Raw genomic sequence first — 115,343 nt, forward strand, 5'->3', positions numbered from 1 at the left:
CATGCCATGCTCACCGGAGCGCATGGCGGTCGCCCATCGGAATTGTGACGATCGTACGACGCTTACCGCGACGGCTCACCCGGCGCCGGCGCGCCTCCGTCGACCATCTCGGGCAGGGCATCCGGTGCGGACAGCTGCACCAGGTGCCGTATCTGCGTCGACGGCCCTAGCAGGGTCAGCCGTCCGCCGAGGTCGCGCAGCCGGCGATGCAGCTCAACGAGGAGGTCGACGCCGGCCGCGTCGACCGACGGGCACCGGGCGAGGTCGACGTGCAGGTGGATCGGGCGCCGACCCAGCGTGCCGGTGAGCATCGTGATGTACAGCGCCAGGTGTCCCATGTCGCGGGGATCCTCGACGACCGCGTCGAACCGTAGCGAACGGCCGCGGGTCACGCCGTGCCTGCCCGGCCCGCGGCGAGCACGGCGATCAGCCGGTACCGGCCGCCGACCATCGGCATGACGTCAACACCTCCAGGTCTTGCCGCACGGCATGGCTCCGCCCAGCGCCGCTGTCGCGATCCTCGCCGCGCGGCATGGCGGACACTCCTCATTCGTGTGACAGTTGTGCGACGAGGCAGGGCCGGCTGCCTCCACACCGCCCGGCCGACTGGGTTCTCCCGCCGGACACCCCGCGACCGCTGGGCGGCCGAAGTTCCGATTCCGGGGAGCGGCCGGCAACGCGAACATCTGTCGTCCGGACGACCTACTCGCCGGCAGCCGGCCGGGTCGTGGCCTCGCGTCGGCCGGCCTCGGCCGCCTCGAGCACCATCCGGTTGGCGGTATCGGCGTCGCAGCCCGTGCTGCGGATCCGGTCGCTGGCGATCGTCCGCAGCTGGGTCACCATCCCCTGCCCGAACTGACCGAGGCCGCTCTCCGACGCCCGCCCAGCCAGGCGCGCCACGTCGCAGGCCGCCGCCCGAATCGGGGTCAACTGCCTCCCGCGGGGGCCGGCTCGCCGCGCGGCCCGGACCGTCGCAGCGACCGCGGCCACCGCGTCCCGGAGTGGTCCGGGCACCCGCTCGCCCTGTTGCAGGCCGTTGGCCGCCCACCGGGCCAGCTCCCGGCACTCCAGCACGATCGGGTCCAGGTGGTCGATCGCGTGCCGGTACCGCTCGACGTCGCTGCGGCGTTTCCACCGCGCCGGCGCGAGCCTCACCACCTCCTCGGCCCCGTTCATCGCCTCGTGCATCCGCCCGAGGTCTGGCTCGAGGGCCCGCAACCGCTCCAGTGCCTGGACCGCGAGGTCCGGCTCATGCTCGTCGAGCGCCCGGGCGACGCGGTCCAGCTCGGCCGCGAGGGTCCCGACGATCGGGGCGGCGGCCCGGTCGAGCACCCGCATCGGGTTGAGCGGCAGCAAGAGCGCCACCACGACGAGCCCGACGACGGCCCCGACGACGGACTCCTCGATCCGCTGCCACCGTACCGCGGGCGTCGCCGCCGACAGCGTGGCGATGAGCACCGCGGAGCTGCCGGCCTGGGCGACGAGCGCCCCGCTGCGCCCCACCATGAACAGCGCGAACCCGACCGATAAGGCGACCACGAGCCCGGTCTGCCACGGCCCGTACCCGATGAGCAGCAACGGCCCGTCACTGACGAGAATGCCGATCGCGACGCCGACCAGCAGCTCGACGGTGCGCCGTGCCCGCTGCCCGAGCGCCGCGACGATGGTGCCGACGGCCGCGCTGGGCGCGAACACAGGCGTCGCGACGCCGAGCAGGCCGTGTGCCACCTCCCACGACACCGCGGCAGCCAACCCGCACTGCAGGGCGATCAGCGCCGTGACCTCCAGCTGCCGCAGCCGGGCCTGCCGAGCCTCCCGGAAGACACCCACATGGCCGCCTGCCCCTGGCTCGGCGCGGCGAACCGCGCGTCGCAGGTCAGGCGTCGCGGGCGATTGTGCCCGGCACTGGACGGGTAGGGCCCAACTATGTGCGGAATTGTCGGGTGGGTCGCGTATGGCCGGAATATCGTCCATGAGCAGTCGGCGCTCCGGGCCATGACGGCCACCGCCGCGCTCCGCGGACCCGATGCCGAAGGGCTTTGGCTCGATCAGCACTGCGGCTTCGGCCATCGCCGGCTGGCCGTGATCGACCTGGCGGGCGGCGTTCAGCCCATGCTCGCCGAAGAGGACCGGCAGCCGACCGTCGCCCTCACCTACAGCGGGGAGGTCTACAACTATCGGGAGCTGCGTGCGGAGCTGCGCACGCTCGGACACGACTTCCGGACCGACTCCGACACCGAGGTCGTGCTCCATGCGTACCTCGAGTGGGGCGAGGACTTCCCCGAACGGCTCAACGGTATGTACGCCTTCGGGGTGTGGGACGGCCGCCAGCAGCGCCTGTTGCTGGTCCGGGACCGGATGGGGGTGAAGCCGCTGTGCTTCCATCCGACGCCGGACGGGGTGCTCTTCGCCTCGGAGCCGAAGAGCATTCTGGCCCATCCGGACGTGTCGGCCGAGGTGGACCTTGACGGGCTGCGGGAGCTGCTGGCGCTGGTGAAAACGCCGGGGCACGGCGTTTATCGGGGGGTGCGCGAGGTCCGGCCGGGCCACGTTGTCGTCGTTGACCGGGATGGGACTCGGACGCGCCGCTACTGGGGGTTGTCGGCGCGACCGCATACGGACGACCTCGACACGACCGTACACACCGTGCGAGACCTGTTGGAAGACATCGTTCGTCGACAGTTGATGGCGGATGTACCGCTGTGCACCCTGCTGTCCGGCGGGCTCGACTCGTCTGCGGTCACCGCGCTCGCCGCTCTCGGGTTGCGGGAACAGGGGCTCGGGTCGGTGCGCTCGTTCGCGGTCGACTTCGTCGGGCAGACCGAGCACTTCCACCCGGACGCGATGCGGCCCGAGCCGGACACGCCCTACGCCCACGAGGTCGCCAAGCACGTCGGCTCCCAGCACGCCGACATCGTGTTGAACAGCGGCGATTTGACGGATTCGTTGTACCGCACGGAGGTCCTGGTCGCCAACGACATCCCGACCAGCCTCGGCGACCTGTACACCTCCTTGTTCCTGCTCTTCCGCGCGGTGCGGGAGCACTCGACCGTCGCGTTGTCCGGCGAGTCGGCGGACGAGGTGTTCGGCGGGTATCGCTGGTTCCACGACCCCGCCGCGGTCAACGCCGACGGGTTCCCCTGGCTGACCGCGATGCCGGGTCGACCGGGCAGCACACAGGGGCTGTTCGCCCCGGAGTTGGAGCGCGCGCTGGATCTGCCCGGGTACCGGGACGCCGCCTATCGGCAGGCACTGACCGAGGTCGATCACCTGCCCGACGAGTCGCCGACCGAGCACCGGATGCGCGAGATCTCCTACCTGCACCTGACCCGATTCCTGCAGGTCCTGCTGGACCGCAAGGACCGGATGAGCATGGCGCACGGGCTGGAGGTCCGAGTGCCGTACTGCGACCACCGGCTGGTGGAGTACGTCTACAACACGCCGTGGTCGATGAAGGCATTCGACGGCCGGGAGAAGAGCGTGCTGCGCGCCGCCGTCGCCGACCTGCTGCCCGAGTCGGTTCTGCGCCGGCGGAAGAGCCCGTACCCGTCGACGCAGGATCCGGTATACGAACGGACGTTGCGCCAGTCGTTGATCGAGGTCGTCGACGACCCGCAGGCACCGATCGCGGACCTGATCAACCCGCAGCGGATCCGGGAGACGCTGGCCGCCCCGCTGGAGGAGAGCGGGTTCGGGATGAGCCGGCGGTCGGTCGAACTGCTGCTCGGCCTCAACCTGTGGCTGCGCCGCTACCCGGTCCGGCTGACGCTCACCTGATCGAGGAGAGCCGCGAGCGCAGGGCCGTGCCGCCGGGCGGCGAACCGGGGCAGTTCCCGCGCCACCAACGGCCGGTACCGGGCGGGCTGTTCGGTGAGCATCTTGTGCAGTCCGGCCAAGGCCCGCCGGCGCACCGGCTCGACCCACTCGACGGCCCGCTCGGCGAGGAACGGTACGTACTCGGGCCGCGGTCGTTCGACCATCGCCGACACTGCGGCTTCGCGCACGTGGCCGTCGGGGTGCAAGCTGGCGAGGGCCCGGGTCACCGGGTTGGAACGCTTGCGTAGCCGGTCGGCGAAGGGTTGCAGCTCGCGCCGGAGGTCACCGCGCCGGGCGTGGAAGAACAGCCCGTCGATCAGCGCCGGCCGGCTGCTCAGTTGCGCGAGCGCGATCGGTGACCGTCGGCGCAGCGCGGCCAGCAGTTGCCGGTAGCCGTCGAGGACCCGGTGCCGCGCACCCGGATCATCGTCACCCACCGGCCCGGGCAGCATCCGCCACGCCGACCGGGTCGTCCTGATCGAGGAGGGGCGCGTCGTCGAGGACGGGCCCGTCGACGAGCTGCTCGCTGCGGGAGGCCGGTTCGCCCGGTTCTGGCAGCAGCAGGAGTCGGCGGCCGGGTGGCGCATCACGGCGGGCCGCGCCGCCGGCTGATCCGCCACGACGCCGGTGCTGGAGCTGGAGGTCGGGCGGCGCGGGCGCCGCCCGGACCGGACGCCGAGGCGTCAGGCTGACGTGCGGACAGCCGTCATCTCCAGCGCGATGTCGACCAGCATGTCCTCCTGTCCGCCGACGAGCCCGCGCCGGCCCGCCTCCATGAGCAGGCTGCGCGGGTCGACGCCGTACGTCGTCGCCGCCGCTTCCGCGTGGCGCAGGAAGCTCGAGTACACCCCGGCGAACCCCAGCGTCAGGGTCTCCCGGTCGACCCGCACCGGCCGGTCCTGCAGCGGCCGCACGAGGTCGTCGGCCGCGTCCTGCAGCGCCAGGAGGTCACAGCCGACGTCCCAGCCCCGCAGCGTGGCCACGGCGACGAACGGTTCGATGGGGCAGTTGCCCGCACCGGCGCCCTGGCCGGCCAGGGACGCGTCGACGCGGTACACCCCCTCCTCCACCGCGGCGAGGGAGTTCGCGACCGACAGCGACAGGTTCTCGTGCGCGTGGATGCCGATCTGCGTGCCGGCGCCGAGCACCTCCCGGTAGGCCCGGACCCGGGCCCGCACGTCCTCGGTGGTCAGCCGGCCGGCGGAGTCGGTGATGTAGACGCAGTGCGCGCCGTAGGACTCCATCAGCCGGGCCTGGGCGGCCAGCTCGGCCGGCTCCAGCATGTGGCTCATCATGAGGAAGCCGGAGACGTCCATCCCGAGGTCGCGGGCCGCGGCGATGTGCTGGGCGGCGACGTCGGCCTCGGTGCAGTGCGTCGCGACCCGCACCGAGGTGACGCCACGGGCGTGGGCCTCGCGCAGGTCGGCGACGGTGCCGACGCCGGGCAGCAGCAGCGTGGTGATCGTCGCCCGGGACGCGGCGGCGACGGCGGCATCGATCCACTCCCAGTCGGTGTGGCTGCCGGGGCCGTAGGTGAGGCTCGACCCGGCGAGCCCGTCGCCGTGGGTCACCTCGATCGCGGCCACGCCGGCCCGGTCCAGCGCGCCGACGATCGCGCCGACCCGCTCCGGGCTGATGCGGTGGCGGATGGCGTGCATCCCGTCCCGCAAGGTCACGTCCTGCAGGTACAGCCCGGTCACGCCGCCACCCCCAGCGCGATGCGCTCGGCGACCCGCATCGCGGCCGAGGTCATGATGTCGAGGTTCCCGGCGTACGCCGGCAGGTAGTGCGCCGCGCCCTCGACCTCCAGGAACACGCTGACCTTCCAGCGGGCCCCGCCGGGCGCGAGCAGCCGCACCTCGTCCGGGTCGACCGCGGCGAACTGCACCGCCTGCTTGAGCCGGTACCCCGGCACGTACACCGCGACGTCGGCGACCATCCGCTCGATCGACGCGCGGACCTCGTCGTGGTCGGCGTCGCCGATGAGGCACAGCACGGTGTCGCGCATGATGAGCGGCGGCTCGGCCGGGTTGAGGATGATGATCGCCTTGCCGCGGCGGGCCCCGCCGACCGACTCCAGCGCGTGGGCGGTGGTCTCGGTGAACTCGTCGATGTTGGCCCGGGTCCCGGGGCCCGCCGAGCGCGACGCGACGGTGGCGACGATCTCGGCGTAGGCGACCGGTGTGACCCGGGAGACGGCCGCCACGATCGGCACCGTCGCCTGGCCCCCGCAGGTCACCATGTTGATGTTCGGCGCGGCCAGGTGCTGCTCGAGGTTGACCGGCGGGATGACGAACGGGCCCAGCGCCGCCGGGGTCAGGTCGATGATCCGCCGGTTGTACGGTGCCAGGGCCGCGGCGTTGGCGAGGTGCGCGGCGGCGCTGGTCGCGTCGAGCACGATCTCGACCGAGCCGAACTCCGGCATCCGGATCAGGCCGTCGACCCCGTCGGAGGTGGTGGCCACGCCCATCCGGCGGGCGCGGGCCAGGCCGTCGGACCCGGGATCGATGCCGACCATGGCCGCCACCTCCAGCGGTCCCCCGGCGCGCTTGATCTTGATCATCAGGTCGGTGCCGATGTTGCCCGATCCGATGATCGCTACGTGGTGAGCCATCTCAGCCTTTCTTCGTGAACGTCGCGGCCACGCGGCCGAGCGGGCCGATCTCGGCCTCGATCCGGTCGCCGTCGCCGACGGCGACCATGGGCCCGAGGGCGCCGGAGAGCACGATGTCGCCGCGGCGCAGCGGCGCTTGCAGTTCGAGCGCGGTGCGGGCCAGCCAGGTCAGGGCGTTGAGCGGGTCGCCGAGGCAGGCCCGGCCGTCGCCCTCGCTGGCCAGTGCCCCGTTGTGGTACATCCGCATCGGCACGTCGGCGGGGGTGAACTCCTCCAGCCGCAGCGGGATGTCGCCGAGCACGAACACCCCGCTGGAGGCGTTGTCGGCGACGGTGTCGGTGATCCCGATGCGCCATCCGGCGACGCGGCTGTCGACCACCTCGATCGCCGCGACGGCGTGCCCGACCGCCGCCGCCACGGCCGCCGGGTCGGCGTCGACGACGTCGGCGGCAAGGACGAAGGCGACCTCCGCCTCGGCCTTGGGCTGCAGGAGCCGCTCCATCGACACCGAAGGCCCGCACAGCATGTCGTCGAAGAGCACCCCGAAGTCGGGCCGGTCGACGCCGACCTGCCGCTGGACGGCCGCGGAGGTCAGGCCGATCTTCCGCCCGACGATCCGTGCCCCGCCGGCCAGCCGCCGGGCGGTGAGGATCGACTGCACCGCGTAGGCGATGCCGATGTCGGTGCCGCCGATGAGGTCGGCGACCGGCGCGCACGGCACGCCGGTGCGCACCGCCTGCTCGAGCCGGTCGGCCGCCGCGATGACCGGGTTCATGCGGCGACCGCCAGGTGCTCCAGGGCGACGCGGTGGAAGGCGTCCGGCTGCTCCCACTGCGGCCAGTGCCCGGCCCGGTCGATGAGCGCGAAGCGGCCGTGCGGCAGCCGTTCGGCCATCTCCAGGCCGGCGGCGGCGGGCCCCGACGGGTCGTCGCTGGTCCACACGACGACCGTCGGCGCTGTGACGGCCTCCAGCTCCGCGGGCGTGATGAGGTTGCGCCGGCGGACGTCAGGGTCCTGCAGGCACAGCAGGTGCCGCATCGACGTGGCGAACCCGGGCCGGGCATAGATCGCCTGCCGGATCGCCACCAGCTCCTCGGTCACCGACGCCGGGTCGGCCATGAGCCATGCCAGCCGCGCCCGGATGCGCTCCGGGGTCGGGTCGTCGGCCGCGGCCTGGCTGAGGGTCCGGATGCGCTCCATCACCTCCGGCGTCGCCATCGTCCCTCCGGGGGTGTTCAGCACGAGGCGGCCGACCCGGTCCGGGTGGGCCGCGGCGAACTTGACCGCGACCCAGCCGCCGAGCGATTCGCCGCTGAGGTGCGCGCGCTCCACGCCGAGGGTGTCGAGCAGGCCGTGCAGGTGCTCGGTGTAGTCGGCGATCTCGAGATCACGGGTGGCGAGGGTGGTGCGCCCGTGGCCGGGGAAGTCGTAGGCGATCACCCGGAAGCGTCCGGCGAGCGCCGGCACGTTGCGTGCGTACGCCTCCAGGTGACCGCCCGTGCCGTGCATGAGGACGAGCGGCTCACCCGTGCCGGCCTCCAGCACGCGCGTCGACCACGCTCCGACCTGGACGGTGTGGACGCGGAAGGCGGTCGTGGCAAGGTCGGTCCAGAGTGTCATCGCTGTCCTTTCCGGGCTCTTCGACGGGGGCGGAAAGTGGCTAGGAACCGACCTGGTACTGGCCGTTGACCTGGGCGGAGGACGGAATGAACGGGAAGTCGTCCGGCGTCGGCGTCGGCGTGTGCTTGTCCTTCGTGAACGTGTACTGCTTCTCGGTGAGCCAGTACCCGTCGGGGACCTTGAGGTTGTAGACGGCCTGGACCAGCGAGGTGGGCAGGTCCTTGAGCGCGCCGTCGCTCGACGCCGCGGCCGCGATGAGGCGCAGCTGGTCCCAGGCCAGGGACGGCGTCGACAGGCTGTTCTGGATCGGCTGGCCGCCGGAGTACCGGGTGAGGAAGTCCTTGAAGACCGGGGACTGCTGCGCCTCGGGCACGGCGACCTCGACCTTGAACACGAGGATCTCGAGGTTCTTGTTGGCCTCCGGGGAGCCGTACTTGAACGGACCGCCCGCGGTGAGCGACATGCCGCTGCCGGCGATCGTCGGGATGTTCACGGCGCCGGTCTGGACCCGCGCCTGCAGCAGCCGGGTCGCCGCGTCGCCGGTGGTGTCGATGTAGGCGAAGTCGGGGTTGGCGTCGAGCATCCGCCGGTAGGAGACGGACAGGTCGATGTCGGTCGGCACGAACTCGAAGTTCTTCACCTCGATGCCGCTGCCTTCCAACTGGGTCTTTACCGCCTGGACGACGCCCTTGCCGTACTCGTCCTGGGAGACGAGCAGGCCGAGGCGCTTGGCGCCCTTGGACTCCAGGTGCTTGCGCAGCCCGGTCAGCTGGGCGGCGCTGTTGGGCACGCTCTGGAAGTGGTACGGGTACTTCTGCGGGTCGTTGAGCAGCGGGCTGGCACCGAAGGCGACGGACGTGATCTTGCTGCGGGTGAGCAGCGGCACCATGGCGAGCGCTTCCGCGCTGGTGCCGCTGGGGATCACGACGTCAGGCAGGTTGTTGCCGGAGAGCTCCTCCTGCAGGAGGCTGACGGCGCGGCGCGCGTCGCCCTGGGAGTCCTTCACCTTGATGACCACGTTGCGGCCCTTGACGCCGCCGTTCTCGTTGATGGACTTGGCGGCCGCGTCGAGCGCCTTGGTGGTGGCCGCGACCGTCGTCGCGGCAGGGCCGGTGACGCCACCGATGAACAGCACGTCGAAGTTCTCGGTGGTGCCCTTGTCGGCGGCGTCGTCACCGCAGCCCGCGGTGAGCAGGACGAGCGCCGCACCGGCGGCGACGAGCGAGCGGTATCTGCTGGACCTTCCGGATGACTGCATGGCCTTGCCTCTTTCGGGGTGAAGGGGGGCGGGGGTGTGGCCCGTCACAAGACGTCCTCGGCCATGTAGGCGCGCTGGATCGCTTCGCGAAGGCCCGAATCGGTGGCGTGACCGGAATGGACGGTGCGGCCGAGGTTGAGGACCACGACCCGGTCGGCCGCGGCCAGCGCGAACTCCACCGCCTGCTCCACCAGCAGGACGGCGAGCCCACGCGTGCGCAGGTCGCGGATGACGTCGAGCACCTGCCCGACGATCGCGGGGGCGAGACCCGCGGACGGTTCGTCGAGCAGCAGGACCCTGGGGTCGGCGATCAGGGCCTGGGCGATGGCCAGCATCTGCTGCTGGCCGCCGCTGAGCTGCGCGGCCCGGAGCTTGCGCCGCTCGGCGAGCAGCGGGAACCGCTCGTACATCTCCCCCATGAGCTCGCGGCCCCGCGTGGTGCTGCTGGCCGCGTACGTGCCCAGGAGCAGGTTCTCCTCGACCGTGCGGGACCGGAAGATGCGCTTGCCCTCCTGGACGTAGGCGATGCCGGCCCGGGCCCGGCGGTAGGCCGGCATGGTGGCGAGGTCGGCGCCGTCGAGCGTGGCGCGGCCCGACGTGATCCGGTTCAGGCCGGCGATGGCCCGCAGGGTCGTGGTCTTGCCGGCGCCGTTACGGCCCAGCAGCGCGGTGACGCTCCCGGCGTCGACGCTGAGGGTGGCGTCGGTGACGACGCGCAGGTCGCCGTAGCCGCAGGCGATGGCCTGCACTTCCAACGTGCTCATGCCTGGCCCGCCTTCTCGCCGGCGGTGCGTCCGGCCGTCACCCGGGTGCCGGTGATCTCGCCGCCCGCACCCAGGTAGGTCCGCACGACCGTGGGGTCGGCGGCGATCTGCGCCGGTGTGCCGGTCGCGATGACCTGCCCCTCGGCCAGCACCACGATGCTGTCCGCGACCGCTTTGACGAGTGAGAAGTTGTGTTCGACGAGGACCACCGTGACGCCGGCGGCCCGCATCTTCGTCAGGACCCGCACCAGGCCCTGGATGTCCTCCTCGTCGAGCCCGGACGCGACCTCGTCCAGCAGCACGAGCGCGCTGCCGCCGGCGATCGCCCGGCCGAGCTCCAGCAGCCGGCGGGTGCCGAGCGCGAGCTCCGCGGCCGGCAGGTCGGCGTACCGGTCCAGCCCGAGCGCCCGCATGATCTCGCGGCTGCCGCGGCGCTCCTCGGCGAGTGCCTTCCAGTGCCGGGGCAGCCGCAGCGCGGTGGCGAGCAGGGACACCGGGTGGCTGCCGAGCCGGCCGGTGATGATGGTGTCGGCGACGGTCAGACCCTGCGGGATCAGCGGGGTCTGGAACGTCCGGCCGACGCCGCGCCGGGCCACCCGGTGTGCGGGGAGGCCGGAGACGACCCGGTCCCCGAGCGTGACCGTGCCCGCGTCGGCGCCGTAGTAGCCGGAGATCAGGTTCATGATCGTGGTCTTGCCCGATCCGTTGGGCCCGACGAGTGCCGTGATCTGGCCGGGGAGGGCGTCGAACGACACCCCGTCGACGGCGAGGTTGCCGCCGAACCGTTTGGTCACGCCCCGCACCGCCAGCGGCTGACCGTCGACGGCGGGCAGGTCCACCGCCGTGTCGTGGGCCTCGTGCGGGTCGGCGGTCGCCGGCTCGCGGCGCCGGTTCCTCCTGAGCCGGCCGACGAGCCTGGTGGTGACGCCGGCGAGCCCGTTGCGCAGCAGCAGCCCGCCGATGATGAGGAAGACGCCGTACGCGACGAGGGCGTACTTGTCGAAGACGGTGACCCGCAGCGGCCCGATCTGCATGATCGCCGCGCCGATGATCGCCCCGTACACGCTCGTCGGCCCGCCGAGGATGCCGGCGGCCAGGATGATGATCGACAGTTCGAGCCCGAAGGTCAGCGGCGACAGGTAGGCGTCGACGTAGGCGGCGAAGCAGCCGGCGATCCCGGCGGGGACGGCGCCGATCGCGTACGCGACGATCTTGGTGCCGTGCGGTGAGGTGCCGACGGCGGCGGCCAGGATCGGGCTCTGCTTGAGCACGAGCAGCGACGCGCCGTGCCGGGACACCGCGATGTTGCGGAAGATGACGAACCACAGCGCGGTGACGGCGATGACGACGACGTAGAACGCCGGGCCGTCGAGGTCGATGCCGAAGACCGCCGGCGCCGGGATGCCGATCATCCCCTCGTAGCCGCCGAGGCGGTCGCCGAACGCGTTGACGATCGACGGGATGAGCAGGACCACGAAGAAGGAGGTGATCGCGAGGGTCCAGCCGCCGAGGCGCAGCCCGGGCAGCCCGGTGACCACACCCACGAGCACGGCGACGAGGACGGAGGCCGCCATCGCGACGAGCAGGTCGTTGATCACCGCCGTCGCCAGGTAGCCGGTCGCGTAGGCGCCGGCCGCGTAGATCGGGACCTGCGCCAGTGCCAGCTCGCCGGCGTACCCCAGCGTGAGGTTGAGCCCGCTGACGACCAGGGCGAGGATCGCCACGAGGGTGACGAGCCGCAGCGTCGCGCCGCTCGCGCCGAGCCAGGGCAGGGCGATGATCAGCCCGACCGCGACGGCCCACGCACCGGCCAGGGGGCGTACCGCGATGCCCTGGGTCATACCGCTCTCACCTTCCGATCGCCGAAGAGTCCTTGCGGGAACGCCAGCAGCACGACCGCGAACACACCGAAGACGACGACGTCGCGGTAGAGCGGCCCGATGTAGCGGGCGCCGAACGCTTCGATGAGGCCGATGCCGAAGGCGGCGATCAGCACCCCGCGGTGGCTGCCGACCCCGCCGAGCACCAGCACGACGAAGCCCTTGACGGCCAGCACCAGCGCCAGCGAGGTCGCGGCGAAGGTCTTGGAGACCAGCAACGGTCCGAGCAGGCCGCCGGCGGCCGACGCCACCGCGAAGCCCCACATCGACAGGCCGCCGACGTTGATGCCGCGCAACTGAGCCGCCTCGCGGTCGTCGGTCTGAGCCAGTGCCGCCAGGCCGACCCTGGTGCGGTGGGTGACCAGATGCAGCCCGACCGCGAGGACGATGGCGGCCGCGACGATGATCAGGTCGAGCGGCTGCGCCCGGCCGCCGAGCAGGACGACGGTCTGCTCCGGTCCGAAGAACGGCACGCGCAGCGCGTCGGTGCCGAAGGCGACGGCGATGACCCCGGTGATGACGGTGGCGACGCCGATCATGGTGACCAGTTCGGCGCTGCCGGACGTGTTGCGCAGCGGCCGGATGGCGAACCGTTCCTCGATCAGCCCGACGGCGCCGGCGATGAGGAAGGCGATCAGGAACACCAGCACCGTCGGCAGGCCGCCGATGCTGTGCGCCCAGTAGGCCACGAACATCCCGAGGACCATGAGGTTGGCGTGCGCGAAGTTGAGCACGCCGGAGGCCAGGAAGGTCACGTTGTAGCCGAGGGCGACCATCGCGTAGATCGCGCCCGTGGTCAGTCCAGCGATGATCTCGGTCAAGGTCGGTCTCCTGACGGTGCGGCGGTGCCGACGCTGCCTGTGCGGTGCGGCAGCTGTCCGGTGGCGACGCCGGCCAGGTATCCGCCGTCGGCCCAGATCACCTGCCCGCTGACGTAGCTGGCGTCGTCGCTGTTGAGGAAGGCCAGCACGCTCGCCTGCTCCTCGGGCTCGGCGACCCGGCCCAGCGGCTTCGGGATGGCGTCGAGGAAGGCGTCGCCGCGGGCCGCCCGGGAGGCGTCGAGGATCGGGGTCGCGGTCAGCCCCGGCGCGACGCAGTTGATCCGGATGCCACGCCCGGCGAGCGCGACGGCGCGCGTCATCGTGTACCAGACGATCGCGTCCTTCGAGACGGAGTAGCCGGTGCCGATGCCGGCCGCGTGGTCCCGGCACCAGCGGGTCGCCTCGGCCCGGTCCTGCGTGGCGAGCAGTCCCGCGACCAGCTCGCGCCGCTCCAGGTAGTGCGAGGCGGCGATCGACGCGGTGTTCACCACCGCGGCGCCGGGCTCCATCCGCTCCAGCAACGCCTCGGTCAGCTCCCTCGTGCCGACGAAGTTGACCCCGACGATCGTCGCCGGGTCGATGGCGCCGGACAGGCCGGCGACGTTGAACAGGGCGTCGACGGGACCGCCGACCGCCTCGACCGCCGCGCCGATGGAGGCGGAGTCGGCGAGGTCGACGCGGACGAACCGGGCGACCGGCGCTGTCGTCGGGGCCCGGTCCAGGCCGGTCACCCGGGCGCCGCGCCGGTGCAGCAGATGGACGAGGCGCTCGCCGATGCCCGACGCGCAGCCGGTGACCACGACACTCCGTCCGGCGTATCCCCGGCTCATCCGGTCACCCCGCTCGCCGCGATGTCGTTTGCCGCGACGTACGCGAACGTCATCGCCGGGCCGAGGGTGGCGCCCGCTCCCGCGTAGCTGCGGCCCATGATCGTGGCGGCGACGTTGCCGGTCGCGTACAGGCCGGGGATGGCCGCACCGCCGGTGTCCAGCGCGCGGGCGCGCTCGTCGGTCAGCACGCCGCCGTTGGTGCCCAGGTCGGACAGGATCAGGGCGAAGGCGTAGTACGGGCCGGCGCCGAGGGGTCTGAGGTTGGGCACGGGCAAGGTGATGTCGCTGTAGTAGCGGTCGTACACGCTTTCCCCCCGGTGGAAGTCGTCGTCGCGGCCGGCCTCGGCGAGCGTGTTGTAGCGCTCGGTGGTGCGGCGGAGCCGGTCGGCCGGCACCCCCATCCGCTCGGCGAGCTCGTCGATGCTCCGGCCGGTCACCACCGAGCCCGACGCGAGCCAGGAGCGGGGCAGTCTCCGTCCGGTCGGGACCGGCGCGAAGGGGATTCTGGGCAGCGGCAGGTGCCCGAAGACGACGTAGCGCCGCCAGCACCAGTCGTCGGTGATGAGCCAGGACGGGATGTGCCGGACGCCGGCCGCCTCGCCGGCGATCATCGCGTGGCCGAAGTCCTCGTAGGGCGCGGCCTCGTTGATGTACCGGTCGCCGGCGCCGTTGACGATGAACTGGGCCGGCATCATCCGCTCGTTGAGGCTGAACTGCACGCGCCCGCCACCCCAGGCGACCGCCGGGTACCACCAGGCGTTGTCCATGAGGGCGGTGTCCGCGCCGGCCGCCCGGGCGGCGACGATGCCGTCGCCGGTGTTGGCGGTGGCACCGAGGCTCAGGGTGTGGTCGGCGAACGGCTGGTGCGTGCGGCGCAGCGCCGGGTCGTGGTCGAACCCGCCGGAGGCCAGGATGACGCCGCCCCTGGCCCGGACCCGCCGCACCGTCCCGCGGTGGCTGACCTCGGCGCCGACGACCCGGCCGGTCTCGTCGGTGATCAGCGACGTCATCGGTGCTTCCAACCAGAGGTCGAGCCGCTTCTCCCGGAACGCGAGCATCAGCCGGGCCATGAGGGCCTGACCCATGGTCACGATCCGTTCGCCGGACAGCCGCGCCCGCACCATCCGCCAGAGCAGGCGGAGGAAGACCCGCTTGCCCTTCCAGGTCTGCCGCAGCCGGTAGAAGTCGACGAGCTCGTTGGGTCCGATCCAGAAGCCGCTCGGCGCGACGGCGTGCGGGGGCAGCAGGCGCGCGGCGTCGGCGCCGAGGCGGCGCAGGTCGATCGGCGGGATGTTGATGACGCTGCCCTCGGCGGAGCCGCCGGGCGCCTCGGGGTAGTAGTCGGGATAGCCGGGCTTCCACACGAACTGCAGGTGTTCGCTGGTGCCCTCCAGGAAGGTGAGCATGGCGGCGGCGTGCTCCAGGTAGGCCTGGAGCCGGGCCTCGCTCACCGTGCCCTCGGTGATGTGCCGCAGGTACGTGAGGGTGTCGTCGCGGTCCAGGTGGACGCCGGCCCGGGTCTGCGCCGGCGCGCCCGGCACCCACAGCCCGCCGCCGGACAGTGCGCTGGAGCCGCCGAACCGGTCGGCCTTCTCGACCACCAGCGTCGACAGTCCACGTGCGTCGGCGGTGAGCGCCGCGGTCAGCCCGCCGGCGCCCGAGCCGACGACCAGGACGTCGACCGTGTGGTCGTACCCGTTGCGATCAGCCATGATCGGTCACCTCCACCGTGGCCCGGCGCGGCCCGCTGAGGGCGAGCGCGTTGGCGAGCCTGCGCGACACCTCGGACGCCTCCTGCGCGATCGACGCGGCGGCCACGCAGCGGTCGGGGCGCAGGAACACCACCGACTCGGTGTGCGTGTCGAACCACGTCTTCAGGCGGCCGAGGTCGCCGACGACGAGGACCTCCGGCGGGAAGGCGGTGCGGCCGAGCTGCTCCTTCGGCACGATCGCGACCAGCCGGGCGCCGAGCCCACGCCACATGTGCAGCGCCTCGTCGTCGAGGATCGCCGTCGGGTCGTTGTTCCAGCACAGCACGGCGAACCAGGTGCCGAGGGCGTCGTCGAGCAACACCGTGCCCTCGAGGGTCTCCACGTGCGGCTGGATGAAGAGCCGGCCGACCGGCGACTGCGGGCTCGCCGCCGGCACGATCGCGCCGCTCTCGTACCGTGGCATGGGTTTGAAGCGCATCTCGACGACGTAGCGCTTGAGCGACGGCAGCAGCGACGCGGCGCCGGCCACCCGGTCGCGCAGCCACGCCAGGGGGCGGCTGCGGATCGAGATGATGCGCCCGACCGTGGTCGACAGGTCGATCATCGCCTTGGCGTGTCCCCGGCGTTCCGCGTCATACGTGCCGAGCAGGTCCTCGCCGCAGTGCCCGGCCACGACCGCGGCCAGCTTCCAGCCGAGGTTCATCGCGTCGCGGATGCCGCTGTTGTACCCCTGCCCCTGCCAGACCGGCATGAGGTGCGCGGCGTCGCCGGCGATCAGGACGCGGCCCTTACGGAAGGTGCCGGCGATGCGTGAGTGGTGCGTGTAGACGCGGTGCCGGATGATGTGGACCTCCGCCGGCCGGGGCACGAACGGCGCGAGGAGCCGGTGCAGGAACTCGGGGCGCTCGACCTGCTCGTCGGTCTCGTCGGCCATCACCATGAACTCGAAGCGGCGGATGCCGTGCGCGATCGAGATGGACGCGAACGGCCGGGCCGGATCGGCGCCCACGTAGCTGTTCGGCGAGCCCAGCGGGTCGTTCTCGATGTCGACGACGACCCAGCGCGTCGAGGAGGTCGTGCCGTCGAAGGTCGTGCCGAGCAGCTGCCTGGTGCTGCTGCGGCCGCCGTCGCAGCCGACGAGATACCGCGCCCGGACCTCCCGGACCTCACTCGCTGGTCCCTGCAGCCGCACGGTCACCGCGTCGCCGCCGGCCTCGTACGACTCCATCCGCAGCTGCCAGGCGACCTCGACCGACGCGTGCCGCACCAGACCGGCGAGCAGCTCCGCGTCCACGAGCGGCTGGACGAAGCCGCTGCGCTTGGGCCAGCCGAAGTCCCTGCCGCTGGGTGCGATCTCGGCAAGCAGCCGGCCTTTGCCGTTGACGAAGCGGAGAATCTGGTTGGGGATGGTGTGCCGCTGGACCTGTGCGGCGAGGCCGATCGACTGGAACGTGCGCAGGGACTCGTCGTCGATCCCGACCCCGCGGGGGTAGTCGATCAGGGCGGCCCGCTCGTCGACGACGAGCACCTGGATGCCTCTCGCGCCGAGGATGTTCGCCAGGGTCAGCCCGACGGGGCCGGCGCCGACCACGACGACGTCGACGCGGCCGCCGGCGGTGTCCAGCTGCGGGACATCTGCGGGCTCGTGCGTCACGGCGGGGATCTCAACGTCGCGCATCTTCACCTCGTGTATCTATCGCACATGTTGTTGCGATAGTCGAACGTTAACGAGCGACATCCCGAGCCGTCAAGGGATCACTTCGAGCCGTTCTCCGCAGGTCACGCAGGGTGTACGGGCAGCGTGAGGCGCCGCCCCACGGCCGGGCCGTGGGGCGGTTTCTCCGTCAGCCCTCGGTCAGCGGGGCAATGCCGTGGTGGTGGCGAAGCCGGCGAACCACTCGGGGATCGCGCGGTAGTACCGGGAGCGGACCTCGTAGGGGCCCTGCGCGGCCAGGGCGGCGTACGCGGCGATCCAGGTTCGGACCTCGTGCGCCGAATGGCCGCCCTCCTCGACGAACCAGTCGTTGCCGCGACCGTCCAGGGCGGCGAAGTCGCCCGCGGCGAGGGAGTCCAGGACGAGCGCGTCCCACGCCGGATTGAGCGGGCGGAACGGGCCACGGCCCGCCGCGAAGTCGCGGGCCGCCGCGATGGTCCGGCCCTCACGCTGCGCCCGCTGCTCCCGGGTCGGGTTGCGACCGTGCTTCAACCGCTCGACCACCTCGGGCGGCGCCTCCGCCAGCCGGGGCACCGGCGGGTCGTGCGACAGCCCGCCCGAGCCGACGACGAGGACGCGGCGGCCGAGATCCCGCACCGCCTCCCCCACCGCGGCGCCCAGCAGCCGGGCCCGCACGGCAGGCCCGAGCGGCTCCGCGACGCAGTTGATGAAGACCGGGACCACCGGGACCGCGGTCAGGGACGCGAAGAGGAAGGTCAGCGGCTGCACGAGCCCGTGGTCGACCTGCATGTCCTCGGAGACGGCGACGTCGACGCCGGCGCCGAGCACGGCGGTGGCGATGGCGTATGCGGCGTCGCGGTCGACGTCGAGCGGGCCCGACGGCAGCCCGTAGTCACCCACCGAACTCGCCGCCGCCCCGACGCAGAACGACGGCATCATGTCGTAGAGGAAGCCGTTGTAGTGGTCGGGGCCGAAGACGACCACCAGGTCCGGGGCGAAGCCGGTGACGAACGCGCGGGCCTCGGCGAGCACCCCGTCGACCTCGGCCCGCACCTGCGGATCCGGGTCGTGGAGGCCGATCAGCGGCGAGTGGGATGTCGTGCACAGCGCGAGTGGCATGGCGGGTCTCCTCTCGACCCGAGATGGGTCGGGGTGTATCGTTATTTACATCAGCCTGCTCGTTATTTGTACGAAGGTTACGCACGGCCGGTAGGACCGGTCAACGGCAGACACCTCCCGTGGGAAGCTGTGGGTCCGCCCGCCAGCGTCCGGCGGACCGGCTCGATCAAGGGGATGTGGCATGACGGAACAGTCGACGGGGCGCACCCAGGTGGGCAGCCAGACCCTCGCCCGCGGGCTGCGTGCGTTGCTCTCGGTGGTCGAGTCGCCCAACGGCGTGACCATCCAGCAGCTCGCCACGGAGCTGGGCGTCCACCGCTCGATCGCCTACCGGCTCCTGCAGACCCTCGCCGACTTCGGCTTCGTCAGCCAGAGCGCCGACAGTTTCTACCGGGCCGGTCCCCGCCTCGCCACCCTCGCCGACGCGTACCTGCCCACCCTGCGGGAGCTCGCGATCCCGGTCATGCGGGAGGTGGCCGACGAGCTCGGCTGCACCGTGTCCCTCTTCGTCGCCAACGGCGCGGAAGCGGTGTCGATCGAGCTGGTCGAGCCGACGACCACGTCGCACCACATCGCCTTCAAGGCCGGGATGCGCACCCCCATCAACCGCGGCGCGGCCGGCTACGCGCTGCTGGCCGCCGGGCCGCAGGTGGCCGGCGAGCCGGCCGAGGTGGCGCTGGCCCGCGAGCGCGGCTACGCCACCAGCGTCGGCGAGATCGAGATCGGCTGCTACGGCGTGGCGGCGCCCATCCCGAACTGCAGCCCGCGCGCCTGCCTCAATCTCATCACCTATCGCGAGGACCAGGCCAAGGCCGCCGAGGCGTCCATCCTCGCGGCGGCCCGCCAGGTCGGCGAGGCGCTGCCGGGCTGAGACCCGCTCCACCGCGGGTCGCCGCGGGCCCGCCGGGCGCGATCAGCGCGACCCGCGGCCGGACCACACGGCGGTCACGAAGCCGGCAGCGCCAGCGGCCAGGTGTTCGTGAGGCCGCCGTCGACGACGAGGTCGTGGCCCGTCACGTGGCCGGCCAGCCGGGAGGACAGGAACAGCACGGCGGCGGCGATGTCGCCCGGCTGCGCGAGTTTGCGCAGCGGCGTGCGCTCGGCGTTCGCGCAGTTCGCGCTGACGTACCGGGGGTCGGCCACCATCCGTGGAGTGAGCGTGGCGCCTGGCGACACCGCGTTCACCCGGATCCCGTGCGGTCCGAGCTCGACCGCGGCCGTGCGGACCATCGAGAGCAGCGCGGCCTTCGCCATCCCGTACAGGCCGTGGCCCGGGGCGCTGGTGAACGCGGAAACGGACGCGATGTAGGTCAGCGAACCTCCGCCGGCCCGCCGCAGATACGGCACCGAGGTCCGCAGGACTCGCACGGCCTGCGCAGCGACCACGTCGCTCTGCCATCGCCAGTCGTCGTCACCGGCGACGGGCAGCGGCTTCCACCGCAGAGGCCCACGACGTCGGTGACCCCGTCGACACGGCCGAACCGGCGCTCGGCGTCGGCCAGCACGCCGGCGAACTCATCCGGGGCGGTGATGTCGCAGGCCGCGGCGGCGCCACCGACCTCCGCGGCGACCGCGCCGGCCTGGTCCTCGTCCACGTCGACGCACACGACGACGGCGCCGGCGGCCGCGAGCGCCCGGGCCGACTCCCGGCCGATGCCCGGCCCGACGCCGACGACCACGTGGACCCGGCCGTCGAGCCGGATGAGGTCCGTGTAGTCGCCGGTCTGTGGCGGCCCGCTCATCCTGGACCACCCGTGACCGCGCCGCCGCCCGGGCCGGCCAGGAAGTCGAGCAGCAGCCGGTTGACCACGGCCGGCCGCTCGATCTGCGGGCAGTGACCGGCATCCTCGACGACGACGCTGCGGCCGGCGCGGACCTGACCGGCCAGCTGCCCGGCCCAGCCGGCCGGCTTGAGCTTGTCGGCGCCACCCTCGACGAACAGGGCCGGGACGGTGATCCGGCCGTAGTCCGGCGCTCCGCGCGCAGGGGCGGCGGCGGGGGCGGCGGCGCCCGGCCGGCGGAAGCGGGCGGCGGCGATGGCCTCCCAGGCTCCGGGGGCCGTGCTGGACTCGAACCGCCGCCGCACGTAGTCGTCGTCGGCGGGGAAGGCGGGGTCGTGGAACAGCGCCGCGACCAGGCGGCGCATGGCCGGCAGGGTGGCGTCGTAGTCGTAGAGCGCGTCGACGTGCTCGTTGCTCAGGATTTCTCCCCCACCGCAGATGGCGACGATGCCCCGGGCGGGCAGCATCGGGACGTCGGAGGTGGCGTCAGCGAGCAGGTTCACCGCGCCCATGGAGTTGCCGACGAACGTCGCGGACTCGATGCCCAGCGCCTCGCAGAGGCGGGCGACGTGCCGGATCCGCATCCGCCTGCCGTCGACGAAGTCGATCACCTTGGCGGTCCGGCCGTAGCCGAGCTGGTCCGGGGCGACCACGCGGTGCCGGTCCGCCAGCGCCGCGATGGTGCGCTCCCACCCGATCTCGGCGTCGGCGCCGAACTCCCCGCCGTGCAGGAGCACCACGGGCTCGCCCTCGCCCGCCTCCAGGAACCCGGTCGTGAGGCCGTCCACGACGATCGTTCGGCGGTGGACCGCCGGCTGCCGCGTCATGCCATCGGCGCATTCGAACCGGTGACGGCGTGGTGCGCGGCGCGGTGCCCCCAGGTGAGGGCCGGTCCGATGGTGCCGCCGGCGCCGCCGTACGCCATGCCGGTGGTCCCGGCCATGGCGTTGCCGGCCGCGTACAGGTTGCCGATCGGCTGCCCGTCGAGGTTGAGGACCTGCGCGTTGTCGTCGGTGCGCGGGCCGCCCTTGGTGCCCATGCAGCCGATGTCGACCCGCACGGCGTAGAACGGTGCCGAGTCGATCGGGCCGAGGGTCCGCGCCGCGACGGTCGGGGCGGTGGTGTCGCCCCAGTGCCCGTCGTAGGCGCTCTGCCCGCGCCCGAAGTCCGGGTCACGCAACTGCTGGACGTGCCCGTTCCACGACTCGACGGTCGCCCGCAGCGCCGGGCCGTCGATGCCGGCGGCGCCGGCGAGCTCGGCGATGCTCGCGGACCGGTGGAACCAGGCGGGCACCGGGTCGTCGGCGGTGACGCCGAGGAACCCGTAGCGCACGAGATGCTCGTGGTCGAACACGATCCAGGCCGGCAGGTTCGGGTACTCGAACCGCGCGGGGTCGAACTGGTGGAACGCGCCGCCGAGGCTGTGGTAGTCACCGGCCTCGTTGGCGAAGCGCCGCCCGTGCCGGTTGACCATGATGGTGCGCGGGCGGGTGCGCTCCAGCCTGACGCTGCGGTGCCGCTGCTCGCCGCCGAACGTGTCGCCCGGGATCCGCACGATCGGCACCCACCAGGCCTCGGCCATGTTCCCGAGGGCGGCCCCGGCCCGCATCGCCATCCGCAGGCCGTCGCCCACGTTGTTCGGCGGGGAGGTCGGGCCGTTCATCGGCCCCCGCAGGAACGCCTTGACGAGGGCACGGTCCCACTCGAACCCGCCGGTGGCGATGACGACGCCCCGCCGGGCGTGCACGACCCGGCGCCCGTGCGGCCCTTCGACGACGACGCCGGTCACGGTGTTGCCCTGCACTACGAGGTCGACCGCGCGGGTGGAGGTCTGCGGCTCGACGCCGAGGTCCAGCAGCCCGCGCAGCAGCGCGGCGACCAGCGCGGCGCCGGCGACACGGACGTCACCGGCGACGCCGTCGCTCGCGGTGGCGCGGTCGCCCCAGATCCGTGCCCGCGTCTCGGCGTCGAAGCCGACGTTGCTGTAGTCGTCGGGGAACGCGGTCACCCGGTCGACCCACTCGCCGAGGCGGGCGGCGTCGAACGGCGCGGGGCTCAGCGACCGGCCGCCTTCGGGTTTGCCGCCGGGCAGCTCGGGTTTGTAGTCGGGGAACCCGGCGGTGACCGACAGCCGCAGTGGCGTGTGCGTCTCCAGGAACTCGACGGCGACCGGGGCGGAGCGCACGAACACCTCCGCGAGGTGCTCGTCGATCGTGCCGTTGGACAGCGCGCCCAGGTAGGCCAGCGCGTCCCGGGTCGGCAGCGGCACCGGCGCGTCCGGGCGCTCGTGGGCGGGGACCCACACGACACCGCCGGACACGGCCGTGGTCCCGCCCACGGTCGGGGTCTTCTCGAACATCCCGACCGAGGCGCCCAGCGCCGCGGCCGTGACCGCGGCGGCGAGGCCGCCCGCGCCGGTGCCCAGCACCACGACGTCGTAGGTGTCAGTCATATGGCGGTACTCCGTTCCCGTGTCCCGGATCAGAGATTGTGCAACTATAGTGCGCCCAGGCGCTATATCTACACACCCTCCGTGCCGGCGCGCAGGTTGTCAACCCGGCGGGAGGCCAGACTTCCCGGCGGGGACGCGCCGGTCGATCCCCGGCAACCGCTTTGACCGCAACCTGCCATCGGCATGCGGCCCCGGCTATTGTGGGACCCCGCGGTCAACATCCTGCTGCCGGACGGCTACCACACCAGCGGCAAGCGGTACCCGGTCCTGTACCTGCTGCACGGCGGTGGCGGCCCCGACTTCCGCACCTTCCACATGCAGGACAACATCGTCAACCTGACCGCCGGCCGCGAGGTCGTCGTGGTGATGCCCGACGCCTCGACCGGCTGGTACAGCAACCCTGTCAGCACCATGTCCGGCCCCCGCAACTGGGAGACGTTCCACATCGGACAGTTGCTGCCGTGGGTCGAGCAGAACTTCCGCACGTTCGCCGAGTACGACGGGCGGGCCGTCGCCGGCTTCTCCATGGGCGGCTTCGGCGCGCTGAAGTACGCCGCGAAGTACTACGGGCACTTCTGCTCGGTGAGCTCGCACTCCGGCCCGGCCAGCATCCGCCGCGACGCGGGCCTCATCGTCCACTGGGCCAACGCCACATCCGCGGCGCTGGATCTCGGCGGCGGCACCGTCTACGGCGCCCCGCTCTGGGACGAGGCCCGGGTCAGCGCCGACAACCCGATGGAGCGGATCCCCAGCTACTACAACAAGCGCGTCTTCCTGGCCGCCGGCACCTCCCCCAACCCGGTCGACGCGTTCGACATCGTGCACGAGACCCAGGTCCTCGCCGGCCAGCGCGAGTTCCGCGCCGCGCTCGGCAACGCCGGCATCCCCCACGAGTGGCACGAGGTCCCGGGCGGCCACTACTTCCGGCACGAACTGTTCACCCAGGACCTCAACGGCATGCTCGCCCGGCTCCGCCGCGCGGGCTGACCGCCTGCCGTGCCTCCGTGCTCCGGTGTCGCGTTCCCTGGTGCCCGCCACGGAACGCGACATCGTCGCTCAGGCCACGGGCACCGGGTCGGTCGGTTTCGCCGACGGCGTCTGCGGCTCGGTGGTGCGGAACTCGTCGATGCGGACCAGCACGACGCCGCCGATGATGAGCAGGCCGCCGACCAGCTGGATCATGCTGGGCAGCTCGCCCAGGACCGCCCAGGCGATGAGGACGGCGAACATGACTTCGGTCAGCCCGACGAATGAGGACAGCCGGGCGCCGAGGATGCGGGCCGCGCCGATGCCGGCGACGTAGGACACGACGGCCGCGACGATCGACAACCCGGCGAGGGGTACCAGCCAACTGACCTTGTGGTCGGCGAAGGTCACCTGGCCGAACGTGGCGTGCAGGGGCATCGCTCCGGCGGCACCGAGCGCGAGGAGTGCGAGCGCACCGGCTGCCATGCCGCCGCTGGCGAGCGCGACCGAGGGCAGTTCGTTGTCGGTGCGCGCGGAAAGGACGAAGTAGCCGGCGAGGCCGACGGCGGCGCCCAGGCCCCACAGGACACCGACCGGGTCGAGGTCGGCGTTGCCGGTGAGGTCGAGGACGAAGACGAGCCCGAGCACGGCGGTGACGGCGCCGGCGACGGTGAGCCGGCGGGGACGCTGCCCGTGCGCGGCCCACATCCAGCCGACGACGAGGATGATCCCGAGGTACTCCAGCAGCAGCGCCACCCCGATCGGCAGATACTGCACGGCGTTGAAGAAGCAGGCCTGGGCGGCGCCGACGGCGAGGATGCCGAACAGGCCGAGCGTGCCGAGGTTGCGGCGCAGCACGTGCCAGCGGCCGCGCAGCGCGAGCACGGCCGGGACGGCCAGGATGAGGGCGGCGGCCCCGACGCGGGCGGCGACGGCGGCCTCGGCCGACCAGCCGGCGTCGATGAGCGACCGGGCGAACGTGCCGGACGTCGCGAACGTGACGGCGGACAACAGGGCCAGTCCCAGCCCGGCGGTGTGTCGGCGCTGCACGACGCCTCCCCTCGGTCGATGTCATGAGCTATAGCGGCTACACTCATGACACTAGGTACACGGGCGACAGGAGTCAAGATGGTTTTCGCTCATGACACCGAGATCGCGCTTGTCGCTGTCGCCGCACTGATCAACACCGACGGCAGCGACGGCGAGCTGCTGGGTGACGTCGCCGCGCTCGACGCGTTCTTCGCCGAGCAGGGCTGGACCGGCCGGCACGAGCGCACCGACGCCGAACTGGCGGACGTCAGGGCGTTGCGGCCGCGGCTGCGCGAGCTCTGGCATGCCGAGGAGGACCGCGTCGTCGGCATCGTCAACCAGCTGCTCCGCGCGGCGCAGGCGTTGCCGCAGCTGGTCAAGCACGACGGGTATGCGTACCACCTGCACGCCACGCCGTCCGACGCGCCGCTGGCCGACCGCATGGCCGTCGAGGCCGCGATGGCCTTTGTCGACGTGGTCCGCAGCAACGAGCTGAGCCGGCTGCGCGTGTGCGCCTACCCGGGCTGCGGCGATGTCTTCGTCGACCTGTCCAAGAACCGCTCGAAACGCTTCTGCGACAACAGCTGTGGGAACAAGGCGGCGGTCGGCGCGTACCGGGCCCGCAAGGCCGCCGCCGGCAGTGCCGACGGCTGACCTCACGTGACCGCCAGGTCCGGTCGCCACCCGTGGACCGCGGTCGACGGAGCCCGGTAGAACGTCGCGGCATCGACCGCGTGGAGCGGGATCCAGCCCGGCCCGACCGCCGGAGCCGGTGTACGGGACGTGCGTGGGCGCCGTCAGGCGTCGTTCAGCGCGCTCAACGCCTGGCGGTACTCCTGAAGCTCCGCCTCGAGCCGGTCCCGCTGGAACCGGGCGGGGTCGGCGGCGTACAACTCCCGGCCCGGATCGGAGCTGAACGCAGCCTCGGGCACGGCGTCGGCGGACGGCGGCAGGAACTTGAGCACCTCTTCGACGGCGGCGACCGCGTCGGCGGCGGCCTCCCGCGCACCGGCCCGGTCCCGCTGCGACGCGTCGGGCCGTACCACCGCATACCCCGCCGCCCGTTCACCCATCGTCAGGAACTCGGCGGGGTCGATGATCCGGGACGGCTCGGGGCCGCCGTAGGCGGGCGGCGGCACGAAGCCGGGCCCGAGCTGGAACGCGAACCGGCGCGGCGACCGGCACGACGGGCACTCGCCCTCGTACACCGAGGAGTCGTCCATCCCACGGGCGTGACTCGACCACAGAAAGTCCGACTCGCCGCACCGCTCACACGGGTGCAGCGCCATGTACAGGTGACACTCAGCCACCGAACGCGCGACCAGCATCGTCGCCTCCGTTTCGCTCACAGCTCGATCGCCGCACGGCGCAGGCGTGTCCGCACGAACTCCAGCAGGGCCAGTGTGCTCAGCGGGACGGTGCCGATCCAACGCCCCGGCAGCAACCGGACACCGAACTCGTCCAGCAGCTCCGCGGTGACGAGCGCCGCCTCGGCCGGCAGCGCGATCCAGCCGGTCTCCGCCGACGGGTCGACCGGATCTCGGCGGCCCGTTCCGCGAGTCCGACCGGCCACCAGCCGCCGCCCTCCCAGCGCTGGGCGGACACCAGGTGGGTGCCGGGCTGGATGCCGTCGTGGCGCTGCTCGGCGTCCGCGACAGCTGAGTTGAACCGTTCGCGTGCCTTCGCGTCGTCGTCCTGCGCCGCCCGCACGGCGGCGTCGCGCCGCTTCAGCGCGTACTGCTCGACCTGGGCGCGCGCCTGCTCCAGGCCGCGCTCCGCGTCCCGGACCGTCTGGCGCCACTGCGCCACCTCGACCCGGTTGGTCGCCAGCCGGCCACTGCCCGGCTGCGTCCAGTGCTGCGTACGGGAAACGGTCACCTGCACGGCACGCCGACGGCCGCGGGCCTGGTCGAGCTGCGATGTCGCGTGGGCGAGCGCGGCCTGCGCCGCTGTGACGTCCGGGTCCGCGGCCAGGGCGTGCTCCGCGACCGACTCCTGGTGGTGGCGACGTGCCCTGGCGGTGGCGTTGCCGGCGCTGAACAGCTCCCGGTCGAGTTTCCGGCGGGCCGTTGCGACCGCGTCCTGCTGGGCGCTGCTCGCCGCGGCCACAGCCTCCTGCAGGCGCTGGTCGGCGTCCGCGACCACGGTGCTGGCGTTCCTGGCACCGGCCAGGTCCTCGATCGCAGCGAGCTCCGCGGCCCACGCCGCCGCCACCTCGCCGTCGTGCGCGCGGCGAGCCAGCCCGGCTCGGATCCCCGCGTGCTCGGCGTCCCAGCGGGCAAGGAGGCGCTGCCAGTGATTCTCGTACTCGGCCCGCGCCGCCTCCTCTTCAGCCGGGTCTGCTGCAGGCGGCGCCGGGCGGGGCCCGGCCGGATCGTGTTTGTAGAACTCGGCAAGGCCCTTGAGCACCTCCAGGTCCGCGCCGCTCAGGTGCGCCTGCGCCGGGCGTTCGAGCTGCTGCCATCGCTGCGCCAGCTGCCACTGTCCGCGGCCGCCCAGGCGACCCAGAGCGTCGAGGAGCAGCTGCCGGGTCGAGGACACCAGATCCTGCACCCAGGTCTCGGCCTCGCCACCGGCCGCCGTCCGCCGCAGGCGTGGTGACTGCTCCAGCAGATCGGCGGTGTCGACGGCCAGTCCTGCCGCGGCGACGTGCTCCTCCAGCGCCGCCCGGGTGCGTTCGTACTCCGAGCGGGTCCCCGCGTCCGGCACCGCTCCCCGGGTGACCGCCCGCGCATCCGCGCGCATGGCCTCCGACGCTCCAACCGGCCCGGCAAACGCCTGCTGCGCCTGGGTCAACGCCTGCTGGGCCTGCTCCACCGTGTCCAGCAGCACCGTCCGGTCGGACTGAGCCATCCCGGCTGCGTCGGCCGCGCGCTGCCACTGCGTCGCCGACAACGCCTGGGCGGCCGACCGTGCCTGCCGCAGCAGCTGGTCGTCGCGCTCCTCCCGGTGGGCCACCTCCGTCAGCCGCGCCGACAGTGCGCCGGTCGCGCCCACCGTGGCCCAGTCGGACACGCCGGTGAGATGACGCAGCACCTCCGACTCGAACGCCCACTCCTCCCCCTCGGGCCGGGGGCGGCGCAGCTGCCGCAGCCACTCCAGCTCGACGGGCCCCAACCCGGCGTCGAAACGATCCAGCCCCGGGCCTCGGTGGAGCAGCGCGTGCACCTCAACGAGGAAACCGACCAGCAGCCGGTCCCTGAACGGCGAACGCTCCAGCCGACCGGCCTGATCGATCGCGTAGAGCAGCGTCTGAAGACGAACGGGATCGACCGCCGGATCTGGCGGCGACGCCGGGGCGCTGTCGGGATGCCGCCCGAACATGCGGAACGGGTCGAACGTGCCCATGATGACCGCCGCGGCCACGGTCTCGGCCGCCCGCACCGGATCGTCGAGCTGCGCCGGTGAGATCCGGACCTCCGCGACCGCCGGTCCGGACCGCTCGCCCGGCCGTTCCTCGGCTGTGTCGTCCGGGGTGACCACCACGCGGACCGGCTGGCCCTCCGCCTCCACTGCGAGCCGCGCCGGGCCGTCACCCAGCGTCAGACTGGCCTGCCAGCCGGGCTCCCGTGACAGGATCTCCGCCACCTCGGCGAGCGCGGCCCGCTGCTGCGGTGCGACCGGGTCGACCGGACTCGGCGGGGTCGGCTCCGCGGCCGGAGGCCGGTCGGTCGGGCGGAGGTCGTCCGCCTCGAACAACCCTCGGGTGTACGTGGCGTTTTGATGCGCCCATTGCCGATCTGACCCGGCGTCGACGCGGTAGGAGTGCACGACGACCGGCTGCCCGTCGACCATCAGGTCCAACGTGACCGTCGGACCGGTCCACTGCGACCGGGGATCCTGTCCGTTCAGGCCGTACGACGGCAACGCCCGCAACTGGTACCGCCCGTAGTGCTCGCCCAGAATCTGCCACTGCCGGGCCCGGACCTCATCGGCGAAGATCTGCTCGATGAACGACGCCCGCAACTGCGCGGTCATCGTGCCGGAGGCGACGTGCTCCGCGATCGCCCGGGCCCGCCGATCGCTGCGCGCGTTGGTGGCCGCAGGCCGTAGCCCCAGAGCCTGCCGCTCGAACTCCCGCACCGCGTCATCCAGCGCTTCCTGCAGCCTGCCGGCGATGTCCTCGCGCACCTTATTGGCGTCGACGGCCCTGGCCACATCACGCACCCGGAGCGGACGCGCGTCCTCGGGCAGCAGGCCATGGTCGAGCAGGAACAGCCGCACGTCGTACCACGACCGGCCCGATGCCCGGATCAGCGCCCGCAGCGCGCTCTCGTTTCGCACCGCGGCCGTCCACTCGTCGGTCGGCTCGATCCACGGCCGGGTGCTCGTGAAGCGAGCCCGGTTCCTGGGAGCATGGAAGCGCGCCGCGGCCGCCGCCGGTACCCGCAGCTCCTCGGCCGGCTCCGCCTCCGGCTCCACCGCACGCTCTGGAGCGAGCGCTTCGATCAGGTCGGGCAGCACACCGACAATGGCGGACGCCGTGACGGACCGGGCCTTGGCGGCGTCCTGCCAGCCCTCCTCACGCAGACTCTCGAACAACTCCAGCACCGCCAGCGACAGATGTTCCGTCGACACCTCAGCATCGACCAGCTGCCAGAGCCTCGCCGCACGCGGCGTACCGGCAGCCAGTCCCAAATGATCCAGATGCGCCGCCAGATCCGCGATCAGCGCCGCCCGCTGCACCACATCCACCGACGCGACAACACGCGCGGCCAGATCCTGCAGATCACCCACACCGCCATGATCATGAGCAGACAACCGCGCCCACCGACCCGGAACACCACCCTCTGCCATCAACTGGTCCCGCCGCGACCCGACCGACCACCACGAACGCCCCCGCCGAGCCACCACCTCCCACACCTCATGCACCAACGCACCAACCTGATCACCACCATCGAGCAGCTCCGCGGAGATGACGGCCGTCATCACCGACGCCCGTTCCCCCTCCGGGAACGCAGACTTGGCCCGCTCACCCGCATCACCAACCACCACCGTCACCGTCAACGCAGACCCATCCCGCAGGTCCACCTCGACCACACCAGCAACCGCGCGACCATCCGCGTCGACGCCGACCCCAGCATCCACGAGCCGCATCTCGTGGATCACCGAGTCGCTCACTCGCTGCCGCGCGAGACGCGCACGCAACGAACCCGCAAGCTCCACCGCGCTCGGCCCCGGCAGCAGCCTCCGTTTCTCGGCACGCGTGCCGGGCACCCACGTCGCAGCCACCGTCGGCTCCGCGGACCGCAGCGCAGGGCCCGGCCTGGTGCTTGCCTCCTCCACGATCGCGATCTCCCGGTTGAGGAGAACGTAGACATCATCCTTTTCGGTGACCCCCGGAACGATGATCGCGTCATATCCCACAGCGGCGGCATGCCGGCTGAGGTAGCGGACAAGCTCTTTGGAGTCGAGCAGGCCGGAGTCGTAGGCGACCCGCCGGTAGTCGCCGATCTTCGCCGCACGGGGAATGAGCACCCGGAGGTTGCTGTCCGGTGTACGGTCGGCGATGGTACGGCGGGCACGCACGGCGCAGAGGTAGCCGTCGATCCGCCACTCGCCGTAGTACTGGACGAACGTGTGGTCGTAGGCGACCGGCCCGTGCCGGAAGTCGTCGTGGACCTGGGCGGCCGTCCCCTCGGGCCCCCGCTTCGCGCCGTGCCACACCTCGATGAAGTCGCCGCTGCGACGCAGGCTCTTCATCGTCTGCCGGTCGACGACGGTCGGGGTGCCGTCGAACCCCTGCCAGGCGGCGATCATGGCGTACTGCCAGTCCCAGTCCCACGCACCGCTGTACACGTACGGTTGGTGCATCAACCGCCGGTCGAGCCGGTCGGCGGCGAACTCGTCGGGGACCAGGTTTCTGGCCCGGGACGGCTTGTACGGCAGCGCCGGATCGACCGGCGGCGGGCTCAGATCGGGGAACCCGGCGAGCAGGGTCTCGAGCTCGTGAAGGGTGCTGGCGGCCTGGACGAGCTCCAGCCAGTTCTGGAAGTCGGACAGCGTGAGCCACCCCGCCCCGACCTGTTCACCGAGCAGCTCCGCGGCTGCCACGCGGTCCTGATCCGTCGGGCGGAGCGAACGCCTCATGTCCCGGACGAGACCGTCAAGGTCGGCGAGCGTCCGGGCGGCATACGCGGCGATGGCCAGCACGTCGAACTCGTCCACGGTGAGTCGGCCGGCGGCGACCAGCGTCGCGTACCACTGCTCGACCGCCCTGCGGTCGGCATCCGATGCCGGCACTCCACGCTCGGGACCGCCGCCGTCGTAGCCCGCCGGCTCAGCCTTGCCCGGCTCCTCCTCCACGATCAGGATGGACCGGTTTACGACCAGGATGCCGTCCGTCGTCAGTTCTCCCCGGCGCACTCCACCCGGAAACACCACCGCGTCGATCCCAGCGGCCACTGCGTGTCGCGCCACATCGGCAAAGGCCATCCGCTTGCCGAACACATACGGTTGCGGTTCGGCCAGCGCCTTGAGCGCCTCGTAGGTCGCGATCTTCGCCGACTTCGGCAGGAGCGCTCGGACCACGCTGCCCGCGGTGCCGTCCGAGTCCGTCGCGGCCGCGTCAGGGTCAGCGACGAAGGCGTAGAGTGCGCCGTTGACCGGGGCCTCGCCGTATTGCGCCGGTCCGCGGCGCAGCTGCTCGTTGAACTCGGCGGCCGTCGTATCGGCGGTGCTCATCGTGCCCCGCCAGATCTCGAAGTAGTCGCCGGTGAACATCTGACGGTTCATCGCCCACGGGGACATGACCGTTGGGGGGTCACCGAACCCCTGCTGGTCGCTGACCGCAGCCAGCCATTCATCGGCCGGGGAGTCAGGATCGTCCTGCGGTTGGGGTTTCCCGGTAGACCGGTTGGCGACCAGATCGGTTGCTCGTGAACGCTTGTGGGCCAGCGGCGGCAACGGCCGCGGCAGCGCATCCTGGACGGCATGGGCCGTCGCGCCGGCCGGGAGCGCGAGCGGGGCAGGCGGGGCCATGATTGCCGATTGCCGCCAGCCGGGCTCGCGCAGGCTCCGGAGCAGTTCCTGCTGCGCCGGTATCAGCCGCTCGACGCGAACGACCGCATCGAACCGGTCCCACAATGCGACTGAGTCCTCGTTCTCAAGGCCCAGACCCAGGTACTCGAGGTGCGCCCACAGGTCCCCGACCAGCTCGGCCCGCTCCGCGCTGCCGGCCGGCGTCGCCAGGATGCGACCGGTCAGCTCCAGCAGGCCAGCGATGCCGCCCCAGTCGTGATCCGACAGCCCGGCCTCAGCGGCCGATGCCGGCGCTCCCGTCGCGAGCAGATTGCCCTGCGGTGCGGCGTCAGGCCGCCACCACAGACGGTGGCGACGCAGCTGCCGATCGACCTCCCCCAGCTCGTGCATGAGGGTGCCGACCAGACCGCGGCCGGCGGGGTGCTGCCACGAGAGCACCACCGTCACATTGACCGGCTGACCTGCGGCGGACGGCAATGTGACGTACGAGATCGCCCTCTTACCACTGGCGTAGCCGACCGCAACCGTCACCCGCAGCCGATCGGTGCTCCATGCGTACGGCGACCACGGCTGCACCTCGAGCACGCCGGCGACGACATCGCCGGTCGCTTGGTGGGAGGTGTCCGCGGTCGGGTGATCGCCGGCGTGGAGTAGACGTACCTCGTGAATGATCGCGTCGCGGTAGCCGGTGTCGTTCACCCGCTGGAGCTGTTCCTGCAGCGCCTCGGCGATCCGGGCCGACGTCTCGATCCGGCGCACGCGGTCGCGGGGATGTGTGTCCTGCTGCGGTGCCATGCCCCAGGTGTCGAGTGTGCCGGGCACCCACGTCGCCGCGATCTGCGGATCGACCGGCGAAGGCCCGGCGACCGGCTGTGGTTCCGGGGTCCTGGTCGGGCGGAGCGTCTCCGGCCGGAAGAGACTGCGGGTGAACGTGTTGCTGCGGTACGTGGCGTCCTGGCCGAAGGTGACGGGACCGGTGCGCAGGCGGTACGTGTGGACGACAACCGGCTGCCCGTCGACCACCCGGTCGAGTGTGATGGTCGGCACGGTGATGCCGTCCGGATCGGCCGAGCGGGGTGCCTGCCCGTCCAAGTGGTACGACGGCATCGCGCGCAGTTCGTACGGCCCATAGTGCTGGCCGAGGATCTGCCACTGCCGGGCGCGGACCTCGTCGGCGAGGATCTGCTCGACGAGTGTCGCCCGCAGTTCCGCAGTCATCGTGCCGGCGGCGACGTGCTCGGCGATCAGCTGGGCCCGGCGCTGGCTCCGCGCGCTGGAGTCTGCGGGCGCGAGCCCGCGCACCAGCCGTTCGAACTCCCGCACCGCGTGGTCGACCGTCGCCTGCAGCGCGGCCGCGATGTCTGAACGGACCCTGTCCGCCTCGACGATCCTGGACACGTCCCGCAGCCTGAGAGGCCGCGCATCCGCGGGCAGCAGGTCGAGGTCGATCAGCAGCAGGCGCGCGTCGTACCAGGACAGGCCCGTCTCGCGCAGCAGCGCCCGCAGTGCCGTCTCGCTGTGCAGCGCGGCGGACCAGTCGACGGCAGGGTCCGTCCACGGTCGCCCATGCGTCAGGCCGGCCGGGTACCCCGGATGGTGGAAGCGCCGCGCGGCCGGCGACGGCACCGTCTCCGGGGCCGGATCCACCTGGTCCACGAGCGCCCGTGCGGCCGGCGGGAGGGCACCCCGCCGCCAGGTGGTGGGTGCATGGTCGGCGAGCACCTCGGCCGCCGCCAGCTCCACGGCCACCTGCGCGGGCGTGCGCGGGTCGCCGGGCGCGGGCACCGGTGCGACGTCCGCCGCGGCCGTGCCCGGGTCGTCCGTCCAGAGCCGGCCCAGCGCGACGAGCGCGCCCTCGACCCGCGACCAGCCGGAGCCGCTGTTGAGGTCGGCGTCGGCTCCGAGGATCGCGGCCGCGTCGGCCCGGATCCGGTGCACGCCGGCCCCGCGGGCCATGCGGGCCACCAGCCGCTCGCGCAGGGCGGCGAGTTGCTCGGCCCGCATCTCACGGACCGGGCCGTCGGGCCCGGTCAGCAGCATCGTGCCCGCCGGTCCCGGCGCGATCTCGGCGGCGAGCGGCATGCCCGGGCCGGTCAACAGCGCGAGGGTTTCGGTGATCGCCGCCTCGACCGTCGGCGCGCGCAATGCCTCGGCGACCCCGCGTGGGAGCGGCCGCTCCAAGAGCGTGACGAGGTCCGCGTAGGTGAGTGCGGGGGCGAGGTCCAGCAGCGCGTGCCGCCAGTCGTCGCGCTCCTCCACGGGCGCTGCCTCGTATCCGTGGATGAGCACCTGGGCGGCGGTGCGGTACGGGTCGCCGAGCCGGCCGTTGAGCACGGCCGCCACGGCTGTGGTCAGCATGGTCACCGCGAGGAGCCGGAGGCGCTCGCCCACCGCGTCGGTGCCGGCGAGCGCGGCCACCTCGTTGGCCACGGACAGGTGCACGGTCTCGCCGTCGGTCGTGCGTACGACCAGCGCCGCCGCGTCACGATCGGCCAGGTCGGCCCGGTCCAGCAGGCCGGAACCGGTCAGTTCGGGCACTGCTGCGGCGATTGCGGCCTCCGCCATGGCCTGGCGGCCCGCGGCCACGGCCTCGGCCCGGTGCTCCGCGGCGGCGTCGGGCGCGGGCTCCGGGTGGCCGCCGAGCACCCCGTCGATCAGGCTGCGACGCGGTTCGGCGGGCGCGGACGCGGGAAACGCGCCGGGGTCCGCCGGGGTGTGCGGCCCCCTGGTCGGCGGCGTTGCGGCCGTCCGGGGCAAGGGCAGCGCGTCGCCGGCGGACAGCGGCAGTTCGGGGCGCACCCTGCCGTCCGGGGTCGCTCGGAACCGGCGCAGCACGCCGTTGCGGCGCCGTACCTCGACGACAACGTGAACGCCGGCCGTCCGGGCGATCTCGGACGCCACCCAGGTCGGGTCGAGCGCTCCGGCCGACGGCTGCACGGCGTGCAGGTGCACGACCCTGTCGCCGCGGCCGATCCGGTCCCGCACCGTGGCGACGATCGCGGGCAGCGGGTTGACCGGCCTGAACTCGGGGTGACCGACCGCGTCGGCGAACAGGTCGGTCAGGTCGAACGCCGGCACCGCGACGTCGGTCCTGCGCAACCAGGCCCGCATCCGCTCGGTCCGGCCGGCCGGCATCGGCTGCTGCGCGGCGATCCACCACGGCCACGGCCGGTCCGTGTCCTCCTGCCAGCGCTTCAGCAACTTCTTGGCGTCCTGGCTGAACATCGTGATGTACGCGCGGCCGCTGCTGGCCGGCTGGAGCTGGACCTCGCGGGCCACCTTGCGCTCGATCCCGCTGCCCCGGCGCCTGTGCTCCACCATCCTGAGCGTCACGACGTGATCGACCCGGAACGCCAGCAGGTGCCCGAGCGCCTTCGCGAACAGGCTCGTCTCGTCGCGGTCGCCCTGGACCCACGTGTGCTCGTCGGAGCCGCCGAAGCCGTAGCTGCCGTCGCGACCCCAGCTCGGCGTCGTGAAGCCGAACTTCCCGAGGACGTTCCAGGGCTTGGCCGGGAACGAGAAGCCGAACCTGCCGCCGGCGCTCCAGCCCTTGCTGATGCTCCAGCCGCTGGTGTGCTGTGCCCGGTCCACGATGCCGATCTCGATCATCTCGGTGAGTTCGCGGATCACCCGGGGGTCGAGGAACTTGGCCTCGACCACGATCTCGATGACCGTCGTCGCCGTGCCGGTGCGCCTGAACGGCTGGTTCCACAGCGGCGCCGTCGGCACCGGAAGCCGCAGCACCAGGTGCCCGCCGGGATCGTGCATCTTCTCCAGCAGCGCGTTGTACATCAGCGGCAGGAACACCCGCTCCACCTCGAGCCGGAGACGCTTCGCGTCCGAGCCGAGCCAGCCCAGCTTGCCCAGGTGATGCATGATCTGCTGCGCCAGGCCGCCGTTGTAGCTGCTCTCGACGCTGAACTCGTACGGCAGCCGCACCGCGTGCGGGTTCGCCGGCGCGGCGAGGTCCAGCTCCGCCAGGTTCGGCCGCGCCGCGGTGCCGACGTCGACCTGTTCCGCCGACACCAGCTGAATAGCCTCGCCGCGCAGTTCCCGCTGCCACGCGGCCTTCGGCCTCGACCGGAGGTGCCGCAGGCCCACGACGCCGAGCACCGCCCGGTCCAGCAGCTGCGGGCGGCTGCGGGTGACCTCGACCACGACGGTTGCGGGACGCCTGAACCGCACCGCCGGGCCGAACGAGGCCTGCCGCTGCAGCCGGGTCAGCTGCTCGCCGACGAAGCCACGCCGGCCGCGCGAATTGCCGGCGCTCACACCGCCGGAGATGCCGTCGGGCTCGGTGCCTTTCGGTCCGGCGCCCGACCCGCTCGCGCTCGCACCGCGCGACCAGCCGACGGACTCGCCGCGGTCCTTCATCTCGTACGCGTACCGCTGCAGGATCCGCCCGACGTCGGTGCTCTTGCCGATCGCCTCGCCGTCGCCGAGGCTCGCCTTGATCCGGACGGTGATTTCCTCGCCGGTCATGTTGCCGGCCATGACCGGCACCGAGACCGCCCAGCCGCCCGGGGACAGCATGTCCTCGAGCTTGCCCCACCAGCGCCGCCCGGCGAGACGGCCGTAGAAGTTGCGCCACAGCCCGATGTTGCGCCGTTCGGCGCCCGGCGAGACCGCCTCGATGCCGCGCATGACCTCGGCGAAGAGTTCCTCGCCGTTCAGGTCGATCAGCGAGAACCGGTTCTGCCCGACCCCGGCGAGCAGGTGCTCGGGCAGCGCCCCGCCCTCCGGCATCGCCCGCAGCCGCGGATCGCCGGCGATCGCCGCCTCCAGCGCCGCCGCGTACGCCGGCAGCTCGGCACCCTCGACGGCCGGCACCTCCGGGAACTGCTCGACGAGCCGAGCGTGCAGGTTCCTGGCGAACTCCTCGGTGCGCGGCAGGCCCGGGTCGGGCAGGTTCGCCGGGTATGCGTCCTCACCGACGCGCAGCTGGGCATCGCGCAGGTCCCGCTGGAACCGGTTGACGATCCGCACCGCCGAGGCGCGGTCCAGTTCCAGCTTGCCGTTGGCGTACCGGGTGAGCGCGTCGGTCAGCTGGTGCAGCGGCACCGGCAGGTCGCCCATGCCGTACAGGTCGAGGGCGTCGCGTTCGGGTAGCGAGTACACCACCGTCCGGGGCGGCAACTGCTTCATCTGGATGCCATCATCGCCCTGGTCGTGGCGCACACCGGTGACCCGGAAGTCGACCGGCATGGTGTACGTGTAGTGCTGACCCAGGTAGATGATCAGCCCTTCCTCGCCGGTGATCTGGGTCAACGTGTGGGAGGCACCGTGCGACCGGCTCCCGCTGACACCCCCGCCGTCGGTGCCGTGCACGCGGTCCTCGCCGGTGTGCAGCCCCCGGCCACCGGATGCGTCTGCGCTGTGCTCGGTGTCCCGCGACATGCCGGCGCTGTTGCTGCGCAGCGCCAGGTGGATGTCGCCGACGACACCGTCACCGGCGCCGCTGAAGGTCGACGCGCCGGGGACCGCCTCGACCTTCACGGTGGCGTGCGAGTTGTCGACGATGTTGCGCCAGCTGCTACGCCGCTCGGGCGCCTCGTACCCGATCAGGTCGGTGCGGTAGCCGATACCCTGGCCGAACGCCGAGCTGAACAGCGTCGCCCCGGCTGCGACCAGGCTGCGCACGTTCAGCGCGGAGACCAGGTGCGCGAACGCGCCGGTGCCCGTGCGCGGCCCGCCACCGAGCGCCCGCACCCCGGCCTCCAGCATCCCGGTCGCGTCGAGGTGCCGGATCGCCGCGCGGTTCAGGACCGACCGTGGGGTGACCGCGGGGCCCTCGGGCGTCAGCACCCGTTCGGTTGTCGCCTCCGGCAGGTGACCGACCGAGGTGACGAGCTCGACCTTCTGGTTGTTGACGCGGGCCAGCTCGGCCCAGTGCCCGTCCGGATGCTCCACGGACGCGACGATGTCGATCACCACTTCGAACCGCGCCGTGCCGTCCGCGCCGCTCTCCCCCAGCAGCACCTGGTTGGCCGTCTCGCCGTCGTTGAAGCTGCCGCCGCGGCGGCGGGTGTAGCCGTACCCTGCGCCGGCGCTGTCGAAGTCGACGTCGCGGTGGCCCGCGTGGTCGCCCGCCATGCCGGCGCTCATGCCGAACGGCTTCAGCTGCCCGGTCTGCCCGCGGCCACGGCTCGCCGACTCCGAGTCGATGTCGAGGTTGACCTCGGTCCAGGCGCGGCTGTGCCCCAGATACCGCACCTGCCGTTCCTTGATCTGCACCCGCACTGTCTCGCGCTCGCCGTGCTCGTTGACCAGCACGATGAACACGCCGTCCTGCGTCGCCTGGTCGTAGGAGCCCTCCAGGCGCATCGCCGACAGCTCCTGCAGCATCGCTTCCGCCTTCTTCGGATCGACCGGCAGGAACGGCCTGACCCCGCCCGGCCGGTTCCCACCCGACTGCAACGCCCTGGTCACCAGCTCGCGCAGCTCGTCGTTGCCGTCCACGCCCTTGAGATCCTGGGCCAGCCCCTGGCCCACGCCGGGCATCAGCGCGCCGTCGGCCGTCCGCCAGTTGGGCGCCTCGCCGCGCCGCCCGGGCGGCGGACTCTCGTCCAGATCGTCGACGAGCACGAGCTTGCCGGCCTTCTCACTGCGGGCCTTGTCCTTGGCCGCCGCGGACACCGGGAGCCCGGCGCGGTACGCGTACGGCTCGGGGATGACGAACAACCCGCTGCCCTCGGTGATGCAGTGCGTCGGCTGCGGTGCCCCGTCGCCCAGGTCGACGGTGGCGACGTGCGTGACCGGGATCTTGTACGTCTGCGTGTACCCGGAGTAGCGCTGCACGCTCGGGTGGATCGCGTTCCCGCCGGCACCGGCCGACACCTGCCGACCGGTGCCACCAGCGGCCGAGAAGGCGACACGGCCGGACTCCCCGGCGAGCCGCTCGGCCAGCCAGGCGACGCCGAGCTTGTTCATCGCCCACTTCAGCCCGACGGCGGCGCCCCCTTGCCACGAACCGTTGAGCCCGAATTCGGCCGCGGCCTGGGAGAAGGTGACCCGCAGCCACTCCAGGTGCACCTTCCGGCTGCGGTTGCCGACCCGCTCGGCCCGATCGCGGTGCTCGTCGGTGCGGATGCTGACCGACGCCGGGTTCCCGCCGTCGTCGGTGATGACGGCGCTCAGCTCGAACGGACCGTTGATCGTCTGCTGCAGCCGCGCCGGGTACAGCTCCAGCAGCAGCGCGCGCACCTGCTCCCGGGCGACTCCTCCCGTCGGCGCCCGGTCGCCGAGCGCCGCGATCACCTGGTCGTACAGCTCGTTGAGGCCGTCCAGCGCGAGCACCGCGTGCTCGGGGATGTCCGTCTCGGGTTCGTCCGGCGGCGCCAGCTCGTCGTCCTGGACCGGCTCGGTGAACGGGTGCGCGAGCGCGAGCTGGACGCGGGCCTTTCCCACCGGCTCGAACGCCACATCCTGCCAGTCCTTCGCGTCGCCGGCCCGCACCTGCAGTTCCCAGCGTCCGTCGGCGTCGTACTCCGTGGACTCGCCCCGGTTGTCCATGACCCCGCCAGGCATGGTGAAGTCGGCGCCGACGACCCTCTTCGACGTCGCACGCGACCCGCCGGCGTTGCCCTCGGCGATGACGTGGTCCTTGGCGAACAGCTCCCCCCACATGGCGCCGGCCCGGATCCATTGCAGCCACTGGAACGGAGCATCCGCGGGAATCAGATGCTGCACCTGCGACAGGAAGCCGCCGACAACACCGCCCAGGTCGACCCTGCCGGACCAGCCGACGCTGCGGGATCGCGCGTCGGCGAGGACGCGGCTGTTCTGCACGAACGTCGGGATCTGGCCGATCATCAACTCGGAGATGGTCGTCATCGGGTCGGCGACCTCAACCAGCTCACCGTGATCGAAGCGGACCTTGAACCCGATGATGTTCGATTCGTCGATGCCGATCGCCAGCATCTGACCGTCGTCGCCGGCCACGCCCCGCCACGCCGAGCGCAGCACCCGCTCCAGCTCCTCGGGGCGCAGATGCGCGTCCTTCGGCAGGTACCCGTTGATGACCGCCACCAGCTCCGCCATCTGCGGCAGCCGCCCGTGCGCAACCGCCGACTGCAGCGCTTCCTGGATCGGGCGGGTGGGCTGCAGCGCCTGCCGGTACGGCTCGTACCGCGCGTGTGCGACTGCGGCGGCGGCGATGATCGCGGCGGTTTCGCGCGCGACGGTGGCCGGGTCGTCGAGCCGGTCCATCGTCGAATACCACGCGTCGCGGGCCTGGCGCAGCGCGTCGGCGATGGTCTGGGCCTCCACCGCCGCCGCTTCGTACCAGCGGAGCATGCGCCCGTGCCGCTCGCGGTTCTGCCGCTGCTCCTCCTGCTCCGGCGTCTCCTTCTCGCCGGGCGTCTGCGGCGTGGATGGCGCCGTCGCCGCCTTCTGGTGGACCGCCTGGCGTACCCGCAGGCCCTCCGCCGCGGCGGTCATCATCGTGACCGCGGTCGCCAGCGCGCCGCCCAGCACTTCAAGCGTTGCGATGTCGGCGCCGTCGGACAGCCGCTGCACGGCGCTGTGAACGGCGGCCAGGGCCGGGTCCGTGTTGCCGAGCCGCAGCGCGCTGTACGGATCGACCGTGGCACCCGCCCGTTCCGCGGCGGCGATCAGCCTCCGGGTCTCCGGCAACCGCACCGCGGCAAGCGTGGCCGGTGCCGCCGAAAGGATCTCCGTGGTCGCCTCGAGAATCACCCTGGTCGGCGACTCGGGCATCGCGTGCAGCGCGGCGAGCGAGTCGAGCGCACCGACCACCGGGTCGGCTTCGCCGGGGAATGCGGCACCGACGGCGATGGCGAACTGGGTGACCGCGACCTGCGGCGACACACCGTCGGCCAGGACGCCGAACAGCCAGTTGCGCAGCTCGGTGTGCGCCTGATCGGCGCCCGGGCGAGCGGCCAGCAGCGGCCGCATCGTCGCCATGATCTCGTCGGCGCGTTCGACGGCCGCATACAGGCCGGCGCGGCGCTGCTCGACGCCTTGCCAGTGCCGCCGCGCCTGGACGAGCACGGCGCCGAGGCCTGGCTGCCCGGGCTCCCGCACCGCGGTCTGCGCCGCGCGCAGGTGCTCGATCATTTGGACGTGCTCGGCGGCCGCCTCGTCCAGGATTCCGAGGTACAGGTCGCGCTCGACCTGATGGCGCTCCAGGAGCCGGTCGACGGCGCCGGCGAGGGTGTCCAGGTGCGCGTCCGACGGGGCCTGCCGGAGCTCGGCGTGCGCGGCGTCGACCTCGCCGGTGCCCAGCTCGGGTCCGGGCCGGGCGGGCAGCGTCAGCGAGGACTGGTCCCGCATGGCCGCGGAGACCAGCTCGTACACCGACCGGGCCGGCGGAGACAGCAACGGCGGCACTGCCGGGTCGGCGGCGTCGGGGCGGTGCCGCAGCCGGCTCGCCAGCGTCTGGCGGGCGGCGTCGCGGGTGTGCTGCGGCGCGCGGGGATCCGCGGCCAGCTCGGCCACGGCGACGGTGACCTGCCGTTGCGTGCGGGCCTCCAGCTTGGCGGCACGGCGGCCGAACGGACCGGGGCGGCCGCGCCCCAGCAGCGTCGTGAGCCGGACGGCGGCGGTGACGCGGAGCTGGTGGTGATCGACGTGGCCGCTGAGGTCGGCGAGCTCCCGGACGAGCCGGCTCGCGTCGAGGAACCGTTCACCGGATGCCCGGGCGGGGGCCCGGCGGACGCGGAGTGTCGGCGTGCCGTCCTGCCGGAGCATGATGAAGGCGTCGCTCCGCAGGTTGGCCGCGTGCACGGCCTGGCGCAGCACGGCGAGCGCCAGCGCGCGCCGCGTCGCCGGCAGCAGCGGGCTGTCCGGCGCGAGACCGCCGATCTCGTCGGCGAGCTGCTCGACGGTCAACCCGGACAGGTGCCCGACCGACTGCGCCGCCGCGTCGGTGGCTGCTACCGGCTCCGCCGGGTCACTGTCTTGCTGGACTGGTGCCGCCCGATCCGGCTGCTGTGCTGCGGCGACCGGCTGCGTGGAGGTTTCGGCCTGCGTGGGCGTTTCGGCGTGTGCGGAGGCAGCCGGCGGGCCCGCCGCTCGGATCTGGTTCAGCAGCGCCATCGCCTCGGCGCTCCAGCCGGACGGCGCCGCCCACGCACCGACCTCGGTCCGCAGCCGCACGTACCGTGCGGGGTCCGCGACGTCGGCGGCCTGCAGCTGCTCGGCCAGGCGGCGCTCGTTGCGGTGCAGCTCCGTGCGCAGTTCGTGCAGCAGTTCCTCGGTGGCCGTCCGTACGGCGGCGGGGGTGCCGGGGTCGGCCAGCAGCTCGGCGGCGCGCAGTACCGCGTCCCGCAGCACCAGCTGATCCAGCACCGCCCAGGCGAGGGTCGCGGTCGAGGTCGACCCGATCCTCCCGCGTCCGTCGGGGCCGTGTGCGAGGACCGCCTCGGCGACCGCCGCGACGGTCCGCTCGGCAATGACCCGCCGGGGGTCGCGCAGCGCGGCGTCGGCCGGGTGGAGCGGCACGGTGACGTCTGCGCCCATGCCGGCCGACGGGCCGAACCGGATCGTGAGGTCCATCGGCGCGTGGCCCGGCAGCGCCACCGTCACCACACCGGGCTGGCCGGGGCGGGCGTTGACGAAGGGGATCGAGGCGAGCGCGTCGGCGACCGCCCACTGGAGCCCGGCGTCGAGCCCGGACAGTGGGTCGACGGCTGCCGGCTGCGGGCCGAGCCACTGCTCCCGCGCCTGCGCCATCGCGCGCTGATGCGCTGCGGCCGCCCGGTGCACGCCGGCGGACACACTGTCCCTGAGCTTGTTGGCCGAAGCCAGGTGCTGCTCGGCCAGCAGCTCGTGCTCGGCGGCGAGCTGGTCGTGTGCGCGCGCCCCGTCGGCGTCACCGTCCTGCGCGATCCGGGTGGCCGCAGCCTGTTCGGTGGCGGCCTGCTCGCGCAGCTTGGTGCTGGACTGTTCCAGCAGGAGCGCGGCCTGGTGCTCCCGCTGCGCCTGACTGAGCGTGGCGTCGAGCCCGATCCGGTGCTCGGCGACGCCGTCGGCGGCCAGGGTCGCGGCGATCCGGGCGGTGTTGCCGCGCAGGAACTCGTCGAGCCGCTCCTCGAAGTCGGCGCGTGCACGCTGGGCGTCGTCGCCGGCGTTGGCACCGCGGTAGGCGTCGAACGCCGCTGCCAGCTCGTGCACCGCGTCCAGGTCCGGCAGCCGTTCGTGGGTCCGCAGTGCGATGTCCTCCTGCGGCAGGGTCGACGGCCGGTACCCGGTGCCGTGCCAGGCGGCCAACCGCGCGTACAGCCATTGCGCGTCGGTCCACAATGCGAGCGGGTCGCCCTGCCGCCAGCCGCCGGCATACAGCATCTGCACGAGAAACGCGCGCTCGAGTGCCAGCTTGGTCGGAGCGTCGGTGCCCGGCTTGGTGTACAGCTCCGCGAGCACGTCCATCACGGCCTCGTGCTCGCTGCCCGTGCCCTCCTGGGCCTGCTGCTGCCATCCCGGCGTCCGCAGCAGCAGGTACAGGCGCTGCTGCTCCACCGTCAGCTCTTCGAACGGCACCACGGCGTCGACCAGGTCCCACAGGGCGAGCGCGTTCGGCGCGGTGTCGCCGAGTCCCAGGTGGTCGAGGTGCGCGGTCAGATCCCGGATCAGCGCGGCCCGTTCCGCCGGGACGGTGACGGTCACGAGGCGGGTGACGAGATGCTGGATGTCACCGATGCCGCCCACGTCATGGTGGGACAGCTGCGCATCGTCGCTCAGCGGCGCCGCGGACGGCGTCAGCAGGTGCCGCTGCGGTGCCGCGTTCAGCGAGTGCCACGGACTGCGCCGCAGCGTTGAGATCACCTCGAACATCTCGTGAACGAACGTGGTGACCACGTCAGCCCCGGCGGGATGGACCGCTGAGAGCACCACCGTCACGTCCGAGGCCCGCCGCTCGGCGGACGGACCGATCGGGAACAGCGAACCGGCTCGCAGTTCGCCGGCCTCGCCGACCGTCACCGTCGCCGTCAACGCGGACCCGTCCCGCAGCTCCACCTCGACAAGCCCGGCGATGAGCCGGCCTTCCGGGTCGACGCGGACACCGCCGTCCCCATCGGGCTCCTCGACCAGCCGCACCTCCCTGATGAGCGAGTTGCTCACAACCTGCCGCCGGATCCCGTCCCGGAACGCTGCGGCGATCAGGTCCGCGGCCGGCTGCGAAAGCATGCCCTCCGTGGTGCGTGTGCCGGGTACAAAGGTCGCGGTGATCGGTGGCCCGGCCTGCCCGGCCCCCACCAAGGCGGTGTCTGCCTGGGCCTGCTGTGCGTCCGGTGCGTCGTCTTGCGGCGCGGGGCGGCGATCCGCCGCGGTCGCGGCCTGTGCGGCCATCTGCCGCAGGTGGCGCGCGACATCGGGCCGGCCCTTCGCCTGCGCCCGGTCCGCGGCGCGGTTGAGCGCCTGCACCTGTTCGCGGAGCGGCAGAATCGCGGGGCTGGCGGGGACCGGTGTCCCGCTCTCCGGTTTGGCGAGGGTGCCCGTCTCCTGCACCTCGGCGATGAGCCGCCGGGTCGCCTCCGACCGCACCAGGCCGGCGGCGATCGGCGCCGTCATCAGGATGTCGGCCACCGACTCTCCGATCGCAGCCGACAGCGTCGCGGGCAACCTCGCGGTCGGTGCCGCGCTCAGCTCGTGCAGCTCCGCGAGCACGTCGAGCGAGGCGGCCACGGGATGCTGGTTGCCGGGGAACTCGGCGCCGATGACCCTGGCGATCTGGGCGATCGCGTGGCCGGGCTCGTCGCCGTCGGCGAACCAGCCGAACAGCTGCTCCCTGAGCTCGGCCCGCGCGTACTCGGCGCCCGGCCGGTCCGCCAGCAGCGGCAGCACCTCGTGCCAGTGCGCACGGGCCTCGGCCGCGGTCACCGGCTGGTTGGCCACGGCAGCGTCCGAGGACGCTTCCCCAGACGCCGCCGGTGTACCGGCGGGCGAGTCGTGCGCGGGTTGTGGCGTCTGGTCGCCGGAGGTCTGCGCTGGGGCCTGCCCCTGGTCCCCCTCGACGCCGGAGCCATCAGCGGGGGTACCGCCGTGGGGTGTGGACGCGCTGGGGTCGCCGGCGGTGACGCCCGGTGCCTGCGGAGGTTGCTGCTGCGGTGCGGCGTCGGCCGGCTTCGGCACCCCGGAAAGGCCCATGATGCGGTGCTGGTGAATGGCCGCGGCGGTCTGTTGCAGATCGGGAACGAGATCGACGAGGCGCAGCTGCGCCATGCCGAGGCGTTCGTTGACCAGGTCGAGCTTGGCCAGGTTGCCCTCGGAGGCGTTGGCCTTGTACTCCGCGGCCACCGCGTGCTGGTGCTCGACCGCGGCCTCGACCTCCATGACCACCACGGGTGCCTCGGGATGGTGCGACTGCCGGAACACGGCGTCTTCGTGCGAGGTGTAGAACGTGACGTGGCCCGGTTCGCCGCTGCGGGCGGCGCGCCGTTCGGCCTGGATGTCGATGGAATGCGACACCTCGGAGTGGCCCGAGATCCGCACGTGCAGGCCGCCCTGTTCGAGGGCGGCCAGGGTGGGCCTGATGTCCACGCCACGCGCGCCCTGCATGTTGATCACGACGACCCTGCCCTGCTCACCCGCCTCGTCGAAGATCTGCTGCAGCGCCTCCTCGGCCTTGACCCCCTTCAGCTCGAACCAGCGGGCGTCGACGGCCACGTGCGGAACCTCGAGCGCCGACAGCCGTCGGGAGATCTGCCAGACGTCACCGTTCTCGACGCCGATCAGTACCTGCGGAGCGCCGTCTGGTTTGCCGCCTTCCCCGCCGAAGTGCATGTCGCGGGTGTCTTCGGCCATCCGGTCGAACGTTTCCGCCCGCGTCGCGGACACGACGTCCGGGTCCCGTACCAGCTTCGACGTGTAGTACGAAGGGACATCGTGAACGACCGGGGACAGTCCCCGGCGGCCGAACACCTCGCCGTGACCCATGGCGGTGCCCGAGGCACCCACCACCGTCTCGTACCGTTTGAAGAGCTCGCCAGCCGTGACCTGTTTGCTGATCCGCGCGTCGCCGCGGATGACGAGTCCTTCTCTGGCCTCCACCGCCTGGGCCAGGCCATCGCTCCACCGGCTTTCCCGCAGGCCGTGGCCCGCCGTCGTGGCCGACGGGTCGTTCATCAGCTTGTGCGTGGCATTGGAGATGATGATGATGCGACGGTTCTCCCCTGCCTCCATGCTGGAGACCAGGTAGTGCTCGTTCACCTTGAGGTCCCACTTGGCCTTCGCCGCATTGTGCAGCCGGTGCAACTGCTCGGCCGTCGGCCGCGCGCCGCGGAGCACCTCCTGGACTTTCGCCAGGCCTTCGGGGGTCAGGTGGAGCGGGCTCGGTGCCCAGTCACCAGGCAAGCGCCCGAAGTCACGCTCGGTCAGCCACCCGCTTTCGACCAGGTCCCGCGCCCACACCACCTGGGCACGGACCGCGTCGGTGGCCGGCACCAGCACACCGTCGCTGATGACGAACGTGCTGTCGGCGTACACCAGCACCTCATCGATCTCATCGACGATCGCCAGCGTTCCGCGTATTTCCTTGTCCCGCAGGTAGCTGAACGCGGCGTCGTCCACCGTCCCGACGTAGACCGTCGGGCGGCCGCGCCTGGCCACCGGGACGTCGCCCTCCGGGTTCATCCGGTGCAGGTCGAAGTCAAGGTCCCGCAGCAGGTGCTCGAACTCGCGGAACTCCCGCGTCGCCAGCGTGTCACGAGAGGTCAGGAAGTGCACGACCTCGCCTTCCGCCGCTTTCACCACGGCATGGAAGCGGTACGCCATCGACTTGCCCTCGCCGGCGAGCATGTTGACGGTCCGGCCGTTCATGAACCCGTTGACCGCTTCGACCTGCGTCCACCGCGGATACTTCTTGGGATCCGCTCGGTGCAACAGTTCGTACACTGCCGCCATGCGCTCCGCCGCGTTGCCGGTCCGCGCCAGCCGGCCCAGCTCCGGTCGCGGCAGGCCGCGCATCCTGTCCGCCTGCGCGTCGATGTCGTGCATGATCCGCGCTGTGTCGAACCGGTGGTGCGCGCCGGCCAGCCATGCGTCCACCTCGGCGGGGCGCGCCCGCGCGTCGACCCATCTGCCGTTGCCGTCCGGCACATACGTCAGCCCAGTGGCGTGGCTGCGATACGTCAGCTCCGTCCCGTCCACGTGACGGATCGCGTCGCCCTTCGTGATCACGAGGTCGCTGCCGTCGGCGAGCTTCAGGGAAACGCCCTGCTCGATGCTCTCGACCACCATGTCGCTCGGCGCGCCATGCTCCGACCACGTCTCAGACAGCTTCCCTTCCCGAGGAAGTCCTCGGTGGTAGATGTGGCCGTCGTCCGTCACCAGCCGCAGCTGTCCGTTGCGGTCGATCACGCTCAGGGCGCCCTCGGACAGCCGCACAGGCTCCGCCCGGCCCGCGACGTCCAGGAAGGACTCGCCCCGCGCCCGGAACGAGCCGTCTGTTTGCCGGGCCCACTCCGCGCCGTACGCGGTCACCACCTCCGGCCCCCGCGAGCCAGGCAGGAACCGTGACCACCAATGCCGATTCCTCGCCGCATCCCTCGCCACGGCCGCGTCGTCGGCCCGCGCCGGCCCTTCGGCCGCCGGCCGCGCGCCTTCGGCGGCCACCGGCCGGTCCGCGCCACCCGACGCATCGCGCCTCGCGGCCGAGCCGGCGGCGTCCCCGGCCACCTCCGGCGTCCGCCCGCCTCGAGGCGACTCCGCGCTCGCGGCGTGGGAGCCGACCACCCCGGGCTCGCTCGCATGCGGCGGACGGCCCGCCTCGGGCCGCGCGACCGGCTCCGGCCGCGCCAGCGGTTCACCGGCAACCTGCCGGGCGGCAGCGTCGACGGGCGCGCGGGACGGCTCCCCGCCGGGCAGCCCGGGCTGTCTCGGGTGGGCACCAGGCGTCACTTCCGCGCCCGAGCCGAGGTGAGCTCCGGACAGCGTTGCCGGGGACCCACCGTGCGCCGGCGCACCGCCCTTCCCGGCGGCGGACGGCACGCCTCCCGGCGACGGATTCCCTTCGGCCGGGTGCACCGCGCCGTGGCCGGCCCCGCCACCCGCGTTGACCGCCGGCGTGGCCGGGCCTTGATGTGGGCCCGCGTTGCCGGGCGGGCCAGGGCGCGGACCGCTCTGCGGACGCGATGGCGCCTGTGATGCGGCAGCGGGCTCCTCCGCAGTGGCGGGCCGCTGCTGCCGTGCCGCCTCCGGCTCCCCAGCGGCGCGGCGGGCAGGCGTTTCGGTGGTCGACGCGGCACTCCCGGGCGCGCGGGCTTCCGAGGACGCGGCGGACCTCGCCGGGACGTCGGTGCCCGCGCCCGCTCCACCTCCAGCAGTTCCAGGCCGCGACCCGCTGTCGAGGTGACCGGGGACTCTGCCGGCGTCGGCCCGGAACTGCTCGGGCAGCATCCTGTCGAGGGTGCGGACGGCGGCGGTCTGCACGGGGTGGAACTCGCGGACGGCGGCCGCGGCGAGGTAGACCCGGCTTCCGAGACCGGTGGCACGCAGGGGCCGCATCACCCGCATCGCGATGCCTGCGCCGCCCTTGGTGCCGACGAAGGTGCTGATGGTGGCGGCGGTGTAGGCCAGGTGGTAGGTCCAGCTCGCGCCCTTCTCGTCGAAACCGGTCATCGTCTTGCCGGTGGCCCACAGCACCGAGCCGAGCTCGCCACGCGCGAAGGTCGGGAAGCCGACCGTCTGGTCGAGGAGAATGCCCTGCCACGACGTGTAGGTGGCCGCCGCGCCGATGAGCGTGTACAGCCCGTCCCAGGCAGTGATGGCGTTGTACCAGCTCCAGCCGCCCTCGCCGTACCCGATGAGGCCGCCGGTCGCCAGGATGAGACTCTTGTACGAGTCGTACAGGCCGAGGGGGATGCCCATCAGCAGGCTGCTGCGGCCCGGGTCCGGCTTCTCGGGCTCCTCGGGCGCTTCGACGGGCATGTAGAGGTTGCCCGCCGCTTCCTTGACCATCGCCTCGACCTTGCCGACCACAGCCTCCGCGAACCGGTCCCTGGCAAAGGCCGTTCCCGTGCCGGCGATCCAGTGGATCCTGCGGAAGATGCCGTCCTGCTTGTCGACGAAGTCCTTGATCTGTTGTCGCACCTTGTCGACGTACGTGGCATAGCTGCGGTAGGACCCGGCGATGCCCGCGAAGGCGTCGACGAAGTCCTTGTTCGCGGTGTTGACGTCGACGATGTGGGACTTCCAGGCCGCGGCCATGGAGTCCTGCCAGACACCGCGCTGATTGAGGTTGTTCGCCGCGGTGGCGGCGAGGCTGAGGGCGTTGGCCGCGTTGTCGGTGACCGTGTCCCAGACGTCGGCGTTGGCGTTGATGGCGTCCACGTCGTCGTCCGGCCAGAAGAGGCGCTTCCGGTCGCCTCTACGTTCGAGCATGTGGTGCCACAGCTCGCAGCCGGGTTCCGTGACGGTCATGCCGCAGCCCTCACGTCAGGCCTCGTCGCCGTCGGTGGCGAGGGCGGCAGCGGCGAAGCTGTCGCCGGTCACGTACTTGTGCACGGCCTCGCCGAGCAGGTCCGCGATGGTGAAGTAGATGGGGGGCACCTTGGTGCCGGCGTCCTTGGTCTCGTCAATCGGCTTGCCGATCACCACCTTGAACGCGGTGCCGAGCGGGCCGGCGCCGATCCCGGTGTTGGTGGCGGGGGCGCCCTTCAGCGCCGACTCGAAGTTCGTGCCCGCCGTCCGCACCTGCTCCGTCACGGCCTCGGTCGGACCGACCCACATGTCGATGTAGCCGTCACCGCCGCGGTCGACCTCGTTGTCGCTCACCGCTGCTCACCTCGCGCGGTCTCCTCGTCGAGCGCGGTCAGCAGCGGATCGAACCGCAGGTCGGTGGACTCGGGGGTGGCCTCCTCGGGCAGGAAATGCTGGACGATGGCGAAGCACTCCTCCTGGGCGACGGCCATGGCCCGGTGCACGGTCTCGACGATGGTCTTCGCCAGCGCGGCCGAGTCGGGGGCGCGGTGGATGCGCGGGTCCAGGTGCAGCTCCAGCAGCTCGTGGGAGGCGCCGACCGTCGCGATGATCAGGCCGTCGTCGGACTCCGCGATCCCGCGGACCTTGGCCATGCGGTCGCGCATGGCCCGGATGTCCTCGGCCATCTTCTTGTGCTCGGCATACATGTCCAGGTGCAGTGACGGGTCCACGGCGCCTCCCTTGATCGCTTCCGGGCCAGTGTCACGTGGGCATCGGCGCGGCGCGGCCGCCTGGCCTGTTGCGGCCACGCGCGGATGTCGGCAAACGGCCTGCCGGACGATCCGGGGGTGAGACGACGCCGAGTACACCTGGCCGCCGCCGTAGTGGCCGTGGCAGCGCTGCAGGTCGCCGGCAGCGCGAGCCCGGCGCGGGCAGCACCACCGGCGGGTGCCTGTCACAGTCCGGAGCAGGCCCGCAACCAGATCCAGGCCCAGCCGTGGGCGCAGCAGCTCCTCGACCCGGAGCGGGCCTGGCCGCACAGCCGGGGCGCCGGCGTGCTGGTCGCGGTCGTCGACTCCGGCGTCGACGCCGACCATCCGCAGCTGCGCAGGCCGGGCAAGGTGCTGCGGGGCCGGGACTTCTACCTCGCCGGTACGCTGCCGGGCTCCTTCGACTGCGTGTCCCACGGCACCGGTATCGCCAGCATCATCGCCGCCGACCCGGTTCCCGGGGTCGGCTTCCACGGCATCGCACCGGACGCGCAGATCCTGCCGGTCCGGATCAACGACCGGGACGTCGGCGATCAGGGCCAGTCCCTGCGGATCGACCCGCAGGTGGTGGCCGACGGCATCCGCTACGCCGCCGACCAGGGCGCGAAGGTGATCAACCTGTCCCTCGCAGGCCACGACGACTTCCCCGTGATCCGGCAGGCGGTGGCGTACGCGGTGGCCCGCGACGCGCTCGTGGTCGCCGCGGCCGGCAACTCGCAGCAGGACGACCACACCGAGCTGCCGTCGTACCCGGCCGCCTACGACGGCGTGCTTGGCGTCGGGGCGATCGACATCGACGGTGCCCGGCCGCCCGGTTCACAGATCGGCCCGTACGTGGACCTCGTCGCACCAGGGGTCAAGGTGGTGGCCGCGACGAGGGTCGACGGCCACACCTATGACGACGGCACCAGTTTCGCCGCGCCGTTCGTGACGGGGACGGCGGCGCTCGTGCGGGCCGCCTGGCCGAAGCTCACCGCGCCCGAGGTGGCGCAGCGGCTGATGGCCACCGCCAGCCCGGCCCGCGGCGGCCTGGGCAGCGACCGGTACGGCGCCGGCCTGGTCAACCCGTACCGTGCGGTGACCGACGGGCTGGACCTCGACCCGGTGGCGGCGCAGTCCCCGTTCGTCCCGCGGCCACCGGATCAGGAGCGGCTCGACCGGGCCGCGTGGGAGCTGGGCACGGCGGCAACGGCGAAGTGGCTGGCCGTCGCGGCGGCCGGCGGGATCGCGCTGACCTTGCTGGTCGCCGTCACCCTGCCGCGGGGGCGGCGGCGCCGCTGGCGGGCGGGACGGGCCGCCGCAGTGCCGACCGCGCCGACGCCGGTCGAACCGCCGGAGCAGATCTTTCTCATCGGCGACCGGTGAACCAGACGCAGATGCCCGGTGCGCTGACAGCGCACCGGGCACCAGACACAGTGAGCGGGATCTACATGAACGATGCGATGTCCCGGCCGACGCTGGCTGACGTCTCCCGGCCGGCGTAGCCGACGCCGCTCCATCCCCCGCTCTCCGTCTGCAGCCCGTCGGTGTGGTAGCCAGTCTGCTTCACCTGGAACTGGTTGTTGTCGAGGTGCTCCAGCTGGTGCTTGTCGTCCCAGTACTCGCCGGCGCCGGCCGCCATGCGGAACAGGTCGCTCGCCTGGTCGCTGAGTTGTCTCGCGGCGTCCTGGGCGGATGACGCTGCGAGGTCCATCAGCGAACTGTCGATCAAAACATGCATGGCAACGCTCCTCTCAGACGGGGTTGATCACTTTGTCGGTGCCGAAGCCGTGCGACTGGATCTGGGCGTGCGCCGCGTCGTCGCCGTTGGTGTACGACCGCAGGGCCAGGCCGCCGACCTCGCCGAGCCGCTGCACCCCTTTGTAGACCCGGCTGCTGAAGTCCGAGTCGCGGTGATCACCGAGGTTGAGGCCCGCCGGCAGCGCCGTCCCGCCCAGACCCTGGTGCAGGAGGTCCAGAACGCCCTTGCTGTGGACCCGGCTGACGCTGAGGTGGTCGTCCGCGGTGGTTCCGGCGAACGTGTTCAGGCGATGCAGGAAGTCGCCGTGAACGCTTACCCTTTCGCTACCAGTCATGTGTCCCTCCGAATTCGCTCAGGTATGACTGTGCGGAAACGGTATTTCGCCGCCGTCGCGGCGACGGCTGGGCGGCACTTTCCTGCCATCGGTCCCAACCGGTGCCGCCGCTCGCGGACGATCACCCTCGTGGCGATAGTCGTGGTGAGGAGACCGGTGCGCCGGCCGGCGCCGGAGATGCTGGCGGGCGAGCTGATCCTGCAGCCCCCGCCGGAGATCCCCCCGCCGCCGGCCCGGCAGTGGACGCAGCTGCTCATGGTGCTGCCGATGGTGGCCATGACCGGCTCGATGATGCTGATGTACTCCGGCTCGATCAACGGCTCGATCCGGTACATCACGTACGGCCTCATGGGCGTCGGCATGCTCGCCATGGTCGGCATGGGGCTGCTGCAGGGCGGCGGCCCGAGCCGGCGGGAAATGGCATACGCCCGGCGGCAATACCTGCGCCACCTGGCCCAGCACCGGCTGCGGCTGCGACGCTCGGTGCGCCGGCAGCGCGAGGCGATGGAGTACCTGCACCCCGACCCGGCCACGTTGTGGTCCCTGGCGACGAGCCACCGCCTGTGGGAACGGCGCAAGCACGACCCCGACTTCGGCCTCGCCCGCATCGGCTGCGGCGCGCAGAGCCCCGCCACCGTGCTGGTGCCGCCCGACACCAAGCCCCTCGACGAGCTCGAGCCACTGTCCGCGCTGGCGCTGCGCCGGTTCGTCACCACCTACGCCACCGTCGACGGCCTGCCGATCGCCATCGCGGTCAACGGCTTCAGCAAGGTCTACCTGCGCGGCGAGCGCGCCCCGGTGCTCGGCCTGACGCGCGCGATGCTCGCCCAGCTGGCCGTCCTGCAGGCACCGGACGATCTGCGGATCGCGGTCTGCGCCGGCGACGAGCAGCGAGCCGACTGGGAGTGGGTGAAGTGGCTGCCGCACGCGCTGCACCCGGACCGCACCGACGCGGTCGGCCCGCTGCGCCTCGTGGCGCCGACGGTCCTGGAGCTGGAGGCGATGCTGGACGACGAACTGGTGAAGCGGCCCCGGTTCGACCCGGACTCCGACGTCCGCCTGCCCGGCCCGCACCTGGTCATCGTGATCGACGGCGGCTCGGTCGCCGTCTCGGAACACCTGATGACCGGCGGCGGCGTCGAGGGCGTGACCGTCGTCGACCTGACCGCCGCGCCGCCGAGAGCACTGGACCGCACCACCGTCGTGCTGCACCTGGACCCGCAGGGCGACATGGTCAGCGAGACCATCGACGGCGAGGCCCCGCTGGGCCGGGCGGACACGCTCGGCGCCGTCGCCGCCGAGGGACTGGCCCGCCAGTTGGCCCCGCTGCGGCTGACCGCGGGCGGCGCGCGCGGCGAGGCACCCATGTCCGCCGAGCTGGGCCTGGCCGAGCTGCTCGAACTCGGCGACCCGTACGCCTACGACCCGGCGATGACGTGGGTGCCGCGGCCCGACCGGGACCGGCTGCGGGTCAGGTTCGGCATCCGGCCCGACGGGGCCCCGATCGAGCTGGACCTGAAGGAGTCGGCGCAGGAAGGCATGGGCCCGCACGGCCTGCTGATCGGTGCCACCGGGTCGGGCAAGTCGGAGCTGCTGCGCACCCTGGTGCTGGCGCTGGCCGTCACCCACCCGCCGAACTCGCTGAACTTCGCACTCGTCGATTTCAAGGGCGGCGCCACGTTCACCCGGCTCGACGCGTTGCCGCACACCAGCGTCGTCATCACGAACCTGGCCGAGGAGCTGCACCTGGTCGACCGGATGACCGACGCGATCAACGGTGAGCTCATCCGCCGGCAGGAGCTGCTGCGCGCGGCGGGGCACTTCTCGTCGCTGCGCGACTACGAGAAGGCCCGGGTGGCGGGCGCGCCGCTGCCCGAGGTGCCGACGCTGCTGGTGATCTGCGACGAGTTCTCCGAGCTGCTGTCGGCCCGGCCCGACTTCATCGACATCTTCGTGCAGATCGGCCGGCTCGGCCGGTCCCTCGGGGTGCACCTGCTGCTGGCGTCGCAGCGGCTCGACGAGGGCCGGCTGCGCGGGCTGGAGGGGCACCTGTCGTACCGGATCAGCCTGCGCACGTTCTCGGAGTCGGAGAGCCGCGCGGTGCTCGGGGTGACCGACGCGTTCCGGCTGCCCCGGGCGCCCGGCCACGGCTACCTCAAGGTCGGCACCGACCCGATGGACCGCTTCCGCTCTGCGTATGTGTCCGGCGTGTACCAGCGCCTCGCCGGCGCCCGGGTGCCGTCCGCGACCGGCAGGACGCTGGTGCTGCAGGACTACACCACCGCGTATCAGGCGGCGGAGGTCGACGACGAGGCGTCGCCGGAGCCGATCGAGGCCGACGACACGCTGATCGGTGAGACCCTCCTGGAGATCCTGGTCGACCGGCTGGAGGGGCAGGGCACCCCCGCGCACCAGGTCTGGCTGCCGCCGCTGCGCGAGTCGCCGACGCTCGACGAGCTGCTCCCCGCGCTGTCCGTGCAGCCCGACCGGGGCCTCACCGTCGACTCAGCGACCATGACCGGCGCCCTGCAGGCGGTGCTCGGCATCGTCGACCGCCCGTTCGAGCAGCAACGCCTCCCGCTGAAGCTGGACCTGTCCGGCGCGGCCGGGCACGTGCTGATCATGGGCGCACCGCGGACCGGGAAAAGCACCGCCCTGCGTACGCTGATCACCAGCCTGGCGCTCACCCACACGCCGCGGGAGGCGCAGTTCTACTGCCTGGACTTCGGCGGCGGCACGCTCGCCTCGATCGCGGGCCTGCCGCACGTCGCCGGCGTGGCCGGCCGATTGGACACCGGCGTCGTCCGGCGCACCGTCGCCGAGGTCGCCGGGCTGCTCGCGCAGCGGGAGCGGGACTTCGCCGAGCGCGGGGTCGACGGCATCGCCACCTTCCGGAAGCTGCGCGCTCAGGGGCAGCTCGCCGACGACCCGCACGGCGACGTGTTCCTCGTGGTCGACGGCTGGCTGACGCTGCGCAACGACTTCCCCGACCTTGAAGAAACGATCGGCGACGTCGCCGCCCGAGGACTCGCGTACGGCGTGCACATCGTGGCCGCCTGCGCCCGCTCGTTCGACGTGCGGATGAACACCAGAGACCTGTTCGCGAGCCGCGTGGAGCTGCGCCTCGGCGACGCGATGGACTCCCTGATCGACCGGAAGGCGGCGGGACGGGTACCGGCGGACGCACCGGGGCGTGGGATCGCGATGAGCGGTCACCAGCTGCTCATCGCGCTGCCCAGGATCGACGGGGTCCCGTCCGCCGACGACCTGACCGACGCCACCGCGGCGCTCGTCACGGCGGTCAGCACGGCGTGGCCGGGCGAGCCGACGCCCTCCGTGCGGCTGCTGCCCGGCCTGCTCCCCTACGACGAACAGGCCGGGACCGAGGGCGGGCTCGCCGTCGGCATCCGCGAGCGGGACCTGACTGCGATGCGCCTGGACTTCGCCGCCGACCCGCACTTCTTCCTGCTGGCCGACACCCAGAGCGGCAAGACCTCGTTCCTGCGGACACTGGCCCGGCGGATCGAGGAGGCGTACGAACCGACCGAGGCCCGGATCATCCTGATCGACCACCGCCGGAGCCTGCTCGGCGACGTCAGCGGGGAGTACCTGCTCGGCTACGGCACCAACGACGACAACAGCGCCGGCCTGCTGGCCGAGGTGGCCCAGGCGCTGCGCAAGCGGCTGCCGGGCACAGACGTCACCCCCGAGCAGCTGCGCGACCGCAGCTGGTGGCAGGGGCCCGAGATCTTCGTGCTGATCGACGACTACGACATGGTCGCCACGCACAAAGACCACCCCCTGATGGCGCTGCTGCCGCTGGTCGCGCAGGGCGGCGACATCGGCCTGCACGTGGTCCTCGCACGGCGCAGCGGCGGGGCCGGGCGGGGCCTGTTCGAACCGTTCCTCGCCCGGGTCCGCGAGGTCGGCTCGCCCGGCCTGATGATGTCCGGCGACCGGGACGAGGGCCCGCTGCTCGGCGGGATGCGCGCCCAGGTGCTGCCGCCCGGTCGCGGCTGGCTGGTCGACCGCCGCGGCCAGAAGGACCTCGTCCAGATCACCTGGCTCGCACCCGGGCGATTTTGATGGCTGCCAATCGGATCAGGAGTGAGTGATGGACCCCGACAGGCTCGAAATGGTGGAGGAGGGGGTGGCAAGGTTCGTGGCCCTGGTCCAGGAGCATGGCGGCCCCGCCAAGGAGGTCCTCCAGCGGGAGGAGCTGAAAGCGCCCGACGGCGATCCACACCCCGACCTGACCGCGGCGGACCGGCTGACCTACCAGCAGGTGCTGGCGTTCGTCGGCCTGGCACAGCCGGGCATCGAGGCAATCGGCGTCTTCGTACGTGACCGCACGATCGACTACATCGACGCCGATGCGGAGACCAGGACGATCCTTCTGGCTCCGTTCGACCACACACAGCGCTGAGAAGGTGAGACCAGATGGGCGTTGTCGATGACATGTACCACGCGATGGCCGCCGAATACCACGGTCGCATCCCGCAGCTCCGGGCCGCGTCCGCGGCCTGGACGAGTGTCAAGACGTGGATCGCTGACACGGCCGACATGCTGAGCCAAGGCCAGAATCTGCTCGTCGAGCACTGGCCGGACACCTCCGGCACCGAGTTTGTCGAGAAGCTGTCGCCGACCATGAAATCCATACGCAGCTGGGCCGACAGAAACGTCGAGTCCGGCATCAGCGGAACCATTACGTCATCGGAAGTGGTCAAGCACATCGACGCGCTGATCGCCGGCCTCGAAACCACCTTCCCGCGGGTCGAAGCCGTCTGGAAGAACTACGACGACTACATGAGGAACTACGAGAGCTACCCGTACAAGCGCGACATCAACTGGTACGTGGCCGTTCTCAACGAGATGACCGATGCGACCGAGAGTCTCGAACCGCTGTTCAAGGCGGTTGAAACCGCGATGAAAGCAGCGGTCGGCGGCCAGTGGGCGGGGCCGATCGGCGGAGGTTCCCTGGGTGGGGGCGGCGGTTCGGGCCCGGGCGGCGGGCTGGGTTCCGGCTCCGGGGGTCTGGGGGGCGACGTCGGCGGTCCGGGTGACATCGAGGCGCCCGCACCCGAGGACATCGGCGATCCGGAGCAGTTCGAGCCGGACGACATCGGATCGCCGGCGTCGACCGAGGACGCCGGCTCCGGGGGCGGCGGCGGCACGGATACGCAGGACGGGCAGAGCCAGAACATCCCGTCACCCGGCGACATCGACGCCGGCGCCTACGACCCCGTGTACCAGGACCCGGCGTACTCCCCCGGCGACCTCGGCGGCTCCCCCAGCTTCGCCGGCGGCAGCATCGGCGGCGCGGGCGGGCTGTCGGCCCTCGCATCACCGGGAATCCCGCAGTCCACCGGCCCATACGACGCGTCGATGACACCCCCCGTGCCGTCGGCCGCGACGGGTGCCGGGGGCACGGCCGGCAGCCGGGCAATGGCGTCGGGGATGCCGGGCATGTACCCGCCGACCACCCAGGGCGCGAACCCGCGCGGTGGTGGCAAGGCGGGCGGGGTCAAGCCTGGAGCAGCCGCGCAAAGCAACGGATACAAGGCACGCAAGCCCGCCGGCGCACCCGGCGTGGCGCTGACCGGCAGAGCCACCCCCGGCATCGTCCAACCCGGGCGGGGCAGGCCGGTGAAGGGCATCCAGCCGGCTGCGGCGCCCGCGCCATCCGACGACCAGGTGCTCGACGACGAGCTGTGGCAGGTACACCGGCCTGACCGCACACCGGACCACCACGCAGGAAACTGAGGAGGAGACGACCATGATCACAGGAGACATCGAAGGCAACCCGGACGCGATGGCCTCGTACGGCAGCTATACCCCTGAGCCCGTGCCGGAATCGATGGTGGCGCTCGCGGGGGCTCCGCCGCTCATGGTCGGGATCCCCACGGGCGTCATGCTCGACCTTGTGGGCCACGCCGCCACCGCTGGGTTCCTGGCCCGCATGGTGCAGGGCATCGAGCAGTCGGTGGCCAACGCCGCGACGGTCCAGCTGGCGTCGACCAAGTACGACACCGCCGATCAGGCCAGCGCCATCACGATCAACGCTCCCAGTGCCGCAGACATCACAGAGATCCTCGGGGTCCTCACGAAGACCGTCAATCTCGGCGGGAAGGTCATCGACCTCGCCCAGAAGGCGAGCGCCCTCGGTCAGTCGGGCGACTCCACCGACGCAACCGCCGATACACCTGCCGCGAGCGCGTGAGGTCCAGCGGCGTCCAGCACTCTACCGCCTGAAGAAAGGACCAATGTCATGGAAGCGATCGTGGCGGCCATCAACGCGGAGCTGCCGAGGGCCGCGTGGGCCGAGGCAACGGCGAGCGGCTTCGAGGAGACGAGTCTCTGGCTCTGGAAGACCGTGTCGGAGTGGAGCAAACGAGTGGGCGCCCTCGACCCGGAGTGGGTCGACGCGAACGGTCAGGCCCACGCTGTGCAGGTCCAGGAGGCCATCGCCAGTCTCCGGGGCTGGGCCGAGCGGCTCGACGCGGCGCAGGTGCCTACGACCATGCTCGAGACGGCCAATGCGATCCGCGCGGCCCACGAGGTCATCACGCTGGACCTCTACCCGAAGTACCTGGGGTTCCTGGCAAATCCGCTGACGTGGGGCCTGGCCGCCGGGTGCGCCACCGCGGCCGCCGCGGAGGTTGCCGCGCTGTCCGCGACGCAGGGCCGGGCGATGTTCCAGCTCGCGGCGAGCCTCGGCCAGTTGCCCAACGACCTGGTGGCCGGCGCGACGGATGTCATCACCAACGCCGTGCAGCAGGCCGTCCCCGCCATCAATGTGGTGGCGTCGGAGGAGGGCAACAGCCTGACGGACTACATCGGCGTGGCCTCCGCCGGGGTCGACCTGGTCGACGCCGGCCTCGACGTGGCGGGGAAGGGGATCGACCTCATCGGCGGGCTGTCGCTGGCCGGCGCCCCGAGCGCCGCCCTGCCGGATCTCTCCTCCGGGCTGTCGCTCGGCACGGTGCCGCCGGCGGCGAACCCGGTGGTGCCGGGCGGACTCGGCGGGCTGGGCGGGCTGGGCTGGGCGGGTGCGGCCGGCGGCGGCCTCGCGTCGGTGGCGAATCCTGTCGTCGGCCGGTGGGCTCCGGTCCTGGCCGCCGAGGCGCGGCCCGGCGTGCTCACTCCGGCGGCGGCCCGGCCGGTCGGCGCCGCGGTCCCCCCGGCGGTGGCGCCGTCGATGGTCGGCCAGCAGGCCGGCGGCGCGCTGCGGCCGGGCGCTGGTCCGGGTCAGCACCTCGCGTCCCGGGCCGCCACCCGGCGCCGGCCGGCGACCGCCTCCGATGGGGTGCCGCCGAAGCTGCGCGGCCGGTCCGGCAACGACGAGGACCGCTGAGCCGCAATCTGCTCACGCACACCGGGTGGGGCGCACTCCGCGTCCCGCCCGGTATGCGTTTCCGGAAGCAACCCCAGCCAACCGCCCGGCGCTACCTCGACACAGCACGCAGGACCCGGGGATCCACCGCGGCCCGGAGGCGGGCCTGCCACGGCCGCCCGGCGAGCCCTCGCCGGACCGTCTGCACCTCGTCCCAGGCCAGCCGGACCGTTTCGTCGGTCACCGGTCTGCCGGACCACACCGTCGTGTCCAGCAGCCTGCCCAGCCGGGCGACCGCCTCGACCGACGGCTCCCCCACCACGTGGCCGGTCACCCCGGCGAAGTCCCGCGGCGTCATCCCGATCCCGTACGGCACGCCGTGCGCCCGCAGCCGGTCGCGCGCCTCGGCCCAGGCCCCGGCCACGGCGGCGGTGCCGGTCCGGCGGCGACGGCGGGCCGAGCGCACCGCCACCGCCAGCGGCACCCCGAACAACCAGAGGACCAGGAACCCGCCCAGCACGGCAGCCACCACCAGGCCGGCCCGCGCAGCGCCGGAGCCGCCCGACCGGCCGCCGGAGGGCTGCTGCGGTGGCGGCGCGGGCGCGTCGCTGGGTGTGGCGTCGACCTGGGCCCGCGCCTGCTCGACCGCCGCGTCGATGGGGGCCGGCGCCTTGCCCGGCTTCGCGGTGTCGCTCACGGCCGCGGTCGGGTCCAGCGGCACCCATCCCACGCCGGCCACCGGTACCTCCGGCCAGGCGAGGACGTCGCGGTTGCGCACAATGAAGGTGTCGCCGGCGACCTCGGCGCCCCGGAAGCCGACGACGAGACGGGCCGGGATGCCGTTGAGCCGCGCGAGGGCCACGTACGCTGCGGCGAACTGCTCGCTGGTGCCGCGCATGCTCTCGGTCAGGAACCGTTGCAGCTGCGGCCAGCCGTTGCCGGTCGGCGCGTTGCCGGTGCGCACCACCTGGTAGTGCTCGCTGAGGTACTTCTCCAGTTGCAGCGCGGACTGGAACGTGGGGCGCGCACCGGGCACCGCCTCCTTCGCCAGCCGCTCGAGTTCTGCCGGCACGGCGGCGGGCCGGCCGAGTCCACCGGCGGTGGTGTCGAGGGTGCCGTCGCCGAGGGTGGTGGCGTTCACCGCGGGTTCCGACCAGGTCAGCCGGTACCGGCGGTCGCCGCCGACGGTCTTGGTCAGCAGCAGCGTTCCCGCGGCCGGGTTCACCAACGGCGCGAGACCGTCGACGGTCAGCGGGGTCGGCTGGCTCGGCAGCCACGGCCCCGACAGGTCCCCGACACGCACGTCGGCCGACCGGACCATGCCAGCCGAAGCTGCCGGCAGGTGGCTGCCGAGGCGGTACAGCCGCGCATCGATGGACCAGTTGACGCCGTCGAATCCGTCCAGCACGACCAGGCTCCACCGGTCGGCGGAGCGGTCGCTGTGGTAGCGGAACACCTCCCGGTCCGGGTCGGACAGCCGCTGCGCGATCTCCTGCAGCGGGTTGCTGAGCCGGTACTGCAGCGGCACCGAGTGGTTGTTCTTCAGGCTGTACGGCGTCCGCCCGGCCGGATCGAGGCTGCCGAGGGCGACGGTGCCGGCCACGATGGCGAGGACGGTCGTCGCCGCGAGCGGAATGTCCACACGCGACAGTCGCATGACGGGCCGGTTCGGGCGGTCCGCCCACAGCAGCAGCGCGGCGGGGGCGGCGTAGCAGACCGCGACGAGCAGCGCGGTGGCGCCGGTCAGGGCCTGGTACGCCTGCGCGAGCCCGGCCACCGCCAGCCCGGGCAGCAGCGCCGCCACGGGCAGGCGCAGCCGAAGCAGCAGTTCGATGCCGAGCGCCGCCGCGAGCAGCACGGCGAGGGGGACGAACAGCAGCAGTTCGGGGTCGGGCCGGGCCGGCCACGTGGACTGCAGGGTGAGCAGCCAGCCGTCGGTGGCCCCGCGCTGCAGCGCCCGCAGCGTTGCCGTGGTGGGCAGGCCGGCGGCGGTGGTCGGGAACAGCACCGACTCGACCAGCCCGAGCAGGCCGGTGCCGAGCACGAGCAGCGGCCGCCACGACGCCAGGCGCGGCCGGTACGCTGCCAGCTCGACGCAGCCGTAGGCGGCCACGACGACCACGAGGATCGGCGGCACCAGGGCCCGCGGGCCGAACACGGGCGTGAACAGCAGGCCGGCCGCCGCGGTCGAGCCGAGCAGCCCGGCGGTCGCGAGTCTCATGAGGCGTCTGCCCGCGACGCGTTCCACTCGGCGATGGCGGCGGTGGCGTCGACGGCGGTGATCGATCCGGGGCCGGCGGCCGGTTTCAAAAGGCCGAGCCGGATCACCGTGTCGAGGCGCCAGCGGCGGACCGGGCCGAGGTCGGCGTCGGGGCCGGTGATGACGACGATCGCGCCGACGGGCCGGGTCGCGGCCAGCGGTGGTGGCACCAGCGGCGCCTCGTCCGTGGCGTCCTGGGCGATGACGCACAGCTCGTCGAGCAGGGTCCGGGCGACGCGCAGGCCACTGTCGACGGGGGTGTCGGTGCCGGCGGGTGTGATCAGGCGGCACGGCTGCCCGGCGGCGGCGGACGCGTACAGCAGCGACGCCGCCACCTCGACGGCCTCCTCGAACGCGGCAGGGCTGAGCGCGGCCGGCCGGGTGTCGAGCACGACGGTGAATCTGGTCCGGGCCGGGTCGGCGTACTCGCGCACCATGAGCTGACCCGTCCGGGCGGTCGCCTTCCAGTGCAGATGCCGCACCTCGTCGCCGGGCTGGTATTCGCGGACGGCCCGCATGTCGGCGGAGCCGCGCAGCGGTGGGTCGGTGATCGGGCCGTCATGGTGGTGCCGTGGATGTCCGACGCGGGCGGGGCGTGCCGGGTGGCGGCGGGGGTACACCCAGAGGCTCGCGATGCCGCCGACGGCGCGTTCGGCGTGGACGAGGTCGAACGGGTCGCTGAGCCGCACCGCGAGCGGGCCGACCTGGAGCCGCCCTCGCACGGTGGTGGGCAGTTCGTAGTGGTATGTGGTGTCCACACCCGCTGCGAGGGGCCGGACCTGGATCTCGTGCGCCGCGGTGCCGGCCCGGTCGACGGCGGCAAACCCGCGCTGCCGGTGCGGGGTCGGGTTGCGCACGAGCAGCGTCGCCAGTGCGGGTCGGCCGCGTTCGGTCCGGTCCGGGTACACGGTCCGGCTGATCTCGACGCGCGGCCGGAGCAGCGTGGTGGCCGCGGCCGCGAGGAGGCACCCGGCGGCGACGCCGGCGAGCCCGCGGAAGTAGGCGTAGCCGGCGGCCTCACCGGCGGCGTAACTGCAGACGGCGCCGGCGAGGACGGCGACGCCGCGGCGGGTGAGTCGCACGCTATTGCCTGGCGGCGGCCGTGGGCACCGCGGTGTCGGCGAGGAGTTCGTCGACCACCTGTCCGGTCTGCCGCTGGTTGAGCTCCGCGTCGGCGGTGAGCACGAGGCGATGCCCGAGGACGGGATGCGCCACGTCCTTCACGTCGTCCGGAATCACGTAGTCCCGGTCGTGGGTCGCGGCGAGCGCCTGCGCCGCCCGGATCAGCGCGATGCTGCCGCGCGGGCTGGCGCCGTAGCGCACCGCGGGGTGTTCCCGGCTGGCGGCGGCGAGCCGGACCGCGTAGGACACCACCTCGGGATCCACTGTGGACTTCCGCACCTCGCCGATGACGTGCTGGACGTCGGCGATGTCGAGCACGGCGGTCAGGTCGTCGGGGCTCACCCCGGCGCAGTCCGCCATGACGACCCGGGCCTCGGCGTCGTGGTCGGGGTACCCGACCGACAGCCGCATGAGGAACCGGTCCAGCTGCGCCTCGGGCAGCCGGTACGTGCCTTCCAGCTCGATCGGGTTCTGTGTGGCGACGACGAGGAACGGACGCGGCACCTCGTGGCCGACGGAGTCGACGGTGACCCTGCGTTCGGCCATGACCTCCAGCAGCGCGGCCTGGGTCTTCGGCGTGCCGCGGTTGATCTCGTCGGCCAGCACCACGTTGGCGAAGATCCCGCCGGGATGGAACTGGAACCGCTCGTCGCTCTGGTGGTACACCATCACGCCGGTGACGTCGCTCGGCAGCAGGTCGGGGGTGAACTGGATGCGGTGCCACCGGCCGCCGACGCTGGCCGCGATGCACCGCGCCAGGGTGGTCTTGCCGACGCCGGGCACGTCTTCGATGAGCAGGTGCCCTTCGGCGAACAGTGCGGCGATTGCCAGGCGGACCACGTCCGGCTTGCCGTGGACGACCTGTTGCACGTTGTCGGCGACGAGCTGGTAGGCCGCTCCGGGGGTCACGGTCATTTCTGTACCGTACACTACAGAATTCCCTCCAGGCATGACTAGATCGGCGACGCCGTGGCGTCCCAGCGGGCGCGGGCCGCGCCGATCTCGTCCATGTGCTCGCGTGACCATTCCGCGAGGGCGTCGATGACGCCGGCCATGCTGCGCCCCATCGGCGTGAGCCGGTAGTCCACCTGCGGCGGGATCGTCGCGTACGCGGTCCGCTCCACCAGGCCGTCGCGGCACAGCCGCTTGGTGGTGACCGTCAGCATCCGCTGCGAGATGCCGGGGATCGCCCGCTCCAGCTCCCGGAACCGGCGCACCCCACCGGACAGCTCGACCAGCACGAGCACCGTCCACCGGTCACCCAGCCGGGCCAGCAGGTCCCGGATGCCGCAGTCCTCCGCGCCGCGCGGCCCGGCAGGCCCGCCCCTGCCGACCTGCGGGCCTACCGCGATGTCGGCGACCGACATGGCACGTGCCTCCTTCTGTCATCGGCGGACCGGTCCCCAGCGGTGCCGTGCCTACACCTGCGGCACACCCGTCCAGGAGTCCGAGCGGCTGCCCGCGGCGTTGGTGATGGTGGCCGTGACCGTGATGGCCCCGAACCAGGAGACGTTCGGGATGGTGATGTCCGTGGACCCGGTGCAGGCGACCGACGTGCTCCGGCTGCCGATGGCCGCCTTGCAGGTCGCCGGCCCGCCCTTGCTGGTGGCGCTGACGCTCACGATCAGGTTGAGCGACACGCTGCGCACCCGCACGATGTCGATGGTGGGCGCGGACACCGGGGCCGGCGGGGCGGGGACCGCCGCGGAGCCTGCGTTGCCCTGCACCGTCGCGGAGCCGAACCGGGTCACCGCGCGGACCGTGACGGTGCCGGAGATCCCGGTGTACTGGGTGGACTGGCCCGACACGGTGCGGTTACCCTGCCCCTGCGCGGTGACCACGTAGTGCACGAGCGAGCCGCCGCGCAGGTTCGGCTGGTTCCACCTGACGGTGTACGTGCCGGACGCGAGGCTCACCGTGACCGCCGGCGCTGCCGCCGGGACGAGCGTGACGCGCGGGGTCGTGCCTGATCCGGGGTTGGCCGGCGCACCACCGGTGGCCGGCGGCGTGGCGGGCCCGGTCGTCGGCTCCGTCGAAGGCCCAGTGGACGGCTCGGTGGAGGGCGCCGCGGCGTCGCTGGTGGCCGTCACCGCCGGCGGTGTGCTGCTGGCGTTGTCGACGTCCACGCTCACGATCGAACCGTTGTCACCGTTGACGACCAGCACGTGCGAGCCGTCCCCGCTGTCGGCGTAGATCCGGTTGTCCTCGCCCTTGGTCAGCGCGGGCGTGCCGCCGCCGGGCAGCTTCCTGCGGTCCTTGACGGTGCCGCCGCGGTCGTAGGTCACCACCTCGTTGCGGGTGTGGTCGACGACGGCGACGACGTTCGTGGTGGTGACCGGCTCGGCGAACCGGCCGTCCTTCGGCAGGTCGACCACGATCGGCTTGGCCACCGGACGCTTCTGCAGCCCCGCGGTGTCGATCAGCAGCAGCTGGCTGCGCTCGGGGTCGACAACCGCGAGCCGGTCGGCCACGGCGCTGCTGGCGACCTGCGCCGTCGCGGGCAGGTCGACGCCGATGGCGGCCGGCTCGCCGAAGCCGTCCTGACCGACCGTGCGCAGCTCGTCCGACGTGGTGTCGAGCAGCACCGGGCGGTCGCCGACAACGGTCAGCGCACCGCTGTGCCCCTGGGTCAGCTGCGCGTGGCAGGCCAGCCGGCTGGCGTCGCGCGCCAGCTCGCAGAGCGAGCCGCTGTCGATCCGGTGCAGCCAGACGGTGCCGTCACCGGTCGCCGCGGGCCGGGACAGCGGCCCGCCCGCTGCCACCGTCGCGACCGGGTCGCCGAGCCTGGCGACCTGGCCCGCGTTGCGGTACACCAGGTACGGGCCGCCGGCGACCTCGAGCACGACCGGCAGCTCAGTGGCCGGCGGCGTGCGCGTCTCCTCGACGCTCAGCGTGGACTTGCTGAACACGGTGATCCGCGAGCGCTGGACGACGTATCCGGAGTCCTCGCTCTGCACGACCTGGCTGCCCGGGTCACCGGCGGGCACCTTGACCTGCGCATCGACCTGTCCGGCCGACCCGTCGACGTGGAATGCCGAGCCGAAGGTGCTGTTGTACACCCAGTGGCCCACCTGGGTGAACTCCACGCCGGACGCCGCCGAGGTTTGCATCGCCGCAAAACCGACCAGGACCGCGCAGCTCACAGCGACGGCCGTGAACTTCAGGCGGGTGCGACGGCCGGGGACGGGTGAGCTCGTCGTTTCCACACCGCGGACTGTAACGCCCGGCGACCTGCGTGCGCCCATCGTGGCAGCAACCTGCAGCGCCGTTTGCAACCGCGGGCCGGCCGCGCAGGCTCAGCCGGTGACGAGTATCGGTTTGGCCCCGACCGGCGAGCGGTCCGGCGTCCCCGCGCTCGGCGGGGTCGGGGTGCTGCAGCTCATGTGCTGGAACCTGGTCCTGATCGCCGTCGCCCTGGCCCTGGACGAGTCGTGGCCGACGATCGTCGCGGTCGCGGCGGCCGCCGTCGCCGTCGCAGCGTTGACCGCTGTGCGCCTGCGCGGTCGCTGGCTGTACGAATGGCTGGTGTTCGCGTTGCGCTACCGCATGCGTGAGCGGGGCTGGGACCTGTCCGCCGCCGGTGAGACCGGCCGTGCCCTGCTGGACCGCATCGCTCCGGAGGCCGTGGGCGTCACCAGCGCCGGCGACCCCGCCGTGTTCATGATCAGCCGGGCCGAAGGGATCACCGCCGTCCTGCTGCCGGCCTCGGCCGCGCACGACCTGACCGAGGCGATACCGGCGCCGGCGACGCTGCTGCCCGCGCACGACGAGCAGGCGTTCGCCTTCGCCGTGCAGGTCGTCCACCACGCCGGGATGAACCGGACCCGCCCGCCGCGGATCTGGGTCGCCGTGCAGGCCCTGCGCACCGCCGAGGTGTACCGCGACGCCGACCTCGGGCAGGCGCTGGGCAACACCGTGCGGCGGGTGCAGCGCCGGTTCCGCCGCGACGGCCTGCCGGCCAGGACGCTCTCCGAGCCCGAGGCGCTGGGCACCCTGGCCGCGCTCGCCCACGTCAACGGCGGCCGGAGCACCGTCCGGGAGCAGTGGCGGCAGTGGCAGAGCGGACCGGTCGAACAGGCGGTGTTCCGGCTCGGCGGCTGGGGCGAGCTGGCCCCGGCGGTCGCCACGCACCTGCTGGGCCGGCTGCTCACCGCGGCGCCACAGGCGGCGGTGACCGTGGCCGTCACCGCGCACCGCACGCCGGTCGGGACCGTTCCCACGGTGACTGCTCTGGTACGGATCGCGGCGACGAGCACGGCCGCGCTGGACAGTGCCGGGGTGGAGCTGACCCGGCTGGTCCGCGAGCGCGGCGTCGACCCGGAACGCCTCGACGGACGGCACGCCTGGGGCGTAGCAGCGACCCTGCCGCTCGGCGTCGTCACGGCCCGGTGAAGCCTCGCCCCGTGCGGGTCCGGCTCCGTCACGCGCCGATGCGGTAGCCGGTGCCGCGCACGGTGTGGATCAGGGGCGGGTCGCGGAGCTTGCGGCGCAGCTGCGCGACCACGACGTCGAGCACGTTGGAGGCCGGGTCGGCCATCTCGTCCCAGGCGTAGGAGATCAGCTCCTGGCGCGACACCGGCCGGCCCGGCGCCGACATCAGCCGCTCCAGCACCAGGAACTCCTTGCGCGTCAACGTCAGCAGCACCCCGGCCCGGGTCACCCGGTGCCGGCCGCCGTCGAGCTCGACGTCCGCGCACCGCAGGACCGCCGGCCGCCCCGCCGGGCCACGCCGGCAGAGGCTGCGCACGCGGGCCACCAGCTCCGCCATCGCGAACGGCTTGACCAGGTAGTCGTCACCGCCGAGGCGCAGGCCGTCGATCCGGTCGGACTCGCTGTCGCGTGCGGTGAGAAACAGCACCGGCACCTGCCAGCCCTCTTCGCGCCGGCCGTGCACGAACCGCAGCGCGTCACCGGCCGGCAACATCCGGTCGAAGACCGCGCAGTCGTAGGCGTTGACGAACAGGGCCTCCTCGGCGACCGGCAGGTCCTCCGCGGCGTCGACCGCGAAGCCGGCACTGCGCAGTGCCACCTGCAGCGCCGCCCGCAAGTTGTCGTCGTCCTCGGTGATCAGTACCCGCACAGGGGCACGGTACCGATCTTGCAGTCAGTCCAACAGCCAGCCCCGGCCCACGGCCTTCGCCCCGGCCTGGAACCGGCTGCGCGCGCCGAGCCGGTTCATCAGGTCGGCCACCATCCGCCGTACCGTGCGCACCGAGATGTCCAGCCGCGCCGCGGCCGACTCGTCCGTGCTGCCGGCGTTGAGCAATGCGAGCAGGGCCCGCTCCCGGGCGGTCGGCGTCAGGCCGTCGCCGCCGTCCACGCCGTCGGGCAGGTCCACCGGGATGAGCGGCACCGCGACCGGCCAGATCCGCTCGAACAGCTCCGTCGTGGCCGTGATCACGCTGGGCAGCCGGAGGACCGCGACCTGGGCGGGGCGCACGGCGCTGGACCCGTCCGCGGACAGCAGCGTGGTCGTCCCGTCGATCACCACGGCGTCCACCGGCACCTCCGCGTCGGTGCGCACCTCCGCACCGGCCAGCGCCGCGTTGCTCAACCTGCGGGACAGCCGCGCCGAATCCGGGAACAGCACCCGGTACCGCACTCCACGGCGCAGGTTGTCGCGGTCGACCCGCCGGAATGCGCCGATCGGCCCGGCGGACGCGCCGGTGCTCATGATCAGCACGTCGCTGACGGCCGAGCCGAGCAGCGCGTCGATGCCGCCGAAGACATTGGCCGGACCGCCGGCCGTGACCAGGCCGGGCGCGCGGGCTTTCAGCGTGTTCATGGTGGTTGAAGCCTCCGTCGACAGTGGTTCCGGGCACGGGCGCGGCCCGTCATGTTCCTGCCAGATCACATTGGGGGCGTGATCTCTGGCCGCGGAGGCGTTAGCGTTCAGGGCGTTGCTCTGCACCCGTTCGCCTCGCGCGGTGTTGGCCCCGATCCGGCTGGAAGCGTTTCGCACACGATCAACAATCTGCTGGCATACGTGAGGTTTCGATGACACGGGTGATGATCGTCGAGGACGACGAGAATCTGCGGGTCGCGGTGGCCGCGAAGCTGCGCGCCGACGGCTTGGACGTCGAGGTCGCCCGGGACATCGCGACGGCGGACCGGGCGCTGCGCGAGCTGGACTTCGACTGCCTGGTGTTCGACCGGATGCTGCCCGACGGTGACGCGATCGGCTACGTCCACGCCCGCCGTCAGCAGGGCTGGAGCGTGCCGGTGCTGTTTCTCACGGCGCGGGACGCGCTCGCTGACCGGGTGGCCGGGTTCGAGCACGGTGGCGACGACTATCTGGTCAAGCCGTTCTCGGTGGCCGAGCTGACCGCCCGCGTGGCCAACCTCTGCCGCCGGTCCGGCACCGGCCGGCCGTCGGTGCTGCGCCACTCGGACCTGACCATGGACTGCGCGCGCCGTGAGGTACGCCGCGCCGGGGTGCTCCTGACGCTGTCGGCCCGGGAGTTCTCGGTGCTGGAGTACCTCCTCGCCCGCGCCGAGGAGGCGGTGGACCGGGCCGAGCTGACCGAGCACTGCTGGGACTCCCGGCTCGACCCGCTGTCCGGCCCCCGGTCCAACCCGGTCGACGTGGTCATCAAGCGCCTTCGCCGCAAACTCCACGAACCGGAGCTGATTCACACGGTGCGGGGCCGCGGCTACCGGCTGGGGTCCGCGTGACCGGTCAGGAGCGAAGTTCCAGGATGACCGGATCGTCCGCCGACCGGCTGCGCAGGCTCCGCTGGGTGCTGACCGCCGTGTTCACCGCGACGAACATGCTCGGGCTGGCGGCGTTCGCCTGGTGGATGATCCGGGACGACGCTCGGGAAGGCGTCTCGCGGACCGACGCGGAGCTGCGCCGGGTGACCTCGTCGGTGAGCCGGCTGGTCATCTTCGACCAGACCATCGACTTCAGCCTGGTCAACGTCGACGAGCTCAACGACTCGTGCCCGCAGTTCGCGATCATGCCGGGCGGCGCGCCCGCGTTCCAGGCGCACCTGTCCGGCCGGGCGTGCGTGCCGATGGATGCGGCGGTGCTCAGCGGGCTGGCCGCCAGCGCCGTGCGCAACCGCACCGTCGTCACCGGCTACCAGCACGGCACCGGCGGCGAACTCGTCCGGGTGCGGGTGGAGCCGCTGCTCAACCAGGTCCGTACTCCCGTCGGGGCGGTCGTCGCGGTCACCGACATGCGCCCGGAACAGCAGCGGCACAACCACCTGGTGCTGCTGGTGCTCAGCGGCCTGGCGGTGCTGGTCGGCGGGCTCGCAGTGGTCGCACACATCCTGTCCGGCCGGGCGATCCGGCCCGCGGCTGCCGCTCTGCAGCAGCAGGAGGTGCTTCTCGCGGAGACCGCGCACGACCTGCGGACCCCGGTCGCCGCGCTGCGCGCGCTCGCCGAGACCGCGCTGGACAACCCGGCGCAGCGCGCCGACCTGCTGCCGCGCACGGTCCGGCTGGCCGTACGCATGGGCGGCATCATCGACGGCCTGCTCACCCGCGCCCGGCTCGCCGCCGGGGTCGAGCACCTCGCGATCCAGCCGGTGTGGCTCGACCAGCTGGTCTCCGGTGTGGTCGACGAGACACCGGCCGACGGCGCGCAGATCACCCTCACCGCGGCGCCGACCAAGGTCAACGCCGACCCGGCCCTGCTGCAACGGGCCGTCGCCAACCTGGTCGACAATGCCGTGCGCTACGGACGCCAGCCCGGCGCGGAGGCGATCGTGCACATCACGGTGGCCGGCGGCACGGTCACGGTGGCCGACCACGGCCCGGGCATGGACACCGAACTCATGGACGAGTCGTTCGACCGCTTCTCCAGCACCGGCGGATCGTCGGGGCTGGGGCTGTCGATCGTGCGCTGGGTGGCCCAGGCGCACGGCGGCACGCTCTCGGTGTACAACGCCGACGAGGGCGGCGCCATCTTCGAACTGACCCTGCCGGTCAGCACATCTTGACCGCCAGGGTCACGCCTGCCGGCGCAAATGGCGCAGGCGGCGCAGCTGGACCATGGCGGTCGGCATGACAAGCACGAACAGCAGCACCGCCGGCGCGGAGCCACGGCCACTGTCGTAGGTCACATACAACAGGCCGTCCCGACCGCGTGCGGCTCCCCGGCGCTCACCCGGTGTGGTACTGCCGGGCCGCGACCGGATCGAGACCGGGCCCCTCCGGCAGCCGGGCGACCAGGCCCGCCGGCAGCCGCACCGGACGGGCACCGTCATAACCGAGCATCCCGAGGACGTCGGCCGAGGCGAGGGGGTAGCGCCGGCCCATGTCGGTCACCAGGGTCAGGGTGCCGACCGGCGCGCCCGGCGACGGCATCGCCTCGACGACGGCGGCCCAGCCGGGCGGGACGTGGATCCGGTCGGCGAGGGGGATGCCGCCGGGGCTGCGGCGGGTGGTCGTGCTCAGCGGGTCGGCCGGCGGCAGGGTGGACTCCGCCCACAGCCGCGGCGCGACCGCGCCCGCACCGAACGTTGCGCAGATGGTGGCCTCCTTGTCCCGGAGGCGGACCATCGCCGGCCGGGTGGCGGGTGCCGCGCCGGCCTCGGCGTTGACCGGCGAGCGCTGCCGGGCCGCGGCGGCCAGCGACGGCGCCAGCGGCACCGCCCCCGGGTCGCTGCCGGAGTAGGCGGCCAGGGTCGGCGAGTACGCGCGCTGGATGTCGTACTGCAGCTCGGTGATCGGCCGCAGCGCGTCAGCCTCGGCGACGTAGTACTGCCGCCCGCCGCCGGAGGTCTGCACCACCAGCAGCGTCCCGGCGCGGATGTCGGTGCGGCCGGGCACCGCGCTGGACGCCGCCCCGGCCTGCGCCATCGTGACCGGGCCGATCGGCTCCCCCTCGAGCAGCACATCCAGCCAGGCCCGGCCAACCCGCACCCACGACTCGGTAGCGAGGGCGAGACCGGTACCGACCGCCTTGTAGTCATCGATCTTGTGCCGGTACCCGCGCCAGACCAGGTACCGGTCGCCGGTCGCCACCAGCTCCACCAGCAGCGCCCGGTCGTCGACGTCGAGGCCGCGGGTGGGTGTGGCGCCGACGAGCAGCACCGATTCCTCGATCCTGCTGCCGGCGACGTCACTGGCGGGCACCGAGCACAGCGACCAGGACCCCGACAGCAGCCGGCCCTTGCCGGGCAGCGCGTCGGGCGCGTCGGGGATGCCGATCCGGGGGCCGCGCGGGACACCCACGATGGAGTTCCTGGACACCATGACGGTGCTGCCGTGGGTGCCGAGCAGCAGCAGCGCGGAGACGTAGTTGGTCACCGGGTGCAGCCGTCCGTTCAGGTTGACGTACCGGGTGCCGGTCTCCTTCTCCACGATCACCGCGTTGTCCTGACGCCAGGCGTTGTTGCCGCCGGGGCGCAGCATCCCGTAGACGCCGAAGCCAGCCAGCAGCACGATCGCGAGCGCGACCCCGGTGATCGCCGCGACCGACGAACGGCGAAACGGCGGCTGCTCCGGGTCGGTCTCCCCCGTCACCAGCGCCGAGGTCGCCCGCTGGACAAGGAACTGGTACGCCTGCAGCTGATCGCGGTTGGAAGCCACCGGCTCAGCCCCCCAGGCCGCGGACGTAGCCGAACAGGCCGAGCACCCAGCACGCCACCGGCACGACGGCAACCACGATCAGTATCTCCGCGTATTCGGCGAACCGGCCCAGGTAGGCGTTCGGGACGCGGGTGCTGTAGACGACACCGGCCATGACCGCGACCGCGGCGGCGGCGAACAGCAGCGGCCCGGTGGACACCAGCAGCGCGGTCCGGTCGGCCATGAGCGGGCCGAGGACCAGGCAGCCGAGCCCGAACACGCCGGCGACCAGCAGCGGCACCCGTTGGCGGAGGATGGGGTACAGCCGTGCCCGCAGCAGAAAGCCTGCGGCGAGCAGCGCGACCAGCACCACCGCGGCGGTGCCACCGTGACGGATCAGCGTCACCTGGCAGCACAGCACCACCCCGCACGAGCCGGTCAGCATGCCGGTCAGCAGCGCGTCGGCGCGGGCGACCGCCGCGTGGACCAGCGGGAGCGGCGGCTGCGGGTCGTCGCGGACCAGGTCCGCGGTGGAGCGTGGCAGCACCGGCATCGGCACCCGGCCGAGGCGCAGCGCGAGCGTGCCGAACGTCGTGGACAGCGCCAAGATGCCCCCGGCGGTCACGGCCGCTGCCTCGTGGGCGTCGAACTCGCCGGTGGTGGCCAGCCAGCCGCCGATCACGCCGAGCAGGCCGGCCACGGCCGCCGTGGCCCACACCTCCGGCGCGGCGGTCACCCCGGCCTGGCCGACGAGGGCGGCCAGCAGCAGAACCGCCCCGGCCACGATCAGGTGGCCGGCCGACAGTCCGGTCACCGGCCGGTCCCCGGCGAGCAGCAGCCCACCGCCGGCGAACGCGAACGGCAGCGCCACGGCGGCGAGCACCGCCCCCACCCCGGCGTCACCGGCCGCGCGGGCCAGCACCACGGCCGCGATCAGCAGCACCAAGGCCGCCCCGAGCGCCCACAGCGCCGGCGCCGTCCACGGCGGCCCGGCCCGGACCACCGCGACCAGGCCGAGCAGCACCGCCACGACCCCGGCGGCCAGACCGGCCCGGCGGGTGTGCCGCGGCCCCCACGCGCCGCCGGTGCGCCCGGAGCCGGTCGCGATGGCATACACCAGGTCGTCGTACTCGAGCTCGGGCCATTCGACGCGCCGCTCCGTCAGGTGCAGAACCTCGCCGTCGAGTACCCGGTGCGACGCGAGGGTCCGGTCCGGGTTGAACGTCGTGCCGTCGGCCCGGCGCAGCAGCCAGCCGCCGGTGCTGACGGCGTCGTCGGCCAGCCCGTCGCCGGCCCGGGCGAGCAGGCCGGGGAGGATCTCGGCGACGGCGGCGTGCTCCGGCAAGGCGATGTCGATCCGCCGTTGCGGCGTGGCGATCGTGACCCTGACCAGACTGGTACCCTGCATGCGAGTCAGCTTCCACCGCGGCGGCCGGAGGCGGTGCAATTCGGCAGGATGCTGCCGCGCAGCGGTGGCGGCCGGTCGACGAACCTACCGTGAACACGTGCGAACCTCAGCGGTGGAGCGGGGATCAGAGCTTGTGAGCAGCGAGACCGGCGGTGTCGTTGTCGGACCGGACGCGCTCGCCACCGGTCCCGCCGCCACGGTATACGCGGGTCAGCTGGCGGACACCGGCGCGCAGATCGCGGTCAAGCTGTTCGCCGACCGGTTCGACCGGGACACCATCGCGCAGCTCGGCCGCGAACGTCAGGTGTTGGACGCCTTGCGATCGGTGCGCGCGATCCTGCCCGTCGACGGCGTCGTCGACCATCCGGACGGCCGGTCCGGGGTGCGGATGGAGCTGTGCCAGGGTTCGCTGGCCGAAGTGCTCGCTGCCCGTGACGCGCTGCCCGTGAACGAGGCGCTCCGCGTGGGGCTGACGGTGGCGACCGCGCTCGCCGCCGCCCACGGCAAGCATCTCGTGCACGGCAGTGTCACGCCGCACAACGTGCTGTTCCGCCGCTCCGGCGAGCCGGTCCTCGCCGACTTCGGCTTGGCACTGCGCGAGCAGTTCCCGCGGGACCCGATGCACGCGCTGGAGTACACGGCGCCGGAGACGCTGCGGGACAGCATCCGGACCGAGGCGACCGATCTGTACGGGCTGGGCGCGCTGCTGTATGCCGCGCTGGTCGGCACGCCGCCGTTCGCCCGCCGCACCGGCCAGCCGCCGGGTGAGCGGATCCTACGGGTGCTGAAGGACCCACCACCGCGGGTCCGGCGCCCGGACGTCCCGGCAGCACTCGCCGACGTGGTCGGCCGGCTGCTGGCCAAGGACCCGGCGGACCGGCCGGTCGCGGCGGCCGTCGTGACGCTGATCGAGCACCTGCAGGAGCCGGCGGCCGCCCCGGGGTCCGACGGCCCGGCGCCGCCCGTCCCGCAGCATGCCGAGCCTGCGCCGCCCGTCCCGGCAACCGATGCGCTCGCGTCGCCTGTCCCGGCAACCGATGCGCCGGCGTCAGCCGGCCTGGCGACCGATGCGCCGGCGCCGCCCGCAGGTGCGCCGTCGGCGGTCCCAGCCGGCGACACGGACGGCCTGGACGACCCGCTCGGTCTGGACGACTTCGACTTCGACGACTTCGCCGACAGCCGCCGCGCGGCGCCGGCGCCCGACCTGCTCCGGCCGGAGGATCCATCGACCGGCGCCGCACCGGCCGATGATGTCGCATTGCCCGCCGCCCCGTCGCCGGGCACCCGACCGTCCGATGACGTGCCGTCCGATGATCCGTCACCCGGTGCAGCGTCGCCCGATGACCCGCTGCCCGGCGATGCCGCAGCGCCTGGCGATGGCTCGCCGCCGCGCCCTCGGCGGACGCTGGTGTACAGCACCGGCGGGAGCGGCTCGGCGCGCCGGCGGGTCCGTGGACGGCCGGCCCTGTTCGCCGGCCTGGGCGTGCTCGTGGCCGGCCTGACCGTGGTCCCGATCGTCCTGTCGCAGGACGGTCCGGCGCCGTCGGCGAGCACACCGCCGGTGGCGGCGGCACCGCAGACCGGGCAGACCGCGGCACCGCCGTCGAACGACCCGTCGACGGTGAACCTGAGGCTCGCACCGCCGGTCGACCAGGGCAGCCACGTCCAGCTGACGTGGCAGGCCGACGGCGACCTGGACTTCGCCGTGGTCGTCGCCGGCGAGCGCATCGAGACGATGGTGCTGGTCGCCAACCGGCAGCGCACGATGCGGGTGCCGATCGACCCGGCCCGCAAGTACTGCTTCCAGATCCGCGCCACCGACGGCCGCGAGGTCTACACCACCGAGCCGCTACCGATCCGCGGCGCCCGATGCAAGGTTTGACACTCCGCCGCGTGCCAGGTGGCCGTCCGGCGGTACCGTATGGATCATGCCGACGCGTGGTCGCCCGCCATGGGTGTGGTTCGCCGCCGCGGCGGTGGTGATCGCGCTGGCCGTCGTCGTGGTCGTCCGGCTGCGCGGGCCGGAGCTGGTGGACGTCGGCCCGCCGGCCAGCCGCGTGACCATCGCCGGTGAGCTGACCCTCGAGCCCGCCAGTCCCATCGCGGGCGGCATGGTCGCTGCGCGCGCCACGCTCAGCGCGGACCGGGACATCACGCTGACCCGGCTGACCGTCAAGGTCCGCGACGAGTCGGGCACGTCCCACGACTTTCCCGCGCTGGAGAACGTCACGCTCGGCACCGAGGCCCGCGAACTGGTGCTGCGCCGCCGGTTCGACACGCAGGGCACGTACACCTATTACCTGACTTACCAGCTCGCGGGCGAATGGGTCGACCTTCCGCCGTGGCAACAGGTCACGGTGAGCTGAAACAACCCACGTCGCGGCACGCGGCATGAACGACGGGGACCACCGACAGGGCGGCGGCCTTGCGCGTCGGTCATGGTGGGCTGCCGGCATGACGACGGCCGTCAGCCGGAAGACAGACGACCGCGCAGCGCGGCGGCCGCCGCGGTGGCGGCTCGCCCTTCGCGGTGATGGCGTTGCTGCTTGAGGTACCAGCCGAGCCATTCCAACGACTCCGCGACGCCGCCGAGATGGTTGGCGGGATGGTTGGCGGGATGGAAGTCGTCCACCGCGGCGACGAGGGTGGCGGCCTCCGCGGTGCTGACCGCCGCCTCCTGGGCACGGTCCAGACGGGCCAGCCGTAGACCGAGATTGCTCAGGCTCGACAGGAGGCCGGGAAGGTGGCTGCCGGGGTCGGTCAGGCGCAGCCGCCGGTACACCTCGACCGCTTCGCGGGTGGCGCTGTGCGCCTGCTGGTGCTGGCCGACGTCGCACCGCCGGATGCCGAGATTGTTCAGCGCCCGCGCCAGGTCCGGCAGGTGACGCCTGGGATCGGCCTCGGCCAGCCGCCGGTAGCGCACGACGGACTCCTCGGAGATGGTGGCGGCGTCGCCGTGCCGCCCGACCGTCGCCAGCCGGGCGCCGAGACTGTCCAACGTGTCGGCCAGCAGCACGTCGACACCGCCGGGCGTGGCCGAGGCGGCGGTCTTCCGGTAGCAGTCGACGGCCTCGGCGGTGGCCTCGACCGCTGCGTCGTGCCGGCCGAGCCAGGCCAGCACCAGGCCCAGATTGTGCAGCGTCTTCGCCAGCGCGGGCAGCCTGCGCGGGTCGGCGGCCGCGGCCTGCCGGCACAGGTCGACGGCCTGCCGCAGCAGTGGCAGCGCCTCGGTGAGCCGCCCGTCCCGAGCCAGCCGCAGGCCATGTGCGGTGAACTCGTCCGCGCGGGTCAGCGCGTCCGGCGGCGCCGCGCCGCGGGCCCGGCCGTCAGGGGTGATGGTGACGCCGTGCCGGTGGAGCAGCGCGGTGCAGAATCCCATCAGCTCCGGCCGGGTCCGCACCAGTTCGTGGTACAGGTCGGTCGCCTCGTCGAGGGACGGCTGCGCGTCGGCGTCACGGCCCAGTGCGGCGAGCTCATGGCTGTGCGTCACCAGCGCCACCCAGTACTCCAGCTGGCTCGGGCCGGCGCCGGCGGCCGCCCGGTACCGCTCGATCGCCTCCTGCAGCACTGCGGCTGCCTCCGCGTGGCTGCCCATCTCACCGAGCTTGACGCCAAGGTCCGTCAGTGCCGACGCGAGCGCGAGCTGCCCGGCGCCGGGGTCGGACCGGGCCGGGCCGCGATGCAGGTCGACCGCTTGCCGCATGCAGTCGAGGGCTTCCTCGTGCCGGCCCAGCTCCGCCAGCTGGTTGCCAAGGTTCGTCAGCGACAGTGCCAGGTTGCGCCGATGGGTCCGCGGATCCGCACCGGCGAGGACGCGATACAGCTCGGTCGCCTCCGCCACGAGCCGGCGCGCCCGCTCGCGCTGACCGTGCACCCCGAGGACGAGGCCGAAGTGCTGCAGTGCGGCCGCCAGGTGCGGCAATTCCTCGGCCGCCTCCATCGCGTCGGTGGCCGGCACCGTTCAGGACGCGGCCCGTGTGGTGGAGCGCAGCGTCACCGCGCCGCGTCCGCCGACGGAGAGGATCTGCCGGCCCCGGCCCGTGTGCGCCTCGCAGGTGACGCCGAGGACCTGCGCGGAGCGCATCAGCAGCCGCAACGACCGGCCGTCGGGTGCCCGCAGCCGCAGCCCCGCCCGTGAGTGCCGCGGCGCCCCGGTCAGCAGCGCGCACCGCCAGACCGCCACGGCCCGGGTCCGCAGCCGTGTCTCGTCCGCGGCACCGTCGCCGAGCAGCAGGTCGGCGGCCCGGGTCCACTCGTCCTGCAAGCGGGCCAGGACGCTGCCGGGTTCGGCAGCCGCGACGTCCACGACGAACGTCTCGTAGCGGCGGCGGATGCCCGCCTCCCGGCGGCCCGTCCAGCAGTCGACCTCGGGCACGGCCCGTATCACCTCGGCGAACCTGGCCGCCGCGTACTCGGCCTCGAACTCCACCCGCAGTGGCGCGCCGTCCCACGCGGCGGCGACCACCTCCCAGTCGGTACGCCGCCGCGCCGCCGTCGCATGACGCAGCGGCGCGGTTCCGGCCAACAGCAGCAGGCTCGCCTCGAACAGGTCGGCGGTGTCCTCATCGGGCACGGGCACCGCCCCGGTTCCGGCCCGGCGCGACGATGCGGAACCAGTACGAGCCGTGACCGGGCAGGGTCAGCAGGTACGGCCGCCGCCCGATGCTCGGGAACGTCGTGTCGCCGGTCAGCTCCACCGGCACGTGACCGGCGAACAGGTCACCGAGCGGCAGCTGCACCGGCTGCGGGTGCCGGGACAGGTTGTGCACGCACAACAGCACCTCCTCGGCGCTGTCAGCAGCGTTGTCGGCAGCGGTCCGCGTGACGGTCTCGTCGCGGTACCGGCGCAGGAACGCGAGCACGGCGCCGTTGGTGCCGGTCAGCTCGGTGAAGTCGCCGAGGGCGAAAGCGGTGTGCCGCTTGCGGATCGCCAGCATCTTTCGGGTCCAGTGCAGCAGCGACGCCGGCTCCTCCATCTGCCGCTCGACGTTGACCGACTGGTAGCCGTACACCCAGCCGTTGTTCATCGGCAGGTACAGCCGGCTCGGGTCGCTGCGGGAGAACCCGCCGTTGCGGTCGACGTTCCACTGCATCGGGGTCCGCACCCCGTCGCGGTCGCCGAGGTAGACGTTGTCGCCCATCCCGATCTCGTCGCCGTAGTAGATGACCGGCGACCCCGGTAACGACAGCAGCAGCGACGTGAACAGCTCGATCTGGTTCCGGTCGTTGCCGAGCATCGGCGCGAGCCGCCGCCGGATGCCGAGGTTGAGCCGCATCCTGGGGTCCTGGGCGTATTCGCTGTACAGATAGTCGCGCTCCTCGTCGGTAACCATCTCCAGGGTCAGCTCGTCGTGGTTGCGCAGGAACGTGCCCCACTGGCAGTTGTCGGGGATCGCCGGGGTCTGCGCGAGGATCTCCGAGATCGGCACCCGGGACTCGCGGCGGACCGCCATGAAGATGCGGGGCATCAGCGGGAAGTGGAACGCCATGTGGCACTCATCGCCGACGGTGGCGTCGCCGAAGTACTCCACGAGGTCCGTCGGCCACAGGTTCGCCTCGGCGAGCAGGACCGTGCCCGGGTACTCGTCGTCGACGATCTTCCGGATACGTTTGAGGTACTCGTGCGTCTCCGGCAGGCCGGCGCACTCGGTGCCCTCACGGGCGAACAGGTAGGGCGCCGCGTCGAGCCGGAACCCGTCGATGCCGAGGTCGAGCCAGAAGCGCACGACGTCGAGCATGGTGTCGGCGACGACGGGGTTGTCGTAGTTGAGGTCCGGCTGGTGGTGGAAGAACCGGTGGAAGTAGAACTGCTGCCGCACCGGGTCGAACGTCCAGTTCGACGTCTCGGTGTCGGCGAAGATGATCCGGGCGTCGGGGTAGCCGGTGTCGTCGTCCCGCCACACGTAGAAGTCGCCGTAGGGGCCGGACGGGTCGGTGCGGGACTCCTGGAACCACTGGTGGGCGTCGGAGGTGTGGTTGAGGACGAGGTCGGTGATGACCCGGATGCCGCGGGCGTGCGCCTCGTCGAGCAGGGTCACGAAGTCCTCGACGGCGCCGTACTCGGGGCTGATCGCGGTGTAGTCGCTGATGTCGTACCCGCCGTCGCGGCGCGGCGAGTCGTAGAACGGTGGCAGCCAGATGCAGTCGACGCCGAGCCACTGCAGGTAGTCCAGTTTGGACACCAGGCCGAGCAGGTCGCCGCAGCCGTCGTCGTTGGAGTCGAAGCACGCCTGGGTGAGGACCTCGTAGAACACGGCCCGCCGGAACCAGTCGGGTTGGACCGGCAGCCGCCGGGCGGTGCGGGTGTGCTGGTGCATCGTCGTTCCCGTCGGATGGGTGGGGTGGGGTGGGGACGCGGCACGGCCGGCGGGTCGTCGTCGACCGGCCGCCGCGGGCGGGGAACAGGTGGCGTCGTTACCGGGGCGAGCCGGCCACGGTGCTTTGCAGGAAGAACCGTTGGAACAGGAAGAAGACCAGCAGCGGCACGGCCATCGAGACGAACGCACCGGGCGCGATGACGTCCACATTGGACGGGAAGGAGCGCATCTGCTCCTGCAGCGCCAGGGTGATCGGCGCGTTGTCGGGCCGGGCGAAGACCAGTGCGACGATGAGGTCGTTCCACACCCACACGAACTCGAACACCGCCAGCGACGCCAGCGCCGGCCGGGCCAGCGGCAGCACGATCCGGCGGAGGATCACGGCCTCGCTGCCACCGTCGATGCGGGCGGCCTCGATGAGGTCCGGCGGGATGGCCAGGTAGAAGTTGCGCAGGAGCAGGACGGCGAACGGGAGCCCGAACGCGACGTGGAACGCGACGACCGCGGGGATGGTGCCGGCGACACCGAACGCGGCGAACAGCCGCGCATCGGGGATCAGTGCCGTCTGGACGGGGACGGCGACGAGCCCGGCCAGGCTCAGCATGACGGCGTGCCGGCCCCGGAACGCCAGCCACGCCAGCGGGTACGCGGCGACGGCGCCGATCGCCACGACGAGGACGGTTGCCGGGACCGAGATCAGCACGGTGTTCCACAGGGCGTGGGTCAGCCGGCCGTCGCCGACAAGACCGCGGTAGTTGCGCAGGGTGAGCTGTGTGGGCTCGGTCAGGACGGTCCACCAGCCGGCGCCGCTGTTGGCGGCGGGGCCGCGCAGGCTGACGATCGCGAGCCCGACGGTGGGGACGAGCCACCACAGCCCGACGGCGAACAGGGTGACCTGCGCGGCCGTCACGGCGAAGCGGCGCGCGGCCCGGGCGGTGCGGCTCGGCGCGGCCGGGGGTGGTTCGGACCCGGCGGGCACGAGCTCGGGTGCCTCGACCGCGGCGAACAGGCTCATGGCTCGCTCCTTCGCAGCCGGTGCACGTTGTACAGCACCCCGGGCAGCACCAGGACGAGCAGCAGCACGCCGAGGGCGCTGCCGCGGCCGATGTGGTCGAAGGACGACCGCCACATCTCCAGCGCGACGACGGACGCCGAACCCTGCGCGGACTCCGGGGCGAGCACCAGGACGAGGTCGAACACCTTGAGGACGTTGACGGTCAGGGTGACGAGGATGACCACGACGACGGGCCGCATCATGGGGACGGTGACGCGGCGCAGGATCTGCCACTCCCCCGCGCCGTCGGTGCGGGCGGCCTCGAGGGTCTCCTTCGGGATGCCGGCGAGCCCCGCGGTGATCAGGACCATCGCGAACCCGGCCCAGATCCATACGTACGCGCCGATGAGCGCCGGGGTGATCAGTGCCGGGCCGAGCCAGGTGAGGCCCGCGAACGGGGCGGTGAAGTTGTCCGCGGCGAGCCGCACGACGTAGCCGCCGCCGCGCAGCTGCGGCACGGTGAAGGTGCCGTCGGCGGCGGTGCGGGTCCGGGCGACGACGGCGCCGTCGCGGATCACCTCGACCGCCATGTCCGGCAGTCCCCGCTCGCCGGTGTCGACGGCGCCGGGCCGGCCGCCGACGGCGGTGAAGTCGGACCACACCACGCCGTGCACGCCGGCGCCGCCCTCCCCGCCGGTGCCGGCCTGCCGGGCCTGCGCCGGCAGTCGCTGCGGTGCCAGCCCGACCAGCGGCAGGAGCACGTTCTCGCCGGCGGTGACCGTGCCGGCGGTCTGCAGCGCCCCGCCCGCCGGCACGAGCGCCCGTTCGTCGCGTGGGCGCGCGCCGTGGTACTGCGACGGCGGCCGCACCGCGTCGTGGGCGGTGACGACGGCGGCGTTGAGCGCACCACGTTCGGGGCTCTCGTCGTACACGAGGCGGAACGCGACACCGGCGGAGACCAGCGAGATCGCCATCGGCATGAACAGCACCACCCGGACCGCGGTGGCCCCGCGGACCCGCTGGGCGAGGAACGCGACCAGCAGCCCGACGGCCAGGACCAGGTTCGGCGCCACGACGATCCAGATGGCGTTGTTGAGCAGCGCCCGGCGGATCTGCGGGGTGGTGAGGATGTCGGCGTAGTTGGCGGTGCCGACGGCGGTGCGGCCGCCGGCGTCGTGGAAGCTCAGCCACAGTGTCTGCCCGATCGGGTAGACGAGCAGCACGGCGACGATCACGACGGCGGGCGCCAGGAACCACGCCGCGGTCGAGAACTTGGCGGTGCGCCCCATCACGCCGCCCCGTACGCCTTCGCCGCGGCGTCCTCGAGCCGGGCCGCGACCACCGCCGGGTCGCTCGCCGGTGCGGCGAGGTACGCCTGGAGCAGCCGCCACATGGACGCGCCGTTGCCGCCGCCGAAGCTGCGGGGTGTCATGTCGGACAGGTCGAAGCGCAGCGTCTCCGCGTGCAGCAGCGTCTCGGCGAGCTCCCGGGTGGTCGCGTCGGGGTAGACGGCCGTATCCAGGTTCCGGTTCACCGACAGGAACCCGCCCCGCCCCGCCATGATCGCGGCCGCCTCCGGCGACGCCAGGTATGCCATGAGGTCCATCGTCACCGGCCGGTCCGTGAACGCCACGGCGGCGTCACCGCCGGCGACGACCATGTGGCCGGTCCCGGCGAGCGACGGCCAGGCGAAGTGCCGGGCGTCGCTGCCGACCCGGTACACGCCGAGCTTGGCGATCTCGGTGGTGACGAAGTCCGCCTCGTACAGCATGGCCGAGGTCGGCTTCGCGCCGAAGACGTCCGCGACCGAACGGGTGAACGTCGTCTGCAGCGCGACCTTGGGGCCGCCCTGCAGGAACTGCGGCGCCGCCCAGTAGCGGCCCATGGTGCGCAGCGCCTCGACCACGGTCGGGTCCGTCCACGGCAGTTCGTGCGCGGCCAGCTGGTCGTACCGCTGCGGGCCGGCGAGCTGCAGGTAGACGTTCTCGAACCAGTCGGTGAGCGGCCAGCCGTCGGCGCCCGGGACCGTCATCGCCGGGGTGCCGGAGTCGACCAGGGTCTGCGATACCTCGGTCAGCTCGTCGAGGGTGGCCGGTGGGCCCACCCCCGCGGCGGCGAACGCGTCGGCGCGGTACCAGATGACGGACTTGTTCGCCGCCTTGAAGTAGACGCCGTAGAGCTGCCCGCCGACGGTGCCGAGCTGCTGCCACTGCGGTGAGAAGTTCGCCCGGACCGCGGTGGCGACCGCGCCCGTGACGGGCTTCGCCGCGCCGCTCGCGGCGTACTGGGCGAGCACTCCCGGCTGCGGGATCATCGCGACGTCCGGTGGGTTGCCGCTGCCGAGCCGGGACGACACCAGCACGCTGAGGTCGCTGCCGCCGGAGGTGTACCGCACCCGCGCGCCGGTCTGGTCGCCGAAGGCCCGTAGGACCCGTTCGAAGTTCGCCTGCTCGGCGCCGGTCCAGCTGCCCACCACCTCGACCGACTGTCCGGTGTAGCGGCCCGTCGCGGCGGCCGCGCCGGCCGAGCAGCCGGCGGCGAGCAGCAGGGTGCAGCACAGCCCGGCGGCGGTGCCGCGCCACCGTCTCAGCATCGCGGCCTCGTCACCGCGGGTCGCCGTCGGCGGTGAGCACCCGCAGGTGCCGGAGGTCGACGGCGAGCATGACCGCGTCGCCGGCCTCGGCGGTGCTGCGCGGGTCCACGCGCGCCGTCAGTCTCGGTGCCGGCTGCCAGCCGGCCGCGTCGGCCACCTCGACGTCCAGGATGCGGTCCGAACCGTCCACCCGGACGGCTCGGACGATGCCGTGCAGCACTGACGCCGTCCGGCCGGCACGGCCCGCTCCGGGCGGTAGCCCGACCGACGCGTCGTGCAGGTGCTCGGGCCGGATCTCGACGAGCACGCGCCGGCTGCTGTACTGCTGCTGGAGGTGCGACTGGTCGAGGCGGCGCCGCAGCCCCGGGACCGGCATCTGCTGGCCGCACACCTCGAGCGTGAGGCTGCCGCCGAGGTCGATGAGGACGGCGGCGAAGACGTTCATCGGCTGCCGCGCGGCGGAGCCCAGGTCGGCCTCCCGGACCAGCAGCGTGTTGTGCCCCATCCGCACCCCCTCGGTCGACGTGCCCGCGTGTCACCACGAGTGTTCGTCCTCAGCGGCGGCGCGCACCAGGGTTCGCGGCAGCGTGTGACCCTTCTGCAAAGCGCCTCACAAGATCACTGACGACCGGGCCCGCCGATCCCCGACCGCGTCCACCTGCACGGCCGGCCCGCCCAGATGATCGACACCCGACCGGATGTTGCCAAACAGTGACCTACGACCATCCGACGGCATACGATCCGGACCCGGCCGGTCCCGGAAAGGAGGTCGCGGTGCAGCACCCGGCGGTCCCGTCGCTGCTGGCCGGCTTCACCATCGCCGTGATCAGCCACCGGCGCCGGCACAGCCTCGCCGACCTCCTGGAGGGCCACGGCGCCCGGATCGTCTCCGTCCAGGGTGTCCGGGCGGTCCCGCAGCCGGACGGTGCCGCCGTCACCCGGGCCACGGCCGAGGGCCTCGCCGGGCCGGTAGACGACGTCCTCGTCGCCTCCGCCGGCGGGATACGCGCGTGGCTGCAGGCGGTCCCCGACCCGGAGCGCCTGCTGCGGGTGCTGCGCACCGCCCGCCTGCTCGCCGCTGACGCCCGCGCCGCCGACGCCCTGCGCGGCTTCGGACTCCGGGACATCCTGTCGACCGCCGCCGGGTCCGCCGACGAGCTCTTCCGCCACCTGCTGACCCACGCCCCGTCCGGGCGGCACGTGGTGGCCCAGCTCGACGCGCCGGTGCAGGCCGAGGCGTGCGAGACACTGCGACTCCGGGGCGCCGGCGTGGTGGAGGTGCCGACGTTCCGGTCCGAGCCGCCGAACGACGTGGTCGGCCTGCGCCGGGCGGTCGAGCTGATCACCCGCCGCCAGCTCGACGCGGTCGCCTGGCTGGACTCGCTCTCGACCGGACACGTGCTGCGGTTCGCCGCGGACCACGGGCGGCTGCCGGCGCTGACCGACCAGCTCGGCGCCCACGTCGTCACCGTCAGCCGGGGGCCGCTCGCGGCCGGGGTGCTGCGCCGGCACGGTGTGGCACCGTCGGTGCCGCCGCTGCCGTTCGACGAGGAGACGGCCGCGCTGCTGGCCAGGTCGGTGCTGGACCGGGCGGTGCACGCCACCGTCGGCGCCCTGACCCTGGAGGTGCGCGGGCACGCGGTCCTGCTCGACGGCCGGCTGTACCCGGTCCAGCAGGGACCCGTCGACGTGCTGCGGGCGCTCGCCCGGGCGCCGGGCGACGTGCTGTCCAGCGCCGACCTCCGCCAGCAGGTCCCCGGCCTGGCCCACGTGGACGACCATGCGATCGAGATGGCGGTGTCGCGGCTGCGCCGGTCGGTCCCCGGCGTCGAACTGGTCCACACCGTGATCAAACGCGGCTACCGCCTCGCCGTCTGATCCGTCAGCCATCGGATGCGCTTCGAGCGAGCTGGGCGGCGTCTCCCGCACAGCTGCCGCCGCCCGCCGCCACGCTTCGCTGCGTGGCGGCGGGCCTGCAGGGTGCTATGCGCTGGTGCAGGTCAGCGTCGGTGTTGTCGCGATCCCGGTGCCGAGCAGACCGAAGGTGGTGGACGCCCCGGCCGCCACGGCGCCGTTGTAACTCTCGTTGACGACGCTGGCGTTCGACCCACTCGTGGTGAGCTTGCCGTTCCAGACCTGCGAGATGCTCTGACCACTGCCGAGCGACCACTTCACCGCCCACCCGGTGATCGCCGAACTCCCCGCCTTGACCGCCACCTTGCCCTGGAAGCCGCCCTCCCAGCTGTTGACCGTGCTGTAACTGGCCGTGCAACCCTTGCCGGCGGACGGTGTCGGTGAGGCCGACGCGGACCTGGTCGGTGTCGGCGACGCGGTGGCGGACTTCGTCGTCGGGTGGTGCTCCCGCCCGCGAGCGTGGGGCCGGCGCAGGGCTGGACCAGGGACGGCACGGCGGAGGCGGGGTCGGCCGTGTAGCTGTAGGGCGGGTTGGTGAACGGTGTGACGCCACCGCCCGTGCCGCCGGCCCCGGGCGTTGGGCCTTGATGCAGGACACCGAAGGCAATTGCTTTCCGCTGCTCGAAGGGCGCTGCTGAGCAGTACAGGAGCGAAAACGGGACGACCGGAGAGCACCAGGCTTGTATGGTCGGGATCGCGACGACGTGGAGCTCGGCAGCAGAGCACCGGGCTCTCAACCCGGAGGGCGCGGGTGCAGGTCCCGCCGCGTCGGCCTCGACATGAAGCTCAATCAGCAGAGCACCGGGCTTATAACCCGAAGGGTGCGGGTGCGACTCCCGCCATGTCGGCAGCGACGTGTAGCTCAGTCAGGAGAGCGCCGGCTCGTAATCCGGTGGGCGCGGGTGCGACTCCCGCCACGTCGGCAACGCACGACGACAGCGTGTAGCTCAACGAGACAGAGCGCCGGGCTTGGCCCCGGTGGGTGCGGGTGCGAGGCCCGCCACGCTGGCATGGCCGCGAACACCGACCCCACCCCGGACCCGACCACCTCCACGGGGGCACCGACCAGCGTCAACCTCGGCTACGCCGTGGACCAACTGGCGCGGGCGCTCGTCACCGCGACGACGCACGAGGACGCCGACACCCGCCACCGCGCCGACCGCCGCATGGAGCGGTGGGGCGCCGTGCTGCGCGGCGTCCTGGACGGGAAGCTGACGATCGGATCCCGTACACCGGTCAAGGACCTGCCGGCGTGGGTCACGCCGGGTGTCGTCCGGGGTGGCTTCGCGACCGGGTCGGCGGCCGCCGAAGGCCCGTTGCTGCCGCACGAGCAGGCGCTCGCCACGAGGATGCGTGTTGCCGCCGACCGAGCGGAGTTGTTCCGCCACCACCTGAGCAAGCAAGGCCTGACCGATCTGTGGACGCTGCTGGATACCGGCGCGTACCGGGTGGACCTGCCGGAGGAGGCGGCCCTGCTCACCGTCGCGTGGCTGGTCCGGGCCGGCGACGGCGAGGCCGCGTCAGCGGTCGTGGAGGAGATCGCGCCGTTCGCCGGGCGGCTGCGGTTCGCGCCGCAGCCGGCGGACTCCGCGCCGGCCGACCCGTCGATCGTGTGGCGGCACAGCGCGGGCGAGGTCCGGGAAGAGCTTGCCGCCCGCCGCCCCAACCCGCAGATCGAGGCGATGCGCGAGGCACTCACGGTCTGGAACCCGTTCGCCGACGAGCTGCTCACCCACTGGCTCGCCACCGTCGTCGACGGCCGGGTCGCCGAGCAGGCCGACGCGGAGTGGACGGCCCGTTCCCGCACGCTGCTGGCGCGTTACACCGCGCTCGCCGACCGGCACCGGCACTGCACGAAGCACCGCAACCGCAAGCAGAACCTCGCAGTTCTGCGCAACGCCCTCGCCGAGCACCTCACCGGGCAAGGTCTCGCCCCGCGCACCCGGGGATTGCTGCAGCACGCGGTCGACAGCATGGTGCGCCGTCGTGGTGCGCCCGGCTCACCGGCGCACACCACGCTGCGCGCCGAGCAGGCTGCGATCGGCGCCGTGCCGACCCACCACGGGATCGCCCGGGTCCTCGTCGCGCGCCTGGCCGCCCTGCCGCAGCACGTCGGGGTCCGCGACGTCGACGCCGCCCTGCGGCCGGTCGAGGCCGGCGAGGCACCCGATGCGGCGATCCCGGTCGGGACAGCCATCCCCGACGCGTTCGGCACCGCCGTGCGTCGCGCCGCCGCCGGCACCGTCGAGGAGCTCCTCGACGCCGGTGTCGTCCCGTCGGCCGAGGTCCTGGCCATGCTCGTGCCGCAGCTGGCGGCGGCGAGCACCGCCGCCGCATACCGTGACCCGGCGCTGCGGCAGCTGATGACGGCAACCTACCGCGCCTTCCGCAACCGCCGGTCGCTGCTGCTGCTCAACCTCGAACACCAGGTGCGGCTGGAGGAACTGCCGTGGGTGCGGGCGGTGCAGGCCCACCGGCACGCCGACGCCGACACGCGTGGCGCCGCAGCCGGGGCCCTGCGCCGGCTCGGTGAGCTCACTCTGGATGCGTTTCCGGCGACTGTACTGCCGAACCCGCTGGTCCGTGAGCTCAGCGCGCTCGGGGCCGAGACCGGCCTGCGGCTGCCCTGGGTCGAGGAGCTGGCAGCCGACATCTTCATGGGGACGTTCTCCGCCAAGTACCTCGCCGCCGCACAGATCGCCGGCGGTCTGCTCACCGGCAGCCTGTACGAGCGCTACTACGGCATCGACTACGCCGCCCTCACGGCTGTCGACGACGTCCGCAAGGAAAGGTACGGCGCCCGGACGTCGCCGACGTTCGACGCGCTGTGTGCCGAGCGGGCGCGGGCGAGCGGATCGACCGGTTCGAGGTCGGTCGCCGCCAACGGCACGGTGATCGAGCAGGCGCAGATCCTCACCACCCACAACCTCGCCACCCTCGTCGGGCCGGCCGGCGTCCGCCCGGCCGGCGACTGGGCGACGCTGGCGTGGCGGGCGTTCGTGAAGGCGAAGACCCTCGCCGCCCAGGTGCCGGCCAGCCCGCATCCGCTGCCGATCGTCAAGGACATCGCGTACGCCTGGCGCCACCTCGTGTTCTACCTGTCGATGCCCGGCGCCGGTCCCGCCGACTTCGTCCGGACGGCCCGCAACGACGTCGACGGCCTGCCGTTCCACGTGCAGATCCGGCTCCAGCCCGCGATCGGCGGCCTCGAACACGTCGTCACCGGCGGGACGTTCCCCCCTGACGGCACGGCGGCTCCGGACCGCCGGCGGCTGCTCGGCTGGTCGACCGGCGGCCACTGGATGCTGCCATCACGGTCCGCCTGACCGCGGGCAAACCGGAACTTCGACGGAGCTGGACAGGGCGAACGCATCGCCGCGGCGACACCGGCCGGATGAAGATGGTGCTCGCCCGGCAGATGCGGCAATCGCTGCTCGACCGATGTTCGGGCTGATCTGGGCAGCAATGGTCGCCGGTCGACAGGACGCCGGCTCTGGCGTCGTGCAGGCAGAGACGACCCAGGGTGTGTCCGGGCGTCCAGACGGCCCGTGGTTCGTGCCGGGTGAGTGGCAGCAGGTCGCCGTCAGGCCCTGCTGCCCGCGTACCGCCTGGCCCAGGCGACGAAGTCGGCGCTGTCGGCCTTCCACGCCACGGTCCGGCGCAGCAGCTCCTCGAAGCGCTCCCCGGGCCCGTCCCAGGCCGCGAGCGCCGCCTCGACGTCCGGCGCCAGCCGGTTTCGCCGGGTCAGTTCGGTCCGCAGGCGGTCACGGTCGACGAGGGCGCGCAGCAGCTCGACGTGGCCCGCGAGCAGCAGGTCGGCGAGGAGGTCGCCGGTGGCGACGGCGGAACCGGCGTCGGTCACCGTCCAGCCCAGCCCGTGCGGCCCTCCGCCGGGCGCCGCCACCCGCTCGATGAACAGCCCCTCGTCGGCTCCCGGCACACCCCGCATCGATCGCCGCTTCCCGGAGAGCGAGGCCACCCAGTCCACGATCGGCGCGGGCGCCGCGGCGACGTTCACCAGGAACCGCTCCATGCCAGGCAACGGCGAGGAACCCCGCAACTCCACAAGCGCGTGGTCCCCGTGCTCGTTGCTCAGGTAGAAGACCCGCCCTTGCCGCGCAAGCCCCTCGGCCCGCAACCGTTCCCCGACGGCGTCGGCCACGGCGTCGATCAGGGACTTGCGCGGCAATTCGCACTCCTTGTTCAGCGTTGCTGTGCCAGGTGCCAGGCAGACATCCCAGGGTCCGTGGCGACTCGGGTCATCGCCGTTCGCGATATGCCAGGTACTCGCGGATCCTGGCGATCGCCGAATCGAGCTCGGCGATGAGGTTCGCTTCGGCTGTCGCGGCGCGAGCAGTGTCCAGCAGGCGCAGTGGTGTGTCGCTGGCTATCCACGCCTCGATGCGTCCGTACTCATCGTGCACAGGTATCACGTAGCACGCGACGAACGAGGCCAGGTGTCGTGCGGCCGGTACAACGGGTGCGGCGGACCAGATGTCGAGGTACGGCTGTAGATCCTCGGCGAACTCACTCAACGCCTCGACCATTTCATCCGCGGCCATCGCGGTGGGCCAGGTGGCCAGGAAGTCCTGCCAGAGCGCGAACCGGTAGGACTCGACGACGGCTCGATCGTCCACCGGCCAGCCGGCCGCGGCCGTCTTCAGCCAGCCGAGCGTCTTGCCCAGCAATGTGGGTTCATCAAGCGCGCCAAGCGCGAACAGCTCCAGGATCCGCGGCAGGAAATGCAGCCAGTCGCGATCGTCGCCCCACGTCCCGCCGGCCTTCCACGCGAACCGACGCAGCTGCTCGGCCGACAGGCCCTCCAACGGGATCTCACACAGCACCCGGACTTCGTCCTCGCCCACGCAGTGCCGGCAGTACGACATGTCCGGATTCAGGGGGTACCGGGCACAGATCCGATACAGCGCGGTCAGTGCCTGAGACACCTCCTGCTGCATGTACCACCCCACGTCCCACCGCGCCGCAACACAACCGACGCAGACCGGCCAATGACCTTCCCGCCCGTCATGTTCCAACGAGAACGCGGGCGTCGTCCAGCATGATTGGTTTGGAGCAGCCGTAGCAGGCTGGCTGACGCCCGTCGAGATATCTATGAAGAGAAGGCGATGAGAGACGTCGCCCGGACTGCACTTCGTACCGAGAGGCAGCTCTTGTGGACGGCGTACCGATTACCCTCAGCCCGTACGATCCGCAATGGGCTGTGCTGTTCGAGCAGGAGCGGATCAGCCTCGAAGCGGCTCTGGCGCGATGGCTGGCCGGGCCGGTACGAGCAACTCAAGCGCGATCTCGCGCACGCTCACGGCGCCGACCTCATGGCCTACGCACGCAACAAGGACGACTTCGTCAACGAGGTCCTCGGCGTGCGCGACAAGACGCAGGCTCCGACCGTCAGTTATCCCCGCAGACCGTGACGGCCGACGAGATCGACCACCGCACCGAGGAAGCGCTCGGCCGCATGCTATTTGCGCCTCATCTACAGCTCGCTGACCCGGCGGCGCATACGCTGAGGACGGCCACCGCAATCGCGACGGCCGTCCTCACAAAAACGAAGGAAGCGACGCATGCGGAAGGTTGTGCTCTACGAACTGCTGTCCCTCGACGGAATTGCCGAGGAGCCCGGGAACTGGATGTTCGATGTCGATCAACACGTATTCGACAATCTGTCCCGCATCATCAGCTCCCAGGACGCGGTGCTCATGGGACGCGGCACCTACGACTACTGGGTGGATTACTGGCCCAGCTCCGATATCGAACCGTTCGCCAGCTTCATCAACCACACAACCAAGCACGTCGTCACGTCGAGCCAGCCCGCCAAGCAGTGGAATGACACGGTGTTGGTGGACGCCCCAGTCACCGACTACGTCTCAGGACTCAAGCTTCAGAACGGCGGCGACATCGGGATTCATGGCAGCATCAGCCTGGCCCAGTCCCTCCTCGAAGCCGGGCTGGTCGACGAGTTGCGGCTGGTCATCACGCCGACGCTGGCCCATGACGGACGAAGGCTGTTCGACCACAAGGACGCGCTACGTCGGCTGACCCTCCTCGATGCGCAGTCCACACCGTCCGGACACCTCCTCCTGGCGTATCGCCCACTCCCGACCTGACCAGCGATCGACGGCATCCCGACCGTGCCGCAAGATCAGGTCGAGAGCGCAGCTGCAAGTCGGTCCCGGCCGTTCACGTGCTTAGGATCGAGCCATGCCGGACAATCCCGCGGAAGCCCGTCTCCTCATGGGAGCCGCAGCCGCGGGCCTCGTACATGCCGGGTTCAGTCTGTACTGGGCGCTTGGTGGTCGCTGGCTGCTGCCAACGGTCGGCCAGTGGGCAGTGACCATTGCGCGGGAAGCGCCAGTCACTGCCGGCCTGGCGCTGGTCGCCGTCGCTGCGGTGAAATGCGTGGTCGTGGCCGTTCCCCTGGTGAACAGCAGAAGGTCGCTCCCCCGGCCGGGCGCATGGCGAGCGTTCGCGTGGCTGGCCGCCATCGTGCTCACCGGATACGGGGCGTTGAATTCCATCGTCGCCTGGCTCGTTCTGGGTGGTGTGCTCCGGACGCAGGATGGCTTCGATCGGCAAGCGATGATCGGCCACGCCTACCTCTGGGATCCGCTGTTTCTCGTGTGGGGTCTGCTCCTCGGAGCTGGCCTGCTCATCGGCGGCAATGACCGGCGAAGTCGATAGGTGCCGCTGTACACATGACGGTTGCCGGTTGCTACTCGGCGATGTTCCAGAGGCGGACGGTATGGTCGGCCATGGTGGTGTTGTCAGGACTCAGCGCGACGCGGTGCACGCTGCCGTCGTGTCCGACGAACTGTTTGCCTACCTGGGCGCACGTTTTCGTGTCGATCAGGCGTACGGTGGCATCAGCGGGCCCGTTGCCGTTCTCCTTCGCAGGACTGACCAATGCCACGCGGGTCCCGGCGCTGTTGAACGCGGCATCGAGTACGGTCAGCGTCGCTCCGCCGGACTCGGTGATGGCGTCGATTCCTCCCGGGTAACCGGGGCTGCCGTCGATGTTCCAGAACGACCAGTTCGCCAGGAGTTTCGTCCCGTCCGGGGTGAACGCGACGACACGGCTGGATTCGCCTATTCGTGTGAATACCTTGCCCGTCGGCTTGTACGTGGTGGTGTCCCACAGCTGGACACTGCCGACCGATGCGCCTGCCAGCAGGTCGCCCTCGGAGGAGAACGCCATTGCCTGGGTCTGGGTTCCGTACGGCACGGCGTCCGGCAGCTCCGCGATCTGCCGATGGCTGGTGACGCTCCACAGCCGGTTCGGACCGCCACCGGTCACCGGTTTGTTCGCGGTCGCGAGCAGGGTGTTGTCGCGGCTGATCGCGAGGCTGACAACGGCGGCGCCGTATCCGGTGCCGCTCACATCCAGGTCTCCGCCCTCCTGCTGGCCGGTGGCGGTCTTGAACAGGCGCACCACGCCACCGAAGGCGAACGCGACCAGGGTGCCGTCGGGGCTGAACCGCATCGTGCTCACCTCTGCGACCGCGGCCGCAACGATGCGGTGTGCGTCGGCGCGCTGCGGCCGGTCCGGGAGCGGCGCGGAACGGTCCGGGGCTCCGTTGGCCGGGTCGACCGCGACCGCGTCGGCGCGGGCCAACGGTGCAACTGTCACGGATTGCCGGTCCGGCATCGGCGGATCTTCGACGACGGCCGTCGTCGCGTCGACGGGTGCTGGCGCGGAATGTGCACCGGCTCGCAGGCTGCCGGCCGCGACGACGGTCTCCGGCTGTTCGGTGACGGTCGGCTCGATGCCGAGCGCCTGGTGCAGCATCGTCGCCGCGAGCGGCACCCGGCTGGAGCCGCCGACCAGGAAGACCCCGGCGATCTCCTCCCGTGGGACACGGGAGGCCTGCAGCGTCGCCACGGTCACTTCCACCGTCCGCTCGATCAGCGGCCGGGCGATCTTGTCGAACTCCTCGCGGGTCAGGTGCAGTCCCGTGTCGGCAAGCGGAACGTACAGATCAGCCTGCGGGTGGCGGGACAGCTGTTCCTACGCCCCAGCATTGCCACCGTGCTTGACGTGCCGAAATCGATACCAAGGAGGTGCCCGCCGGCACTCACCCCACGCATCGTACAAACGCCCAACAACCCGAGACCGAGCACGGCGACAGACGTAGATCCCGCGATCAGGTCGTGTGGTCGCTGTAGAGGAGCGACGGCTCTGCGGCGCCGCCGAGAAGGTCGAGCGTGGACCGCAGTTGCGGCGAGCAGTGCATGATCAGCCCGCCCGGCACGGTTCGCGCGGACTGCAGCATCAGATTGGCGGTGGCACCGTCGGCGAACCGCAGCGCCGACGCGTCGATCATCATCGGCACGCCCGACACGGTGCAGTCGTCGCGGAGTTCTGCAACGCAGAAGTGCAGCGCGAGGCGGTTGGACAGATCGCTGTCACCGATCAGCCGTAGCACGGGACCGTCGCGAAGGATTCGCAGCAGCGACCGTTCCGTGTCCGATGGTGGCCACTGGTAGATGGTGCCCGGATGCGCCATGGTGATCGGCCGCAGCTGTCGGTGGCGGAGCAGTCTGCGGTCGTACTGGCAGGCAAGGGTCACGAAACCGCCGACGACCGCGCGGTTGAGCAGCAACTCGTAGCGGGCGAGCGCGTCAGCGCCGACTCCGGCCCGGTGTGCCCAGGACATGTCTGCGATCGCCCACAGGCCCGAGTAGCCCGCGGCGCGGGCGTCGGCAACCTCCGACGCCAACTTCCGCACGACCGCCTCCGCGATCAGTTTGCCGTCCTCGAGGTACCACTCCGCAGGCGAAGGCAGCGACAACTGGCCAGCGTCGAGGGCCGCCGCTACCGCGACCCCGAGTTCGCGCAGCCCAGCGGCCGCGGCCAGCGGGGCGGCGGTGCACCACACCACCCTGTCTCCCGCGCCCAAACCGGCCGCCACGAACGCCGCAGCCATGCCGAGCCGTGACACCGGGTCGTCAATGCACCAGCACACATGATCGCCCAGCTCGAAGCCAGCGGCCGAAGCGCGCGACACCCACACCACTCCCTGTCCTCCACGCCGCGCGCGCCATCCGCAGAACGGCCACTTCCGACGGACTCGCCCCTCACGGCGGTGGAACGCCCGCCGGCGGAGCGGGACACGCTGACCGGCCGAACCGACCATTCCGACATGTGCCATGCCGGTGCGCGATTCACACCTGTCAACTTGCATAACTCTACAACTGAAGAACCCATCAACAAGTGACGACAGGGCAAGGTCGAGCCGCTGCGGCGACGCACGAGTCGGCGAACAGCTATCGCCACGTCGCCAAGCGGTCGGCGCCTGCCTCGTTCTATGGGCAGGAAGGGCTCAACCACCCCGATCATGCCGCAGGTCCCGTGCGGCCACCCGTCCCGAACACGACGGTCACCTCAGCATTGGCGAGCCTCCAGGGGACCGCGTTCAGCTTGCGGCCCGCGCTGCGGGCTTCCCGCCGTCCGCGCCGCCGCCAAGGTCATCCGTCACAAGCACGCCCTCGGCATGGCCGGCCTGATCACTGCATGAACGGGGCGCCCAGCATCGCGCGGATCTCCGCCTCCCGCTGGGCGCGGGTCTTCGGGAAGCCCTGCGCGTCGGGGCGGCGCTGCCACGGGTGCGGGCCGCCCGGCGGGCGGTACTCGACGCCGAGCGCGTCGAGCCGGTCGAGATGCGACGCCAGCCTGGAGGTGAAGCCCTCGGCCGGGCCGGACCACATCACCTCGGCGAAGGAGGCCAGCCGCGGGAACGCCGCGTAGTCGACCGCGCGGGCGGACGGGAGGTGCTCGGTCCACACGTTGCACTGCGCGCCGAGCACCAGCCCCGCCTCGGCCAGGGTGAGGCCCGGCGGGACCGGATCGAAGGTGTACACGTCGGCGACGGACAGCCGCGTGCCGACGGGGATCGGTTCGTCGGGCGCGTCGGACTGGCGGTAGTCGAGGTAGGTCCACATGTCTGGGCAGGAGACGACGTGGTGGCCGGCGCGGACCGCGCGGACGGCCGCTTCCGGGCCGCGCCACGCAGCGATCAGTGCACCGCCGGGGGCGCCACCTTCGAGGATCTCGTCCCACCCGTGCACCGTCCGGCCGTGGCCGGCGATGTGGCCGGCGACCTGGCCGACGAACCACGCCTGCAGTGCCGTTTCGTCGGGCAGCCCGAGCTCCCGCATCCGGTCCTGGGCTGCGGGGCTCGCCTTCCACTCGTCCTTGGGGCACTCGTCGCCGCCGATGCCGATGTACCGGCCGGGGAAGATCGCGCACAGCTCGTCGATCACGGCGCGGCAGAAGTCGAGGGCGGCGTCGGACACGTTGAGCACGTGCGGTGAGACGCCCCAGCCGGTCCGCACGCCCACGTCGGCGAGGCCGTTGCCGAGCTGCGGGTATGCGGCCACGGCCGCCTGCATGTGGCCCGGCAGGTCGACCTCCGGCACGACCGTGATGTGCCGATCGGCGGCGTAGGCGACAATCTCGCGCAGGTCGTCGGCGGTGTAGTAGCCGCCGTGCGGGCGGTCGTCGACGACGCCGTGCTGCCGCGACCCGCGCATCGTGCCGTGCCGCCACGTCGCGATCTCGACAAGGCGCGGGTAACCGGGAATTGGCAGGCGCCACCCCTGGTCGTCGGTGAGGTGCAGATGCAGCACGTTCAGCTTGTGTACCGACAGCAGGTCGACGAACCGCAGCACGTCGGCTTTCGGCATGAAGTGCCGGGCGACGTCGAGCATGCACCCGCGCCACGGCCACCGCGGCGCATCGTCGACGGTCATGGCGGGCAGCAGCCAGTCGACCCCGGTGACCGGCGCTCGGCGGTACACCTCTGGCGGCAACACCTGCAGAAGACTCTGCAGACCATGGAAGACCCCCGCAGGCGTGCCGCCGGTGAGGTTGACGCCGTCCGCGGTGATGCGCAGGCGATAGCCCTCGTCGGGCAGTGAACGGTCGACGGACAACCGGATGTCGTCGCCGGGCGGCAGGAAACAGCCGGTGGCCGGGCCGAGCGTGGCGCGCAGCCAGGCCGCGGCCCGCTCGAGCCCGGGGGCGGCGGAAAGGGTCGTCGCGGGGGTGAGGCGAAACTCGCCGCGGTCGGGTTCCACTGTGGACGGACGGGGGATCATCCTTTCACCGCCCCGCCGAGACCGGCCACGAGACGGCGCCGGACCAGCAGGAAGAACAGCAGCACCGGCACGGTCATCAGCACGGACGCGGCCATGATGCCGCCCCAGTCGTTCTCGTCGGGTTTGAAGAACACCAGCAGCGCCATCGGCAGCGTCTGGTTCTCGGTGGCGCTGATGATGAAGGTCCGGGCGAACAAGAAGTCGTTCCACGCGGTGATGAACGAGAACACGCTCGTCGCCGCGAGACCCGGCGCGACCAGCGGGAACAGGATCCGCCACAGGACGGTGAAGCGGCTGGCGCCGTCGATGACGGCGGCCTCCTCGAGCTCGTCGGGGACGGCGGCGACGAACCCGCGCAGCATCCAGATCGCGAACGGCAGCGTGAACGCGGTGTGCACCAGCACCAGCGAGCCGAGCGTGTTGAGCCCGACCCCCGGCACGACGGTGCCGACGTCGCGGACGAGGAAGAACAGCGGGATGGTCAGCGCCTCGATCGGCACCATCTGCGCGACGAGGAACATGACCAGGATCGTCGTGCGGAACTTGAAGTGGTACTTGGTGAGCACCACCGCGGCGAGGAACGCGACGAGCGCCGACAGGGCGACCACGACGAGGGCGACGACGAGGCTGTTGAGGAAGTACCGGCCGAAGCTCTCGACGCCGAGGACGCGGCGGAAGCTGTCCAGCGACGGCGCGAGCGTCCACGGCCGCTGGTGCAGCGACTGGATCTCGCCGGGCGGTTTGACCGCCGACAGCAGCATCCAGTAGATCGGGAAGATCGTGACGAGGGCGACGAGGACCGCGGTCCCGTTGAGGAGGTGCTTTCTCACAGCGGTTCTCCGCTCCTGCGCAGCGCCCGCAGGTACGCGAGCGTCACCGCGAGCAGGATGACCATCATGACCACGCCGATGGCCGAGCCGAGGCCGTATTCGGACGCGGCGAACGCCTGCTGGTAGGCGTACACGTTGAGGGTGAGGTTCTGCCCGGCGATCCCGCCACCGCCGGTCATCACGTAGATCTGGGTGAACACCTTGAAGTCCCAGATGATCGACTGGATGACGACGATGGTGAGCAGCGGCCGCAGGATCGGCACGATGATCCGCCAGAACTGCTGCCAGGCGCCGGCGCCGTCGAGCTGGGCCGCCTCGAGGGTGGCGTCGGGGATGGCCTTGATCCCGGCGTACAGGGTGACCATGACGAACGGGAACGAGTGCCACACGACGACGGCGCCGATGAGGCCGAAGGCGCTGTAGCGGTCGTACATCCAGTTGTGACCGTCGAGGCCGAGGACCTGGTTGACGAGGCCGAGGTTGGCGTCGAAGAGGAACATCCACACCGTGGACCCGGTGACCGCGGGCGCGGCCCACGCCGACAGCGCCGCGACCGACAGCAGCGTCCGCGGCCACCGCCCGACCCGGGTCAGCAGCACCGCGAGCGCGGCGCCGACGGCGAGGGTCGCCACGACGCAGGCGGCCGCGAAACCGATGGTGGCGAGCAGCACCGACCAGAACCGTTCGGCGCCGAACAGTTCCGCGTAGTTGCCGGCGCCGACGAAGCGGGTCGGCTGCCCGCCGCTCACCTGCGCCTGCCGGAAGTCCAGCACCGACAGCAGGCCGAGCTGGTAGATCGGGTAGACGAACAGCGGGATCAGCACCGCGGCGGCCGGGACCAGCATCCACCACGGGGTGCGCCGTGCGCGGCCGGACGGGCCGGTGGCCGGGCGCCCGCCGCGACCGTCCACCGACCCGCCGGGTGCGGACGAGCGGCGGGCCGGCTTGGACCGGCCCGCCTCGTCCAGCGGGATCACTGTCACTTGAAGGCCGCGTTCATCGCGGTCGCCGCCTCGTCGGTCGCCTGCTCGACCGTCGCCTTGCCGGTCACGATCTTCTCCAGCATCGTCGGTACGACCGCCTGCGCGTCGATCTTGCCCCAGCCCGGGTGCAGCGGGACGAACTTCGTGCCGGCCGCGATGGTGTCCATGAACGGCTTGAGGAACGGTTCCTTGCCGGCCAGCTCGGTGCGGGCCGAGGTGAGCGTCGGCAGGTTGCCCATCGCGGTGTACATCTGCTCCTGGTACTTCTTGCTCGCGAGCAGCTTCATGAACTCGGCCGCGAGGGTGCGCCGCTGGGTGCTCTTCATGACGCCGAGATTGTTGCCACCGGCGAACGCGGGCGCGACCGACCCGGGCTTGGTGCCGGGCAGCGGCACGACCGCGTACTTGCCCTTCGCCGCACCGGCCTCCACGGCCGCCCGGTTGAAGTTGCCGAGGATCGCCATGCCGGCCTTGCCACTGGCGAACAGCTCCACCGTCTTGCCGCCGGTGAGGTCGGCGCACTGCTGCGGCGGGCAGTTGTCGGCCTTGATGAGGTCGGTGTAGGCCTTCACCCCGGCCCGCGACTGGGCCGAGTTGATGGTGGCGGTGTAGCCGGTGCCGGACTTCGTGGCGAGGTCGCCGCCCGCGTCCCACACGAACGGCAGCGCGCCGAAGGTGTACTTGCCGCCGACGGCGAGGCCGAACAGCTCCGGCTTCTTGGCCCGGATCTGCTTGGCGGCGGCGACGAGCTCCGCCTGCGAGGTCGGCGGGGTGAGGCCGAGCTCGGTGAACACGTCGGTGCGGTAGTAGAGGGCGCGTACCCCGACGTACCACGGCACGCCGTAGAGCTTGCCGTCGATGGTGGCGCTGTTCTTCAGGTCGGCGCCGAGGTCCAGCCCTTCGGCGTCCTTGCCGACCTCGGCGAGGCCGCCGGCGGCGACGTATTCGGGCAGGTCGGTGTTGCCGAACTCCACCATGTCGGGCGCGCTGGCCGGGTCGTTGAAGGCGCCCTTGAACCGTTCGCTGCGGGTGTTGACCGCGATGTAGGTGACCTCGACCGTCACGTCCTTGTGCGCGGCCTTGAACTCGGCGACGGCGTCGTCGACGACCTTCTCCTTGGGCGCGCGGTTGGGCTCGTCGAACAGCCACACCCGCAGGGCGCCGGTCTGCTTGTCGGCGCCGTCGTTCTGCGCGGGGGTGGTCGACGGCGCGCAACCGGTCAGCCCGGCGACCAGACCGGCCGCGAGGAGACCGGCGAGCGCCGTTGCGCGATATCTCATGTGGGCTCCCTTGAGGGGTGGCGCTTACGGACCTGGTTCGTATATAGTTCGTTGAACTGGCCCCTAGCCTGAGACGCCGGTCACCTCCGCGTCAATAGGTCGGCGCTCAGAAATGCGTCCGCAGGACATCCGTTACCGTGCCGTCATCGTCGACGACCGGGATCGCCCGCCACTTGTCGAAGGCGGTGCACGGGTGCGAGATGCCCAGCTCCACCAGGTCACCGGGGCGCAGCAGACCGTCCGGGTCGGCGAGGAACAGGTGGTGGTCGTTGACCTTCGTGACCGTCAGCCGGCCGTCGCGCGGGATCGGCAGCCCCTCGTCGAAGGAGACGTCACGCTTGCCGGCGCCCAGGATCGCCAGCCCCGGCTCGGGTGCGGAAAGGACCTGCGCCCACAGCGTCAGCGCCGGGCGCAGCTCGCCGGCGACCCGGTTGAACGGGGTCCGTTCACGGTAGAAGCCCTCGTCGTGGGACAGGTACGCGCCGCTGCGCAGCACCGTGGTGACCCGGTGGCCCGCGGGCCACCGCGCGCCGGCGCCGAGGCGGGCCGCGACCAGGTCGAACCAGGCGCTGCCACCGGTCGCGACCAGCACCTCCGGGCCGAGCAGTCCGACCCTGGACAGCGCGTGGACGGCCGCCCGCAGGTCGTCGAGGAAGCCGGACACACCCTCGGCACCAGGCTGGGTGCCCTCGTAGCCGGCCACCCCGGCGAGGCGCAGCGCCGGGTCGGCCTCGACGGCGGCCGCGACCGCCAGGAGCTCGTCCTGGGTGCGGCAGCCGGTACGGCCACCGGGGTGCCCGAGCTCCACGAGGACCGGCAGCGGCAGTCCGGCGGCGGCTCGTACACCAGCCGCGGAGTCGACCTGGAAGATCACCTCGAAGCCGGCCTCGCGCTCCCGCGCCAGCCACTCCAGAACGCGGCGGTCGAGCAGCTGACCGGCCACGACGACCCGGGTCGCGCCGAGGTTGCGCAGCGCGAGGACCTGGCCGGCGGTGGCCGCCGTCAGCGCCCACGCCCCGGCGGCGAGCTGCGCCCGCAGCAGCGACGGGGCCATGTGGGTCTTGGCGTGCGGGGCGAAGGCGAGGCCGTGCGCGGCGCAGAAGTCGGCCATGGTGCGCACGTTGTGCTCCAGCGCCGACTTCCGGGCCACCAGCAGCGGCCAGGTGAACGCGCCGTCGAACAACCCCGGCCGGGCCGCCAGGAAGTCGCCGGTCGGCACCGGGTCGGGCTGCCAGAATCCCTTGGTGCGCCAGTCCAGCAGTTCGCCGCTCATGAGATCTCCCGCTTGATTCTTCGGCCCGGAACCCGCAAGCTTCAACGAGCTACTTACGAACCGGCTCGTATAGCGCCGGAGCATAACGGAAGGACCCGCCAGTGCCGGTGCCGATGGTGATCGGGCTCGTCGTGCACGCGAGCCACCGCGGCCTGTTCGAGGACGCGGCCCGCACGCTGACGGGCGTCGCCCTCGAATGGGTGGTCTACGAGCACGAGGGCCAGATCCGAGCCGGCGTCCGCGCGCTGCTGGAGCGCCGCACCGTCGACGGCCTGCTGCTCGGCCCGGTGCCCTATGCCAGATGCCGCGACGTGCTCCCCGACGGCCTGACCGTCGCCATCACCCGCTCCGCCGGGCTCGACCTGGCGCTCGCCTGGTGCCGGGCGCTCATCCGCGGACTGCCGGCGACCCCGGTCAGCATCGACACGTTCACCCAGGAGACCGTCGACGACGTCGCCCACGCCCTCGGCCTCAACCGCGCCGACGTCGCGTGTCTGCCGTTCGAACCCGAACAGTCCGTCGAGGAGATCGTCGAGTTCCACCGCGCGTTCCGGGCCAGGTCCGGCAGCGCGTACACGATCAGCGTCCGCACCGGCGTGATGGCCGCCCTCGACGGCGAGCTGCCGGTCCTCAGCGGCATCACGGGCCTCGCCACACTCCGCGCCGAGCTGCACGAGCTGGCGCTGCGCATCCAGTCGAAACGGGCCAGCGAGCTGCGGTTCGCCGCCGGGGTGTTCCTCATCGCCAACCACTCCCCCAACCTCGACCGGGCCCGCATCGGCCTGATGAACCTGCTGCTCAACACCCCCGAGCTCGCCGACGGCTGGATCGAGAACCGCGACCGGCGCGGCGTCGTCGTCTTCGCGCACCGGGCGCTGTTCGAGACCCTCACCGGCAACTGGGTGAGCCTGCCGGTCCTCGCCCGCGCCCAGGAGACCCTCGGCGTGCGGGTCGTCGCCGGGTTCGGGGTCGGCGCCAGCGCCCGCACGTGCGTCGCCCTCGCCGAACGGGCCGCCGCCCGCGCCGAGCAGGACGGTTCGCCGGTCGCGTACCTCGTCGAGGACAGCGGCGTCGTCATCGGGCCGATGGGCAGCGCCGGGACGCCGCTCACGTTCACCTACCGCGGCCACAGCGACGGCCTCGAGAGCCTCGCCCGCGGCATCGGCCTGAGCCCGGCGACACTGTCGCGGCTCGCCGCGCTCGACCGCACCCTCAACGGCCGGCCGATCTCCCCCAGCGACCTGGCCAGCTCGCTGGGCATCACCGACCCCAGCGGCCGGCGGCTCATCCGCAAGCTCGGCGAGCACAACCTCGTCACCGCCGAAGGCAGCGCCCAGGCCACCCCGAAGGGCCGCCCCACCACGCTCTACCGGCTGACGATCAACGAGGCGATGGCCACCGATGGCGAGTGACCTCCTGCTGACCGGCGGCACTCTGCTCGAACCCTCCGGCACCTTCGACGTCGCCGTCCACGATGGACGGATCGCCGCGATCGGGCCGGACCTGCCGCGCGACGGCGCCCGCACGGTCGTCGACGTCCGCGGCCAGCTCGTCACCCCCGGCCTGATCGACCTGCACACCCACGTCCACCCCGGCGCCACCTACTGGGGCATCGACCCCGACCCCATCGCCTGGTACTCCGGGGTGACCACATGGGTCGACGCGGGCTCGGCCGGCGCGTACACCTTGGACGGGCTGCGACAAGCGGTGCGCGGGATGACCGTGCGGGTGCCCGTGCTGCTCAACATCGCCGCCGTCGGCCTCACCGGCCGCACCGGCGAGAGCAAGGACATCAACTCGTGCGACGTCGACCTCGCCGTCGAGACCGTCACCGCCAACCGCGACCTCGTCGTCGGCATCAAGGTGCGCATCGACCGGGAGACCGTCGGCCGCAACGGCATCGAGCCGCTCCGCCGGGGCCTGCGGGTCGCCGACGCGTGCGGGGTGCCGCTGATGGCGCACATCGGCGCCGGCCCGCCCTCCGTCGACGAGGTCCTCGACCTGCTGCGCCCCGGCGACCTCGTCACCCACTGCGCCAGTGCCATCGCTGCAGGGGATGCGGTGGTACGTCCGTCCCTTGTGGACGCCTATCGACGAGGTGTGCGGTTCGACGTCGGGCACGGCTCGGGCGGCTTCGCGTTCGACGTCCTCGAGGCACAGCTCGCCGCGGGGCTCGTACCGTTCAGCGTCTCCACCGACCTGCACGCGCGGTCGCTGTACGGCCCGGTGTTCGACCTGCCGACGACGATGGCGAAACTCCTCGCCGCCGGCCTCCCCCTCGCCGAGGTGGTGGCCGCGGCGACGAGCCGGCCCGCCGCCGCCCTCGGCCTGCCCGGCGGGACCCTCACCGTCGGCGCGCCCGCGGACCTCGCCATGTGGGACGTCCGCGAAGAGCCGTTCACCGTCGTCGACGCCCACCAGCAGCGGCGCACGTCCCCCGTCCGGCTCGTCAACGAGGCCACCTACGTCGCGGGCCGGCGCCTGCCCGCCCGACTGCCCGCCGACCCGCCGCCCTGGGTGCCGCTGACAGCCGCCCAGCGCTCGGCGCTGTCGGCGCGCGCCGACGGGCTGCGCGCGCTGCTGAACACCCCACTCGTCGGCCCTGACGACCTCGCCGAACAGTTCCCACGCCACCACTGAAAGGTTGCCACCATGCCCAAGCGGACCGTCATGACCGACCAGGCCGCACCACCCGGCGGGCCGTATTCGCACGCCGTCGTCGCCGGTGACACCGTCTACCTCGCCGGGGCCATCCCGGCACTGCCGGACGGGACACGGGTGACCGGCCCGTTCGAGGAGCAGGCCCGGGCCGCCTTCCGGAACCTGGCCGCCGTCGCCGCCGCCTGCGGGGCGTCACTCGACCAGGCCGTTCGGGTCGGCGTGTACCTGCGGGACTTCACCGACTTCCCGGCGATGAACGCGATCTACGCCGAGTTCTTCGGCCCTGACAACCTACCGGTCCGCACGACGATCCCGGTGCCGCTCGTCGGATTCGACATCGAGGTCGACGCGATCCTGTACACGGGCTGAGCGCGCCTCTTGTCGATGCCGGGGCACGGGCGTCCAGCGGCGGCAGCGCCCGCGGAGGCTGCGAGGATGGTGCCGGGCTCGAACTGGTGCATGTTCCAGCCGCCGCGCCCGTGCCCGGGCTGGCTCCGGGGTGGGCTGCCGGCCCGTGCGTGGCCCCGGTTCGACCTCGGGTCGACGGTCGCCGCCGGAGCTCGCCGGCTGGGGACCGCCGCCACGCGGCAGATGCGTACAGCTACGGCTTCGTGTTCTCGCGTAGTGCGCGGCGCTTCCAGGCGTCCTCGATGCCTGCGCGCACTGCCGCCCGAACAACGAGGTAGAGCGACACGCAGCCGAGCGCCCACAGCAGAACGGTGACACCGGCGACCCCTGGATTCGACATGCCGCTCAGCATAGAGATCGATCGACTCGTTGTGTGCCCGCACATCGGCAGCAGCGGATACCGGGCGAGGCCAGTGGCTCTGGTCGTCTCAGTGGGCTTGTAGTGCTCAGCGCATCGGAGCGGTCGGCTGTCACGGCACCGTTCGGCAATCGGTGGCCGGGGCTGGCGCCCGCTGGAGCGCCGCAGGAAGACCCTGCTGTTCAGCCAGACACGCCACTCACGGACAGCAGCGGCATGTGCGGGCGTCCGATCAAGTGCTCGGGCCCCGGTGCAATCGAGATGCGGCGGACGCTGCGACCGGTGGACCATCGGCTGTCTGGTAGCCCTGCGAGCACGGCTGCGGAGCGATGCCGAAATGCGTGATGGTCATGTCGGCCACCTCGGCGGGACTGCGCCTGGTGTTGTCGATGCGCAGGTAGTCGGTACGGTCGTCGAACCGGCCTCCCGAGCCGAGGCGGTACTGCTGATCCAGTTCGAGCAGGTTGCGCTCCGAGAAGGCGACATCCCGCTTGGACGGCTTCTCCGCCAGGCGTGACGCGCCGCGATTCCGCCGGAGCCGTTCCTCCTGGCTGGCCTCGAGCTCAAGGAAGAGGACCCGGCCGCCGCGCCGTCTGAACGGCTCCGCGAAGCCATCCACTGCCACCTCATCGTCGGGAAGGTCGAACGCCCAGACGAGGGTGAAGATCAGTCCGGGCAGATCGCTGGCCGCCACCTCTTCGATCAGGTCGCGACGGAACCGGTCGATCAGCCGCCCGAACGGCGGACTACCGAACGGGAAGAACCGATGCACCGGCTCGATCGCCATGTGGTTGTGGAACAGCCGCAGGCCGGTCCGGCCGGCGATCTGCTCGCCCACGGTCATCTTCCCCACGGCCGGCGGCCCGACGATGAACAGCAGCGTCCCGGTCACCTCGCCAACGCTAGCGGTCCTCAACCTCACAATGTCCAGCCGCGGTGTGATCTTCAAGTTCTGCACCTGCACCTGTTCACATATGAGAACTCAATAGATTTCGGTTCGAGTATATAGACGCAGTTCGCGCTTTTGTGTTAAGAAGTGTTCACGTTCAGTCCTACTGGTGGTGGTATCCGCCATGCCGAACCCCAAGGGATGTCTCATGAAAGTGCCCCGCTGGTCCTCCCCGGTTCCGCTCTTCGCACATGCCGATCGATGGCGGGGGCGAGTGTTCGCCCCGCTCGCTGCGGCGGCCGTCGCGTCGGTCATGCTCGCCGGATCGGCGGCGACCGCTGCTGCCAACGCCGGCGCGCTGGCGGCTCCGGCCGACGACGGCCGGCTCACCGTGCTGCTGTTCTACAAGACCAACTTCCACGCCTCCAACGTGCAGGCCCGGCAGGCCGTGCGTGACCTGGCCACCCAGCTCGGCACGCAGTACAACCAGCCGGTGGACATCCAGGAGACCGACGACCCGGCGGCGTTCACCACCGCGAACCTCGCCACCAAGGACACTGTGGTCTTCGCGCAAACCGGTGGCGTGCTGTTCGACGCGGCGCAGCGCTCGGCGCTCGAGGCCTACATCCGCGGTGGCGGCGGCTACATGGGCATGCACTACGCCGGATGGTCGGTCGGTCAGAGCGAGCACGACGTCAACCCGTTCTACTACCGCCTCGTCGGCGCCGTCTCCGAGGGGCACCCGGAGAACCCCGGCGTTCGCCCCGGTCGCGTGTTCGTCTCGGACGCCAGCCACCCGCTGGTCCAGGGCGTGACCGCTTCGATCACCCGCAGCGACGAGTGGTACGACTGGGTGGTCAACCCCGCACCCAACGTCCGCACCCTGATCGAGGCCGACGAGTCGTCCTACGGCGGCGGCGCCAACGGCTCCCCGCACCCGCTCACCTGGTGCCAGAAGATCGACTCCGGCCGCTCCTGGTACACCTCCATGGGCCACGAGGGCACCGCCTACAGCGAACCGTACATGCGTGCCCAGATGAAGAACGGCCTCGCCTACGCCGCCGGGCTGCTGAGCGCCGACTGCTCGCCGCCGCCGCCGGTCGCCGGTGTCCCGATCCGCTACGAGTTCGAGGAAGGCTCGGGCACCACGGGCGCCAACACCGGCACCGTCGGCTCGGTCGGCGCGGCCGTCCTGACCGGCACCACCGGCTGGTCGACCAACGGCATCCTCGGCAAGGCGGTCAACCTGCCCGGTGGCAGCACCGCCAACGCGGTCGACCTGCCGGACAACCTGCTGCAGAACGCGCCGAACTTCACCACCGCGTTCTGGGTGCGCCCCGACACCAAGAACAACTGGACCAGCATGTTCCACATCGGCGACGGGCTCGGCTCCGCCGGGAGCTACTTCCACATCCAGATGCAGACCCAGGCAAGCGGCAACACCGGACTCGCCGCCACGTTCAAGGCGAAGACCGGTCCCGAGGAGCGGGTCTATGCCAGTCCTGTCCGGGACGTGGTGGCCAACCAGTGGAACCACGTGGCCTTCACCCGTCAGGGCTCGACCGGCACGCTGTACCTCAACGGCGTGGCGATCGCGAGCCGTACCAACCTGACCGTCGACATGACCGCCATCGGCCCGACGGCCAACAACTGGCTGGGCCGCAACGGGTACGGCGACGCCCCGTTCGACGGTCTGATCGACGACGTACGGGTGTACACGTCCGCACTGAGCGCTCCGGCGGTGACGGCGGTGTACAACGAAGGCAACGCCGTCCGCTACACCTTCAACGAGAACACCGGCACCGCCGCCGGGAACTCGGGCACGAAGACGTCGGTCGGTGCGGCCACGCTGCAGGGCACGACGTCCTGGGCAGCCGGCCGGTCCGGCAGCGCGGTGTCGCTGCCGGGCGGCGCCGCGAACTCGGGCAACCAGGTCAAGCTGCCCGACAACATCCAGTCCGGACTGACCAACCAGTTCGCCGTGTCCTTCTGGGCGCGTCCGGACACCCTCCCGAACTGGGTGCCGCTGCTGCAGATCGGCAGCAGCACGGACACGTTCTTCCTGCTCCAGTCTGGCACGAACAGCGGAACCACCGGCTTCGGCGCCACCTTCAAGGCGGCCGGAAACCCGGCACAGGAGCGCCTCACGCTCGGTTCCGGCCGCGACCTGCCGCTCAACCAGTGGACCCATGTGGTGTTCACGATGAACGGCTCGACCGGCAAGATCTACTTCAATGGCGTGCTCCAGGGCACCCGTACCAACTTCCCCATCGGCATCGGCAACGTGGGCGTGGGCGGCAACACCACGGCCAACTTCATCGGCGGGACGAGCTGGGGCGACCCCCGGTTCGACGGTCTGATCGACGACTTCCGCCTGTACGGCTACGAGCTCAGCGCCGACCACGTGGCGCAGCTGTACTCGGGTCGCCGGTGACCGCGCTGTTCTAGTGGGAGCATCCACGCCCGCGCCCGGTCGGACTGACGGCTCCCGCCAGCGAACAGCTGGGTCACAATCCGAGTGAGCGTGGAATACATGACGACGTGGGCCCCGGAATCTCTCCCGGGGCCCACGTTCGTACTGATCGGGTATGCCCTGTGGGGCTCTGTTGCGTTGCCGGACTGGCTGATCAGGCAGAACTCGGAACGACGTGGGTCGCCAGGGACTCGAACCCTGAGCCTACGGATCAAAGTGCGCAGCACCACGCCCCGCACGCGCATCACGAGCCGGGACGTCCGACCGGCGTTCCGGGTGCAGACGAAGACCAGGATCGGGAAGATGAACAGCGTCGGGATGGTCGGTCACCGCGGCGGGAACCCGATCTTCGAGCCGTGCCGGCCTGACAGCAGGTAGATGGTCAGCGGGATGCCGTACAGCTCGGTGAACAGCGGGACGAGGGACGCGGTGGACGCGCCCTTCGCCCGCCGGTCCCGGCCGATGCGCGGATGGAAGAGCTGGCCGCGAGCACCGCGGTGTTGAGGATGAACAGTGGCCACTGCCCGTAGGCGGCGCCGGTGTCCACGTCAGCCTCCGGGTCCATGGGTGTGAGCGCCGCTCAGGACCTGCAGCCGGCGGGTGTACTCGTCTTCATCGATCTCGCCACGGGCGAACCGGTCGGCCAGTACCTGCTGCGGTGTGGATCGTTGGCCGCTCGACGTATCGACCTGGCCGCCGCGACCCACGCCGCGAACGAGCAGCACGATGCCGGCGATCACCAGGCCCCAGAACAGCAGGTTGCTCACGGTCATGAGGACGATGCCCCAGCCGCCCATGCCGTTGCCCCAGTACATCATCGTGATCTCCTCCGTCCAGCGGCCGGACTGCCTGCTGGCCGTGAGCTTGTGGTCCGATCGCCGCCGCGATTGCGTACAGACCCCAGGGTTGGCGTTTCATGACGGCCCTTCATGCCGCCCTACCTCTATCGTGCCCGCGGCTATCGGGCACGGGCATGGACAAACGTCCCGTCATCTGGGCCTCAGGTCACTGGTCCGGGCCGGACGAGCTCGGAGAAGGTCCTGACCCAGGGCCGGTTCGGTACCGGCCGCGACGGCTACGCCGCGATGCTCCAGTCCGGCCGGGGCGCCGCGTCTTGTCCGCGCAGCGTGTTCATGAATGCGACTGGCCGGCCATCTGCTGCATCGCAGCGATCTCGGCCTGCTGTGTCTTCACGATACGGCCGGCGAGAGCCTTGGCGTCCGGGTTGGTTCCATGGGCCAGCTCCGCCTGGGCCATCATGACCGCTCCCTGGTGGTGAGCGATCATCATCTGGAGAAACAGCTTGTCGAAGTCGGTGCCGGTCGCCGCCTTCAGCTTTGCCATGTCTGCGCTCGACATCATGCCCGGCATCGTCGGCATCCCGCTGGGCATCATCCCGCTCGGCATCATGCCGTTCGGCGATGCTCCATTCGGCATCATGTTGCTCGGCATGCAATGCATCTCGGGGCAGCTCGGCATCGTGGTCGGCTGGCCCCAGGCGACCAGCCAGCCCTTCATCGTTGCGATCTCCGCCTTCTGCCCGGTACTGATCTTGGCGGCGAGTTGTTTGACGTCCGGATCGGTTGCCTTCTTCTCGGCGAGGGCGGCCATCTCCACGGCTTGCTCGTGGTGCGGGATCATCATCCGGACGAACACCGCGTCGACGTTGTTGAAGGTCGGGTTGACGCTGACACTGACGCTGCCGTTGTTCGTTGCCGTGGGACTACCGCCACCGCTTGCGGTGTCGCTGCAGGCGGTGAGCGTGACGGTCGCAGTGAGGGCGACGCCCACCAGCACGGCGCTGACTCGGGTGTAGTACTTCATGGCGCACAGACTCTTTCGACTCGGTGTGGTGAGCTGCATCGCCCTGAGCGGCTACCCCTGTGATGCGGTCAAACCGAACGCGGGCGTCATCGCCCGGACGGCGTGACCTCGGAGCTGCGATCCGGTCCACGGCCGGACTCGGCGCATCCCACACTCCCGGGCATCCACGGCATGCTTCCCGAACCGGGTGGCGTTATGCGAGCTCCACACCACCGACCGGGAACTCACCCAGGACACCGCCGGCAGGGTGGCCAGGTCATCGCGGACCAGGACCACATCGGCGCATCACGCCCGGAACTGGGCGGTGTCAAGCGCGGCCTGCAGCGACGTGCGGTAGCTCTCGCTGGTCTGGGTTGCGCCGGACACCGCGTCGATGCGGGCGCTCTGCGACGTCAGGGCCTGTGCGCGCAGCCGCGGAACCGCGAGCGCGGTGAGTTCGCGGGAGAATCCGCCGGGGGCCTGCAGGACGGTGACATCGGTGATGGTGGCGTTGTCGATGCGGACCTGGACCTGGACCGGTCCCCAGATGGTGCCGACGGCCGGGCCGTTGACGACGAGGACTGCGCCGGACCGGGTCACGGTGCCGGGGCTGGGCGCAGGCGGGGCCGCAGTGGCATCCGGGGCCTGCGACGGGGTGCCGGGGTCCGTGGTCGCATCGGCGTGCTGCGGTGCCGGTGATGCCGCAATTCCCGACGTGTCGCTGCCCGGCGCCGCGGCTGCGGGCACCGGGCGGACCGGCCCCATGGTTGAGGTCCGATACGTGAACACCAGCACGATCATCGCGGCCGTGCCGGCCAGCCAGAGCGAGATTCTGTGCACGCGGAACGTCTCCTTCGAGCCGAGCTACCAGGCGAAGCGTTCGAGGTGGATGCGGCCGGCGCGCACCCCCGCCTGCTGGGCGGCGCGGACCACCGCCTGCATCCACGTATCCGGACCGCAGACGAACACGTCGTGATACCGGACGCCGGGAACCAGCTCGTCCAGGGTGGACGCGCTGGACCATCCGGCCGGCAGCCACGATCCGTCCTCGGCGCGGGCGCCCACCAGGTACCGCACGTTCACGCCGCGGGTGGCGGCGAGATCGTCGAGCTCGGCGCGGAACAGGACCTCTGGTTCGGTTCTGGCGCGGTAGAGCAGCGTCGCCTCGCCCGCGGCGTAGGGCAGCTCTTCCAGCAGCGCTCGCAGCGGGGTGACGCCCACGCCGGCGGCGATCATCGTGACACGACGGGTGGTGCGCCGTTCGGCGGTGAGGCGGCCGTACGGGCCCTCGATGACCGCCCTCGTGCCGGGCCGCAGCCCGGCCACGGCACGGCCGCCGTCGCCGTCCGCCTTCACTGTGATGCGCAGCCGGTCCCGGCCCGGTTGAGCGGACAGCGAGTACGGGTGGGCGCGGCTCCAGCCCGAGCCGGACAGGAACCGCCACTGGAAGAACTGGCCGGCACGGACCGGCAGCTGCTGCAGGCGCCGCCCGCGCAGATGGATCGAGTACACCCCGGGCGCCTCGGCCACGACGTGGTCGACCTCGATACGGTGCCGCAGTGTGCGCCAGGCGGGCAGCCCGAGCCGGCAGACGAGCACCGCGCCGGCGCAGGCCCCGTAGGCGCTCCACCAATACAGCCGGGCCAACGGCGCGGCGAGGAAGTCCGCGCCGGTCCACAACTGGTGTGGCAGGGCAAGGCCCACGCCGGGATAGGCGTACAGGTGCAGTAGGTGCCACGACTCGTAGCGCAGCCGGCGCCGCGCCGCCCGGATCGAGGTGACGGTGGCCAGGACCAGCGCCGCGGTTCCCACGACCGCCAGCAGAATCCCCGGGTAGTTGGCAACCAGCTCCCAAGCCTGGCGCAACAGGGACAGGTGGAGGGTTCGCGCGTAGCCAACGGTGATCAGCACGAGGTGGGCGAGCATCAGGTTGAACGAGGTGAACCCGATCCACCGGTGCCAGCGGGCCAGCCGGTCCTGGCCGTAGGCGCGTTCCAGGACCGGCACCCGAGCCATCAGCAGCACCTGGATGAGCAGCAGATCGGCCGAGACCAGCCCGGTCAGCCGGCCGATGGACGTAGCGCCGACGGCCAGCGAGCCGAGGCCGTGCAGACCGCCACCGGACACCCACATCGTGACCACGAACAGGACACTGGACGCCAGGACTGAGCCCACGACGGCCGGCCGCCACGACGCCGCCCTGCCACCATCAGTTGATCGGTGATGCCGGGAATCAATACGAGTAGCCACGCGAGGAGATCCAGTCGGCCAGCTTGGGAGTGCTCAGCCAGTAGGTGCCGTCCCCGCTCGGGTTGGCCGGGTCGGCGATCTTCACCGTGCCGCCGCCGTCACGGTATCCGACGACCGTCAGGTAGTGACCGCCTTCGTAGGCGTGCACGGCACCGGCGGTGTCGGTCACGTGTCCGGCGATGTTCGCCACGATTGCCCGTCCGCCGCCGACCGTGGTCAGCACGTCGGTCTGAAGCTGCGCTGCCTGCGCGGGCGTTGCCGGGTAGACCGGGATCTCTCTGGTCTGGTACAGCGTGCGGCCGTGCCCGAGCACCTGGTTGAGTACGCGGGTGGTGTCGAGGGCCGAGTTCGTCCCGTTGGTGGTGGTGCCCAGCATGGTCGCGGCCTCGTCCTGACTGACGGCGTGGCCGGCTGCCGTGAGCGCGATCCGGGTGGCCGCCGGCCCGCAGAAGTAGTAGTTCGGCTGCAGCTGGAACTGGTACTTGAGGAGCATCGTCGTCGGCGCGGACGGCGCCGCCCCGTCGGCCTTCGGTGGTGTCGTGGTCAGCGCCGCGCCCGCCGCTGCGGTGCGCGCAGACGGCGGATCGCCGAGCTGACTGAGCACGATGCCGGCCACGGCCGCCGCGGCGAGCATCACGCACATGGTCACCGCCATCCGCGGCCGGCGGACATCCCCGGCGCGGTGGGACTGCGGGTGTACGGATTCAAGGTTCACAACGAGTCTCCAGCAGCCCGGAGCAGGGCGATCGATACGGGCATGACGTGCGACGACACGCGATGCACAGCCATGCGGATTCACCCCAGACATGCGGTGGGTCCCCGGCTCGTGCGTGCACGACTCAGCGAGCCTGTCCGGCGTCACCTGCTGTGAGCATGAACCGGACCAAGCGACCCATGACGTTACGCAAGGGGCACTGCCCTGCCAAGGCCCGCTAGCTGGAAGAAGCCACACATCATCACTGTTCGGACCGACTACTCAATACGTTGACAGCATCGCGGCATCGGCTGCCACGGAGGCCATCCCGGCCCGGACATGACGGCACGGGGTCGAGCTGACGCACGACGCCCGCAACAACCGGATGCGCGCCGCCACGGAGTGAGGATCGAGCCTGACGCCCGAGCTCCCCGAGCCACGCGAGCTGCTCCAGCGCCGGACTCAGCCGCCGCGGCGAGGTTCGAGGGCGACCACACCGTCGACGAGCGAGCGGCTGGAGGCGCCGTACCGGGGTCGCGGCACCGGCAGGGCCCGGTAGGCCACGACCCGCCAGCCCGGTTCCTCCAGCGGCGTCAGCGAGTCCAGCCCGAAGAGCGCCAGCCCACCGGGGACGCGCTGGGCAAGGGTCTGCATCTGCATGGCGGAGTCCGCGCTGACGATGTCGGCGATCCAGTGCGCGGCGCCGGTCCGGCTCGCGAGCGTGGCCGCCAGCGCCGTGACTGCTCCGGCCGGCAGGTACACCAGCAGACCCTCGGTGAGCACGATCACGTCGCCGGATCGTCCCGTCTCGTCCACCACGGCGCTCACCGCGGTCTCGTCGCGGACGTCCAGGCCGACCCGCCGTACCGGGCAACTGTGCGGCCGGCCGTGCAGGGTCCGGTCCTTCAGCTCGACGACGGCGGGGTCGTCGGCCTCGACCAGCTCGCGGCATCCGGGCAGTCGCATCCGGTACGGCCGCGTGCAGAAGCCGGCCCCGAAGTTCACCACCGCGGCCCCCGGCCGTCGCTCGAGCGCATCGACGAGCATGCGGTCGATGAGGACGGTACGGGCGACAACCTCGTCCCGCCCGGCGTCGGCGAGCCGCGCGATCGGCGCCGCCGCAGCGGTCGGCGTGAACAGCTCGGCGAGCGGGTCCGACACCCGGGGGCGCGGAAGGCGGCTCTCCGCGGCCCGGCAGGCCGCCGCTGCGTACGCGGTGGCCTGCACGGTCCGGTCGACGAGGGGGTTCATTCCCAGCGGAACAGCCAGGCGGCGCCGGCGGCGCAGACCACGACGGTGCCACCCAGCACCGCGACATCGACGCCGATGGAGTCGCCCCGGTCCAGCCACGCCCATTGCAGCGCGTCGATCGCGTACGTCAACGGGAGGGCGTCGCTGATCTTGCGCATCCAGTCGGGCATCAGCTCGAGCGGGACGGTGGCACCCGTCAGGAAAATCATCGGGAAGTACACCAGGTTGGCGATGACCAGGGCCGTCTGCTCGCTTCTGGCGATGGAGGCGATCAGCAGGCCGATGCCGAACATGGCGGCGCCGGAAAGCAGCGCCAGACCGGCGAACGCGAACGTCCGCTCGGGCGCGTGCAGACCGAACACGAGCGAGCCGACGACGACGAGCAGGGCGATGCCCAGCACGCAGATGACGATGTTGATCAGCAGCTGTGCGGTGAGGAAGACGGTCGGCCGGGCGGGGGTGCCCCGCAGCCGGCGCAGAAACCCGCGGGAGCGGTACTCGACCATGCCCAGCGGGAAGCTCATCAGCCCGGCGACGGCGAGGACGAGGCCGACGTAGGCGGGCACGGACACGTCGACGGTGCCGAGGCCGTCCCACAGGTCGGACGGCTTGTTGCCGTAGATGCCGCCGAAGACGCCCAGCACCATGACCGGGAACACGAGGCCGAAGAACAGCGGCGGGAAGTTGCGCAGCATTCGCCTCGACTCGAACGCCAGCACGCTAGGAAACATCGACGTTGTCCGCTTCACTCGAGGCCGTTCCGGCGGCCTGCCCGGTCAGGTTCAGGTACGCGTCGTCCAGCGAGGCCGGCAGCTCCCGCGCGGTGGTGCCGTGTTCGGTCAGGACCCGGTCGACGTCCCCGCGGCGCGCCGGTTGGACCTCGAGCATCAGCCGCTGCCCGGCCGGCTCCACCCGCACTCCGGAACCCAGCCCGGTGAGGCTTTCGGCCAGCTTCCGGTTGCCGCCGGCGCCGTCGAGCACGAGCCGGGCCGAGTCGCCGGCGTGGTCCCGGATCAGCTCGGTGGGTGTGCCGGTGGCTACGATGCGGCCCTTGAGCAGCACGTTGACCCGGTCGCAGAGGTACTCGACCTCCTCCATGTGATGCGAGGTGATCACGATGGTGAGGCCGTTGCCGTTGCGGCGGCGCAGTTCGTCCCAGACCATGCGCCGGGCGGCCGGGTCCAGGCCGTTGGTCAGCTCGTCGAGGAAGACCACCTGCGGGTTGTTCAGCAGCGCCAGAATCAGTGACAGCCGCTGCTGCTGCCCGCCTGACAGTTTGACGACCTGGCTGCGCCGCTGCTCGCTCAGGCCGAACAGCTCGAGCAGCTCGATGTGATCGGCCGGGTCGGGGTAGAACGACGCGAAGAGCCGGCAGATCTCCTCGACCGTGGCGCGGGGCGGGTAGACGAGCTGCTGGAGCTGGATGCCGGCGATGCGGGTCATCCGCGTACGGTCGGTGGCCGGGTCGAAGCCGCCGACGCGGATCGTGCCCGTGGCCGGTTTCCGCAGCCCTTCGATGCACTCCAGCAACGACGTCTTGCCGGAGCCGTTGGGGCCGATCAGGCCCACGACCTGGCCCTTGTCGGCGCTCAGGTCGACACCGTCGACGGCGACCAGGTCGCCGTAGCGGACGGTGATGTTCCGGGCGTCGACGAATGGCTCGGCGGCGCTTGCTTCTGCGTCTTGACTCACCGTTGTCGGCCTCCTCATCGGGGCACTGCGGCCGCGACGGGAGCGACCCGGCGCGCGCTGGTCTGGGTGTAGTAGGCGGCGAACGAGGCATGCACCGCGATCGCCGGGAGAACGCTGCCCTCGACGATCACCAGCAGCCCGCACACCACCGCGAGCACCACACTGGACAGCGCGAGCACGGTGGCCTGCAGGGCCGTCTCGGTCAGCAGTACCTGGCCGACGGTGAAGGTCGCGCCGCTGATCGCGATGGCGGCCCACACCGGTGTGTCGCTGGCCAGCAGGCCGCCGAGGAAGACACCGCGGAAGTAGAACTCCTCGACGGCGGCGCTGGTCGCCGGGACGATGTACCGCCATGCCCGGGGTAGCGCCAGGATC

86 protein-coding genes, 4 tRNA genes and 1 pseudogene (1 of these 91 running past the window's edge) are annotated in these 115,343 nt (G+C 72.1%); 27 read left to right on the forward strand and 64 right to left on the reverse strand.

Going from position 1 to position 115,343, the window contains the following annotated elements:
- Nucleotides 1–62: 62 nt before the first annotated feature.
- Both AB0J72_RS16325 and AB0J72_RS16330 read right to left on the reverse strand, forming a co-directional pair.
- Nucleotides 63–392 (reverse strand): STAS domain-containing protein, encoded by a 330-nt coding sequence (locus AB0J72_RS16325; RefSeq protein WP_363399379.1) that lies wholly within the window; start codon nt 390–392, stop codon nt 63–65.
- Between the two features lie 310 nt (nt 393–702).
- Nucleotides 703–1,830, reverse strand: coding sequence for an FUSC family protein (locus AB0J72_RS16330; RefSeq protein WP_363399381.1), 1,128 nt, complete (start codon nt 1,828–1,830; stop codon nt 703–705).
- A 96-nt stretch (nt 1,831–1,926) separates the two neighbouring features.
- On the opposite strand from AB0J72_RS16330, the gene asnB reads away from it, so the two are divergent.
- On the forward strand, nt 1,927–3,777 hold the full coding sequence (gene asnB, locus AB0J72_RS16335) for an asparagine synthase (glutamine-hydrolyzing) (protein WP_363399383.1): 1,851 nt from the start codon (nt 1,927–1,929) through the stop codon (nt 3,775–3,777).
- Here the strand turns inward: asnB and AB0J72_RS16340 are convergent.
- From AB0J72_RS16340 to AB0J72_RS16400, 13 genes are all read right to left on the reverse strand, one after another.
- Nucleotides 3,750–4,436 carry a hypothetical protein gene (locus AB0J72_RS16340; RefSeq protein WP_363399385.1) on the reverse strand — a complete coding sequence of 229 codons (687 nt, stop codon included), beginning with the start codon at nt 4,434–4,436 and terminating at the stop codon, nt 3,750–3,752. The genes asnB and AB0J72_RS16340 overlap by 28 nt on opposite strands.
- 63 nt (nt 4,437–4,499) lie before the next feature.
- Nucleotides 4,500–5,516 (reverse strand): 4-hydroxy-2-oxovalerate aldolase, encoded by a 1,017-nt coding sequence (gene dmpG / locus AB0J72_RS16345; RefSeq protein ID WP_363399387.1) that lies wholly within the window; start codon nt 5,514–5,516, stop codon nt 4,500–4,502.
- The gene (locus AB0J72_RS16350; RefSeq protein ID WP_363399390.1) at nt 5,513–6,430 is read right to left on the reverse strand and encodes an acetaldehyde dehydrogenase (acetylating); all 918 of its coding nucleotides are present in this window, start codon (nt 6,428–6,430) and stop codon (nt 5,513–5,515) included. The genes dmpG and AB0J72_RS16350 overlap by 4 nt, the downstream gene beginning before the upstream one ends.
- Nucleotide 6,431: 1 nt before the next feature.
- The gene (locus AB0J72_RS16355) at nt 6,432–7,205 is read right to left on the reverse strand and encodes a fumarylacetoacetate hydrolase family protein (protein ID WP_363399392.1); all 774 of its coding nucleotides are present in this window, start codon (nt 7,203–7,205) and stop codon (nt 6,432–6,434) included.
- The gene (locus AB0J72_RS16360) at nt 7,202–8,050 is read right to left on the reverse strand and encodes an alpha/beta fold hydrolase (RefSeq protein ID WP_363399394.1); all 849 of its coding nucleotides are present in this window, start codon (nt 8,048–8,050) and stop codon (nt 7,202–7,204) included. The genes AB0J72_RS16355 and AB0J72_RS16360 overlap by 4 nt, the downstream gene beginning before the upstream one ends.
- A gap of 40 nt (nt 8,051–8,090) precedes the next feature.
- On the reverse strand, nt 8,091–9,308 hold the full coding sequence (locus AB0J72_RS16365) for an ABC transporter substrate-binding protein (RefSeq protein ID WP_363399396.1): 1,218 nt from the start codon (nt 9,306–9,308) through the stop codon (nt 8,091–8,093).
- Nucleotides 9,309–9,352: 44 nt separating this feature from the next.
- Nucleotides 9,353–10,072, reverse strand: a complete 720-nt coding sequence (locus AB0J72_RS16370) for an ABC transporter ATP-binding protein (protein ID WP_363399398.1) — start codon at nt 10,070–10,072, stop codon at nt 9,353–9,355.
- Nucleotides 10,069–11,913 (reverse strand): branched-chain amino acid ABC transporter ATP-binding protein/permease, encoded by a 1,845-nt coding sequence (locus AB0J72_RS16375; RefSeq protein ID WP_363399400.1) that lies wholly within the window; start codon nt 11,911–11,913, stop codon nt 10,069–10,071. The genes AB0J72_RS16370 and AB0J72_RS16375 overlap by 4 nt, the downstream gene beginning before the upstream one ends.
- Nucleotides 11,910–12,773, reverse strand: coding sequence for a branched-chain amino acid ABC transporter permease (locus tag AB0J72_RS16380; protein WP_363399402.1), 864 nt, complete (start codon nt 12,771–12,773; stop codon nt 11,910–11,912). Before AB0J72_RS16380 ends, AB0J72_RS16375 begins: the two co-directional genes overlap by 4 nt.
- Nucleotides 12,770–13,603, reverse strand: coding sequence for a coniferyl-alcohol dehydrogenase (locus AB0J72_RS16385; RefSeq protein WP_363399404.1), 834 nt, complete (start codon nt 13,601–13,603; stop codon nt 12,770–12,772). Before AB0J72_RS16385 ends, AB0J72_RS16380 begins: the two co-directional genes overlap by 4 nt.
- On the reverse strand, nt 13,600–15,315 hold the full coding sequence (locus AB0J72_RS16390; RefSeq protein WP_363399406.1) for an FAD-binding protein: 1,716 nt from the start codon (nt 15,313–15,315) through the stop codon (nt 13,600–13,602). Before AB0J72_RS16390 ends, AB0J72_RS16385 begins: the two co-directional genes overlap by 4 nt.
- A complete protein-coding gene (locus AB0J72_RS16395) occupies nt 15,308–16,993 on the reverse strand; it encodes a bifunctional 3-(3-hydroxy-phenyl)propionate/3-hydroxycinnamic acid hydroxylase (RefSeq protein WP_363399408.1) in 1,686 nt (561 codons plus the stop codon). Before AB0J72_RS16395 ends, AB0J72_RS16390 begins: the two co-directional genes overlap by 8 nt.
- A 177-nt stretch (nt 16,994–17,170) precedes the next feature.
- Nucleotides 17,171–18,109 carry a 3-carboxyethylcatechol 2,3-dioxygenase gene (locus tag AB0J72_RS16400; RefSeq protein ID WP_363399410.1) on the reverse strand — a complete coding sequence of 313 codons (939 nt, stop codon included), beginning with the start codon at nt 18,107–18,109 and terminating at the stop codon, nt 17,171–17,173.
- A gap of 181 nt (nt 18,110–18,290) precedes the next feature.
- Here AB0J72_RS16400 and AB0J72_RS16405 point away from each other — a divergent pair, with 181 nt between their 5' ends.
- Nucleotides 18,291–18,980 (forward strand): helix-turn-helix domain-containing protein, encoded by a 690-nt coding sequence (locus AB0J72_RS16405; RefSeq protein ID WP_344511710.1) that lies wholly within the window; start codon nt 18,291–18,293, stop codon nt 18,978–18,980.
- Between the two features lie 74 nt (nt 18,981–19,054).
- Here the strand turns inward: AB0J72_RS16405 and AB0J72_RS16410 are convergent, their stop codons facing one another.
- Genes AB0J72_RS16410 through AB0J72_RS16425 form a run of 4 tightly spaced genes read right to left on the reverse strand, consistent with a single transcriptional unit; the run spans nt 19,055 to nt 22,342 of the window.
- Nucleotides 19,055–19,495: an SDR family oxidoreductase gene (locus AB0J72_RS16410; RefSeq protein ID WP_363399412.1), complete on the reverse strand. Its 441-nt coding sequence runs from the start codon at nt 19,493–19,495 to the stop codon at nt 19,055–19,057.
- Nucleotides 19,420–19,851, reverse strand: coding sequence for an SDR family oxidoreductase (locus AB0J72_RS16415; protein ID WP_363399414.1), 432 nt, complete (start codon nt 19,849–19,851; stop codon nt 19,420–19,422). The genes AB0J72_RS16410 and AB0J72_RS16415 overlap by 76 nt, the downstream gene beginning before the upstream one ends.
- The gene (locus AB0J72_RS16420) at nt 19,848–20,678 is read right to left on the reverse strand and encodes an alpha/beta fold hydrolase (RefSeq protein ID WP_363399416.1); all 831 of its coding nucleotides are present in this window, start codon (nt 20,676–20,678) and stop codon (nt 19,848–19,850) included. Before AB0J72_RS16420 ends, AB0J72_RS16415 begins: the two co-directional genes overlap by 4 nt.
- Before the next feature lie 35 nt (nt 20,679–20,713).
- Nucleotides 20,714–22,342 carry an FAD-dependent oxidoreductase gene (locus AB0J72_RS16425; protein ID WP_363399418.1) on the reverse strand — a complete coding sequence of 543 codons (1,629 nt, stop codon included), beginning with the start codon at nt 22,340–22,342 and terminating at the stop codon, nt 20,714–20,716.
- Nucleotides 22,343–22,537: 195 nt separating this feature from the next.
- On the opposite strand from AB0J72_RS16425, the pseudogene AB0J72_RS16430 reads away from it, so the two are divergent.
- Nucleotides 22,538–23,329 (forward strand): annotated as a pseudogene (locus AB0J72_RS16430) (alpha/beta hydrolase-fold protein); the annotation flags it as partial.
- Between the two features lie 69 nt (nt 23,330–23,398).
- On the opposite strand, the gene AB0J72_RS16435 reads toward AB0J72_RS16430, so the two are convergent.
- On the reverse strand, nt 23,399–24,358 hold the full coding sequence (locus tag AB0J72_RS16435) for a DMT family transporter (RefSeq protein ID WP_363399420.1): 960 nt from the start codon (nt 24,356–24,358) through the stop codon (nt 23,399–23,401).
- Nucleotides 24,359–24,436: 78 nt separating this feature from the next.
- On the opposite strand from AB0J72_RS16435, the gene AB0J72_RS16440 reads away from it, so the two are divergent.
- Nucleotides 24,437–24,991, forward strand: coding sequence for a CGNR zinc finger domain-containing protein (locus AB0J72_RS16440; RefSeq protein WP_363399422.1), 555 nt, complete (start codon nt 24,437–24,439; stop codon nt 24,989–24,991).
- 143 nt (nt 24,992–25,134) lie between these two features.
- Here the strand turns inward: AB0J72_RS16440 and AB0J72_RS16445 are convergent, their stop codons facing one another.
- The 4 genes from AB0J72_RS16445 to AB0J72_RS16460 all read right to left on the reverse strand — a co-directional run bounded on the left by AB0J72_RS16445 (nt 25,135) and on the right by AB0J72_RS16460 (nt 49,431).
- Nucleotides 25,135–25,560 carry a hypothetical protein gene (locus tag AB0J72_RS16445; RefSeq protein WP_363399424.1) on the reverse strand — a complete coding sequence of 142 codons (426 nt, stop codon included), beginning with the start codon at nt 25,558–25,560 and terminating at the stop codon, nt 25,135–25,137.
- 184 nt (nt 25,561–25,744) lie between these two features.
- Nucleotides 25,745–48,700, reverse strand: a complete 22,956-nt coding sequence (locus AB0J72_RS16450; RefSeq protein WP_363399426.1) for a DUF1707 domain-containing protein — start codon at nt 48,698–48,700, stop codon at nt 25,745–25,747.
- A gap of 15 nt (nt 48,701–48,715) precedes the next feature.
- Nucleotides 48,716–49,054, reverse strand: a complete 339-nt coding sequence (locus AB0J72_RS16455) for a hypothetical protein (protein WP_363399428.1) — start codon at nt 49,052–49,054, stop codon at nt 48,716–48,718.
- Nucleotides 49,051–49,431 carry a YbaB/EbfC family nucleoid-associated protein gene (locus tag AB0J72_RS16460; protein WP_363399430.1) on the reverse strand — a complete coding sequence of 127 codons (381 nt, stop codon included), beginning with the start codon at nt 49,429–49,431 and terminating at the stop codon, nt 49,051–49,053. Before AB0J72_RS16460 ends, AB0J72_RS16455 begins: the two co-directional genes overlap by 4 nt.
- Nucleotides 49,432–49,548: 117 nt before the next feature.
- Here AB0J72_RS16460 and mycP point away from each other — a divergent pair, with 117 nt between their 5' ends.
- Nucleotides 49,549–50,835 (forward strand): type VII secretion-associated serine protease mycosin, encoded by a 1,287-nt coding sequence (gene mycP / locus AB0J72_RS16465; RefSeq protein WP_363399432.1) that lies wholly within the window; start codon nt 49,549–49,551, stop codon nt 50,833–50,835.
- A gap of 61 nt (nt 50,836–50,896) precedes the next feature.
- Here mycP and AB0J72_RS16470 read toward each other — a convergent pair whose 3' ends face one another.
- The gene (locus tag AB0J72_RS16470; RefSeq protein ID WP_363399434.1) at nt 50,897–51,163 is read right to left on the reverse strand and encodes a hypothetical protein; all 267 of its coding nucleotides are present in this window, start codon (nt 51,161–51,163) and stop codon (nt 50,897–50,899) included.
- 40 nt (nt 51,164–51,203) lie between these two features.
- Nucleotides 51,204–51,545 carry a hypothetical protein gene (locus tag AB0J72_RS16475; RefSeq protein WP_363399436.1) on the reverse strand — a complete coding sequence of 114 codons (342 nt, stop codon included), beginning with the start codon at nt 51,543–51,545 and terminating at the stop codon, nt 51,204–51,206.
- Nucleotides 51,546–51,674: 129 nt separating this feature from the next.
- Here AB0J72_RS16475 and eccCa point away from each other — a divergent pair, with 129 nt between their 5' ends.
- From eccCa to AB0J72_RS16500, 5 genes are read left to right on the forward strand one after another with little or no spacing between them, the layout of a single operon-like run.
- Nucleotides 51,675–55,631: a type VII secretion protein EccCa gene (gene eccCa, locus AB0J72_RS16480; RefSeq protein ID WP_363399438.1), complete on the forward strand. Its 3,957-nt coding sequence runs from the start codon at nt 51,675–51,677 to the stop codon at nt 55,629–55,631.
- A gap of 28 nt (nt 55,632–55,659) precedes the next feature.
- The gene (locus AB0J72_RS16485) at nt 55,660–55,971 is read left to right on the forward strand and encodes a hypothetical protein (RefSeq protein WP_363399440.1); all 312 of its coding nucleotides are present in this window, start codon (nt 55,660–55,662) and stop codon (nt 55,969–55,971) included.
- Nucleotides 55,972–55,985: 14 nt separating this feature from the next.
- Nucleotides 55,986–57,308, forward strand: coding sequence for a hypothetical protein (locus tag AB0J72_RS16490; protein WP_363399442.1), 1,323 nt, complete (start codon nt 55,986–55,988; stop codon nt 57,306–57,308).
- Between the two features lie 13 nt (nt 57,309–57,321).
- The gene (locus AB0J72_RS16495) at nt 57,322–57,765 is read left to right on the forward strand and encodes a hypothetical protein (protein WP_363399444.1); all 444 of its coding nucleotides are present in this window, start codon (nt 57,322–57,324) and stop codon (nt 57,763–57,765) included.
- Nucleotides 57,766–57,813: 48 nt separating this feature from the next.
- Nucleotides 57,814–58,899, forward strand: a complete 1,086-nt coding sequence (locus tag AB0J72_RS16500) for a hypothetical protein (protein WP_363399446.1) — start codon at nt 57,814–57,816, stop codon at nt 58,897–58,899.
- A gap of 91 nt (nt 58,900–58,990) precedes the next feature.
- Here the strand turns inward: AB0J72_RS16500 and AB0J72_RS16505 are convergent, their stop codons facing one another.
- The 5 genes from AB0J72_RS16505 to AB0J72_RS16525 are packed head-to-tail and all read right to left on the reverse strand — an operon-like array spanning nt 58,991 to nt 65,466.
- The gene (locus AB0J72_RS16505) at nt 58,991–61,099 is read right to left on the reverse strand and encodes a transglutaminaseTgpA domain-containing protein (RefSeq protein ID WP_363399448.1); all 2,109 of its coding nucleotides are present in this window, start codon (nt 61,097–61,099) and stop codon (nt 58,991–58,993) included.
- Nucleotides 61,096–62,220 carry a DUF58 domain-containing protein gene (locus AB0J72_RS16510; RefSeq protein ID WP_363399450.1) on the reverse strand — a complete coding sequence of 375 codons (1,125 nt, stop codon included), beginning with the start codon at nt 62,218–62,220 and terminating at the stop codon, nt 61,096–61,098. Before AB0J72_RS16510 ends, AB0J72_RS16505 begins: the two co-directional genes overlap by 4 nt.
- A gap of 1 nt (nt 62,221) precedes the next feature.
- Nucleotides 62,222–63,175 (reverse strand): MoxR family ATPase, encoded by a 954-nt coding sequence (locus AB0J72_RS16515; protein ID WP_363399452.1) that lies wholly within the window; start codon nt 63,173–63,175, stop codon nt 62,222–62,224.
- Between the two features lie 38 nt (nt 63,176–63,213).
- Nucleotides 63,214–63,627 (reverse strand): helix-turn-helix domain-containing protein, encoded by a 414-nt coding sequence (locus tag AB0J72_RS16520; protein ID WP_363399454.1) that lies wholly within the window; start codon nt 63,625–63,627, stop codon nt 63,214–63,216.
- Nucleotides 63,628–63,678: 51 nt separating this feature from the next.
- A complete protein-coding gene (locus AB0J72_RS16525) occupies nt 63,679–65,466 on the reverse strand; it encodes a hypothetical protein (protein ID WP_363399456.1) in 1,788 nt (595 codons plus the stop codon).
- Nucleotides 65,467–65,563: 97 nt separating this feature from the next.
- Here AB0J72_RS16525 and AB0J72_RS16530 point away from each other — a divergent pair, with 97 nt between their 5' ends.
- Nucleotides 65,564–66,652 carry a type VII secretion protein EccE gene (locus AB0J72_RS16530; protein WP_363399458.1) on the forward strand — a complete coding sequence of 363 codons (1,089 nt, stop codon included), beginning with the start codon at nt 65,564–65,566 and terminating at the stop codon, nt 66,650–66,652.
- A 28-nt stretch (nt 66,653–66,680) separates the two neighbouring features.
- On the opposite strand, the gene AB0J72_RS16535 is transcribed toward AB0J72_RS16530, so the two are convergent.
- Both AB0J72_RS16535 and AB0J72_RS16540 read right to left on the reverse strand, forming a co-directional pair.
- Nucleotides 66,681–67,340: a response regulator transcription factor gene (locus AB0J72_RS16535; protein ID WP_363399460.1), complete on the reverse strand. Its 660-nt coding sequence runs from the start codon at nt 67,338–67,340 to the stop codon at nt 66,681–66,683.
- Between the two features lie 24 nt (nt 67,341–67,364).
- Nucleotides 67,365–68,045, reverse strand: a complete 681-nt coding sequence (locus tag AB0J72_RS16540; RefSeq protein WP_363399462.1) for a helix-turn-helix transcriptional regulator — start codon at nt 68,043–68,045, stop codon at nt 67,365–67,367.
- A 212-nt stretch (nt 68,046–68,257) separates the two neighbouring features.
- Here AB0J72_RS16540 and AB0J72_RS16545 point away from each other — a divergent pair, with 212 nt between their 5' ends.
- Together AB0J72_RS16545 and AB0J72_RS16550 are read left to right on the forward strand one after the other, a co-directional pair.
- On the forward strand, nt 68,258–68,935 hold the full coding sequence (locus tag AB0J72_RS16545; protein ID WP_363399464.1) for a response regulator transcription factor: 678 nt from the start codon (nt 68,258–68,260) through the stop codon (nt 68,933–68,935).
- A 23-nt stretch (nt 68,936–68,958) separates the two neighbouring features.
- Nucleotides 68,959–70,209: a HAMP domain-containing sensor histidine kinase gene (locus AB0J72_RS16550; protein WP_363399466.1), complete on the forward strand. Its 1,251-nt coding sequence runs from the start codon at nt 68,959–68,961 to the stop codon at nt 70,207–70,209.
- Nucleotides 70,210–70,372: 163 nt separating this feature from the next.
- Here the strand turns inward: AB0J72_RS16550 and eccB are convergent, their stop codons facing one another.
- Together eccB and eccD are read right to left on the reverse strand one after the other, a co-directional pair.
- On the reverse strand, nt 70,373–71,803 hold the full coding sequence (gene eccB, locus AB0J72_RS16555; protein WP_363399468.1) for a type VII secretion protein EccB: 1,431 nt from the start codon (nt 71,801–71,803) through the stop codon (nt 70,373–70,375).
- Nucleotides 71,804–71,807: 4 nt separating this feature from the next.
- A complete protein-coding gene (gene eccD / locus AB0J72_RS16560; protein ID WP_363399470.1) occupies nt 71,808–73,190 on the reverse strand; it encodes a type VII secretion integral membrane protein EccD in 1,383 nt (460 codons plus the stop codon).
- Nucleotides 73,191–73,323: 133 nt separating this feature from the next.
- On the opposite strand from eccD, the gene AB0J72_RS16565 reads away from it, so the two are divergent.
- The gene (locus AB0J72_RS16565) at nt 73,324–75,072 is read left to right on the forward strand and encodes a protein kinase (RefSeq protein ID WP_363399472.1); all 1,749 of its coding nucleotides are present in this window, start codon (nt 73,324–73,326) and stop codon (nt 75,070–75,072) included.
- A 46-nt stretch (nt 75,073–75,118) separates the two neighbouring features.
- The gene (locus AB0J72_RS16570) at nt 75,119–75,556 is read left to right on the forward strand and encodes a hypothetical protein (protein WP_363399474.1); all 438 of its coding nucleotides are present in this window, start codon (nt 75,119–75,121) and stop codon (nt 75,554–75,556) included.
- 101 nt (nt 75,557–75,657) lie between these two features.
- On the opposite strand, the gene AB0J72_RS16575 is transcribed toward AB0J72_RS16570, so the two are convergent.
- From AB0J72_RS16575 to AB0J72_RS16605, 7 genes are all read right to left on the reverse strand, one after another.
- Complete coding sequence (locus AB0J72_RS16575; RefSeq protein WP_363399476.1) at nt 75,658–77,148, reverse strand: tetratricopeptide repeat protein; 1,491 nt, start codon at nt 77,146–77,148, stop codon at nt 75,658–75,660.
- Nucleotides 77,149–77,151: 3 nt separating this feature from the next.
- A complete protein-coding gene (locus tag AB0J72_RS16580) occupies nt 77,152–77,763 on the reverse strand; it encodes a hypothetical protein (RefSeq protein ID WP_363399478.1) in 612 nt (203 codons plus the stop codon).
- A complete protein-coding gene (gene treS, locus AB0J72_RS16585; RefSeq protein ID WP_363399480.1) occupies nt 77,753–79,507 on the reverse strand; it encodes a maltose alpha-D-glucosyltransferase in 1,755 nt (584 codons plus the stop codon). The genes AB0J72_RS16580 and treS overlap by 11 nt, the downstream gene beginning before the upstream one ends.
- A gap of 97 nt (nt 79,508–79,604) precedes the next feature.
- Nucleotides 79,605–80,522: a carbohydrate ABC transporter permease gene (locus AB0J72_RS16590; protein ID WP_363399482.1), complete on the reverse strand. Its 918-nt coding sequence runs from the start codon at nt 80,520–80,522 to the stop codon at nt 79,605–79,607.
- Nucleotides 80,519–81,790, reverse strand: a complete 1,272-nt coding sequence (locus AB0J72_RS16595) for an ABC transporter permease subunit (protein WP_363399484.1) — start codon at nt 81,788–81,790, stop codon at nt 80,519–80,521. Before AB0J72_RS16595 ends, AB0J72_RS16590 begins: the two co-directional genes overlap by 4 nt.
- Nucleotides 81,790–83,094, reverse strand: a complete 1,305-nt coding sequence (locus tag AB0J72_RS16600) for an ABC transporter substrate-binding protein (protein ID WP_363399486.1) — start codon at nt 83,092–83,094, stop codon at nt 81,790–81,792. The genes AB0J72_RS16595 and AB0J72_RS16600 overlap by 1 nt, the downstream gene beginning before the upstream one ends.
- A gap of 10 nt (nt 83,095–83,104) precedes the next feature.
- Nucleotides 83,105–83,599, reverse strand: a complete 495-nt coding sequence (locus AB0J72_RS16605) for a hypothetical protein (protein WP_363399488.1) — start codon at nt 83,597–83,599, stop codon at nt 83,105–83,107.
- Nucleotides 83,600–83,868: 269 nt separating this feature from the next.
- Between AB0J72_RS16605 and AB0J72_RS16610 the strand changes: the two genes are divergently transcribed.
- Nucleotides 83,869–84,972: a uroporphyrinogen-III synthase gene (locus AB0J72_RS16610; RefSeq protein ID WP_363399490.1), complete on the forward strand. Its 1,104-nt coding sequence runs from the start codon at nt 83,869–83,871 to the stop codon at nt 84,970–84,972.
- Nucleotides 84,973–85,077: 105 nt separating this feature from the next.
- Here the strand turns inward: AB0J72_RS16610 and AB0J72_RS16615 are convergent, their stop codons facing one another.
- Nucleotides 85,078–85,734, reverse strand: coding sequence for a cellulose binding domain-containing protein (locus tag AB0J72_RS16615; protein WP_363399492.1), 657 nt, complete (start codon nt 85,732–85,734; stop codon nt 85,078–85,080).
- Between AB0J72_RS16615 and AB0J72_RS16620 the strand changes: the two genes are divergently transcribed.
- The 5 genes from AB0J72_RS16620 (at nt 85,709) to AB0J72_RS16640 (ending at nt 88,334) form a co-directional block, all read left to right on the forward strand.
- Nucleotides 85,709–85,780: transfer RNA gene (locus AB0J72_RS16620), tRNA-Glu, on the forward strand. The two genes, AB0J72_RS16615 and AB0J72_RS16620, sit on opposite strands and share 26 nt — an antisense overlap.
- Before the next feature lie 3 nt (nt 85,781–85,783).
- A tRNA-Ile gene (locus tag AB0J72_RS16625) sits at nt 85,784–85,856 on the forward strand.
- A 3-nt stretch (nt 85,857–85,859) separates the two neighbouring features.
- Nucleotides 85,860–85,931, forward strand: a tRNA-Thr gene (locus AB0J72_RS16630).
- A 13-nt stretch (nt 85,932–85,944) separates the two neighbouring features.
- A tRNA-OTHER gene (locus AB0J72_RS16635) sits at nt 85,945–86,017 on the forward strand.
- Between the two features lies 1 nt (nt 86,018).
- Complete coding sequence (locus tag AB0J72_RS16640) at nt 86,019–88,334, forward strand: hypothetical protein (RefSeq protein WP_363399494.1); 2,316 nt, start codon at nt 86,019–86,021, stop codon at nt 88,332–88,334.
- 257 nt (nt 88,335–88,591) lie between these two features.
- Here the strand turns inward: AB0J72_RS16640 and AB0J72_RS16645 are convergent, their stop codons facing one another.
- Together AB0J72_RS16645 and AB0J72_RS16650 are read right to left on the reverse strand one after the other, a co-directional pair.
- Entirely contained in the window at nt 88,592–89,197 is a 606-nt protein-coding gene (locus AB0J72_RS16645) for a hypothetical protein (RefSeq protein WP_363399496.1), read from the reverse strand.
- Nucleotides 89,198–89,267: 70 nt separating this feature from the next.
- A complete protein-coding gene (locus AB0J72_RS16650; RefSeq protein WP_363399498.1) occupies nt 89,268–89,966 on the reverse strand; it encodes a hypothetical protein in 699 nt (232 codons plus the stop codon).
- A gap of 624 nt (nt 89,967–90,590) precedes the next feature.
- Here AB0J72_RS16650 and AB0J72_RS16655 point away from each other — a divergent pair.
- The gene (locus AB0J72_RS16655; protein ID WP_363399500.1) at nt 90,591–91,133 is read left to right on the forward strand and encodes a dihydrofolate reductase family protein; all 543 of its coding nucleotides are present in this window, start codon (nt 90,591–90,593) and stop codon (nt 91,131–91,133) included.
- A gap of 94 nt (nt 91,134–91,227) precedes the next feature.
- A complete protein-coding gene (locus tag AB0J72_RS16660; protein WP_363399502.1) occupies nt 91,228–91,707 on the forward strand; it encodes a DUF3995 domain-containing protein in 480 nt (159 codons plus the stop codon).
- A gap of 31 nt (nt 91,708–91,738) precedes the next feature.
- On the opposite strand, the gene AB0J72_RS16665 is transcribed toward AB0J72_RS16660, so the two are convergent.
- From AB0J72_RS16665 to AB0J72_RS16695, 7 genes are all read right to left on the reverse strand, one after another.
- The gene (locus AB0J72_RS16665; protein ID WP_363399709.1) at nt 91,739–93,025 is read right to left on the reverse strand and encodes an Hsp70 family protein; all 1,287 of its coding nucleotides are present in this window, start codon (nt 93,023–93,025) and stop codon (nt 91,739–91,741) included.
- A gap of 142 nt (nt 93,026–93,167) precedes the next feature.
- Nucleotides 93,168–94,031 carry an MEDS domain-containing protein gene (locus tag AB0J72_RS16670; RefSeq protein ID WP_363399504.1) on the reverse strand — a complete coding sequence of 288 codons (864 nt, stop codon included), beginning with the start codon at nt 94,029–94,031 and terminating at the stop codon, nt 93,168–93,170.
- Nucleotides 94,032–94,530: 499 nt separating this feature from the next.
- Complete coding sequence (locus AB0J72_RS16675) at nt 94,531–96,123, reverse strand: beta-N-acetylhexosaminidase (protein WP_363399506.1); 1,593 nt, start codon at nt 96,121–96,123, stop codon at nt 94,531–94,533.
- Nucleotides 96,120–96,953, reverse strand: a complete 834-nt coding sequence (locus tag AB0J72_RS16680; RefSeq protein ID WP_363399508.1) for a carbohydrate ABC transporter permease — start codon at nt 96,951–96,953, stop codon at nt 96,120–96,122. The genes AB0J72_RS16675 and AB0J72_RS16680 overlap by 4 nt, the downstream gene beginning before the upstream one ends.
- Nucleotides 96,950–97,936 carry a sugar ABC transporter permease gene (locus tag AB0J72_RS16685; RefSeq protein ID WP_363399510.1) on the reverse strand — a complete coding sequence of 329 codons (987 nt, stop codon included), beginning with the start codon at nt 97,934–97,936 and terminating at the stop codon, nt 96,950–96,952. The genes AB0J72_RS16680 and AB0J72_RS16685 overlap by 4 nt, the downstream gene beginning before the upstream one ends.
- Nucleotides 97,933–99,216 (reverse strand): extracellular solute-binding protein, encoded by a 1,284-nt coding sequence (locus AB0J72_RS16690; RefSeq protein ID WP_363399512.1) that lies wholly within the window; start codon nt 99,214–99,216, stop codon nt 97,933–97,935. Before AB0J72_RS16690 ends, AB0J72_RS16685 begins: the two co-directional genes overlap by 4 nt.
- A 106-nt stretch (nt 99,217–99,322) precedes the next feature.
- Entirely contained in the window at nt 99,323–100,489 is a 1,167-nt protein-coding gene (locus AB0J72_RS16695; RefSeq protein ID WP_363399514.1) for an alanine racemase, read from the reverse strand.
- Nucleotides 100,490–100,590: 101 nt separating this feature from the next.
- Between AB0J72_RS16695 and AB0J72_RS16700 the strand changes: the two genes are divergently transcribed.
- From AB0J72_RS16700 to AB0J72_RS16710, 3 genes are read left to right on the forward strand one after another with little or no spacing between them, the layout of a single operon-like run.
- Nucleotides 100,591–101,901: a transcriptional regulator gene (locus tag AB0J72_RS16700; protein WP_354896807.1), complete on the forward strand. Its 1,311-nt coding sequence runs from the start codon at nt 100,591–100,593 to the stop codon at nt 101,899–101,901.
- Nucleotides 101,891–103,129, forward strand: a complete 1,239-nt coding sequence (locus AB0J72_RS16705) for an amidohydrolase/deacetylase family metallohydrolase (RefSeq protein WP_363399517.1) — start codon at nt 101,891–101,893, stop codon at nt 103,127–103,129. Before AB0J72_RS16700 ends, AB0J72_RS16705 begins: the two co-directional genes overlap by 11 nt.
- A gap of 12 nt (nt 103,130–103,141) precedes the next feature.
- Complete coding sequence (locus AB0J72_RS16710) at nt 103,142–103,519, forward strand: RidA family protein (RefSeq protein WP_363399519.1); 378 nt, start codon at nt 103,142–103,144, stop codon at nt 103,517–103,519.
- A gap of 232 nt (nt 103,520–103,751) precedes the next feature.
- Here AB0J72_RS16710 and AB0J72_RS16715 read toward each other — a convergent pair whose 3' ends face one another.
- Nucleotides 103,752–103,898: a hypothetical protein gene (locus AB0J72_RS16715; protein ID WP_363399521.1), complete on the reverse strand. Its 147-nt coding sequence runs from the start codon at nt 103,896–103,898 to the stop codon at nt 103,752–103,754.
- 250 nt (nt 103,899–104,148) lie between these two features.
- Nucleotides 104,149–104,808, reverse strand: coding sequence for an AAA family ATPase (locus tag AB0J72_RS16720; protein ID WP_363399523.1), 660 nt, complete (start codon nt 104,806–104,808; stop codon nt 104,149–104,151).
- A gap of 271 nt (nt 104,809–105,079) precedes the next feature.
- On the opposite strand from AB0J72_RS16720, the gene AB0J72_RS16725 reads away from it, so the two are divergent.
- The gene (locus AB0J72_RS16725; RefSeq protein ID WP_363399525.1) at nt 105,080–107,239 is read left to right on the forward strand and encodes a LamG-like jellyroll fold domain-containing protein; all 2,160 of its coding nucleotides are present in this window, start codon (nt 105,080–105,082) and stop codon (nt 107,237–107,239) included.
- A gap of 365 nt (nt 107,240–107,604) precedes the next feature.
- Here the strand turns inward: AB0J72_RS16725 and AB0J72_RS16730 are convergent, their stop codons facing one another.
- From AB0J72_RS16730 to AB0J72_RS16775, 10 genes are all read right to left on the reverse strand, one after another.
- Complete coding sequence (locus AB0J72_RS16730; RefSeq protein ID WP_363399527.1) at nt 107,605–107,799, reverse strand: hypothetical protein; 195 nt, start codon at nt 107,797–107,799, stop codon at nt 107,605–107,607.
- Nucleotides 107,800–107,826: 27 nt separating this feature from the next.
- Nucleotides 107,827–108,096: an SHOCT domain-containing protein gene (locus tag AB0J72_RS16735; protein WP_363399529.1), complete on the reverse strand. Its 270-nt coding sequence runs from the start codon at nt 108,094–108,096 to the stop codon at nt 107,827–107,829.
- A 313-nt stretch (nt 108,097–108,409) separates the two neighbouring features.
- Nucleotides 108,410–109,102: a DUF305 domain-containing protein gene (locus AB0J72_RS16740; protein WP_363399531.1), complete on the reverse strand. Its 693-nt coding sequence runs from the start codon at nt 109,100–109,102 to the stop codon at nt 108,410–108,412.
- Nucleotides 109,103–109,387: 285 nt separating this feature from the next.
- On the reverse strand, nt 109,388–109,921 hold the full coding sequence (locus AB0J72_RS16745) for an FMN-binding protein (protein WP_363399533.1): 534 nt from the start codon (nt 109,919–109,921) through the stop codon (nt 109,388–109,390).
- Nucleotides 109,922–109,945: 24 nt separating this feature from the next.
- Nucleotides 109,946–111,214, reverse strand: a complete 1,269-nt coding sequence (locus tag AB0J72_RS16750) for a ferredoxin reductase family protein (RefSeq protein WP_363399711.1) — start codon at nt 111,212–111,214, stop codon at nt 109,946–109,948.
- Nucleotides 111,215–111,314: 100 nt separating this feature from the next.
- A complete protein-coding gene (locus tag AB0J72_RS16755; RefSeq protein WP_363399535.1) occupies nt 111,315–112,139 on the reverse strand; it encodes a C39 family peptidase in 825 nt (274 codons plus the stop codon).
- 348 nt (nt 112,140–112,487) lie between these two features.
- On the reverse strand, nt 112,488–113,276 hold the full coding sequence (locus AB0J72_RS16760; RefSeq protein WP_363399537.1) for a class I SAM-dependent methyltransferase: 789 nt from the start codon (nt 113,274–113,276) through the stop codon (nt 112,488–112,490).
- Nucleotides 113,273–113,995, reverse strand: coding sequence for an ABC transporter permease (locus AB0J72_RS16765; protein WP_363399539.1), 723 nt, complete (start codon nt 113,993–113,995; stop codon nt 113,273–113,275). The genes AB0J72_RS16760 and AB0J72_RS16765 overlap by 4 nt, the downstream gene beginning before the upstream one ends.
- A 1-nt stretch (nt 113,996) precedes the next feature.
- Complete coding sequence (locus AB0J72_RS16770) at nt 113,997–114,968, reverse strand: ABC transporter ATP-binding protein (protein ID WP_363399541.1); 972 nt, start codon at nt 114,966–114,968, stop codon at nt 113,997–113,999.
- A gap of 14 nt (nt 114,969–114,982) precedes the next feature.
- Nucleotides 114,983–115,343, reverse strand: the end of a protein-coding gene (locus tag AB0J72_RS16775; protein ID WP_363399544.1) for a CPBP family glutamic-type intramembrane protease. Its footprint extends 401 nt past the window's final position; 361 of the gene's 762 nt are visible here — the last part of the coding sequence; the start codon falls outside the window, past its right edge — the gene reads right to left on this strand; the stop codon is at nt 114,983–114,985.

The organism is Dactylosporangium sp. NPDC049742 (assembly GCF_040674675.1).
Classification (GTDB): domain Bacteria; phylum Actinomycetota; class Actinomycetes; order Mycobacteriales; family Micromonosporaceae; genus Dactylosporangium; species Dactylosporangium maewongense.

What these genes read in the sequence shown, in the direction of transcription:
- asnB (WP_363399383.1), top strand. Translation starts at nt 1,927, where the DNA reads ATGTGCGGAATTGTCGGGTGGGTCGCGTATGGCCGGAATATCGTCCAT.
- AB0J72_RS16350 (WP_363399390.1), bottom strand. Translation starts at nt 6,430, where the DNA reads ATGGCTCACCACGTAGCGATCATCGGATCGGGCAACATCGGCACCGAC.
- AB0J72_RS16355 (WP_363399392.1), bottom strand. Translation starts at nt 7,205, where the DNA reads ATGAACCCGGTCATCGCGGCGGCCGACCGGCTCGAGCAGGCGGTGCGC.
- AB0J72_RS16360 (WP_363399394.1), bottom strand. Translation starts at nt 8,050, where the DNA reads ATGACACTCTGGACCGACCTTGCCACGACCGCCTTCCGCGTCCACACC.
- AB0J72_RS16365 (WP_363399396.1), bottom strand. Translation starts at nt 9,308, where the DNA reads ATGCAGTCATCCGGAAGGTCCAGCAGATACCGCTCGCTCGTCGCCGCC.
- AB0J72_RS16370 (WP_363399398.1), bottom strand. Translation starts at nt 10,072, where the DNA reads ATGAGCACGTTGGAAGTGCAGGCCATCGCCTGCGGCTACGGCGACCTG.
- AB0J72_RS16375 (WP_363399400.1), bottom strand. Translation starts at nt 11,913, where the DNA reads ATGACCCAGGGCATCGCGGTACGCCCCCTGGCCGGTGCGTGGGCCGTC.
- AB0J72_RS16385 (WP_363399404.1), bottom strand. Translation starts at nt 13,603, where the DNA reads ATGAGCCGGGGATACGCCGGACGGAGTGTCGTGGTCACCGGCTGCGCG.
- AB0J72_RS16390 (WP_363399406.1), bottom strand. Translation starts at nt 15,315, where the DNA reads ATGGCTGATCGCAACGGGTACGACCACACGGTCGACGTCCTGGTCGTC.
- AB0J72_RS16395 (WP_363399408.1), bottom strand. Translation starts at nt 16,993, where the DNA reads ATGCGCGACGTTGAGATCCCCGCCGTGACGCACGAGCCCGCAGATGTC.
- AB0J72_RS16400 (WP_363399410.1), bottom strand. Translation starts at nt 18,109, where the DNA reads ATGCCACTCGCGCTGTGCACGACATCCCACTCGCCGCTGATCGGCCTC.
- AB0J72_RS16405 (WP_344511710.1), top strand. Translation starts at nt 18,291, where the DNA reads ATGACGGAACAGTCGACGGGGCGCACCCAGGTGGGCAGCCAGACCCTC.
- AB0J72_RS16415 (WP_363399414.1), bottom strand. Translation starts at nt 19,851, where the DNA reads ATGAGCGGGCCGCCACAGACCGGCGACTACACGGACCTCATCCGGCTC.
- AB0J72_RS16425 (WP_363399418.1), bottom strand. Translation starts at nt 22,342, where the DNA reads ATGACTGACACCTACGACGTCGTGGTGCTGGGCACCGGCGCGGGCGGC.
- AB0J72_RS16440 (WP_363399422.1), top strand. Translation starts at nt 24,437, where the DNA reads ATGGTTTTCGCTCATGACACCGAGATCGCGCTTGTCGCTGTCGCCGCA.
- AB0J72_RS16445 (WP_363399424.1), bottom strand. Translation starts at nt 25,560, where the DNA reads ATGGACGACTCCTCGGTGTACGAGGGCGAGTGCCCGTCGTGCCGGTCG.
- AB0J72_RS16450 (WP_363399426.1), bottom strand. Translation starts at nt 48,700, where the DNA reads ATGACCGTCACGGAACCCGGCTGCGAGCTGTGGCACCACATGCTCGAA.
- AB0J72_RS16470 (WP_363399434.1), bottom strand. Translation starts at nt 51,163, where the DNA reads ATGGACCTCGCAGCGTCATCCGCCCAGGACGCCGCGAGACAACTCAGC.
- AB0J72_RS16475 (WP_363399436.1), bottom strand. Translation starts at nt 51,545, where the DNA reads ATGACTGGTAGCGAAAGGGTAAGCGTTCACGGCGACTTCCTGCATCGC.
- AB0J72_RS16485 (WP_363399440.1), top strand. Translation starts at nt 55,660, where the DNA reads ATGGACCCCGACAGGCTCGAAATGGTGGAGGAGGGGGTGGCAAGGTTC.
- AB0J72_RS16490 (WP_363399442.1), top strand. Translation starts at nt 55,986, where the DNA reads ATGGGCGTTGTCGATGACATGTACCACGCGATGGCCGCCGAATACCAC.
- AB0J72_RS16495 (WP_363399444.1), top strand. Translation starts at nt 57,322, where the DNA reads ATGATCACAGGAGACATCGAAGGCAACCCGGACGCGATGGCCTCGTAC.
- AB0J72_RS16500 (WP_363399446.1), top strand. Translation starts at nt 57,814, where the DNA reads ATGGAAGCGATCGTGGCGGCCATCAACGCGGAGCTGCCGAGGGCCGCG.
- AB0J72_RS16505 (WP_363399448.1), bottom strand. Translation starts at nt 61,099, where the DNA reads ATGAGACTCGCGACCGCCGGGCTGCTCGGCTCGACCGCGGCGGCCGGC.
- AB0J72_RS16515 (WP_363399452.1), bottom strand. Translation starts at nt 63,175, where the DNA reads ATGACCGTGACCCCCGGAGCGGCCTACCAGCTCGTCGCCGACAACGTG.
- AB0J72_RS16520 (WP_363399454.1), bottom strand. Translation starts at nt 63,627, where the DNA reads ATGTCGGTCGCCGACATCGCGGTAGGCCCGCAGGTCGGCAGGGGCGGG.
- AB0J72_RS16540 (WP_363399462.1), bottom strand. Translation starts at nt 68,045, where the DNA reads ATGAACACGCTGAAAGCCCGCGCGCCCGGCCTGGTCACGGCCGGCGGT.
- AB0J72_RS16545 (WP_363399464.1), top strand. Translation starts at nt 68,258, where the DNA reads ATGACACGGGTGATGATCGTCGAGGACGACGAGAATCTGCGGGTCGCG.
- AB0J72_RS16550 (WP_363399466.1), top strand. Translation starts at nt 68,959, where the DNA reads ATGACCGGATCGTCCGCCGACCGGCTGCGCAGGCTCCGCTGGGTGCTG.
- eccD (WP_363399470.1), bottom strand. Translation starts at nt 73,190, where the DNA reads ATGCAGGGTACCAGTCTGGTCAGGGTCACGATCGCCACGCCGCAACGG.
- AB0J72_RS16570 (WP_363399474.1), top strand. Translation starts at nt 75,119, where the DNA reads ATGCCGACGCGTGGTCGCCCGCCATGGGTGTGGTTCGCCGCCGCGGCG.
- treS (WP_363399480.1), bottom strand. Translation starts at nt 79,507, where the DNA reads ATGCACCAGCACACCCGCACCGCCCGGCGGCTGCCGGTCCAACCCGAC.
- AB0J72_RS16590 (WP_363399482.1), bottom strand. Translation starts at nt 80,522, where the DNA reads ATGAGCCTGTTCGCCGCGGTCGAGGCACCCGAGCTCGTGCCCGCCGGG.
- AB0J72_RS16595 (WP_363399484.1), bottom strand. Translation starts at nt 81,790, where the DNA reads ATGGGGCGCACCGCCAAGTTCTCGACCGCGGCGTGGTTCCTGGCGCCC.
- AB0J72_RS16600 (WP_363399486.1), bottom strand. Translation starts at nt 83,094, where the DNA reads ATGCTGAGACGGTGGCGCGGCACCGCCGCCGGGCTGTGCTGCACCCTG.
- AB0J72_RS16605 (WP_363399488.1), bottom strand. Translation starts at nt 83,599, where the DNA reads ATGGGGCACAACACGCTGCTGGTCCGGGAGGCCGACCTGGGCTCCGCC.
- AB0J72_RS16640 (WP_363399494.1), top strand. Translation starts at nt 86,019, where the DNA reads ATGGCCGCGAACACCGACCCCACCCCGGACCCGACCACCTCCACGGGG.
- AB0J72_RS16650 (WP_363399498.1), bottom strand. Translation starts at nt 89,966, where the DNA reads ATGCAGCAGGAGGTGTCTCAGGCACTGACCGCGCTGTATCGGATCTGT.
- AB0J72_RS16655 (WP_363399500.1), top strand. Translation starts at nt 90,591, where the DNA reads ATGCGGAAGGTTGTGCTCTACGAACTGCTGTCCCTCGACGGAATTGCC.
- AB0J72_RS16660 (WP_363399502.1), top strand. Translation starts at nt 91,228, where the DNA reads ATGCCGGACAATCCCGCGGAAGCCCGTCTCCTCATGGGAGCCGCAGCC.
- AB0J72_RS16675 (WP_363399506.1), bottom strand. Translation starts at nt 96,123, where the DNA reads ATGATCCCCCGTCCGTCCACAGTGGAACCCGACCGCGGCGAGTTTCGC.
- AB0J72_RS16690 (WP_363399512.1), bottom strand. Translation starts at nt 99,216, where the DNA reads ATGAGATATCGCGCAACGGCGCTCGCCGGTCTCCTCGCGGCCGGTCTG.
- AB0J72_RS16695 (WP_363399514.1), bottom strand. Translation starts at nt 100,489, where the DNA reads ATGAGCGGCGAACTGCTGGACTGGCGCACCAAGGGATTCTGGCAGCCC.
- AB0J72_RS16705 (WP_363399517.1), top strand. Translation starts at nt 101,891, where the DNA reads ATGGCGAGTGACCTCCTGCTGACCGGCGGCACTCTGCTCGAACCCTCC.
- AB0J72_RS16710 (WP_363399519.1), top strand. Translation starts at nt 103,142, where the DNA reads ATGCCCAAGCGGACCGTCATGACCGACCAGGCCGCACCACCCGGCGGG.
- AB0J72_RS16715 (WP_363399521.1), bottom strand. Translation starts at nt 103,898, where the DNA reads ATGTCGAATCCAGGGGTCGCCGGTGTCACCGTTCTGCTGTGGGCGCTC.
- AB0J72_RS16735 (WP_363399529.1), bottom strand. Translation starts at nt 108,096, where the DNA reads ATGATGTACTGGGGCAACGGCATGGGCGGCTGGGGCATCGTCCTCATG.
- AB0J72_RS16740 (WP_363399531.1), bottom strand. Translation starts at nt 109,102, where the DNA reads ATGAAGTACTACACCCGAGTCAGCGCCGTGCTGGTGGGCGTCGCCCTC.
- AB0J72_RS16750 (WP_363399711.1), bottom strand. Translation starts at nt 111,214, where the DNA reads ATGTGGGTGTCCGGTGGCGGTCTGCACGGCCTCGGCTCGCTGGCCGTC.
- AB0J72_RS16755 (WP_363399535.1), bottom strand. Translation starts at nt 112,139, where the DNA reads ATGTCTGGGGTGAATCCGCATGGCTGTGCATCGCGTGTCGTCGCACGT.
- AB0J72_RS16760 (WP_363399537.1), bottom strand. Translation starts at nt 113,276, where the DNA reads ATGAACCCCCTCGTCGACCGGACCGTGCAGGCCACCGCGTACGCAGCG.